Source organism: Streptomonospora alba, assembly GCF_000826685.1.
Classification (GTDB): Bacteria; Actinomycetota; Actinomycetes; order Streptosporangiales; family Streptosporangiaceae; genus Streptomonospora; species Streptomonospora alba.
The window spans coordinates 57,672-147,691 of sequence record NZ_JROO01000005.1 but is presented as its reverse complement, the minus strand read 5'-3'; the positions used below and the strand labels follow the sequence as shown (position 1 = coordinate 147,691).

78 protein-coding genes (1 of these 78 only partly in view) are annotated in these 90,020 nt (G+C 72.2%); 47 read left to right on the top strand and 31 right to left on the bottom strand.

The annotated features are described in order from the left end of the window. Positions 1-35: 35 nt before the first annotated feature. Complete coding sequence (locus LP52_RS02885) at positions 36-734, bottom strand: NPP1 family protein (protein WP_238580704.1); 699 nt, start codon at positions 732-734, stop codon at positions 36-38. A gap of 811 nt (positions 735-1,545) precedes the next feature. Between LP52_RS02885 and fdhA the strand changes: the two genes are divergently transcribed. After that, positions 1,546-2,766: a formaldehyde dehydrogenase, glutathione-independent gene (gene fdhA / locus LP52_RS02880; protein WP_040270492.1), complete on the top strand. Its 1,221-nt coding sequence runs from the start codon at positions 1,546-1,548 to the stop codon at positions 2,764-2,766. Between the two features lie 156 nt (positions 2,767-2,922). After that, complete coding sequence (locus tag LP52_RS02875; RefSeq protein WP_040270489.1) at positions 2,923-3,387, top strand: pyridoxamine 5'-phosphate oxidase family protein; 465 nt, start codon at positions 2,923-2,925, stop codon at positions 3,385-3,387. 89 nt (positions 3,388-3,476) lie between these two features. On the opposite strand, the gene LP52_RS02870 is transcribed toward LP52_RS02875, so the two are convergent. Together LP52_RS02870 and LP52_RS02865 are read right to left on the bottom strand one after the other, a co-directional pair. Beyond that, entirely contained in the window at positions 3,477-3,965 is a 489-nt protein-coding gene (locus tag LP52_RS02870; protein WP_040270487.1) for a MaoC family dehydratase, read from the bottom strand. Positions 3,966-4,088: 123 nt separating this feature from the next. Further along, positions 4,089-4,721, bottom strand: a complete 633-nt coding sequence (locus LP52_RS02865) for a GAF and ANTAR domain-containing protein (protein WP_040270486.1) — start codon at positions 4,719-4,721, stop codon at positions 4,089-4,091. 428 nt (positions 4,722-5,149) lie between these two features. Between LP52_RS02865 and LP52_RS02860 the strand changes: the two genes are divergently transcribed. Next, positions 5,150-5,872, top strand: a complete 723-nt coding sequence (locus LP52_RS02860) for a GAF domain-containing protein (RefSeq protein WP_052809355.1) — start codon at positions 5,150-5,152, stop codon at positions 5,870-5,872. 55 nt (positions 5,873-5,927) lie between these two features. Here LP52_RS02860 and LP52_RS02855 read toward each other — a convergent pair whose 3' ends face one another. Continuing rightward, entirely contained in the window at positions 5,928-6,692 is a 765-nt protein-coding gene (locus LP52_RS02855) for an SDR family NAD(P)-dependent oxidoreductase (RefSeq protein ID WP_040270485.1), read from the bottom strand. Positions 6,693-7,028: 336 nt separating this feature from the next. Here LP52_RS02855 and LP52_RS02850 point away from each other — a divergent pair, with 336 nt between their 5' ends. Further along, positions 7,029-7,706: a TetR/AcrR family transcriptional regulator gene (locus tag LP52_RS02850; protein ID WP_157036173.1), complete on the top strand. Its 678-nt coding sequence runs from the start codon at positions 7,029-7,031 to the stop codon at positions 7,704-7,706. 326 nt (positions 7,707-8,032) lie between these two features. Then, a complete protein-coding gene (locus LP52_RS02845) occupies positions 8,033-8,626 on the top strand; it encodes a DUF2752 domain-containing protein (RefSeq protein WP_052809354.1) in 594 nt (197 codons plus the stop codon). A 49-nt stretch (positions 8,627-8,675) separates the two neighbouring features. Here the strand turns inward: LP52_RS02845 and LP52_RS02840 are convergent, their stop codons facing one another. The 4 genes from LP52_RS02840 to LP52_RS02825 form a co-directional block, all read right to left on the bottom strand. After that, positions 8,676-9,131, bottom strand: a complete 456-nt coding sequence (locus LP52_RS02840; RefSeq protein ID WP_084722822.1) for a DUF4383 domain-containing protein — start codon at positions 9,129-9,131, stop codon at positions 8,676-8,678. A 290-nt stretch (positions 9,132-9,421) separates the two neighbouring features. Beyond that, entirely contained in the window at positions 9,422-10,927 is a 1,506-nt protein-coding gene (panF, locus tag LP52_RS02835) for a sodium/pantothenate symporter (protein ID WP_040270484.1), read from the bottom strand. 6 nt (positions 10,928-10,933) lie between these two features. Next, entirely contained in the window at positions 10,934-11,254 is a 321-nt protein-coding gene (locus LP52_RS02830) for a YhdT family protein (RefSeq protein ID WP_040270483.1), read from the bottom strand. Positions 11,255-11,271: 17 nt separating this feature from the next. Then, positions 11,272-12,387 (bottom strand): M20 family metallopeptidase, encoded by a 1,116-nt coding sequence (locus tag LP52_RS02825; protein ID WP_052809353.1) that lies wholly within the window; start codon positions 12,385-12,387, stop codon positions 11,272-11,274. 74 nt (positions 12,388-12,461) lie between these two features. Between LP52_RS02825 and LP52_RS02820 the strand changes: the two genes are divergently transcribed. The 5 genes from LP52_RS02820 (at position 12,462) to LP52_RS02800 (ending at position 18,176) form a co-directional block, all read left to right on the top strand. Further along, positions 12,462-14,135 carry a PucR family transcriptional regulator gene (locus LP52_RS02820; RefSeq protein ID WP_040270482.1) on the top strand — a complete coding sequence of 558 codons (1,674 nt, stop codon included), beginning with the start codon at positions 12,462-12,464 and terminating at the stop codon, positions 14,133-14,135. A gap of 101 nt (positions 14,136-14,236) precedes the next feature. Beyond that, positions 14,237-15,574: a M20/M25/M40 family metallo-hydrolase gene (locus tag LP52_RS02815; RefSeq protein ID WP_040270481.1), complete on the top strand. Its 1,338-nt coding sequence runs from the start codon at positions 14,237-14,239 to the stop codon at positions 15,572-15,574. Further along, positions 15,571-16,329: an SDR family NAD(P)-dependent oxidoreductase gene (locus LP52_RS02810; protein WP_052809352.1), complete on the top strand. Its 759-nt coding sequence runs from the start codon at positions 15,571-15,573 to the stop codon at positions 16,327-16,329. Before LP52_RS02815 ends, LP52_RS02810 begins: the two co-directional genes overlap by 4 nt. A 13-nt stretch (positions 16,330-16,342) precedes the next feature. Next, positions 16,343-17,200, top strand: a complete 858-nt coding sequence (locus tag LP52_RS02805) for a polysaccharide deacetylase family protein (protein WP_040270480.1) — start codon at positions 16,343-16,345, stop codon at positions 17,198-17,200. A 253-nt stretch (positions 17,201-17,453) separates the two neighbouring features. Further along, a complete protein-coding gene (locus LP52_RS02800; RefSeq protein ID WP_040270477.1) occupies positions 17,454-18,176 on the top strand; it encodes a spermine/spermidine synthase domain-containing protein in 723 nt (240 codons plus the stop codon). A gap of 120 nt (positions 18,177-18,296) precedes the next feature. On the opposite strand, the gene LP52_RS02795 is transcribed toward LP52_RS02800, so the two are convergent. Then, the gene (locus LP52_RS02795; RefSeq protein WP_202966038.1) at positions 18,297-20,036 is read right to left on the bottom strand and encodes a gamma-glutamyltransferase family protein; all 1,740 of its coding nucleotides are present in this window, start codon (positions 20,034-20,036) and stop codon (positions 18,297-18,299) included. Positions 20,037-20,345: 309 nt separating this feature from the next. Continuing rightward, on the bottom strand, positions 20,346-21,674 hold the full coding sequence (locus LP52_RS02790) for an alpha/beta hydrolase domain-containing protein (RefSeq protein ID WP_052809361.1): 1,329 nt from the start codon (positions 21,672-21,674) through the stop codon (positions 20,346-20,348). A gap of 648 nt (positions 21,675-22,322) precedes the next feature. Between LP52_RS02790 and LP52_RS02785 the strand changes: the two genes are divergently transcribed. The 3 genes from LP52_RS02785 to LP52_RS02775 all read left to right on the top strand — a co-directional run bounded on the left by LP52_RS02785 (position 22,323) and on the right by LP52_RS02775 (position 27,117). Then, the gene (locus LP52_RS02785; RefSeq protein WP_052809350.1) at positions 22,323-23,939 is read left to right on the top strand and encodes a glucuronyl esterase domain-containing protein; all 1,617 of its coding nucleotides are present in this window, start codon (positions 22,323-22,325) and stop codon (positions 23,937-23,939) included. Positions 23,940-24,125: 186 nt separating this feature from the next. After that, positions 24,126-24,539 carry a DoxX family protein gene (locus LP52_RS02780; protein WP_040270472.1) on the top strand — a complete coding sequence of 138 codons (414 nt, stop codon included), beginning with the start codon at positions 24,126-24,128 and terminating at the stop codon, positions 24,537-24,539. Positions 24,540-24,873: 334 nt separating this feature from the next. Then, a complete protein-coding gene (locus LP52_RS02775) occupies positions 24,874-27,117 on the top strand; it encodes an NACHT domain-containing protein (RefSeq protein ID WP_040270470.1) in 2,244 nt (747 codons plus the stop codon). A 75-nt stretch (positions 27,118-27,192) separates the two neighbouring features. On the opposite strand, the gene LP52_RS02770 is transcribed toward LP52_RS02775, so the two are convergent. Continuing rightward, positions 27,193-28,536 (bottom strand): MFS transporter, encoded by a 1,344-nt coding sequence (locus LP52_RS02770; protein ID WP_040270469.1) that lies wholly within the window; start codon positions 28,534-28,536, stop codon positions 27,193-27,195. 1,015 nt (positions 28,537-29,551) lie between these two features. Between LP52_RS02770 and LP52_RS02765 the strand changes: the two genes are divergently transcribed. Then, positions 29,552-30,865, top strand: coding sequence for a glycoside hydrolase family 30 beta sandwich domain-containing protein (locus tag LP52_RS02765; protein ID WP_040270468.1), 1,314 nt, complete (start codon positions 29,552-29,554; stop codon positions 30,863-30,865). A 123-nt stretch (positions 30,866-30,988) separates the two neighbouring features. On the opposite strand, the gene LP52_RS02760 is transcribed toward LP52_RS02765, so the two are convergent. Together LP52_RS02760 and LP52_RS02755 are read right to left on the bottom strand one after the other, a co-directional pair. Next, positions 30,989-31,726 (bottom strand): phosphotransferase family protein, encoded by a 738-nt coding sequence (locus LP52_RS02760; protein ID WP_040270467.1) that lies wholly within the window; start codon positions 31,724-31,726, stop codon positions 30,989-30,991. Positions 31,727-31,971: 245 nt separating this feature from the next. Beyond that, on the bottom strand, positions 31,972-32,760 hold the full coding sequence (locus LP52_RS02755) for a hypothetical protein (protein WP_040270464.1): 789 nt from the start codon (positions 32,758-32,760) through the stop codon (positions 31,972-31,974). Positions 32,761-33,059: 299 nt separating this feature from the next. Here LP52_RS02755 and LP52_RS02750 point away from each other — a divergent pair, with 299 nt between their 5' ends. Further along, positions 33,060-33,536 carry a nucleoside deaminase gene (locus LP52_RS02750; protein ID WP_040270462.1) on the top strand — a complete coding sequence of 159 codons (477 nt, stop codon included), beginning with the start codon at positions 33,060-33,062 and terminating at the stop codon, positions 33,534-33,536. A 201-nt stretch (positions 33,537-33,737) separates the two neighbouring features. Here LP52_RS02750 and LP52_RS02745 read toward each other — a convergent pair whose 3' ends face one another. Further along, positions 33,738-35,624 (bottom strand): sodium:solute symporter family protein, encoded by a 1,887-nt coding sequence (locus LP52_RS02745; protein WP_084722820.1) that lies wholly within the window; start codon positions 35,622-35,624, stop codon positions 33,738-33,740. Positions 35,625-35,780: 156 nt separating this feature from the next. On the opposite strand from LP52_RS02745, the gene LP52_RS02740 reads away from it, so the two are divergent. The 16 genes from LP52_RS02740 (at position 35,781) to LP52_RS02665 (ending at position 55,835) form a co-directional block, all read left to right on the top strand. Beyond that, entirely contained in the window at positions 35,781-36,434 is a 654-nt protein-coding gene (locus LP52_RS02740) for a TetR/AcrR family transcriptional regulator (RefSeq protein WP_202966035.1), read from the top strand. 391 nt (positions 36,435-36,825) lie between these two features. Then, positions 36,826-39,522, top strand: a complete 2,697-nt coding sequence (locus tag LP52_RS02735; RefSeq protein WP_040270460.1) for a lantibiotic dehydratase — start codon at positions 36,826-36,828, stop codon at positions 39,520-39,522. Further along, positions 39,522-40,706: a lantibiotic dehydratase C-terminal domain-containing protein gene (locus tag LP52_RS02730; protein WP_040270458.1), complete on the top strand. Its 1,185-nt coding sequence runs from the start codon at positions 39,522-39,524 to the stop codon at positions 40,704-40,706. The genes LP52_RS02735 and LP52_RS02730 overlap by 1 nt, the downstream gene beginning before the upstream one ends. After that, on the top strand, positions 40,703-42,508 hold the full coding sequence (locus LP52_RS02725) for a hypothetical protein (RefSeq protein ID WP_040270457.1): 1,806 nt from the start codon (positions 40,703-40,705) through the stop codon (positions 42,506-42,508). The genes LP52_RS02730 and LP52_RS02725 overlap by 4 nt, the downstream gene beginning before the upstream one ends. Continuing rightward, positions 42,505-44,460, top strand: a complete 1,956-nt coding sequence (locus tag LP52_RS02720) for a TOMM precursor leader peptide-binding protein (RefSeq protein ID WP_052809349.1) — start codon at positions 42,505-42,507, stop codon at positions 44,458-44,460. Before LP52_RS02725 ends, LP52_RS02720 begins: the two co-directional genes overlap by 4 nt. An 11-nt stretch (positions 44,461-44,471) precedes the next feature. Beyond that, positions 44,472-46,007, top strand: coding sequence for a nitroreductase family protein (locus LP52_RS02715; protein WP_040270455.1), 1,536 nt, complete (start codon positions 44,472-44,474; stop codon positions 46,005-46,007). Next, positions 46,004-47,833, top strand: coding sequence for a thiopeptide-type bacteriocin biosynthesis protein (locus LP52_RS02710; RefSeq protein ID WP_040270454.1), 1,830 nt, complete (start codon positions 46,004-46,006; stop codon positions 47,831-47,833). Before LP52_RS02715 ends, LP52_RS02710 begins: the two co-directional genes overlap by 4 nt. Continuing rightward, a complete protein-coding gene (locus LP52_RS02705) occupies positions 47,830-48,828 on the top strand; it encodes an ABC transporter ATP-binding protein (RefSeq protein ID WP_052809348.1) in 999 nt (332 codons plus the stop codon). Before LP52_RS02710 ends, LP52_RS02705 begins: the two co-directional genes overlap by 4 nt. A gap of 5 nt (positions 48,829-48,833) precedes the next feature. Next, a complete protein-coding gene (locus LP52_RS02700; RefSeq protein ID WP_040270452.1) occupies positions 48,834-49,652 on the top strand; it encodes an ABC transporter permease in 819 nt (272 codons plus the stop codon). Positions 49,653-49,752: 100 nt separating this feature from the next. Next, the gene (locus tag LP52_RS02695) at positions 49,753-50,502 is read left to right on the top strand and encodes a hypothetical protein (protein ID WP_040270450.1); all 750 of its coding nucleotides are present in this window, start codon (positions 49,753-49,755) and stop codon (positions 50,500-50,502) included. After that, positions 50,499-52,460 carry a hypothetical protein gene (locus LP52_RS25560; RefSeq protein WP_052809347.1) on the top strand — a complete coding sequence of 654 codons (1,962 nt, stop codon included), beginning with the start codon at positions 50,499-50,501 and terminating at the stop codon, positions 52,458-52,460. The genes LP52_RS02695 and LP52_RS25560 overlap by 4 nt, the downstream gene beginning before the upstream one ends. Positions 52,461-52,481: 21 nt before the next feature. Further along, positions 52,482-53,768 carry an aminotransferase family protein gene (locus LP52_RS02685; protein ID WP_052809346.1) on the top strand — a complete coding sequence of 429 codons (1,287 nt, stop codon included), beginning with the start codon at positions 52,482-52,484 and terminating at the stop codon, positions 53,766-53,768. Beyond that, positions 53,765-55,069, top strand: a complete 1,305-nt coding sequence (locus tag LP52_RS02680; RefSeq protein WP_040270448.1) for an iron-containing alcohol dehydrogenase — start codon at positions 53,765-53,767, stop codon at positions 55,067-55,069. Before LP52_RS02685 ends, LP52_RS02680 begins: the two co-directional genes overlap by 4 nt. Positions 55,070-55,075: 6 nt before the next feature. Next, on the top strand, positions 55,076-55,264 hold the full coding sequence (locus LP52_RS02675) for a thiazolylpeptide-type bacteriocin (RefSeq protein ID WP_040270446.1): 189 nt from the start codon (positions 55,076-55,078) through the stop codon (positions 55,262-55,264). A gap of 95 nt (positions 55,265-55,359) precedes the next feature. Beyond that, entirely contained in the window at positions 55,360-55,548 is a 189-nt protein-coding gene (locus LP52_RS02670) for a thiazolylpeptide-type bacteriocin (RefSeq protein WP_040270444.1), read from the top strand. 98 nt (positions 55,549-55,646) lie between these two features. Then, complete coding sequence (locus LP52_RS02665; protein ID WP_040270443.1) at positions 55,647-55,835, top strand: thiazolylpeptide-type bacteriocin; 189 nt, start codon at positions 55,647-55,649, stop codon at positions 55,833-55,835. 147 nt (positions 55,836-55,982) lie between these two features. On the opposite strand, the gene LP52_RS25555 is transcribed toward LP52_RS02665, so the two are convergent. The 6 genes from LP52_RS25555 to LP52_RS02635 all read right to left on the bottom strand — a co-directional run bounded on the left by LP52_RS25555 (position 55,983) and on the right by LP52_RS02635 (position 60,819). Beyond that, complete coding sequence (locus LP52_RS25555) at positions 55,983-56,630, bottom strand: response regulator transcription factor (protein WP_052809345.1); 648 nt, start codon at positions 56,628-56,630, stop codon at positions 55,983-55,985. A 579-nt stretch (positions 56,631-57,209) separates the two neighbouring features. After that, a complete protein-coding gene (locus tag LP52_RS02655) occupies positions 57,210-57,953 on the bottom strand; it encodes an ABC transporter permease (protein WP_040270442.1) in 744 nt (247 codons plus the stop codon). Then, positions 57,950-58,888: an ABC transporter ATP-binding protein gene (locus LP52_RS02650; RefSeq protein ID WP_238580703.1), complete on the bottom strand. Its 939-nt coding sequence runs from the start codon at positions 58,886-58,888 to the stop codon at positions 57,950-57,952. The genes LP52_RS02655 and LP52_RS02650 overlap by 4 nt, the downstream gene beginning before the upstream one ends. Next, complete coding sequence (locus tag LP52_RS02645; RefSeq protein ID WP_202966034.1) at positions 58,885-59,232, bottom strand: transcriptional regulator; 348 nt, start codon at positions 59,230-59,232, stop codon at positions 58,885-58,887. The genes LP52_RS02650 and LP52_RS02645 overlap by 4 nt, the downstream gene beginning before the upstream one ends. 24 nt (positions 59,233-59,256) lie before the next feature. Beyond that, complete coding sequence (locus LP52_RS02640) at positions 59,257-59,910, bottom strand: hypothetical protein (RefSeq protein ID WP_052809342.1); 654 nt, start codon at positions 59,908-59,910, stop codon at positions 59,257-59,259. A 234-nt stretch (positions 59,911-60,144) separates the two neighbouring features. Beyond that, positions 60,145-60,819: a TetR/AcrR family transcriptional regulator gene (locus tag LP52_RS02635; RefSeq protein WP_040270440.1), complete on the bottom strand. Its 675-nt coding sequence runs from the start codon at positions 60,817-60,819 to the stop codon at positions 60,145-60,147. Positions 60,820-60,920: 101 nt separating this feature from the next. Here LP52_RS02635 and LP52_RS02630 point away from each other — a divergent pair, with 101 nt between their 5' ends. The 4 genes from LP52_RS02630 to LP52_RS02615 all read left to right on the top strand — a co-directional run bounded on the left by LP52_RS02630 (position 60,921) and on the right by LP52_RS02615 (position 64,251). After that, on the top strand, positions 60,921-61,667 hold the full coding sequence (locus LP52_RS02630) for an NAD(P)-dependent oxidoreductase (protein ID WP_040270437.1): 747 nt from the start codon (positions 60,921-60,923) through the stop codon (positions 61,665-61,667). A 71-nt stretch (positions 61,668-61,738) separates the two neighbouring features. Further along, positions 61,739-62,488: a DUF4386 domain-containing protein gene (locus LP52_RS02625; protein ID WP_052809341.1), complete on the top strand. Its 750-nt coding sequence runs from the start codon at positions 61,739-61,741 to the stop codon at positions 62,486-62,488. A 49-nt stretch (positions 62,489-62,537) separates the two neighbouring features. Beyond that, entirely contained in the window at positions 62,538-62,990 is a 453-nt protein-coding gene (locus LP52_RS02620) for a DUF2231 domain-containing protein (RefSeq protein ID WP_040270435.1), read from the top strand. Positions 62,991-63,681: 691 nt separating this feature from the next. Next, a complete protein-coding gene (locus tag LP52_RS02615) occupies positions 63,682-64,251 on the top strand; it encodes a snapalysin family zinc-dependent metalloprotease (RefSeq protein ID WP_040270434.1) in 570 nt (189 codons plus the stop codon). A gap of 277 nt (positions 64,252-64,528) precedes the next feature. Here the strand turns inward: LP52_RS02615 and LP52_RS02610 are convergent, their stop codons facing one another. The 6 genes from LP52_RS02610 to LP52_RS02585 all read right to left on the bottom strand — a co-directional run bounded on the left by LP52_RS02610 (position 64,529) and on the right by LP52_RS02585 (position 70,578). Then, on the bottom strand, positions 64,529-64,921 hold the full coding sequence (locus tag LP52_RS02610; RefSeq protein WP_040270431.1) for a DUF1761 domain-containing protein: 393 nt from the start codon (positions 64,919-64,921) through the stop codon (positions 64,529-64,531). 55 nt (positions 64,922-64,976) lie between these two features. Continuing rightward, complete coding sequence (locus tag LP52_RS02605; RefSeq protein WP_040270430.1) at positions 64,977-65,492, bottom strand: SRPBCC domain-containing protein; 516 nt, start codon at positions 65,490-65,492, stop codon at positions 64,977-64,979. Positions 65,493-65,632: 140 nt separating this feature from the next. Continuing rightward, positions 65,633-66,778 carry a winged helix DNA-binding domain-containing protein gene (locus tag LP52_RS02600; RefSeq protein ID WP_040270428.1) on the bottom strand — a complete coding sequence of 382 codons (1,146 nt, stop codon included), beginning with the start codon at positions 66,776-66,778 and terminating at the stop codon, positions 65,633-65,635. A gap of 276 nt (positions 66,779-67,054) precedes the next feature. After that, positions 67,055-68,389, bottom strand: a complete 1,335-nt coding sequence (locus LP52_RS02595; protein WP_040270426.1) for an MFS transporter — start codon at positions 68,387-68,389, stop codon at positions 67,055-67,057. 49 nt (positions 68,390-68,438) lie between these two features. Then, positions 68,439-69,443, bottom strand: a complete 1,005-nt coding sequence (locus tag LP52_RS02590) for a PDR/VanB family oxidoreductase (protein ID WP_040270424.1) — start codon at positions 69,441-69,443, stop codon at positions 68,439-68,441. A 1-nt stretch (position 69,444) separates the two neighbouring features. Beyond that, positions 69,445-70,578 carry an aromatic ring-hydroxylating dioxygenase subunit alpha gene (locus LP52_RS02585; protein ID WP_040270423.1) on the bottom strand — a complete coding sequence of 378 codons (1,134 nt, stop codon included), beginning with the start codon at positions 70,576-70,578 and terminating at the stop codon, positions 69,445-69,447. A 108-nt stretch (positions 70,579-70,686) separates the two neighbouring features. Here LP52_RS02585 and LP52_RS02580 point away from each other — a divergent pair, with 108 nt between their 5' ends. Beyond that, positions 70,687-71,271: a PadR family transcriptional regulator gene (locus tag LP52_RS02580; protein ID WP_040270422.1), complete on the top strand. Its 585-nt coding sequence runs from the start codon at positions 70,687-70,689 to the stop codon at positions 71,269-71,271. A gap of 140 nt (positions 71,272-71,411) precedes the next feature. Here LP52_RS02580 and LP52_RS02575 read toward each other — a convergent pair whose 3' ends face one another. Continuing rightward, positions 71,412-73,241 carry an amidohydrolase gene (locus LP52_RS02575; protein ID WP_052809359.1) on the bottom strand — a complete coding sequence of 610 codons (1,830 nt, stop codon included), beginning with the start codon at positions 73,239-73,241 and terminating at the stop codon, positions 71,412-71,414. A gap of 265 nt (positions 73,242-73,506) precedes the next feature. Here LP52_RS02575 and LP52_RS02570 point away from each other — a divergent pair, with 265 nt between their 5' ends. The 5 genes from LP52_RS02570 (at position 73,507) to LP52_RS02550 (ending at position 78,834) form a co-directional block, all read left to right on the top strand. After that, positions 73,507-74,271 (top strand): MoaF C-terminal domain-containing protein, encoded by a 765-nt coding sequence (locus LP52_RS02570; protein WP_202966033.1) that lies wholly within the window; start codon positions 73,507-73,509, stop codon positions 74,269-74,271. A 34-nt stretch (positions 74,272-74,305) separates the two neighbouring features. Beyond that, positions 74,306-75,763, top strand: coding sequence for an APC family permease (locus LP52_RS02565; RefSeq protein ID WP_052809340.1), 1,458 nt, complete (start codon positions 74,306-74,308; stop codon positions 75,761-75,763). Next, the gene (locus LP52_RS02560) at positions 75,760-76,533 is read left to right on the top strand and encodes an SDR family NAD(P)-dependent oxidoreductase (protein ID WP_040270419.1); all 774 of its coding nucleotides are present in this window, start codon (positions 75,760-75,762) and stop codon (positions 76,531-76,533) included. Before LP52_RS02565 ends, LP52_RS02560 begins: the two co-directional genes overlap by 4 nt. Positions 76,534-76,552: 19 nt before the next feature. Continuing rightward, positions 76,553-77,320, top strand: coding sequence for an SDR family NAD(P)-dependent oxidoreductase (locus LP52_RS02555; protein ID WP_040270417.1), 768 nt, complete (start codon positions 76,553-76,555; stop codon positions 77,318-77,320). 107 nt (positions 77,321-77,427) lie between these two features. Then, positions 77,428-78,834, top strand: a complete 1,407-nt coding sequence (locus LP52_RS02550) for an aldehyde dehydrogenase family protein (RefSeq protein WP_040270415.1) — start codon at positions 77,428-77,430, stop codon at positions 78,832-78,834. 171 nt (positions 78,835-79,005) lie between these two features. Here the strand turns inward: LP52_RS02550 and LP52_RS02545 are convergent, their stop codons facing one another. Then, positions 79,006-80,988 carry a primary-amine oxidase gene (locus LP52_RS02545; RefSeq protein ID WP_084722816.1) on the bottom strand — a complete coding sequence of 661 codons (1,983 nt, stop codon included), beginning with the start codon at positions 80,986-80,988 and terminating at the stop codon, positions 79,006-79,008. Between the two features lie 273 nt (positions 80,989-81,261). On the opposite strand from LP52_RS02545, the gene LP52_RS02540 reads away from it, so the two are divergent. Beyond that, positions 81,262-82,305 (top strand): AraC-like ligand-binding domain-containing protein, encoded by a 1,044-nt coding sequence (locus tag LP52_RS02540; RefSeq protein ID WP_238580702.1) that lies wholly within the window; start codon positions 81,262-81,264, stop codon positions 82,303-82,305. Positions 82,306-82,626: 321 nt separating this feature from the next. After that, positions 82,627-82,935: a hypothetical protein gene (locus tag LP52_RS02535; protein WP_040270414.1), complete on the top strand. Its 309-nt coding sequence runs from the start codon at positions 82,627-82,629 to the stop codon at positions 82,933-82,935. 86 nt (positions 82,936-83,021) lie between these two features. Here the strand turns inward: LP52_RS02535 and LP52_RS02530 are convergent, their stop codons facing one another. Further along, positions 83,022-83,519, bottom strand: a complete 498-nt coding sequence (locus tag LP52_RS02530; protein ID WP_040270413.1) for a flavin reductase family protein — start codon at positions 83,517-83,519, stop codon at positions 83,022-83,024. Between the two features lie 365 nt (positions 83,520-83,884). Then, positions 83,885-84,646 carry an IclR family transcriptional regulator gene (locus tag LP52_RS02525; protein ID WP_157036172.1) on the bottom strand — a complete coding sequence of 254 codons (762 nt, stop codon included), beginning with the start codon at positions 84,644-84,646 and terminating at the stop codon, positions 83,885-83,887. 309 nt (positions 84,647-84,955) lie between these two features. Between LP52_RS02525 and LP52_RS02520 the strand changes: the two genes are divergently transcribed. The 4 genes from LP52_RS02520 (at position 84,956) to LP52_RS02505 (ending at position 89,923) form a co-directional block, all read left to right on the top strand. Continuing rightward, a complete protein-coding gene (locus LP52_RS02520; RefSeq protein ID WP_040270409.1) occupies positions 84,956-85,957 on the top strand; it encodes a 4-hydroxy-3-methylbut-2-enyl diphosphate reductase in 1,002 nt (333 codons plus the stop codon). 12 nt (positions 85,958-85,969) lie between these two features. Beyond that, positions 85,970-87,766 carry a 1-deoxy-D-xylulose-5-phosphate synthase gene (locus tag LP52_RS02515; protein ID WP_040270407.1) on the top strand — a complete coding sequence of 599 codons (1,797 nt, stop codon included), beginning with the start codon at positions 85,970-85,972 and terminating at the stop codon, positions 87,764-87,766. A 35-nt stretch (positions 87,767-87,801) separates the two neighbouring features. Then, the gene (ispG, locus tag LP52_RS02510) at positions 87,802-88,932 is read left to right on the top strand and encodes a flavodoxin-dependent (E)-4-hydroxy-3-methylbut-2-enyl-diphosphate synthase (RefSeq protein WP_040270405.1); all 1,131 of its coding nucleotides are present in this window, start codon (positions 87,802-87,804) and stop codon (positions 88,930-88,932) included. A 310-nt stretch (positions 88,933-89,242) separates the two neighbouring features. Continuing rightward, positions 89,243-89,923 carry a helix-turn-helix transcriptional regulator gene (locus tag LP52_RS02505; protein ID WP_238580701.1) on the top strand — a complete coding sequence of 227 codons (681 nt, stop codon included), beginning with the start codon at positions 89,243-89,245 and terminating at the stop codon, positions 89,921-89,923. Between the two features lie 47 nt (positions 89,924-89,970). Here LP52_RS02505 and LP52_RS02500 read toward each other — a convergent pair whose 3' ends face one another. Beyond that, positions 89,971-90,020, bottom strand: the end of a protein-coding gene (locus LP52_RS02500) for a transmembrane-type terpene cyclase (protein ID WP_193789933.1). Its footprint extends 727 nt past the window's final position; the window shows 50 of its 777 coding nt (coding positions 728-777); its start codon lies beyond the right edge, outside the window; its stop codon occupies positions 89,971-89,973.

Here is a 90,020-nt window from a genome sequence, read left to right as displayed (position 1 = left end):
GGACCGCGCGGGCACCGGCGGCGAGGACGGTCCGGTCAGGCGTAGGGGTCGAACTCGATCCCTGCGGGCTTGGCCTTCTCCAGGTCGGCCTCGAAGTTTCCGTCCTTGAGGGCGAGCCGGGCACTGCCGAAGTCGGCCGCCACGAGCGCCTCGCGGATACCCGGAGGGAACTCGTTCCAACTCACCAGGTCCGGGTACTGCCATGCTCCGCCGTGGTTCTCCGGCGGGTCGTCGTGGTCGGCGGCGAAGCGGAAGGCGTGGGTGCTCAGCCCGTCCTTGTGGTAGACGATCTTGGCGTGGGTGCCCTCCCAGCGCACCTCGGAGGCGGCGCGGGTGTCGTAGTCGCCGTGGGCCGAGGCCGAGACATAGCGCGCCTCGCCGTCCTCCACCCACACGACGACGTGCTCAAGATCGTGGCGGTGCCCGCAGCAGCCGGGGAGCGTCTGGTCCTTCTCGAAGTACAGCGCGTACATGTAGGCGCACCAGCCGCTCGGGTCGCACTTGGCGCGCGCGTAGGAGTTGGTGTTGTCCAGATCCCAGCTGTCGCGGCAACTGCCGTTGAGCGCGCCGGAGGTGTTCAGCCCGGTGGCCACGGTTCCGTCGGCGCCGACGGCGGGTGTGGGGTAGCAGCCGTCGGTGTCGTAGTCGAAGGCGGGCTGCCACCTGCCGTCGGGCGGGGCGACGCTGGAGGGGAGCGCTCCCGGCGGATCGGCGAACGCGGGGGAGGCGGGCACCAGGAGGGCCAGCGCCGCCGCGCCGGCGAGGGCGAGCGATGCGGGCCTACCGCGGAGGCGGCGCGGCGACCGCCGGCCGCGAGTCCGGCCGAAGTCGGGATATCGGGCGGTGCCGCCGGCCGGGGAGGGAATGGGACCGCGGGTTCTCCGGGAAATCGAAGAAAGGGCGGCGGACAGGCGTCCTCCGCCCCTGGTGAGAATGCTCATGCAGGGGTTTCCGATCTGCGTGGCGTGCGTCGTCGAATTCGTCGAGGGGGAGCGGGGAACCGAGGAACGAGCCGATGAGGGCAGGGCGGGCAAAGGAGGCGGGTGCGATTCGGGATTCTCGGCCGACGGCGAGCGGTTTCTCCGTGCGGGCCGGTCAGGCGCCCGTCCGCACGAGTGAGCGCCGGGGTTCCGCGCACATCGCGCGAACGGCGCGCACGACCGGAAGTCGCTCGCGCGTGGAAATCCCGCTCGCAATGGCGCGGTAAACGTAGCCGAATCCCGGTGACTACTGCAAGGGCTCGTCCGTGTGCTGAGCGTGCCATTCCTCGGCGTGTCGGCGGGACTTCACGCAGACGCCATCCGAATTCACCGCAGCGGTATGCCGGTCACCGGCTCGGGGTGCGGGGAGTCCGTTCAGCTCAGCCCCGCTGCGCCCTGCCGGAGCCGCGGCACCGGTCCAGGCGCGGGCGCGGTCCGCCCGTGTGCTTCGGCCGCCGCGTGCTCGCGGGGAGGCCGGCGCCTCCGGCGGGCATCGGCGGTGCTCCGCCGGGGTAGCACAGTCGGCGAACGCAAATGTGATCCAGATCATGACCGTGGGGGAGTTATGGCTGAGAACAGGGGCGTCGCCTACGCAGGCCCGGGCCGCGTGGAACTCGTCGACATCGACTATCCGGAGTTCGTCCTCAAGGACGGCCCCGGCGTGAACCCGGCGAACGTGGGGCGCCAGGTGAACCACGGCGTCATCCTCAAGGTCGTGGCGACCAACATCTGCGGCAGCGACCAGCACATGGTCCGCGGCCGCACCACAGCACCCGAAGGACTGGTACTCGGTCACGAGATCACCGGCGAGGTCGTGGAGAAGGGGCGCGACGTCGAGTTCCTCGATGTCGGCGACCTCGTATCGGTGCCCTTCAACATCGCCTGCGGCCGGTGTCGCAACTGCAAGGCCCGCCGCACCGGCATCTGCCTCAACGTCAACCCCGATCGGCCCGGCTCGGCCTACGGCTACGTCGACATGGGCGGCTGGGTCGGCGGCCAGGCGCGCTACGCCCTGGTGCCCTACGCCGACTTCAACGCCCTGCGCTTCCCTGACAAGCAGCAGGCCATGGACAAGATGCTGGATCTGACCATGCTCTCCGACATCTTCCCCACCGGCTTCCACGGCTGCGTCACCGCGGGCGTGGGCGTCGGTTCCACCGTCTACATCGCCGGAGCCGGGCCTGTCGGGCTCGCTGCGGCGGCCTCGGCCCGCCTGCTCGGCGCAGCCGTCGTCATCGTCGCCGACGTGCAGAAGCAGCGCCTGGAGCAGGCGCGCAGCATCGGCTGCGAGACCGTGGACGTCTCCGAGCAGGACCCGCGCGATCGGATCGAGGAACTGCTGGGCGTGCCCGCGGTGGACGCCGGCGTAGACGCGGTGGGCTTCGAGGCACGCGGCCACGGTGCCGACGCAGCCCGGGAGCAGCCGGCCACGGTGCTCAACACGCTGATGGACGTCACCGACGCCGGAGGATCGCTCGGCATTCCGGGGCTGTATGTCACCGGTGACCCGGGCGCCCCCGACGAGGCGGCGAAGGAGGGCTCGCTGTCCATCCGCTTCGGCCTGGGCTGGGCCAAGTCGCACGCGTTCTTCACCGGGCAGTGCCCGGTGATGAAGTACCACCGCCAGTTGATGATGGCGATCCTGCACGACCGGGTGGAGATCGCCAAGGCGGTCAACGCCACGCCCATCGGTCTGGAGGAGGCCCCGCGCGGATACCGGGAGTTCGACCAGGGTGCCGCCCGCAAGTACGTCCTGGACCCGCACGGCATGCTCGGCACCGGCTGAGTGCCCCGGCCGATCGGGCGAGCGGCCGAGGGGCCGCGTCTTCTCCTGGGCCTCCTGTGCTGCCCGGCAGCACAGGAGGCCTCGACCGCGGGGGCGCGCGGCGCCGTAGTATGCGTCGACTCCCGATATCCGTCCCTGGCGAGGAGCCGGTACGCCATGACGACACCCCCTGCGGTACCGCCCCGATCGCGTTCCCAGCGCAAGCTCGACACCCTCGCGCGGCTCGAATCCGACGTCGACGCCTGGGTGGCCACCGCCGGAGACGCCGGCGGCATGCCCCACCTGATCCCCCTGTCCTTCATGTGGGACGGCGCGGCGCTGCTGCTGGCCACCACCGCCGCGAGCCCCACCGGGCGCAACCTGCGCTCCTCGGCGCGGGTCCGGATCGGCATCGGCCGGACGCGCGACGTAGTGCTCGTCGAGGGCGAGGCACAGGCTCTCACGGCCGAGGATCTGACGGTCGAGACGCTGGACGCCTTCGCCGCCAAGACCGGGTTCGACCCCCGCGATTCGGGCGGCAACCTCTACTTCCGCGTCCGGCCGCAGTGCATCCGGGCTTGGCGCGAGGTCGACGAGCTGGCCGAGCGCGACCTGATGAGCGGCGGGCGCTGGCTGGTGTGATCGCGGCGCGGAAGCGGCTCCGTGCAGCGCCGGCACAGTGGCGGCCCGCAGCGCCGGCGCGCGCCCGGGCACGCCGTACCGGTCACCGGCTACCGGGGCCGGGTGCGGAGCATGTTCAGCACGACGGCGTGGAAGACCTTCCGCCCGTGCTGGTTGAACAGCTCGACGCGGGTGCGCAGCAGCCCGCGGTCGGGCTTGGAGGACGACGGGCGGCTCTCCACGACCCCGGCGCGCATACTCAGGGTGTCGCCCGGGCGCACGGGCTCGGTCCAGCGCAGCTCGTCCACGCCCGGCCCGCCCAGGCTCGCCCTGGGGGAGAGGTAGTGCTCGACATACAGCCGCATCATCAGGGCCGTGGTGTGCCACCCGCTGGCGATCAGTCCGCCGAAGGGGCCCTCCGCAGCGGCGTCCGGGTCGATGTGGAAGGGCTGCGGATCGTACCGTCCGGCGAACTCGACGATCTCGTCCTCCGATACCGCGATCTCGCCGCAGTCGACGACCTCGCCGACCGCGTAGTCCTCCAGGAACCGCTCCTGGAACGGAACGGCGGGGGCCCGCCCGCCGGCCTGCGCATCCATTGACCGACCCTTCGCCGAACACCCGCCGCATGGACGCGCCCACCCTAGCGTCCGGCCCTCCTCCGCCGAGTACCTGCTCCCGGCCTTCTGCCGCCCGGCCGCCGCCCGGGCGCTGCCGACCCGTTACGGTTCTCGGCGCCGTGAACCGTCGAGGACCCGCTCGACTGCGGCGTGGACGCTCTCGCCCCGCTCGCGGCCGGTGCGCAGCAGGGCGTCGAAGGCCTCGGCGCGGCCGAGCCCGTGCCGGGCCATCAGAACGCCGACCGCCTGCTCGGTGTCGGAGCTGCGGCGCAGGGCCGTGCGCAGCCGCTGGGCGGTGTCGGAGCCGGCGTCGACGCGCGCGGCGGCCTCGGCCGTCTTGCCCACGATCTCGGCGAACTCGGCGGCGCCGCGTCGGCCGTCCTGGCTGAAGCCGTCGGGCTTGGCCGAGTACAGGGTGAGCACGCCCATGCCGCTCCTGAGCGGCATGGCCAGCACCGAGCGCAGCCCCAGATCCACCGCGATACGCGGGTACTCGCCCCACCGGAGCTCGGCGGCCAGGTCGCGGGACTCCACCTGGACCTGCGTCTCCAGGGCCTCCAGACAGGGGCCGGCGCCGATGGCGTGCTGGGACGCGTCGTTGGCCGCGGCGGTAGCGGAGGTGCAGGAGAGGGGGACCGTGCGGTCGTCATGGACCAGGGTGAGGCCGCATCCGTCGGCCTCACCCAGTGCGCGTGCGATGACGGCAGGTATATCGGCCAATGCGTTGAAGGGCACGGCTCAAGCTCCTGCGGACTCGGTGATGCGTGCGTACGTCGCGTCACCGGTCCGGAGCGCGGACTGCGCGGTCGCCCTCACGGTCGATACACGGCACCTCCCAGCCTAACCGCCGTCCCGCTCCCTGCAGAGGACCGGAGACGCGCTTCCCGCTCCCGGTCCCGCAGCGGGCGGTTCCCGCCCCCGTGCCGGCGTGCTGCTGCACCGGCACGGCAGTCGGCTACGCATCCATGCGACACGTCGGCGATAATGGGGAAGGATCACTGGCCGCGAGCTGGAGATGGGAAACACGGCTATGCGTAGGCCGCAACGGCCGGCTCCGCGTGCGCTGCGGTCCCTGCTCGCCCCGCGCGGGGGACCGACGTGCGACCGCGCCCACAGGCCGAGGCACGGCGGCCCGGTAGAGCGGGAGGAGGCGGCGTTCGTCGGTGGATTCTGAGCCCCCCTCCCGAGTCTGGAGCCTCCTCGCCGAGGAGGCGCGCACCGTCGGCGGCGGCATCTCCATCGGCCTGGTGTGTGCCACGGCGGGTCGCGTCCTGGCGGCCGACGGCGTCGCCGTGACACTGATCGCCAGCGAGACCGCCCGGGAGATCGCGGGCTCCACCGGTGCGCTGAGCCGGCAGCTGGAGGAACTGCAGTTCATGCTCGGCGAGGGGCCGGGGCTGGAGTCGTTCGGTACCGGCGCGCCGGCTCTGGCCTGCGATCTGCGTTCGGCGACAGCGCGGTGGCCGGTGTTCACTCCCGCGGCGGCCGGCTTGGGGGTCGGCGCCGTGTTCTCCTTCCCGCTGCGGTTCGGCGCCGTCGCCATCGGCACACTGGAGGCTTACCGCCACGAGGCCCGGGAGCTCACGGAGGAGGAGGCCGGCGACGCGTTCGTGTTCGCCGACACCGCCGCCCTGCTGCTGCTGGAGCCCTACCAGCGCGGCGAATCCGGTGACCCCGTGGACGGCGCCGCCAGGCTCGCGCAGGACTACCACATCGAGGTGTACCAGGCCACGGGCATGCTCTCGGTGCAGCTGCGGACCAACCTGGACGACGCGCTGGCCCGCTTGCGGGGCTACGCGTTCGCCAACGACATGCGGATTTCGGCGGTGGCCCGCGAGATCCTCACGGGGCGCCTGGCACTGGGTGAGGGAAGCACCGGCGCGTGAGCCCCGCCGCCGGCAGGCTTCGTGCGGCACGGAACGCCGCGGCCGGGCCCGCGGGTCAGACCGCCGACCACCCGTTGTCCACGGGAAGGACGGTTCCGCTGATGGCGTCGGCGGCGTCGGAGGCGAGGAACACGATCGCGGCGGCGACCTCGTCGGCCCGGGAGATGCGGCCGATGTTGCGGCCGTAGTCGCCGAGCACCGTCGGGCCGTGCGGGGCCTGGGGGGTACCGATGTCGATGTTGGTGGCCGTGCCGCCGGGGGCCACGGCGTTGACGCGCACGCCCTGGTCGCGGTACATGAGCGCGGTCGACTTCACCAACCCCACGATGCCGTGCTTGGCGGCGGTGTAGGCGGCTCCCGCCGCGCTTCCGCGCAGGGAGGCCTCCGATGCGGTGAACACGATCGAGCCCCTGCCTCGGCCGAGCATGTGCGGCAGCACAGCACGGGTGAGCAGGAACGGAGCGGTCAGGTTGATGCGGATCAGCCGCTCCCACACGGCGTCGCCGACGTCGGCGGCGGCCGACATGTCGTCCATGATTCCGGCGTTGTTGACCAGCACGTCGACGGAGCCCAGGCGCTCGGCGGCGGTGGCGGCGACCCGGTCGACGACCTGCTGGTCGCTGAGGTCGCCGGCGACGACCTCAGCGGTGCCGCCGTAGGAGCGGATCTCCTCGGCCGCGCTCTGCGCGGTCTCCTCGTCGATGTCGGCGACCAGCACGCCGGCGCCCTCACCCGCCAGCCTCAGTGCTGTCGCGCGGCCGATGCCCGAGCCGCCTCCGGTCACGATCGCGTTCTCGCCGCTCAGGCCTGACTCGCTCACGGTGCTTCCTTCCCTGGTGGGCGCTGGGCGCCCTCGCCGCTGCGGCGCTGCGCCGCCGGTCTGCCTGTCTGCCGGTCTGCCGGTCTGCCGGTCTGCCGGTCTGCCTGTCTGCCGGTCTGCCGGTCTGCCGGTCTGCCGGTCTGCCGGTCTGCCGGTCTGCCGGTCTGCCGGTCTGCCGCCCCGATTTTATGTCATCGAGCGACATTTAGGCAGTCGACGCCACCGCCGGGTAGGATCGGTTCGGCTTCCGTCCGCCCTGCCCGAGTGCCTGAAAGGAGCGGTGAGCGAGCGATGCCCTCCGACGCCGCCGGCGCCTCCGGCCGGGGCCGCCCGCCGATGTCCGACCGCCGCAAGGCCGTCGTCCGCATGGAGATCGCCCGCGCCGCCGTAGCCCTGTTCATCGAGAAGGGCGTCGCCGGTACGACCGGGGAGGACATCGCCGGCGAGTTGGGGATCTCCACCCGCACCCTGTGGCGGTACTTTCCCAGCAAGGAGAGCTGCGTGCGGCCGCTGCTCACCGCCGGCCTGGACCTGATGGCCGAACGGCTGCGCTCCTGCCCGCGCGACACCGCGCTGCTGGACCACCTGGAACGCGAAGGCGTCTTCGCCGACGGCGACCGCCTGGCCGAGGGCCCGGTGGCCGACCTCATCTGGATGACCGCCCGCGAGCCCGGGTTGCAGGCCGTGTGGCTGGAGGTGCACCACGCCGCCGAATCCGTCTTCGCCGAGATCGTCGCCGAGCGAACCGGAGCCGACACCGGCGATCTGGCGGTGCGTGTCCAGGCGGCGAGTCTGAACGCCGCCCTGCGCCTGGCCGCCGAGGAGCAGGCCCGCCACCGCTTCACCGACGAGCCGTCCCCCGACGGCGGCATGGGCGAATTCGTGCGCGCCGCCGTCACCGCCGCCGCTCGGGGCCTGCCCGCTTTCGCGCCCGCCCATCCGCCCGGGACCGCCGGAGGCGAAGCGGCGGGCGGCACCGCGCCGGGCCCCGCGCATCGGCCGGAAGGCGTCTAGGTCCTGTTTCGAGCGGGTGAGGTCGCGCAGCCGGATCCGGATCGCGGCGAGTCGGACCGTGCCGTCATAGACCGCGGCCCGCTTGTCGTGCGATGCGCAGCCGGTCGGTGATGCGCGCCAGGTGCCGTCGTCGGACCAGCGGCGGTGGCGCCCGGCCCCGGCTCTACGCATCAGCGTCGATCTTGTACCTACGGTCATTGTGAGCGATCACATGTGACCGTAGGTACAAGATCGACGGGGGGAAGCCCGGTCGCCTAGCGCCTGGGTCCGGGGCGAGGGCGGGCGGCGGTGGCGCGTCGCCTCCGGCTTCGGGCGATAATGGAGCGATGAGCACGAGTGAACCCGAGGCGCCCGGCCGCGCGGCCGCCTGGGCGCTGCCGATCCGGCTGCGCACCGAGGACCGCGACCGCCACCGCGTGGTGACCTTCCTGGCCGTGGCCGGGCTGGCCGCGGGTGCGGCGATGGCGGTGTTCGGCCTGCCGCCCGTCGACCTGCACAGCCCGCTGCATTACATGGGCTTCATGATGCCCACCTGCGGCGCGACCCGCGCGGTGTGGGCGGCCATGGGCGGCGACCTGGCCATGTCGCTGCGCTACAACCCGCTGGGAATCGTGCTGGTGGGCGGCGCGATCGCCGTCCTGCTGCGCCTGGCCGCGGGAGTGCTGACCGGGCGCTGGGTCAACGTCCGCGTCGTGTCGTGGTGGTCCGTCGGGGTCATCGCCACGGTGCTGACGGTCGCCCTGTGGATCAATCAGCAGCTCAACGTCGATCTGCTGATGACCTCGTCCGAGGACGCCACACCGCTGGCCACCGCTGCGGTGACCGTCGTCGGCGGGACCCTGGCCACCGTGGTCGGCCTGCTGGCCGCACGCTCCCGCCGCATCGCCACGCGGCTCGCCGAGCAGGCACCGCCGCGCTGAGGCGCCGGTTGCACGGTCGCAAAGCGTCCCGCCGCACGACCGCGCCCGGCTAGGGCCGCAGCCCTCGGCCGGGCTTGACCACGAACCCGAGCCCGATCATGCCGACCCCCAGAATCAGGTGCAGCCAGTTGTCGGCCGCGTTGACCGGCACGATGTTGGCCGCGGAGTCCGGGGCGACGACCATGCCGTAGACGCACAGCACCAGGTACACGGCGCCGCCGCCGAACAGGTACCCGCGTGCCGCGGCGGGAAAGGCGGCGGCCGCCAGTCCGGCCAGGCCGAACAGCAGGTGCACGACGTTGTGCAGTACCGACACGCGGAACACGCCGAGCAGCAGCGCATGGGACTCCGGTCCCGCCCACGCCAGCGTGCCGTAGTCGGCGGTCGCGAACGGGACGAACCCCAGGACCCCCACGAGCAGAAAGACCGCTGCCGCGATCCCCGCGACGATGCGTGCGGCGCCCCGCGTGGCGTCGGGGACCGTGTCCTGCGACGGCCGACTCATGCTCACCCTCCTTCGCCTTTGCGGCGCACCCGCGCGGCGACGATTACGGTCGGCGCGCCGCTACCCGCGCGTCCGGCGGCCAACCGCCGCCCGCAGGCGCCGGTGCGACGGGCCCGCCTCAGCCAGCGGCGGCCGAGTCACGGGCATGGCATGCGGCGGCTCCCGCCCGGCAGGGCCGGGCGGGAGCCGGGATCCGGTGTTCGGGGGCGCGAGAGGGAACGCCACGCCCCCGAACACCGGCCGAGGGGGTGTCCTGAAGCACCTCGACCAGGTGCGGGATACGAGACCGCTCAGCGAACGGGGTGCACGGCGTCGCCCAGCTTGTCGATCTCTGCCTGGGTGCCCCAGAACTTCACCAGCACCTCGCGCCGCGGCGGCGGCCCCACGTAACTGCCCAGCAGGAACAGCGCCAGGGCGACGGCCGAGGACGTCGCGATCGGGAACATGCCCAGGGCCAGCTCGGGCGCCCAGTTGTTGACGACCGTGTACCAGACCATCCCGCCGGCCATCCCCAGGCCGGCGCCCAGCGCGTTGGCGCGCTTCCAGTACAGCCCCAGCACCAGGGGGAAGAAGAACGCCGTCTCCAGACCGCCGATGGCGTAGATGACCAGCAGCTCCAGGTAGTCGGGCGGGTTCAGGGCCAGCACGAGGACCAGCGCCGTCAGCCCCAGCGTGGTCGCCGAGGTGATCGCCGAGGTGCGCCCGTCGCTGATGCGCGGATTGACGTAGGCGATGTAGAGGTCGCGGATGATGGTGCCGGCGACGACCAGGATCATCGCGTCGACCGTGGACATCACCGCGGCCAGCGGAGCCGCGAAGAGCACACCGGCGACGCCCGCGGGCAGCACCTCGACGATCGTCGTCGGCAGCGCCAGGTCGCCGACCTCCATGTCGGGGCGGTAGTAGCGCGCCATCATGCCCATGGTCAGAAAGCCCAGGGTGATGACGGTCATCACCAGCGGGCCGACCTTCATCGCGGTGTGCACCGAGCGGGAGTCGCGGTAGCTCATCGCCCGCACGGCCAGATGGGGCAGGACGCCGAACATCAGGCCCAGCTGCAGCGAGTAGGAGGCGATCATCTGCGGGGTGAACCCGGCGGGCCCGGGCAGCGTGAACAACTCCGGTGCAGTACTCATGACCTGCTCGTTGACGGCGCCCATGCCGCCGGCAGCGCTGAGCAGCGCCACCCACACCACCACGGCGCCCACGAGCATGATGATGCCCTGGAGCACGTCGCTCGTCGCGTCGGCGAGGAAGCCGCCGAAGGTCGTGTAAATCGCGACGATCACCGCCAGGCAGATCAGCACCACCCTGTAATCGGCGCCGGTGGCCGCCTCCAGCAGCCGGGTGCCGCCGACGAACTGCGGCACCATGTAGGCGGTCAGGAACACCACGATGCCCAGCGAGCTGATGACGACCACGACCGGGTTCTCGTAGCGGTGGCGCAGCATGTCCACGATCGACAGCGCCCCCAGCTTGCGCCCGACGATGGCCCATTTCTTGCCGAGTACCGCCAGCGCGATGAAAGCCGTGGGCACCTGGAAGATCGAGACCAGGATCCAGCCGTAGCCCTCGCCGTAGACGAGGCCCGGACCGCCGATGAAGGTCCCCGCGCTGGCCCCGCTGGCCAGCAGCGTGAACATCAGCATCATCCAGCCCAGCGAGCGCCCGCCCATGTAGTAGTGCTCGGTCTTGTGGCCCTCGGAGACGGCCCGGCGCCGCTGGAAGCTCCACCAGGCGATCACCAGGAGCACGGCGGCATACAGCAGGATCGGGATGAGGATGCCCCAGCGCATTGGCGACTACCTTTCTTCGGGCCCGCCGGCGTCGCCGTCGGCGGAAAGGGGGACGTCGGTGAAGAAGCGGCGGACGAGCACGTAGGCGATGCCGGAGAAGACCAGGCAGGTCACCGGCACGGACCAGAAGAACCAGGCAGGGAAGCCCAGCACGAAGGTCAGCTCGTCGGCGGTCTTGCCGCCGCCCAGAAGCCAGGCCGTCGCGGTGACGGCCACGGTGAACGCGACCCAGTAGGCCAGTGCGATGGCGAGTTCCCGCTTGGCCGTGCGGTAGCGCGGGTCCTCCTCGAATCCGGCGTCGCGGACGGGGGGTCCGGTGTCGGGCATTTGGCTCTCACATCCCTTCAGGGTCCCGGAAGCGGGTGTTCGGCGAGGCCGTCCACCAGAGCCGAGACCAGCGGAATCCGGTGCAGGGTGGCGTCGAGGTCCACCCACTCGTGTTCGGCGTGCGGCCCGCCGCCCACAGCGCCCAGGCCGTCCAGGGTGGGTATCCCCAGGGCGGCGCAGAGGTTGGCGTCGGAGATGCCGCCCACGGCCGCCGACTCCAACGGCCGCTCGCCCAGCTCACGGGCGTGGCGGGCGGCCCGCTCCAGCAGCGCCGTCGCCGCGCCCTCCTCCATCGGCGGTCTGTTGCGCCCGCCCTCGACCGCCACCTCGATTTCGGAGGGAGCATCCGCCATGGCGCGGATGCGGTCGTCGACGCTCCACTGGTCGGTGGAGCAGGCGGCGCGCACATCCAGGTGGAGTTCGGCGTGGTCGGGCACCGTGTTCACGGTCTGTCCCGCCTGCGCCAGTGTCGGGGTGACGGTCAGCCCGCGGTCGGGGGCGTTGAGCCGCTGCGCCTCGGCGACGAGCTCGGCCATGCGCACCAGGGCGTTGGCGCCCTTGTGCGGCTCCAGCCCGGCGTGGGCCGAGCGGCCCCGGCAGCGCAGCGTGTAGATCGACCACCCCTTGCGGGCGCGCTTCAGTGCGCCGCCCTCGGCCGCCCCTTCGAGCACGAGTACAGCCTGGCAGCTCCGCGCCTCGGCCTCGATCAGTTCGCGGCTTGACTCCGACCCGATCTCCTCGTCGCCGGTGACCAGGAGTGTCACCGGAACGTGCGGATCCAGCCGCGCCAGGGCGTACAGCCCCACGAGCAGGCCCGCCTTCATGTCGAAGACGCCGGGTCCGCGGATCCGGCCGTCCTCAAGGGACAACGGGCGCTTCTGGGTCGTGCCCAGCGGCCACACGGTGTCCCGGTGGCCCAGCAGCAGCACCCGTCCCGGTGCGTTCGCTTCTCCCCGGCGCCACACCAGCGCCGAGGGACCGCCCGGCAGCGGGATGCGCTCCGGTGCCGCGCCGACGATCGACTCGCCGACAGCGGCCAGGCGGTCCCCGCACGTCTCGACCGCGAGCAGGTCCGATGACGGCGACTCCGCCTCGACCAGCGAACGCAGTGCTGCGGTGAACCCCTCCTCCATGGGCCTTGCCTCCTTCGCTGATATCCGGCCGCCAGTTTCGGCGAGTGATCACCGCGCTGTAATGATGCGCTGGTATGAAGAACGGGACGGGACTTGTCGTCTCCGACAAGGGGGTGGGGCGCATGCAGGGGCCGTCGCTGAGCACCGTCGTCGACGCCATCGGCGTCAGCGTGCTGTCGGTGTGGGCCGAGGCGCCTGATGCGGACGTGTGCTGCCACGACGTCGTGATCCACGACGCCGCCGACGAGTTCGCCGCCGGGCCCGGCGATCTGCTGCTCGCTGTAGGCGTCGACACCGGTGGTGCCGAGGCGGTGCTGGAGGAGGCCGCACGGCGCGGCGTCGCTGCGGTGGTCGTACGCGGAACGGCCGAGCTGCGCGAGCGCCTGAGCGCGCCGGCCCGGCGCGCCGGCGTCGCGCTGCTGGGCCTTGAGCCGGGCATCGGCTGGGCGCAGTTCTCCGGACAGCTGCGCGGCCTGCTCACCACCACCGGGGCCGACCTGGACGCCGAGTCGTCGGGCCCGCCCGCCCGCGAACTCGCGGTCTTCGCCAACGCCCTGTGCGAGTCGGTCGGCGGCTCGGTCATGATCTTCAATCCGCAGCAGGAGGTGCTGGCCTCCTCCCGGCTCGTCGAGTCCGACGACGCGATGCGCCGCCAGGCGGCCTTGGACCAGCGCGGCCCGACCTGGTTCCGGGCGCGGCTGCGCGAGCAGGGCGTCTACCGCCGGCTGTGGCGCGGCGACGACGTCGTCGACGTCCCGGCCGTTCCGGAGGAAGGCGTCAACCGCCGCATGGCGGTGGCGGTGCGCTCAGGCGACGAGATCCTCGGGTCGATCTGGGTCGCCGAGCGCGACACCCCGCTGCCCGAGGACGCGGCGCTGGTGCTGCGCCGCGCCGCGGCCTCCGCCGGTCAGTACCTGTCCCGGCTGGGCGTGCGCACCCAGACCCGCCGCCGCGCCGCCGAGTCCGTCGCCCGCCGCCTGCTGGCCGGAACCACCACCGAGAACGAGGCCCTGGAGTGGCTGGACATCGGTGTGGACGGCCCCTGCGCCGTCCTCAGCTGCGTCTTCGCCGCCGAACGGGCCCACGACGCACGCGCCTTCGCCGACCTGCTGTGCGTGCACCTGCCCGCCTTGGACTGCGAGGCGGTGCCGGTGCCCTCGCGCGGGCGTGTGGACGTGCTGCTGTGCCGAGTGGAGGGGCGCGGCTGCGCCGAACTCGCCCGAGCCGCCCGCGAGGTCCTCGACCGCGCCGCGGCCGCGGCCGGCTGCGCGGTGCTGGGCGCGCTGGGCGGCGTCGTGCCCGAAACCGGCAGGGCGCCCGACTCCCTCGCCGAAGCCGACCTGGTGCTGCGGGTGCTGCGCAACCGGGGCGCCGCGCACACCTGCGTGGCGGTGCTCGACGAGGTGCGTGCCGCCGCGGGCGCCCTGGTGCTGGCCGACGCGGCGGCCGCCGACCCGCGCTTCGCCGAGGGGCCGGTGCCCCGGCTGCTCGACTACGACAGCCGGCACCACACCTCCTACGCCGCGAGCCTCGCGGCCTACTTCGACGCGTTCGGCGACGTCATCGCCGCCTCGCGCGCGCTGCACGTGCACCCCAACACGCTGCGCTACCGGCTGCGCCGGATGCGGCCGATCTGCGGTATCGATCTGGACGATGCGGACGACCGGCTGGTGGCCGCCGTGTGCCTGCGCCGCGCCGGTTTGGACCTGCGGACAAGGAGCGCACCGGAAGTTCAGAGCCCGGCATGAGGCCCGCCGCCGCCGGTCGGCCCCATACTGGCTGCCGTGATCATCCCAGCTGAGCACGGAGCGTTCGGCGGCGCGTCCGCCCGCGGATGCGGGCAGCGCCCATGAGCGGCGCCGCCCCGCGTCTGAAGGAGGCCGTACACACCGCCGTCGAACGCCGCGCCGAGGAGATCGCCGCGCTCAGCGACGAGCTGATGCGCCGCCCCGAGCCGGGCTACGCCGAGCACGCCACCGCGGAGCGCTTCGCCGCCTGGCTGGCGGAGGCGGGGCTGCGACCGCGCACCGGGCTCGCCCGCACCGGGGTCAAGGCCCTGCTGCACGGCGGCGCGGGCCCGCGCGTGGCGCTCGTCGGCGAACTCGACGCGCTCACCCTGCCCGAGCACCCGCTGGCCGATCCCGCCACCGGCGCGGCGCACGCCTGCGGCCACCACGCCCAGATCGCAGCGATCGCCGGAGCCGCGGTCGGACTGGGCGAAGTCATGGCCGAACTCGACGGATCCGTCGCGCTGATCGCCGCCCCCGCTGAGGAACCGGGCGACGTCGACGCGATGCTCGACGCCGGCGACGCACCCGCCGAGCGCCCCGACCGCGTCGAGTTCCCCGTCGGCAAGGCCGAACTGCTGCGCCAGGGCGCCTTCGACGACGTCGACATGGCCCTGCTCGCCCACACCGGGCGCGGCGGCGGCCCGCGCTTCTCCGTGGGCGACACCCTCAACGGTTCCTGCGTCGTGCGCGCCCGCTTCACCGGACGCTCCGCCCACGCCGGGTCCAGCCCGTGGCTGGGCGTCAACGCCCTCAAGGCCGCCACCGTGGCCGCCCACGCCCTCGACGCCCGGCGCGAGACGTTCCCCGACGGCGACGACGTGCGGCTGAACTACCGGATCACCGGAGACGCGGGCGCACTGGGCTCGGTGCCCTCCGCGGCAGCGCTGCGCACCATGGTCCGCGCCCGCAGCGTCGATGGGCTGGGGCGCGCCGCCGAGGCGGTCGCCCGCGCGGCCCGCGCCGGAGCGCTCGCGCTGGGCGCCCGGGTGGAGATCGACACGCTGCTCGCCTACCTGCCGTTGGACTCGGCACCGGAGCTGGACGACGTCGTGGCACGCAACGCCCACCCCCTCATCGGCGCGGATACGATCGCGCGCGGCCGCCACCTGGGCGCCTGCACCGACATGGGCGACCTCGCCCACGTCATGCCCGTGTCCCACCCCTACAGCGGCGGCGCCGAGGGCGACCATCACAGCACCGGCTACCGGGTCGTCGACCACCGCGCCGCCGCCGTCGAGCCCGCCCTCTACCTCGCGGGCGCCGTCGTGGACCTGCTCGGCGACGGCGCCCGCGAGGCCCGCCGGGTGCTGCGCGCGTCGCCGCCGCCCTTGTCCATACCGCAGTACCTGGCACTGCGCCGGGGCATGAACCGCCGCGAGATACGGGAGGAAACGTGAGTCGCACAGTGCTGGTCACCGGGGCGTCGGGCGGTATCGGAAGGGCGGTCGCCCGCCGGTTCCTCGCCGAGGGCGCCCGGGTGGTGCTCAGCGACCGCGACGAGGCGCGATGCGCCCAGACGGCCGAGGAGCTCGCGGCTCCCGAGCGCGTCAGCACCGTCGCGGCCGACGTCGCCGACCCCGAGTCGGCCCGTTCCTGCGTGCGCACGGCATGGGAACACGCCGACGGGCTGGACGTACTGGTCAACGCGGCGGGGGTGTATCCCAGCCGGCCGCTGCTGGAGATGAGCGACGCCGAGTGGCGGGGCGTGCTCGCAACCAACCTCGACGGCCCCTTCGCCCTGTCCACCGAGTTCGCCCGCGCGCTGGTCGAGCGGGGCCGGCCGGGCGACATCGTCAACATCACCTCCGGCGCCGGAGACCGGGCGCGGCGGGGAGCGGCGCACTACTGCACCTCCAAGGCCGGGCTGACGATGCTCACCAGGGCGCTGGCGCTGGAGTTCGCCGAACACCGCATCCGCGCCAACGCCGTCTCCCCGGGCTTCGTCGAGGTCGGCAGCGACGTCAACCCGCTCAGCGCCGAGTACGTCAGGGCCGTAGAGGCCGGGCGGCCCTGGCCGCGGCCCGGCGTGCCCGACGACGTCGCCTCGGCCGTGGCCTACCTGTGCTCCGAGGGCGCCGAGTGGATCACCGGCACGACCATCGCCGTCGACGGGGGAGTGGGGGCCGGAAACGCCGCGCTCCCGCTGGCCTGAAGGGAGCCGCGCAATGCCGCACGGATACGTCTGCCTCACCTTCGACTTCGACGCGCTGTCGGTGTGGGTCGACCGCGGTCAGCTGTCGGCGACACCGCGCTCGCGCGGGGAGTTCGGCGCGGTGGCCGTGCCGCGGCTGCTGGACCTGCTGTCGCGGCGCGGCCTGCCGGCGACCTGGTTCGTGCCCGGCCACACCGCCCGCACCTACCCCGATCTGTGCCGCAGGATCCGCGACCTCGGCCACGAGATCGCCCTGCACGGCTACGCCCACGAGAACGTCGCCGCCCTGGACGAGGACGCCGAGCGGGCGGTTTTGGACCGCTCGGTCGAGGCGCTGCGGGAAGCGGCGGGCGTCGAGCCCGTGGGATTCCGCGCACCGGCCTGGGACCTGTCGGAGAACACGGTGGCGCTGCTCAACGAGCGCGGGCTGCGCTACGACAGCAGTCTGATGGGCCACGACTACGCCCCCTACCGGTGCCGCATCGGCGACCGGGTGGACGCCGAGAGCGCGAGGTGGGGAGAGGAGACCCCGCTGGTGGAGGTGCCGGTCAGCTGGACCCTCGACGACCTGCCGCACCTGGAGTTCCTCAGCTCTCCCACGCGCACGCTGCCCGGACTGGGCGACGCCGAGCGGATGTTCGGCGACTGGGAGCTGGACCTGCGCTACATGCTGCGCGAGACCGAGCAGGGCGTGCTCACGGTGACCTGCCACCCTCAGGTGATCGGCCGCGGGCACCGGTTGCTGCGCTTGGAGGAGTGGCTGGACCGCATCACGGCCTACGGGGTCGAGTTCGCCACCGTGGGCACGGTGGCCGGTCTCGCGGCCGGCGGCGCGCAGCTGGGCCGGCCCAAGGCGGCGCCGGCGGAGTGATGGCGGGGGCGGGGAGCGTCCGGCGCCGTGCCGCGCGGGCGGCACCGCACCGGCCGTGGCCGGTTCCGGTCCGCCGGTGCGGCGCCGGCGCCGTCCGAAGCCTTTTCCGCGCGGGGATAGGGTCGAAGGCTGCGGAGGCGTGCGCGTTCCCGTGGCAGGCGCGGCGCCGCGGCCCCACCCGCGACCCCGCTCGCCCGCCTGCGGGCACCCGAACGCCGCCGGTTTCTGCAGGCGGACGTGATGGGAGCAGGCCGTGGGTCTTCGATTCGAGGAACTGGACTGGCGCTCGACGCCGATGGGCGAGCTTGTGCTGCGCCGCCGGTGGGATCCGGTCTTCGGCGCCGACGTCCACGAGATCAAGCTCGGCGACGAGTTCCTGATGTCCAGCATGTTCACCGCGGCCGAGGTGGAGATGGCGCGACTGGCGCTGGCCGAGTCGGGCGACGATCCCGTCGACGTGGCGGTGGGCGGCCTGGGCCTGGGCTTCACCGCGCAGGCCGTCCTCGAGCACTCCGCCGTGTCCTCGTTGACCGTCGTGGAGGCGATGCCCGAGGTGATCGAGTGGCACAAGCGCGGACTGATCCCCGCCGGGGCCGAGCTGTCCGCCGATCCGCGCTGCCGGCTGGTGCACGGCGACTTCTTCGCGCTGACCGACTCCGCGACCGGCCTCGACCCCGATGAGTCCGGGCGCCGCTTCCACGCCGTCCTGGTGGACATCGACCACTCACCGAACCACCTGCTGAACGACAGCCACGCCGACTTCTACTCGGCCGAGGGCCTGCGTCGCCTGGTGCGCTTCATGCACCCCGGCGGGGTCTTCGCGCTGTGGTCCAACGATCCGCCCGATGCGCGTTTCTCGGCCGTTTTGGGTGAGGTGTTCCCCGAGGTGCGCGCCGAGGTCGTCGTTTTCCCCAATCCGCTGCAGGACCGCGACGCCGCCAACACCGTCTACCTGGCGACGGCGCCGCCCGCTTGAGCCGTTTCCGGGGCGTGGGCCCGCCGCCGGTCCCGAAGCGGCGGCACCGGTCGGGGCAAGGCGTCGACCGGGACCGGCGACGGGCGCGGCGTTGCGGCCGGGTGAGGCCGGCCGCCGGGCTCAGCGGCCCGCCGCGTAACCCTGCATGCCGCGCGGGTTGGCCGCTGCCGAGACCACCCCGGTCTCGGGGTCGCGGGCGACGGCGCTCAGTCGGCCCTCCGACCACGCCTCGCCCACTGTGACGTCGTGGCCGCGTCGGCGCAGCTCGGCGATCGCGGCCTCGCCCACGCGCGATTCGACGGTCAGGCTCCCCGGACGCCACGTGCGGGGGTAGAACGAACCGGGGAACGCCTCAGTGTGCCAGTTGGGCGCGTCGATGGCGCCCTGCAGGTCGAACCCGCCGCGCACCGTTCGGCGCAGCGCCGCCGCCAGGAAGAAGTGCAGGCTCCACTGGTCCTGCTGGTCGCCGCCGGGGGTACCGAAGGCCAGCACGGGCTCGCCGCCCCGCAGCGCGAGGGAGGGCGTGAGCGTGGTGCGCGGGCGGCGGCCGGGTGTGAGCGAGTTGGGCAGGCCCGGTTCCAGCCACGCCATCTGCAGGCGCGTGCCGAGCGGGAAACCCAGCGCGGGCACCACGGGGTTGGAGTGCAGCCAGCCGCCGCTGGGCGTGGCCGCGACCATGTTGCCGTGCCTGTCGACGACGTCGACGTGGCAGGTGTCGCCGCGGGTGGTGCCGTCGCGGCCCACCGTGGGCTCGCCCGCCCCCGCGGCGAGGGGCACATCGGCGGTGCGGGCGAGCGCGTGCCTGCTCAGCCGCGGTGTGCGGCCGCCGGGGCTGCCCGGCCGCACCTCATAGGAGGCCTGCTCTCCGACGAGGGCGCGGCGGGCGTCGTTGTAGTCGTCGCCGAGCAGGGCGGCGAGCGGGACCTCGGCGGCGTCGCCGTACCAGGCCTCGCGGTCGGCCATGGCCAGCTTGGTGCCCTCGGTCAGGGTGTGCACGTACTCGGGGGTGCCGTAGTCGAGCTCGTCGGGCAGCAGCGCGAGCTGCTGCAGGAAGGCAGGGCCCTGGCTCCACGGGCCCGCCTTGCACACCGTCCAGCCGTTCCAGTCGTAGGTGACCGGCTCCTCGTAGGAGGCGGTGAAGGAGGCCATGTCCTGGCCGCTGAGCACTCCGGAGTGGCGCTCGCCCGAGGAGTCCAGCACCGGGCGGGCGGCGAAGGCGGCCAGCTCCTCGGCGACGAACCCCTCGCTCCAGACGCGGCGGGCAGCGTCGATCTGGGTCTCACGGCCCGGCCCGGCGGAGCGGGCCTCGCGGACGATGCGCTGCCAGGTGGCCGCGAGTGCGGGGTTGCGCAGCAGCGCGCCCGGGCGGGGAGGGCGTCCGCCCGGCAGGTACAGCTCGGCGGAGGAGGGCCATTGGTCCTCGAACAGGTCGCGCACCGCATCGACGGTCTCGCCGACGCGCTCCACGGCGGGGTGCCCGCGCTCGGCGTAGCCGATGGCATAGGAGAGCACCTCGTCGAGGCGCTTGGTGCCGTGGTCGCGCAGCAGCAGCATCCAGGCGTCGAACGCTCCGGGCACGGCCGCGGCGAGCGGGCCGGTGCCGGGAACCAGTTCCAGCCCCAGGCCGGTGTAGTGCTCGATGCTCGCCCCGGCGGGCGCCGGACCCTGGCCGCACAGCACCAGCGGGCGGCCGTGCGCGGGGGCCAGGACGATCGGCACCTCGCCCGCGGGCCCGTTCAGGTGCGGCTCGACGACCTGCAGCACGAAACCGGCGGCCACCGCGGCGTCGAACGCGTTGCCGCCGTCCTCCAGCACGGCCATGGCCGTACCGGAGGCCAGCCAGTGCGTGGAGGCGGCCATACCGTAGGTGCCCTGCAGCGTCGGTCTGGTGGTGAACACAGGCGGAGACCTCCTCGGCACGTCGGACCGCCGGCCGGCCCCCGGGCCCAAGCGAACCGGGGCGGTCTGCAGTCCGCCCCGATACTAGAGGCGCCGCTCCCGGACGCCGGAGCCCGGGGCGGGTCGGCGAAGGGGCGGGATCCGCTGCGGGAGGCCGTCCTGGAGTCGGCGCGGCTCTCGGTCGCACCGCGCCGACGACGATCCCGAGAACGGCGCGGAGGGCCTTTCGCGCCCGCCGCACCGTTCCCCCGCCTCCGCTTGATCACCGAGCTAGCCGCCGATTCCCGACCAGACGGCGTCGTGGCGGTTGGCGGCGGCGTCGCGGCGGGTGATGTAGCCGTCGCGGACGTTGCGGTTGTCGACCTTCGTGACGGAGCGGATGTACTCGCCCCGCGTCGGGTACAGCTCGGCGAGCTTCTCCTCGCTGTAGGGGGCGTGCGTGCCGAAGAGGACGCAGAACCGGTTGGTCTCGCCGTCGGCCGCCGGCGCGTTGGCGCCGGTGTTCAGCGCCGTGGGCACCTCGACCTGGGACAGCCGGATGCCGCCCAAGGCGAAGCCGTCCTCGTCGCGGGCGAGGCGGCCCTGCTCGGTGCGTGTCATCCGCTCGGCGGTCGGCGGCGGTGTGCCCTTGCGCGTCCACGCGTCCAGGTGGTCGTAGGAGGCGTTGAGCGCGTGCTGCAGCGGGACGCGGCTGAACGGCGGCTCGGTGCAGTCGAACTCGGTCTGTCCGCCGAGGTCGCGCTTCTCGACGCCCTCGCGTGCGTGGCGGCCGGCCCAGCCGGAGTGCGCCGCACCGGCGACCTCCCAGAGGCGGAAGGCGCCGGTGTCGTCGGGCGGCGAGGGGTTCCACGCGGCGTCGGTCTCGGAGTTCACCTGGAACACCGGTTCGGGGCGGTCGCCCTGGGGAGCGGTGCCGACCATGAAGCCGTATCCGTCGAACACGGGCTCGATGGAAGGCAGCACCTCGTTGTAGTAGACGGTCATGCGCCCCGCGGACTGCGAGGCCCCGATCGCCAGCACGTTGTCGATCTCGACGCGGCCCACCACCCCGGCTTCGCCGGTGCGGACCGCCTGCGCCGCCTGGGAGAAGACGTCGTAGGAGAGTTCGTCGTTGCCGACCGTGCCGCCGTCGGTGACGTCGAGGCCGCCGTAGCGCGTCCGGCTCCATTCCGCCAACCGGGAGACGCCCACGTCCTGGGCGGACACGCCCACCCAGGTGTAGCCCGAGCGCATGATGTGCTCGGCGCTGGGGGCCCACAGCGCGTCCAGGTCATAGCCCGCCGAGACGTTCTGCCATTCCAGGAGCGCCGTGCCGTTGGAACGGACGTCCCTCTTCGGCCGGCGCACCACGATGCGGGTGGCGTAGGGGTGTTCGGAAACCGTCTCGCCGCCTTCGTAGACGCCGGCGGTCCCGGAAATGAAGAACTCCTCCTCGACGTAGCCGTATGCGGCCAGTTTCTCGGTCGAGGCGAAGAACGGATAGGTCTTTTCGATGTCGTCGGATTCCGGGTCGCCGGGTGGGGTTCCCGGGACGGGGCCCTCGACCTGCGGGACGGGGACCGGCGACGGTGCTTCCTCGGCTGCGGCGGGGGAAGCCACCGCCGAGGTGGATACGAGAACCAGGCTCAGCCCGAGAACCTTCGCGGCTCGGAGCCGTTCCGGGGGATTTTTCACAGCCACGTCGATGCCTTCCGTTCGTTCGTGCGCGGGGAGCGATCGCCCCGTCCGTGGAACGTAAGGAAAAGCCGAAAGCGGTTCAATCTCCGAATGCCCGATCGTGTATCGGTACTTTCACCGGAACCGGGTCCTCGATCCGATGACCGGGGACGGGATACCGGAGACGAATGCGCGGAACCGCGCTGCCGGGCCGAGCCGTCGCGGTACCGGTTCGGCGGCGGGTCGCCTCTTCCCGTTGCACGGTCCCGACGCCCAGTGGCGTGCGAGGGTGCGCCGCCGTCTCCCCGGCGTTATCGCAGGGCGCACATTCCAAAAGTTTCCGGAAAAATATTCGCTCTGGAGCTGGAAGGTAACGGAAAGTTTTCACTACGATGGGGACGCTTACCGCCACCGGCCCGCGTCACACGCAACCCCCACCGGGAGTCCGTATGCGTCGTCCCCGCCACCGCGCTCGCGGCGGCGTTGCCGCGCGCCCGGGTCGGCGATCCCCCGATCGGCGCGCATCGGCGGCTACGAGCCCCCGGCGTGGGAGCGCTCCCGTCGTCCGCGCGCTCTCCACTGGAGGTCTGCATGCGCCCCCATCGACACCGGCCTCGAGCATGGGCCGCCGCGACGTTCGCGGCCGCGCTGAGCCTGGCCGCCACCCTCACCCCGCAGGCCGGCGCCCTCGCCGACGAGGACGACGGCGCCGACTGCCCGGTACCGGATCCCGGCCAGTCGGTCTCCGAATCGCAACTGCCCGACCCCTTCACCAAGCTGGACGGCACGCGCATCTCGGACCGGTCCGAATGGAGGTGCCGCCGGGCCGAGATCAAGCAGCTCGCGGAGGACTCGGTCTACGGCCCGAAGCCGGCGCCGCCTGACAGCGTCACCGGTTCGGTCTCGGGCAGCCAGATCACCGTGGACGTGAGCGACCAGGGCCGGAGCGCGAGCTTCTCAGCGAGCGTGGACCTGCCCGGCAGCGGATCCGGTCCCTACCCGGCCGTCGTCGTCATGGGCGGGCTCGGCGCCGACACCCAGGCCATCAAGTCCGCCGGCGCCGCCGTCATCGAGTACGACCCCTATGCGGTGGGCCAAGAGGGCACGTCGCGAAACGACAAGCAGGGTGCGTTCTACAGCGTCTACGGCTCCTCCAGCGACACCGGGCTGCTCATGGCCTGGTCCTGGGGGGTCAGCCGCCTCATCGACGTCATCGAGCAGTCCGGCGGCAACGTCCTCAGCCCGGACACAGGCGTCACCGGGTGCTCGCGGTTCGGCAAGGGCGCCTTCGTGGCCGGTGCGTTCGACCAGCGCATCGACCTGACCATGCCGGTCGAGTCCGGCACGGGCGGCGTCCCCGCCTTCCGCTCGGTCGCCCAGCAGGACGGCGCCCAGCCGCTGAGCAGCGCCTACGACGAGGAGCCGTGGCTGGGCGACGCGTTCGGCTCCTACACCGGCGACCCGAACGCGCTGCCGGTCGACACCCACGAGATCGTCGGCATGGTCGCACCGCGCGGGTTGTTCATCATGGAGAACCCGCACGTGGACTGGCTGGGGGCCACCTCCGGCAGCATCGGGGCCCTGGGCGGCGCCGAGGTCTACACGGCGCTCGGCGCCGAGCAGAACATCTCCTACCACTCCGACGTGCAGGACGGCACGCACTGCGCCTCCCGTTCGGCCTGGAGCGGTCCGCTGCAGCGGAGCATCCAGCACTTCCTGCTGGGGTCGGGCAGTGCCCCCGGCGTGTTCGACATCTCCTCCAGCGAGTCCGGCGACCTGTCCCGGTGGAGGGACTGGCAGACTCCGATGCTCAGCGACGGCGGCGGGGGAGATCCCGGCGATCCGGGCGATCCTGGGGACCCCGGAGATCCGGGCGATCCCGGCGACCCGGGTGACGGCGACTCGGAAGGCGCATGCACCGCCGAATTCAGCACCGCCAACAGCTGGTCCGACGGATACCAGGGCGAGGTGACGGTCCGCAACAACACCTCCGCCGCGCTCGACGGCTGGACCGTCGACATGAGCCTCGCCTCCGGCCAGTCCATCAGCAACCTCTGGAACGGCGACTACACCGAGAGCGGGGGAACCGTCACGGTGACCAACACCGCCTGGAACGGCACCGTCGCCCCTGACGGCACCACCACCTTCGGCTTCGTCGCCGGCGGCTCCTCCACCGAGCCCAGCGGCCTCGCCTGCACCAGTCCCTGACCCCGCACGCGCGGGCCGAGGCCCCGCTGTCCCGCCCCGGTACGGCCGATCCGGCCGCCGGGGCGGGCCGCGAGGGAGTCCGCGCCGCGGTCGGCAGCGCAGCGGACGCGCCCGGCGCCGCCCCCTCCCGCGCCCGGCCGGATCGGCGGAGAATGGGCGTGCGAACCGAGGAGTGAGGGGACGATCGTGAACCGGAGCGACACCGACGACTCGCCGAAGCGCGGCCGCGCGCTGGAGATCATCCTGTGGGCGGCGCAGATCCTGCTCGCCGCCTTCTTCCTGTTCCAGGGCGGCACCAAGCTGGTCGGGGCCGAGGACGCCGTCCGGTTGTTCGACGACATCGGCCTCGGGCAGTGGCTGCGCTACGTCACGGGGATCTGCGAGGTCGCCGGAGCCGTCGGCCTGCTGATCCCGCGGCTGTCCGGGCTTGCCGCGCTGGGTCTGCTGGGCGTGATGGTCGGCGCCACGATCAGCAACCTGGCCACCCCCGGCTACCAGGCTTTCGCGGTACAGACGGTACTGCTCGGCATCGTCTTCGCACTGGTCGCCTGGGGACGCCGGCCGCAGACGCGCGCGCTGGCCGCTATGCTGCGGCGCTGAACGCGCGGCGTGACGCGCGAGCGGCTCTGCGGCGCCGGCGGGATCCTTCCCCTCCGCGCAGCGCTGTGCTCCCCTCCCGCGGGACCGCGCCGCCGGAACCCTGCGCGTCGAGGCAGGGTCGTCGGCTCCGACGGCCATGACGTAGTCGTAGGCACCGGCGGCACGGAGGAGAGGGACGAGCACGGCGACCGGCCGGAGACGCCACGGGGCCTGGTGGGCCGGCGGTCCGCCTGCCTCGGCCTCGCGGCCGGGGCGGTGCCGCACGCTTCCCGCGGGGTCACGGTTGCGTATCCGGGGTCGTGCCGCCATCGCCGGAAGGGCGAGGATGACGGCCATGGCGGTGGAAAAGCGCCCCTGGTGGCGCACCACGGGGTTCATCGCGGGTGTCATGGCCCTGGGGGGCTCGCTCGCGCTGCTCGGAATCTTCCTGCGAACGCACGGGCTCGGCACGACGGCCAACGTCGCTCAGTTGATGGCCGTCGCGTTGAGCGTCCCGCCCCTGGCCGCGGGACTGGTGTCGTGGTGGCGCCGCCCGGATGCCTCGGCGGCGCCTACCGCAGCCGAGATCACCGAGGCCGCACAGGCCCTGGCCGGCCTGGTGGAGCAGCAGTGGAAGGACGAGTCCCTGCTGCGCTCGCTGCACGATCCGGCTCCGATGCCGGTGCGGTGGCGGCTCACCGGAAGCGGCGGCCTGATGGACCATCCCCGCAACGCCCTTCCTGCCGGAACCTCGGGCTTCGCGGGCTCCAGCGAGGACATCGAGTCCCTGGTCGAACGCTTCCGCGCCCTGCCGAAGCGGCGGCTGGTCGTCCTCGGCGGTCCGGGCACCGGAAAGACCACACTGGCGGTGCAGCTACTGCTGGGGCTGCTGGCATCCCGCGGACCGGAGGAGCCGGTCCCGGTGCTGCTGCCGGCGGCCGGCTGGGACACGCGCGAGTACCCCGACCTGCACTCGTGGTTGGCCGCCCGATTGGAACAGGACTACCCCGCCCTGCGCGCCCTGGGCCCCAAGACGGCCCGGCAGCTCGCCGGGCGCGGCGGTGTGCTGCCCGTGCTCGACGGCCTGGACGAAGTCCACGGCCCCGACCGAACGCGTGTGATCACGGCACTCAACCGCTCCCTCGGCACGGCCCCCCTCATCCTGACGAGCCGCAAAGGCGAGTTCGCCGAGGCGGTGGCCGACGCCGACGACGTGCTCGCCGCGGCCCCGGCCATCGTGCCCGAACGGATGACCGGCGCCGACGCCGCCGATTACCTGGAGAAGTGCCTGCGGTCCGCAAACCGGCGGCAGGCCTGGCAGCCCGTCCTGGAACACCTGCGTACGCCGCCGCCGTCGTCCGCCAAGGCGCCGCTGCGCGAGATCACCGCCTCCCCTCTGGGGCTGTGGCTGCTGCGGGCCGTATACGTCGACGCGCGCGAGGACCCCGCTCCGCTGCTCGACGACGGACGCTTCCCCGCGGAAGCGGACCTGCGCGACCACCTGCTGGACGGAGTCATTCCGGCGCTGGTCGCCGCCCGCCGACCCGGCGTCGGCACCGGCGCCGGCGCCCCCGAACCGCTCTTTCTGCCGCGCCGCGAACACGACCCTTCCCGGATCGGCGCCTGGCTGAGCTACCTCGCCCGCGTCCTCGACCGCGATTCCGACGGCGCCGCTCCCCGCAGGCGCGACTTCGCCTGGTGGCACCTGGCCCGCCGCACGCTGCCGGGCAAGCCCCCGCTGCTCACGCGCTTGGCCTTCGCAGCGGTCCTGACACTGATCGTGGCGGTCGCGGGATTCGCCGTCGGCGCGACCGCGTTCGGGATCTGGGGCGCAACGGCGTTCGGTCCCGCCGGGGTGGTCGGCGGCGGAGTGGTGGGCGGACTCGTGCTCGCCGTCGCGGGCGTGGCACTGAACCTGCTGGGCTGGCACGAGATCGCGCAATGGTCGAAGGAGCCTCCCGGCTACGCCGACCTCCGGTTGTCCGGACGCCGGCGCTCCCTCGTCCGCCACGTCGGTCGCAGCGGGTTGCGAGCCGGGCTCGCGTCCTTCGGCGTCGCCGCCCTCGTCGTCGGATTCGCCGCATGGGGAGACGATGGGAGCGGGGAAGGGCTCGCGTTCGGGGTCACGGTCGCCGTCTTGGCGGCGCTCGCCGGCGCTCCAGCGGCGGGAATCGCCGACGGGTTCATCGCCTGGGCCGAAACCCCCGCGCTGACAGGGCACGTGTATACCCCGACGGCCAGCTTCCGAGCCGACCGGAGACTGAACGTCATCAGAGGGATACCGGGCGGGTGCGCCATCGGAGCCGGGCTCGGGCTGATCTCGGCGATCTCCCTCAGCCCGGTGTTGGCGGCGGCCCTCGGAGTCGCATCCGGCTACCTGTTCTGGCTGCGCTTCACGTTCGTCTACGGCCACCACCACGCATGGCTGTCCTATCTCGTGGCCACACATCACCTGGCGTGGAAAGGCCGCCTGCCGCGCCGCCTGATGTCCTTCCTCGACGACGCGCACCGCCTGGGGCTGCTGCGCGCCGTCGGCCCGACCTACCAGTTCCGCCACGCCAAGCTGCAAGATCGCCTCGCCGACAGCCCCATCCGGTGAGCTCGCCACGGGGAGCGGTGTGCGCACGCATGGCGCCGCCCATGGAGGGTGCGGCGTCGGGGCCGGGGCGGGGGCTCACTCCTGGTCGGCCGCAGCGGCCTGATGCGCGGGGGAGGGGGCGGTGACCGGGCGCACCAGGAGCAGGAGCGCCGCTGCCGCCACGAAGATCCCGCCGACGACGAAGTAGAGCACCTGCGGCGTCCAGCCGAGGTCCAGCAGCGCCCCGGCGGCGGTGGGCGAGATGATGGCGCCGATCCGGCCGATCCCGATCGCGGTGCCCACGCCGGTCGTGCGCACGCCGGGTCCGTAGACCGTCGGAGCCAGGGCGTAGAGGCCGGCGATGCAGCCGTTGGCGAACAGCCCGATGAACGCGCCCAGCAGGAACGCCACAGCCAGGACCGAGGTCGAGGCGATGAACCCCGCCAGCAGCACGGCGGTGAGCACCATGTAGCTCATCAGCACCGACCGCAGCGTGAACCGGGCCGCCAGCAGGCCCAGGGCGGCGGCGCCCAGGATGCCGCCGACGTTGAGCAGGGTGCCGCCCGTGATGCCCTGGTCGGCCGAGAGCCCGGCCTCGGTCAGCAGCGTCGGCGTCCAGCTGGTGATGAAGTAGAAGCCTGCCATCGCCAGGAAGAACAGCAGCCACAGCAGCAGTGTCGTGCGGCGGTGGTCGGCGGCCAACAGCCGCACGAACCCGGCACCCATGTGGGCGGGGGCGGCCTCGGCCGCGGGCAGCGCCTCCAGCGGTTCCCGCCGCATGCGCCGGGCCAGGGCGTTGACCCGATCCAGCGCCCGAGCCGGACGGCGGGTGGTGAGGAAGTCCAGCGACTCCGGCAGGAGCAGCAGCACCACGGGGATCAGCGCCGCCGTGCACACCCCGCCGAACAGGAACACCGAGCGCCAGCCCAACTGGTCGATGAGCACGACCGCGGCCAGTCCGCCGCCGGTGGCGCCGATGGCATAACCCGTGGAGTTCAGGCTGACCGCCAGCCCACGCCAGCGTGTGGAGGCGTACTCGCTGGCGATGACGTTGCTGCTGGCCAGGATGCCGCCGATGCCGATTCCGGTGATCACCCGCAGCATCCCCAGCTGCAGCATCGACTGGCTGATGCCGGAGAGCAGCATGCCCGCCGCGGCCAGAACCAGGCACAGCAGGATCAACGGGCGGCGGCCGATCCGGTCGGCCCACGGGGCCAGCAGCATCGAACCGGCGGCCATACCGACGAGCCCTGCGCTGAGGAGCAGGCCGAGCTGGGCGCCGGACAGGCCCCATTCGCTCTGCACCGCCTGCCCGGTGAAGGCCATGACCAAGACGTCGAAGCCGTCGAGGACGTTGAGCAGCCAGCACACGGCGATCGCGGTCCACTGAAAGCCCGACATCCGTCCGGTGTCGAGCTCGGCGCGCAGTGACCGGGCCATCAGGCGGCGTCCCGAGTGGGGAGGACGGGGGACCGCTTGCACATGGGAGTACTCCGCATATCGGTGTCGGGGGAAGCGAGGGCCGCAACGTCGCTCGGGCGCCGACCCGGGCGACCCGCGTCTCAGGGGGCGACGTCGCCTCCATGGTGAGGCCCCCGGCGGTCGAGGTAAACCGCCTTTCCGGATCGCGGAAAGCTCTTCGCGTTGCGGGGGCCGGGGACGCATCACCGAGGTCGGGGCTGCGGCGGAGCGCGCGGGGCCGCCCCGGACCATCGAAAGCGCCGGGCTGATGCGCGGCTTGCTGTGCCGGGACGAGAAAACACCGTGAACCTGTTCGACCCCGCCGGAGCCGTCGGCGTCCGCGTCGGCCGAGCGCTTCGGCGACCGGACCCGACGGCGCGGAAGCAGCGCGCCGCCCACGCGGCCGGCCCACGCCCGGGCCGACGTGCCATACGCATGCCGGAGCTCTGCGGAAACATCGGCCGCCGACGGAATGCGCCCCCGTGCCGAGTGCGATGCGCGGAACGGAGTAAATGCCGGCGGCCGAGGCATTTGTGGTCGGCCTGGGAAAACTCCGTCTCCTGGAGATCGGATGGCGTCGGCATTTCCCACTCCGCTGAGTTCGCCCCTTGACCCTTCCAAAGCGCCGTGTTCTACTCATGCAAACATTTGCGGTGAGCCTTGTTCGTCGAATGTCAGCGCCCACAGGGAGGCGTCTCTGGGCCGGTTTCGTTTCCCCGTTCTCATTGCGCTGCACGAACAGGAGGCGGGCTGCTTTCGCCGGCGCCCGTTCCCGTATTCGTGCCCACCGCCGTTTCGACGCGGCTCTGCGGGGAGCCGCGCAGGCCCGGGACCGACTCCGGTCGCCGGTGACGAACCCCGGGCCGCGCCGCACCGGCACCGCCGGCGCGGCCGATACCCGCGCACGCCGCGCCGACACCGAGCACGCCGCGCTCCCACGCGGCCGCCGACGATCGCCGCGGCGCACATCCCCCACGTCGGAAAAGAGGACAACATGACGCTACGCCGGAACGAACCCGCGGCCACCGGGTCGGAATCGCCCACTCGAAGGTCTGTCCTGACGATGATGGGCGCCCTGCCGGTCCTCGCGGCCGCGACGCCGCCCGCGGGAGCGTCCCAAGCGCCGTCCGCAGCGGCGGTCGGCCCTGTGACCGTGGATCCCGCGGCCGAGCGGCAGACGATTCGAGGCTTCGGCGGCATGAACCACACGGCCTGGATCGACGACCTGACACCGGCTCAGAGGGACACGGCGTTCGGCAACGAGGAGGGGCAGTTGGGGTTCTCCGTGCTGAGGATCCCCGTCCACGAGGACCCGGCGGACTGGAGCGGCGAGGTGGCCACGGCCAGGCGAGCGATCGAGCACGGGGCGACCGTCATCGCCTCGCCGTGGAATCCTCCTGACCACATGGTCGAGACCTTCGTGCGCGGCGATCAGACCGACGCCAGACGGCTCCGGTACGACATGTACGGCGCTTATGCACAGCACCTGAACGACTTCTACCGGTTCATGAAGGACAACGGGGTCGATCTGTATGCCCTCTCGGTGCAGAACGAGCCCGATTACGCGCACGGGTGGACGTGGTGGACGCCGGAGGAGATGATCCGGTTCCTGCGGGAGAACGCCGGCTCGATCGGCACCAAGGTCATCGCTCCGGAGTCCTTCCAATATGTGAAGAGCTTCTCGGATCCGATTCTCAACGACCCCGAAGCGCTAGCGAACCTGGACGTATTCGGGGCCCACCTCTACGGGACGCCGTACGAGGACTTCCCCTATCCTCTCTTCGAGGAAAAGGGCGAGGGCGAGGAACTCTGGATGACCGAGGTCTACCATCCCAACAGCAGCGATTCGGCGGACCTGTGGCCCCAAGCGCTGGAGGTGGGGGAACACATGCACCATGCCCTGGTGGATGCGGAGTTCCAGGCGTACGTGTGGTGGTACATCCGGCGCTACTACGGCCCCATGCGCGAGGACGGGCTGATCAGCAAGCGCGGCGCCAACATGGCGCACTTCTCCAAGTTCGTCCGTCCGGGCTACGTGCGGATCGACGTACCCTCCAACCCCCGCCCGAACGTCTACGTCTCCGCGTACAAGGGCGATGACGGCAAGGTCGCCGTTGTCGCCGTCAACACGGGGACCTCGCACGTGGCGCAGCGGTTCACCGTGGAGAACACCGCCGCCTCCCGGGTGTCGTCCTGGCTGACCGACGAGACCAGGAACCTCGAACCCCAGCGCGGATGCACGGTGGCCAACGCCTCCTTCACCGGAAGCCTTCCCGCGGAAAGTGTGACGACCTTCGTGATCGAATAAGTCGAACCGTCGCCGTCCCCCGTCCGACGGTGCTGCGCCACCGCTCACATGCCCGGCACCGTCGGACGGTATCCGCGAGGCGGCCCCAGCGGGGACATGCGTACGTCCCTAGCCGGGAGTCAGTCACAGGCGCGAGACCAACCGGTCCCGGTGCGCCTGCACCCAGTCGTAGGAGAGCCGGACCTCGCCCACGGCGCCGGAGGCGGCCAGGCGTATCAGAACGGGGTCTCCTGCGGCGGCACCGGCCTCGATGCCGCGCCGACATCGGTCCTGCCACCACAGGATCGCGTCCACCACGTCCTGCCGTGGATCGCGCATTCCATAGGCGTCGCAGATCACCCCGAGGCGGCGCGCTGCTTCTCCGACGTCGGACACGCTGGGTCCGAGCCGGAGATACTGCCAGCACACATGCGCGACGTCATGGATTCTGCGTCCGGGGCCGGCCAGGTCCCAGTCGATGAAGGCCACGGGCCGCAACCCCGCCCCCACGCCGCGGTACACGGTGTTCTTCGGCGCGAGGTCGTTGTGGCAGACGACCTCCTCGTTACCGGCCAAGTCCGAACCGGCCGTCAGGTCGTGGAATTCCCGGACCAGTCCCGCCACCCGGACCAGGCACGCATCGGACGCCACCTCGGCCGGTTGCTCAGGTTCCCAGGCGACATGCCCCTCGATATAGCTCAGGCCATCGCGTCCGTGATCGTCCGTCCCCGGAAACCGGGGAGCCCCGTCCCAACCCGCATCCTCGAACAACGCGAAAAGTGCGCGAACGAAGCCGCTACGCGCGGTCGGCGGGCGGTGGACCGAGCGGCCGATGCGGACGATCCCACTCTGCGAACCACCGGGCATCGAGGACTCCGCCATCCTGCCATCGCCTCCGATCGGTAGCGCCTACTTGCAATGACATGCCCGTTCGAGGCCGCCGGCGTCGACGCCGGCGCCGTCCGGGCCGGGGCTCTCCACGCGCACCGTCTACGACCACTCCTCGACGGCGACCGTGCGCCAGGTGATCGACCAGGGGCTCCTTCCGGGACCCGAACTGCACGAGGCCCTGAAGGCCTTCGCGCTGCGAGTGGCGACCGAGGCGTTCCCGTCGTCGGATGGCCACGTCACCTTCCGGCGGCTCGTCTGGCAGTCGGCGGGGGCTTCGGCAGGGCCTCATCCGATTCGTATGCGCGCTGGAGTTCGGTTGCCGAGGCCGCGTCGGTCAGCCGGTACTCGGCGATGATCTCGGGCGCGCCGCCGCCGGCTCGCTCCAGTTCCCGGAAGTCAGCATCGGATTCCCGGAAGTCAGCATCGGAGACCAGGAACCGAGTGGCGGAGGACAGCGACGACGCCATCTGCGAATCGCGCACGAACCCGTCGATGCGCAACTCCCGGATCCCGGTGTCCGTTTTGATCGCGAGCTCGTCACCGGCCTCGAGCTCGAACCTCTGCTGGTAAGCGACCGGGACATAGACCTCGCCTCGGGAAGGCCGCGGAATCGCCCCGGTCTCGTCGATCAGAAAATCGAACTCCTCGTTCTGCGTCACGAAGAGGTTGTCGATCAGACTGTCGGAAAGATCGCCCGACTCGCCCGTCGCCGGACGGTGCCAGGCGATCGCGGCGCCGTCGAATCCGAGCATCTCCTCGACCAGCCACGCGTCGATCTCCGGATGCTCTGAGGCGAAGCGGGTCAGCGCGCCCGGATCGTAGTCGCCCCTGTGCATCTGCAGAAAGTGCGGCGGCTTCGCCTCATCGAAGAGTTGATCGACCGATCCCACCAGGCGCTCCATCACCATGGAACCCGTGGCCATCAAGAATGCGCTGAGAACCAGAACCACCACGAGCGCCACGTTGACGCCCTTGTTCCTGGTGAGATCCCTGTACGCGGACCGGAAATGCAGGGAGTCCTGCATTGCATTGCCTCCCTGATCTCCCGGATCGCTGATCCGATTTTTCGCGTTCTTCGAATGCACTCCCCACGGTAGACAGTTCCGACGGAGCCGTCATCCTTTTCCGGAGCGATCCAGGGAGCGGCCAGGGCGATCCCTGATAACGGGATCGGGGCGACGATGCGCCGGAGCAGGCTTACCGTGGAGCGCAGCAGCCCTGGGAAGTAAGAATCGGGGGACCGTTCCGCTGGTCGGCTGCGGGCCTGATCCGCCCGCCCGCCGCCCCGCACCGCTCCGTCCGAATCCGCGTAAGAGAGGCCGCCATGATCGACGACGCCGACCTGCACCACCTCGACCGGTGCATCGAACTCGCCGCCGAGGCGCTGGAGGCCGGCGACGAGCCGTTCGGGTCCGTCCTTGTGGCGGGCGACGGCACCGTGCTCGGCGAGGACCGCAACCGCGTCGCCGGCGGCGACCGCACCCGGCACCCCGAGTTCGCGCTGGCGCGCTGGTCGGCCGAGCACCTCTCGCCCCCCGAGCGCGCGCAGGCGACCGTCTACACCTCCGGCGAACACTGCCCGATGTGCGCCGCGGCCCACGGGTGGGTCGGTCTGGGGCGCATCGTCTACGCCGCCTCGTCCGAGCAGCTGTCGGCGTGGCTGGCCGACATGGACGTGCCCCCGCCTCCGGTGCGCCCGCTGCCCGTCGGCGAGGTCGCGCCCGGCGTCGCGGTGGAGGGCCCGGTGTCGCACCTGGCCGCGCGGATCGGCGAGCTGCACCGCCGCTACCACCGAACGTGAGCCTGCTGCGCGCTCGCCTGCCCCCGTTGATCTTGTACCTACGGTCACTGTGAGCGATCACATGTGCCCGTAGGTACAAGATCAACGCTGATGCGGGCGATAGCGCGGCGGGTTCACCCCCGGGGCGTCCCGGCGCGCCCCGGGCCGGTGCGCACCGTGACCGCCCCGGGGGCCTTCGTTCCACACTTCATGGCCGGCTCACTATTCGCCGGCGCGCGTCGGCTGGGCGGATTCGCGCACCGCGCTCGTGTCCAGGTCGTGGCTGAGCCAGGTGCGATAGAGGACCGTGTAGAGGAGCGGCGCCACCACCGCGGTCACCGGCCAGATCACGTAGAGGAAGATCGCCGTAGAGGTGGGCAGCCCGCCGAGGGTGCCCCCGCCGCCCAGCGCCGCGTGGGAGACGGCGAACAGCACCACGAGCGCGGCGCCGAAGACCGCGACCTGGCCGACCATGGCCCGCGACCAGAGGTCGCGCCTGTTGAGCGAGCCCATCAGCATGAACACCGTCGTAAGGACGGGGACGGCGTAGTACACCAGGAACCACCGGTCGAGGAGCATTCCGGCGGTCGCGGCCGCGAGGGTGACGAAGGTGGCGGCGACCAGCGAATCGACGCGGCCCGCGCCCATAGTGCGGTCCCCGGCCAGCTCGGCGAATCTCTCCGAGGACTTCCGGGAGGGTGCCGCGACCGATACGGCGGCGAAGAGCAGGATGCCGAGGCAGACGACCGCTCCGCCGGACTGCAGATACGCCGGCAGGGTGATCGTGCCTTCGGCGGTCAGGACGGTCAGCGCCAGGTTCGCGACGATGCCGAAGACGATCGCTGCGGTTGTGGCCGACGCCGTGGCGCGGCGCCAGTAGAGGCCCAGGACCAGTGGTCCGAAGATGGCGGCCGCGAACGCGGCCCAGCCGATGGCGCCGAGGATGAAGACCACCTGGGAGAGGTAGAGCGCGAAGACGAGCGAACACGCGACGACGAGGGCGCTGGCTGTACGTGCCCAGAGGAGCTCCCTGCGGACCCGGATTCCCAGCGCCCCGGTGAGGTCCCGCATCAGAGCCGACGCTCCGACGGCGATGAAGGAGTTGGCGCTGGACATGATCGCGGCGAGCAGTCCGGCGAGCACGAATCCCGCGAACGTCGGAGAGACCATGTTGTCCAGGAACCAGGTGGCGGTGCTGTCGATGTTCTCCAGTTCGGGTGCTCGCCCGTCCATGGTCAGTCCGCGCGTCGCCATCCCGACGCCGAGGGCGAAGAGGGTCGTCACGGCGTAGGCCACCGCCGCGACCACGGCGCCCCACTTCAGTTCGGCGGGCGAACGCAGCATCAGGAACTTGGTGATCAGCTGCGGCTGTGCCGCGGCGCCGAGGACGGCCAGCATCACGAAGCTCCAGATCCACGTCAGCGGCTGGGTCGCGTCGATGCGCAGGAACGAGACGTCCTGGGCGGCGATGGTGTCGAGCATCGAGCCCCAGCCGCCGAGGGTGTTGGCGGCGATGAAGAAGACGCCGACCGACGTGGCCACCATGAGGAGGCCCTGGATGAAGTCGGTCCAGGCGCCGGCGAGCATCCCGCCGACGATCGTGTAGAGGGCGACCACGAGCGAGCCGATCAGGGCGCCGGTGGTCGTCGAGGTGTTGAAGATCAGGGCGACGATCACACCGATCGCGGTCACCTGAGCGGTCATGTAGGCGACGGCTCCGATGAACATGGCCACCGCCATGGCCAGGTGCGCCGAGCGGCCCGGGTAGCGGAGGCGGATCACGTCGGGGATCGAGTAGACGTCGTACTCCTGGGCCAGTCGGTACAGCCGGCTTCCGAGCAGGAACCAGGACAGCGCGAAGGCCAGGGGCACGAAGAGTGCCGCCGCGACGATCGCCTGCAGGCCCCATGCGTAGGTGTTGGCGGTGTGGCCGATCATGCCGAAACCGCTCTGGATGGAGGAGAACGTTCCGACCGCCATCACCAGGAAGCCCAGTGTCTGCCCAGCGACCAGGAAGTCCCTCGAAGACTTCACCTTCGACCTCGCCCAGTAACCGATACCGAGCATGAGCGCGAAGTAGATCAGGATGAACACGATCGCCGAGTCCATGCGCCTCAATCCTCCTTAACCCGATCTCCCCCGTGCCTGTGTCATACTACTCAGTATTATGTGTTGTGGGACACAGGAGTCAACCACTTCGCCAGTGTCGGCACTCTCGGTGGTGAGATGGTGCGGGCTCACCACCGGGCGCGAGGAGGGGGATCGTTGAGCATCAGCGCTCACGACACCGGGGCCGTCGGAAGGACGCCGGAGACCAGGCGACGAATCCTGGACGCGGCCGCAGAAGCCTTCATGCGCCGAGGCTTCGCCAGCACCACGCTCGACGACATCGCCGATCAGGTGGGAGCCACCAAAGGCCTGATCTACTACCACTTCCGGTCCAAGTTCGACGTGTTCCTGGCCGTGTACGAGGAGGGGATGCGCCGAGCCCGGGAGCGCGTCGAGCCTCAGGCGGCGAGCGGCGGGAGCGGGCGCGAGCGACTCACGGCGATGTCCCGCGCCCATCTCCTCAACCTCATGACCGACCTCGCATACCACCACGCGGTCCACCAAGGCGTACGCGCCCAAGACTCCGCGGAGCTGAAGATCCGCCAGCGTGACGCGCTGAGCGCACTCAACGAGCTCAGGCGCGACTACGAGCGCATGTTCCACCGGGTCATGGCCGAGGGAATGGCGGACGGCTCGCTGCGCGAGGTCGAGGGATCGCTGGCCGCCCGGACCCTGCTGAGCAATCTGAACGCCGTCGACGTGTGGTATCGCAAGATCGAAGGCCAGCCTCTCGAAGAGGTCGAGGAACTGGCCGACCGAGTCGTCGACCTGCTCATCGGAGGCTTGGCCGCCTCACCCGGCGACCGGTGAACGGAGCGGACCGCATGCGAGGCCGGAGGCCGGCAGAGGTGAAAGCCCCCACCGCTGCCCGGTAGCCGACGGCTCGGCCGGTCTCGGCCGTGCCGTGCTCGCGGCGGCCGTGAGCGTAATCGGGGTTCCGGTACGGGAATTCCGGCGCCGCCAAGCGAAGAGGCGATCGTACGCCTTTGACGCAATCCTCATACACAACGTGACAACGCGAACACAATCGTTTCACTCAGAAACCGTATACGCACAATGAGTAGCGGAAATGCGGGAAACCCGCAACGGTGTTGCGGGGCTCTCCGATGACGTGCAACGCCGCCTCGAACAAGGATTGAGAACGGCTGATCGCTTGTCGACGAGAGGGCATCACCGTTGAGTTGGAATGAGCGTTAGACGCGTGGCAGACGATTTCTCGGAGCTCCCGGAATTCCACGTCGGCCCGCATCCGCTGCTGCGGGTGAACCTGACCGAGGCGGCGGACCTGTGGTCGCGGCGGGGCCGCGGCGACAGCGGACCGCTGGCCGAGCTGAGCCGGCTGCACCGGCAGCAGGCGGCCGCGGCGCCGCAGCTGTCCGACCTGCTGTACGAGATCGGCGGCGGTGTCGGGCGAGCCGAGCGCCAAGCGGTCGTGCTGCCGCTGCGACGGGCCATCCACAACGGGCGGACGCCCAAGGACCCCGTCGACACCTCCGTCTTCAGCGGCGTTCAGGGAGCCGACGGCATCCGCGACTGGCTGGACCGCCAGACGCGCATCGAGAAGCTGCGCGGCGAACTGCTCTCCGGCTACGAAGAGACGCTGAACGAGGAACGCAGGCAACTCGCCGCCATGCTCGGCGACGCGTACCTGGACCGCTCGCTCGCCGTCTCCAGCGAGTTCCTGCCCGAGGTCGCCCACCGCTACCGCACCGGCGGGTGGGCCCGACCCGGCAAGAAGACGCGCAAAGCCGAAGCCAGCCTGCTGCGCTACGCCATGCGCGCGGCCGCCAAAACCAGCCCTTACAGCCAGTACACCGCCGTGGACTTCCTCACCGAGGACGCCGAGCCGGCCGACGGCCTGCGGATCGACTCCACCGTGCAGATCAACCAGGCCTTCCTGCGGCGGTTGGAGGCGGGGATCGCCCGCCTGCCGGCCGCTCGCGGGGGACTGGTGCTGCACCCCTCCGCCGGCTTGCGGCAGGTGGACGGGCAGCTCATCGCTGTGGGCGACCGCGACCAGCTCGGAGCCGAGGCCGCCGCCATCGCCCAACGCTACGGCGAGGCCCAGATCACCACCCCCGCCAACCCCGCCGTGACGGCGCTGCTGGGCTGGCTGCGGCAATGCCCCGACGAGAGCGCCACATTCGGCGAACTGGCCGCGGTCATCGAGCAGGCGGTGCCGGGTGCCGACGCCGACGCAGCCGCGGCCTTCGTGGAACGCCTGCGCGGCAGCGGCGTCCTCGCGGCCGCGCCGCTGGTCGACGAGCACGTCAGCGACCCGCTGGAGCGGATGTGCGAGCGGCTGGCCGAATGCGATCCCGCGGCACCGGGCGGCGAGGCCGCCGCCGGAGTGCGCGAACACCTCAGCGCGATCGTCGCGGCCCAGCGCGACTTCGCCTCCGCGGAGTCCGAGCGCCGCGTCGCGCTGATCCGCTCCTCCCACCACGACCGCGACCAGGCACTGGCCCTGCTCGGCGACGACGTGGCCGAGCGCCCCGCCCCCCAGCCCCTCTGGTTCGAGGACTGCCGGCTGGCCGCCCCTGTCACGGAGGGGACCGCGGACTTCGCCGCGGTACTGGAGTCCTGCCGCGACCTCATGGGGATTCTGGAGATCTTCGACGAGCAGCACGTGTTCAGCCGGGTCCTCGCCAAGCGCTTCACCGCCCAGTACGGAGTCGGCGGCGAGTGCCCCGACCTGGACGCCCTGGGCGGGCTGTACCTGCCCGCCTACGGTGACGCGCTGCAGATCACCGAGGGGTTCGAGCACGAGCTGATCGAGACCGACCCGGTGATCGGGGAGCTGGTGGCGCTGCGCCGATCGGTGCTTTCCCCACTGGTCGACGGGCTGCGCGAAGCCTCGGCCGCCGGCAGCGCCGCCCCGGTGGAGATCGGCCCCGACGTGCTCGATCGGGTGCGCCGCGAGGCCCCCGAGTGGGTGCGCTCCTACTCGTCCTCCTACAGCGTGTTCCTGCAGCCCCTGGGCGGGCGCCCGGCCGGCGGCGCGGTGCTGAACAAGATCTACAACGGCTGGGGCAACTACCTCTCCCGCTTCCTCACCCACGCTCCCGCCGAGATCGCCGACGCGGTGCGCGAGACGATCCGGGCGCACTTCCCCGGGGGCGACACTGTCGCCGAACTGCGTCCCGTTCAGGGATTCAACGCCAACGTGCACCCGCTGCTGGCCGAAACCGAACTCGACTTCGACCGCCGCGGCGGCTCCGACCGCATCCCCCTGGAGCGGCTCGCCATCCGCCACGACCCCCGAAGCGACCGCGTCCAGCTCACGGACACCGCGACCGGCCGCCGCGTGCACCCGCTCTACCTGGGGTTCCTCATCCCCTACTACCTGCCGTCGCGGCTGGTCCCGCTCACCGCGATCGCCGGAAGCGGATCGGTGATGTTCGAGCCGCAGGTCAGCGCCGACCGCGACCCGGCGATCGCTCGTGACACGGTCCGGCACTATCCGCGGGTGACGTTCGGCGGACTGACGTTGGCCCGCGCCCGCTGGAACGTACCGGCCGACCAGATCCCGCGCGCCCGGCCCGACGAGGGAGCCGCCGACTACTTCGTGCGCCTGAACGAGTGGCGCGCCGCCGTCGGCCTGCCCGACGAGGTCTTTCTGCACCCTCCTGCACCCGAGCTGGACCCCGGCAAGGTCAACGACTACTTCAACTCGTATCTGGGCAACCGCAAGCCCCAATATCTGGCCTTGCTCAGCCGCTTGCACGTGCGCCACCTGGACCGCCTGCTCGTCGAGCAGCCCGGCGCCGAGATCGTCTTCGAGGAGGCGCTTCCCGCCCCCTCCCAGGCGCTGCCGGTGGCCGGCGGCGGCCACACGGCCGAACTCGTCGCCGAGTTCTACCGCCCCGCCCATCCCCCTCGGAAGGACGCCCACTGATGCCGCTGTCACGCGCCAGCCTGGCGGTCGCCTACCACGCACCCGTGAAGCGCGGGTTCGTGCACGCGGTGCTGATCCCGGCCGCGCGCCGCGTGCGCGCCGCGGAGGGGGTCAGCCACGTCCACCTCGCCCGGCACTGGCGGTTCGGACCGCACGTCCAGCTCGTGGCGACCGGCCCCGACCACGGCCGCCTCACCGAGGGACTGCGTGCCGAACAGCCGGTGCTGGAGGCCGACGTCGCCGCCCACCCCTCCACCTACCGGCTGGACCACGAGCACTACCTGGCGCTGTCGGAGCACCTGGGCACGACCGAGCTCGTCCCCCCGCCCTACGAACCGATCTGGCCCGACAACAGCGTCCAACTGTTCGAGGAGCCGCTTTCGCCCGGCCTGATCGAGGACCCCGACGCCCTCGACCTGCGCGACGCATTCTGCGACGCGCTGCTGGAGCCGCTGGCGAGCGTGTTGGAGCGCGAGGCGGGTGATCCGGCACAGCGGCTGGCGGGCGCCAGCGAGTTGATGGTGCTGCTGGCCGCCACCTACCCCGACGCCGGGCTCTCGCACGGCTACCTGTCCTACAAATCCCATCTCGACGACTACATGCAGGACTACGACCGCGACGGTGCCACCCGCGCCGACTTCAGCCGGCGCTACGAGCGGGTCGCCCCGGCGTTCACGAACCTGATCGCCGACCTGGTCGCCACCCCGCAGCGGCCCTGCGGCTACAGCGGCGCGGACCCGGCGCTGGCCCGCTGGTCGGCCCGGTTGTCCCAGCTGTGGGAAAGGGCGGTGGAGCTTGCCGCAACCAAGGCCATCGACCCGCTGCTGCACGAGGGCTACACCCGGCGCGCCGGCGAGATGAACGACCACCTGCGCCGCAAGTGGGAAGTGGGCGACGACCGAGAGTACAGCGAGTTCCACGCGGCACTGCGCCAGTACACCTACGACGACCCGGCGGCCGGACGCGACTTCGCCGCCTACCGGTTCATGGTCAACCTGCTCTACACCCAGCTGCTGGTGGCCGACGTCTCACCGGCGGAGCGGCTGTTCCTGTGCCACGCGGTGAGCGAGGCGGTCCAGGCGACCACCGGCGTCTCCTGGCGCGACGTGCTCAACCCGCGGGACGCCCGGGAAACCGGGGAGACCGCGGCCGGCTCCGCGGCGCGGGAGGTGGCGGCCGAATGAGCGACCCCGGTACCCGCACCCGGCTGCGCCCGTCGGTGCACGTCGCCCCGGTCAGCGACGGTCTGCTGTTCGTCGGCTGGCAGAAGAGCCTGGTCGTCCAGGGCTCGGAGTCGCTGGGCACACTGTGGAAGGCCCTGTTCCCGCACCTGCACCGCGGCGTGGAGGTCGACACCCTGGTCGATGCGCTGCCGCAGAACGCCCGGCCCGCAGCGCGCAAGCTCCTCGACGAGCTGGAGGGCAACGGCTTCCTGCTGGGCGAGGGCGACGGTGCGCCGCACGACGACCGGGAGATGCCCGCGCACCCCCACCACCGCCGCACCCTGGAGTTCCTCGGATCGGCCGCCGCGGACCCCGTCGCGGCGCTGGCCCGGCTGCAGAGCGCGGCCGTGTGCGTGTCGGGCCGGGGCTCCGTGGCCCTGGCCGCCGCCCGCGAACTGCTGCGGCTGGGAGCGCGCCGGGTCGCGCTCGCCGACGAACCGGTCGGCGTCGAACTCGCAGCCATGGCCGAGGAGTACGGGACCGCGGTCACCGCCGGCGCCGGCGAGGACCCCGCGGTGCGGATCGTCGTCGGAAGCCCCGAACCCGGAGCCGGGGACCCCTGGTCGGGTGTCCCCGAGGTCGGCGTGGCCGAACTGGCGGCCGGCGCCGCCGTCAGCCCGCTGCGCACCAGCGCCGACGCCCCGGGCCTGGCCGTGCTGGTGAACCGCCTGGCGGGGCGCGGCGCACCGACCGGTCCCGCGCCGCTGCCCGAAACCGCCGCGCGGCTGGCGGGCGGGCTCGCCGCCCTGCAGGCCTTCTACCACCTCACCGGCGTCTCCACCGAGTACGACGGCATGGCGTATTCGGTCGGCACCGAGCGCCTGCAGGTCACCACCCATCCGCTGTGGCGCCCGGGTGACAGCGTCGCCGAGCCGCCGGCCGACACGCCGCACGTCCCCACCGGGACCGATCGGCTCAACGAGCTGTGCGACGAACGCACGGGGATCTGCGCCCCGGCCCTGCCCGGCGAACTGCCGCAGACCCCCTTCGCGATGGCCGTCTCCGCAGACGCCGGCTCCGCGGCCACCGCGTTCGGCTGGGCGCACACCGGTTCCCTCGCCCGCTACCGCGCCGTGCTGGAAGCCGCGCGCCACCTCGCGGGCGCCGCCCCCGCCCGCTTGTGGCCCCTCCCCGACACGGACGCCGCATCGTCCGCCGCGCGGCCGGCGGACGCGGCGCACGCGGTCAGCGCAGCCGGCACCGACACCGCCGGCATGCTCGCCCACGGAACGCAGCGCCTACTCGCCCGATTCGCCGCCGACCCCGACCAGTGCGCAGCCCGCCTGGTCGAGGAGCAGCCGGCCCAGCGCCCCGCCCGCGCCGCCGCACCGGAGGTCGACGCGGCCTTGGACCGGGCGGTCGTCCTCGGCGGCACCGACCTCACCGCGCGCGTCCTGCGGCCCGCCGCGGCACCCGGCCTGCTCGCCCTCGCCGAGGTCGCCGACGCGAAGAGCGGCCGCGTCCTCGCCTACGCAGCAAGGCCCGAACGCGCGCCGGCCGTCGCCGCGGCTCTGGACCACGCCGTGGCCGTGCTGCAAGCCGGTGAAGAGCACGACGCCGTGGCCCAGGACGCCGAGACGCCCGATCCCGACGGCGCCCCGCCCGCCCCGGCGTTCGCAGCAGCCGAGGCGCTCGCGGCCCTGTGCCGGCCCGGCGAGACCGCGGCCTCCGGTCGCTGGCGCGGGGAACCCGCCCTGGACGCCCTGGGCGTCATCGGCTGGGTGGGCATCGTTCCCGCCGCGGACGAGGGGAGTGCCCGATGACCGCCGAAAACACCGCCGCGCCACCGGTCTCCCGCCTGCTGGGCGAGGGCCTGCTCTACGACGTGCTCCGCGATCGGCTGCCCGGCTTCGGCGGCGAGGACGGCCGCGGCCCGCTGGACGCCGCCGTCGAACCCGGCGAACGCGTGGTCCTGGCCCGGGAAGGCTGGGAGCCCGAGCGCGACCTGGCAGAGCAGACCGCGATCCGCGCACGCGGCGCCCTGCTGCTGCCCGTCCGCGTGATCGGCGACCTCGGCGTCGTCGGCCCCTGGGTGCGCCCCGACCGGCCCGGGTGCCAGGTCTGCGCCGAGCGCCGCCGCCGGCTGTGGCGCAAGCAGGATTTCACCCGTGAGCCGCTGGAAGGCGCACTCCCGGCGCTGCCGCTGCCTACGCCCCACCTGGACCACCTCGCGTCACTGGCCGCCCAGGCGCTGGGCACCGGACTGCTGGGCGAGTACGAACTCTACGTCGCCCGCGGCGACCTGGCGGGCCAGGTGCACCGCGCCAACCCGCTGCCGGGCTGCCCGGGCTGCTGCGACCTGCCCGACGACTCCGCCGAGGCCGCGCGGCTCCACCTGCGCAGCCGTCCCCAGCCCGACCCCGACGCCTTCCGCGCCCGCCCCGAAGGGCTGCCCGGCCCGGCGCTGCGCGAACGCCTGCACGACTGGCGCTACGGCCCGGTCGGTCACATCTTCCGCGCCGACAACTCCGCCGGCGCCCTGGTCAGCGCCGAGCTCGCACTCACAGGCGGCGAATCCGGCGAAGGCGGCTACGGCCGCGCCGCCGCCTACCCCGCGGCCGAGTCCGTCGCCCTGTACGAGGCGGCCGAGCGACTGGCCTCGGCCACCCCGCACGGCAAGCGCACCGTCGTCCACGCCGCGCAGAACGACCTGCCCGAGGCCGTGGACCTGCGTGAACTGGGGCTGCACGACCCCGCCTACTACGACCACCCGCTGTTCGCCTTCCAGCCCTACGACCCCGACCGCGCCACCGAATGGGTGTGGGGCTGGCGGACCGGCGCCCAGCGCCCCGTCCTGGTGCCCGAGCACGTCGCCTACTGGCACGTGGACCGCTGGCGACGCACCACCCGCGGCGCCCGGTTCCTGTTCGAGAGCTCCAACGGCGCCGCGATCGGCTCCAACATCGAGGAAGCGGTCCTGTACGGGCTGCTGGAGGTCATCGAGCGCGACTCCTTCCTGCTGTGCTGGTACACCCGCCGCCCGGCCCGCCGGCTGGACGCCGACGACGAGGTGCCGCAGCTGCGCGGTATGCGCGCCACCCTGCGCAGCCTGGGCTACCGGCTGCACCTGTTCGACATCGCCAGCGAGATCGGAGTCCCCGCGGTGCTGAGCGTGGTCGTGCGCGACGACGACGCCGGCCCGGTGGCCTTCTTCGCCGCCGGCGCCCACTGCGACCCCCGCCGCGCCGCCGCCTCGGCCGCCAGCGAGGCGGTCACCAACGCGGTGGTGCGGGCGCGCACCCCCGACGCCGAGCGCGCGGAGTTCGAGGCCGACGCCCGCGCGCTGCTGGAGGATCCGACCCGCATCCGGACGCTGCGCCAGCACACCGTGCTCTACAACCTTCCCGAGACCCGCTCGTGGTGGTCGTTCCTGGACACCGAGGCGAAGGGCGTCTCGTTGGCCGAGGCCTACGGCGACTGGCGCGCCCGTTGGCGGCGCGAGGACCTCACCGACTCCCTGCGAGAGGTGCTGGGAGCCTGCGGCGCCGCGGGGCTCGACCCGATCGTGGTCGACCAGACCGACCGGTGCACCCCCGACGCCCCCTCCACGGTGAAGGTGATCGTCCCCCAGGCCCTGCCGATGACCTTCGGACACGTGCACCGCCGGACCGAGGGCCTGCGGCGGCTGAGCGAGGTTCCCCAGGCGCTCGGCTACCGCTCGCCCGCGGATCCCGTCCCCGATCTCGCGGCGCTGCCGCCCCACCCGTTCCCGTGAGGAGGCCGGCCATGACCGCACCGACCGGCCGTCCCACCGCGGCCCCCGCACCCGCCTCCGACTGGAGCGACGAGCAACTGCTCGCCTTCGCCGATCTCCAGGCCCGGCCGATGCGCCTGGGCATCTCCACCGAGGGCGACGACCGCGCCCCCGTGCCGGTGCGCCCGCTGCCCGGCCCCGGCGTCCCGCTGCCCGGCGGGCTGCACCGCGACCTGGACGCGGCCGCCGACGACGACGCGGCACGAGCCGCGGCCGCAGTCACGGACACCGGCACCGTCGCCTACCCCCACGGCCGCGCCGCGCCCGACCTGCCGCTGCACCGCCGGGTGCTGGGGGTGCTGGCGGCCAGCGGGATACAGCGCTTCGAAGCGCGCAGCGCCGTGAACCCGCACCGCGGATATCCGGCGGCGCACTGCTTCTACACCGCCCACACCTTCCTGCTGGCCGACCGGGCGGGCTGGCACTTCGACACCGCCGGGCACCGGCTGCGCCCGGTCGCGGCCGCCCCGGAGGGCACGCCCGGCCCGGCCGACGCGGTGACCGCCGCCGGCGGCGCCGTGCTGGCGATCATGTGCCACCCGCGCAGCATCCCCTCCCGCTACCGGGAGCTGCGCTGGGCGCTGGCGCTGTGCGAAGCCGGCCACCTGGCCGAACTGCTGGTCCAATCGGCCCGCGCCTACGGCCTGCCGGTGCGGCTGTGCCGGGACTTCCCCGACCGCGCCGTGGCGGCGGCCGCCGGTGTCGACGCCGGCGAATGGATGCCCGCGTGCCTGGTCGAACTCGGCGCCGCGCGCGCCGAGGACGCGCTGCCGTCCGCCGATCCCGATCCCGATCCCGGCGCGGCGCCGCAGGACCCCGTTCTCGCGGCGGACCGCCGCGCCTGGGGCGCCGCACCTCCGGCCTCCCTCGACCGCACCGCCTGCGATCCCCGTCCCCGTCCAGGTGCCGGTACCGGCAGGAGCTGGGCCCGAGTGGTCTTCGAGCGCTCCTCCGGCCACGGCAACAAGGGCTTCACCGCCAGTCCCGCACCACTTGCCGGCGCCGCCCTCGACGACGCCGCGGCGGCGCTGGCCGACGCCCTGGGCGCCCAGTCCGCGCTCGGCGACGGCGGGATCCGCACCCTGCTGCTGGCCGACCGCATCGCCGAACGCGCACCCGGCCTGTACGAGATCGACCGCGCCGGCCGCGCCCGCCTCCTGGGCGCCGGACCCGGTCTCGCGGCCGTGCAGCGGGCGTTCAGCTACCCGCTGTCGCAGATGTCGGTCACCAGCTGCGCGGCGGCCCTCGTCTTCACCATGGACCAGCATGCCCAGCTCATCCGCCGGGGGCCGCGGCGGCTGCGCACCGCCCAGCTCGACCTGGGCGCGGCGGCGCAGGCGGCCGGGCTCGCGCTGAGCGCGCACGGCGCCTTCCTGCGCCCCGCCCGCAGCTTCGACCCCGATCTGCTCGCCGCCGAGCTGGAGCTGCCCGACGACCAGCTGCCCGGCTACATCGCCCTGCTGGGTACCAGCCGGTTCACCGACCTGTTCTTGGATGTGCGCCCATGACCACAGACCAGCATGCCCGGACCGACGGGGCGGCCGACACGGCGACCGGGGAGGCCGGGGACGCGCGCTCCTCGGCGCCCGGCCGCCGATGGCGCGCCGTGCACGCCTACTGCCACCGCGGCAAGTCGGCCACCGACGAACTGCTGGTACAGGCGGTCGGACCCGCCGTGCGCGATCTGCGCCGGCGCGGCCTCGCGCGCAACTGGTTCTTCATCCGCTACTGGCACGGCGGGCCGCACGTGCGGGTGCGCCTGGGCGGTCCCGACGCGGCTTCACTCGACCAGGCGGCCGCCGAACTGCGCCAACGCCTGTCGGATCACCTCGCGGGCGGCGAGGCCGGCGAGGAGCTGGACCCGGAGACCTTCTACGCCGCGTTCGCGCTGAGCCCCGACGAGATCGGCGAGATGGGCTGGCACGCCGACGGCACCGTCGTCGAAGCGGTCTACGAGCCCGAGACCGAGCGCTACGGCGGCGACGAGGCGATCGGACTGGCCGAGGACCTCTTCGAGGTCTCCAGCTCCCTGGCGCTGGCGGTCATCGCCAACGCGCCGGGCGAGCAGGCCCGCATCGGCACCGCCCTGGACCTGCTGCTGGCCTTCTGCCGCGGACTGTTCGAGCGCACCGCCGACACCGTGCGCTGGCTGCGCGAGTACGCGGTGATGTGGCGCTACCTGGACTCCGTTGTGGCCGAGCGCTCCGCGGCGATGCGCGCCGCCGCCGAGGCGACCTTCACGGCCGACTCCGAGCGGCTGCTCGCCCGGCGCGACCGGGACGCCGCCGGCGAGGGCGGCGCCGCGACCGCGCAGTGGTCCACCGCCGTCGCCCGCACCACCGCCTGGCTGCGCGAACGAGAGGAGCAGCTGACCGGATCGGCCGACGCGGTGATGGTCTCCCAGCTGCACATGCTCGCCAACCGGCTCGGCCTGAGCGCATCCGACGAGGTCTACCTCGCCTGGTTGGCCTCGCTGACGATCGCAGCGCCGGGGGAGCGGTCGGACTATTTCGCCGACGGCGCCGAGGCCCCCGACCGCGCTTACCACGAGCAGTCCAAGTTCCGCCCCACCGTCTTCGCCGAGCAGCGTCCCGCGCCCGGCGCCCCGCTCAAGCGGGGGCTGGAGTTCGCCAGCGGTGACCCGGTCCAGCTCCCCGTACCCGAGGAGCCGGAGCTGGCCCGCCCCCTGCACGAGGTGATCAGCGCCCGCCGCAGCGCCCGCACCGGCATGTCGGGGCGGCTGAGCCAGGCCGACCTCGGTGCGCTGCTGGGCTACGGAGCCGGCTATGTCGGGGGCGAACCCGCCGAGGTGGACGGGCGGCACGTCCTCAGAGGCGTGCGGGCCCATCCCAGCGCCGGCATGTCCTACCCGGCGGTCGTACGCGTCGCCGTCTACGACGTAGCCGGGCTGCGCCCGGCCGTCTACGAGTACCTGCCGGAGAACCACCGGCTGCAGCAGGTCGGCCAGCTCTCCCCGCCGGAGGCGCTGGTGGAAAGCTCGCCGTTCTTCCTCGGCGAGAACCCGCGCATCGACGTGACCGAGGTGCCGGCCGTGCTGTTCCTGGGCGCCGACATCACCGCGATGCGCCGCGGATACGGGCTGCGCGCCCACCGCTTCGCGATGCTCGAAATCGGCCACGTCGCACAGAACACCGTGCTCGTGGCGACCGCCCTGGGGCTGGCGACCGCCCCGGTCGGGGGGTTCTTCGACGACGCGGCCTGCGAGCTGGTGCAGTTCGACGGCTACGACGAGGTCCTGGGCTACATGCTCCCGGTCGGCGGTCGCCCCGCCGGTGCAACGCAGCACAACCACACGGAAGGTGCCAGTCAATGATCCCGCAGACAGAGCAGGAACCGCGGGCGGCCGCGGATCCGGACGGCGGCGACGCGATCACCGTCTCCGGGGTGTCCAAGTCGTTCGGGCCGGTACGCGCGCTGCGCGAGGTGGGCTTCGCGGTGCGCCGCGGTGAGATCTTCGGCCTGCTGGGCCCCAACGGAGCCGGCAAGACCACCCTGCTGGAGATCCTGGAAGGCCACGGCGTGCCCGACCAGGGCTCGGTGCGAGTGCTGGGCATGGACCCGCGCAAGGCCGGGGCCCGGTTGCGCGACCGGCTGGGCATCGTGCCCCAGCAGGCCAGCTTCGAGCTGTACCTGACCGTTCGGGAGCACATCCTGGCCTTCGGCGGCTACTACCGCTCCAGCCTGCCGGTGGACGAGCTGATCGACCTGGTGGGGCTGGGCGAGAAGCGGCGCTCGCTGGTGGGACGGCTCTCCGGCGGCCAGCAGCGCCGGCTCGACCTGGCGCTGGCGCTGGTGGGCGACCCCGACATCATCTTCCTGGACGAGCCCACCACCGGTTTCGACGTCCAAGCCCGCGACCGCGCCTGGAGCGTAGTGGAGGCGCTGCGGGACGCAGGCAAGACGATCGTGCTGACGACGCACAACATGGACGAGGCCCAGCAGCTCGTCGACCGGGTCGCGGTGCTCTACGACGGCTCCCTCGCCGCCATCGGCACTCCCGCCGAACTGCTCGCCGACCAGGCCAGCCGGATCGGTTTCCGCGCGGACGACACCGCCCCCGGCGACCTGCCCGCCCCGCTGGCCGACGCGGCGCGACTGGAGGACGGACGGATCGCGCTGGTGGTCGAGGACGCCGCCGAAGCGCTGCACGAGCTGACCGGCTGGGCGCGCGCGAACGGCCGGGCGCTGCCCGACCTGCAGGTCAGCCGGCCCGACGTCGAAGACCTCTACCTCTCGATCGTCGGCGCGCAGCAGCCCCGGCGCGAGACCGCCCTGACCACACCGTCCGGCGCACAGACAACGGAGTAGGACCAATGACCGCTGCCTCCATCCGAACGCGGCCCGCGGTGCCCGAAGGGGTGCCCAACCCGAGCCGCAACTGGCTCACGCTGCTCCTGCACGACATGCGCTACGGGCTCATCAGCGGGGCCCGCACGCCCTTCCCGCTGGTGACGGCGCTGTTCCTGCCGCTGTTCTTCAACGTGATGTTCAACCTGCTGCAAAGCGGCGAGACCGTCGGCGGGATCCCCAACGTCAGCGCGACCACGGCCACCATCGTCGTGTTCGTGGTGACCACGTCCGGCTACTTCAACATGGCCATCGGCATCACCGTGGCGCGCGAAAAGGGCGTGCTCAAGCGTGTGCGCCAGACACCCATGCCCAAGACGCTGCACCTGATGAGCCGTATCGGGGTCACCACGACGATGGCCGCCGCGTCGGTGCTGCTGATGATCGCGATCTCGATGGCGGCATTCGGCCTGGAGATCCGTCCGCTCGCGGTGCCCGGCCTGCTCCTGTCCTTCTTCGTCTGCTGCTTCACGTCGGCGGCACTGGGCATGGGGCTGAGCCGGTTCATCCCCACGCTCGAGGGCGGCGTGGTGATCGGCACCGCGACCCTGTTCCCGCTGCTGTTCCTCTCCGGCGTGTTCTTCCCGGTCGACCTGCCCGGGCCGCTGCAAACCGTCGTCGACCTGCTGCCGTTCGCGCCGATGGCCGACCTGGTGCGCACCGCCTTCGACCCCGGCGCCACCGGGCTCGCGGTGGACCTGCAGGCTCTGGCGGTCGTGACGGCCTGGGGCGCGGCCGGCCTGCTGTTCACGCTGAAGCTGCTGCGCTGGGAACCCCGCCGCTGACGCGTCCCGCACCGATAGCCGCAGCGGGTCCCGGCCCGCCGCAGCCCCCGACCCGCCGATCCACTGCGATCGGCGGGGCCGCAGAGAGAGGAGGAGCCCCATGGAGATGATCGCGGCGTTGCCGACAGCGGCGGGCGCGGCCACGCAGTGGGTGCTCGCGCCCTTCGCGCGGCTGGGCGAGCCGTGGCTCGGCGGCGCCTCGTGGGGGCTCGCCGTGCTGCTGGTGGGCACGGCCTGGCGGCTGCCGCTATGGCCGCTGCTGGTGCGCTCGGCCGCTGCGGGGATCGTCCGCACCCGGCTGCTCGCGGCGAACGCCGCCGAGCACGAGCCGCTCGGACGCAAGGACGCGGCGGCCCGCGCCGAGTGGGAGTTGCGCGAGCGCGGCCTTCGTCGGCCCGCCGAGGCCGCCGTCGGCCGCGCCGCCGCGCTGCTGCAGGTCGCCGCCGTGCTGGTCATCGTCGTGTGGAGCCGCACCGGTGAAGCCGCCGGCGCGGCCGCGTTCGCCGGGCTGGACAGCCTGGCGGCGCCGCCGGTCGCCTCGGGCCCGGGCGGCGTGGCCTGGGCACTGCTGCTGTGCGCGGCGGCCACGGCCACCGGGATCGCCGCCGAACGCGCCTCGGGCGTGCGAGACGAGCGGCGGCGCTTCTTCACCACCCGGATCGCACCGCTGATCTTCCTCGGATTGGGCCTGTTCCTGCCGGCGGCCACCGTGGTGGCCTTCGCCGCCGCGATGGTGCTCTCCCTGGCCGCCACACTCGCCGCGACGCGGACTCCGGCGGTGCGCGGCGACGCGGCGGCCGAGGAGCAGGGCCCTCAGCAGGAGCCCGCGGCCGAAGGGGGGATCGCGTGACCCCGAAGACGCGGCCCAGTGTGCGCGCGCTCCGCCTGCGCACCGACACCGACGGACGGATCGGCGCCGCCGCGGACCTCGCGGCCGCCGAGTGCCTGGCCGGCCAGGCCGCCGCCGGCGCGCGGGCGCACCTGCACACCGCGGCCTTCACCGGCCCGCTGGGGGAGTGGGCGCGCGCTTTGCAGCGCGGCGCACCCGACTCGGTCGTACTGGCGGCCGACCGCACCGACGAACGGCTCGCCGCGCTGCTCGCCGAGCGGCTGCACGGTTGCGAGGTCCGCGTGTGCGCTCCGGACGAACTGGCCGGTGCGCTCGCTCGCGCCACCGGCCTGGAGCCCGCCCCCGGCGCCTCCCCCTACGCGACCCGCGTACTCGCCCCCGCCCAGGCCGCCGTCGCCGGTGTGCGGGTACAGCACCCCGCCGACACCCTGGCCGACCTGGAACTGCTTGCCCGCCGCTCGACACGCCCGGCCGAGATCGAACTGCACCCCGGCCCCGCACAGGAGCAGACCGCGGTCGCCGACGAGCGTCTGGCCGCCGGGATCGGTTCCCTCGGCGAGCGGCTGGTACGGGCGGGACTGCGGCTGCGGCCCCGGCTGCGCACCGGTGCGCTGTCCTCCTCAGCTGCCGAGCACCTGGCCGCGGCCGGTATCACGCGAATCCTGCTGACCGCCGAAGCCGGCCCGGGCGAGGAGCGAATCCTGCGGGCGGCGCTGAGCGCGGCGACCGCCGCCGGCCTGCACTGCTCCGTGGAGATCTCCGTCCCCGACACCCCCGACAGCGCCGCCGCGGTGGGCCGGCTGCTGCGGGCCTGCCCCGACGCCCGGGCCGCCCTGCCCGGAGGCGGCCTGGCGGGACTCGCCGCCCGCGGCGCCTTCGGCGGCGTGCCGCCGCACGCCGTTCCGGCCGCCGAACTGCGCCGCCACCGCCGGACCCAGCGCGCGCAGGCCCGCCGGGCCCTCGCCGGCGGGTACCGCGACTCGGCCATCGGCGCCGGGGCGCACGACCTGTGGTGGGAGCACAGCGACCCGGTCGCGGCACACACCGGATGGGTCGCCGACGTGGTCGCCGCGGGCGGTACCGTCCTGGTGCCCCCCGAAGGCGCGCAGACGCCCGTGCACCCCCGGCCGGTGCCCGCCGACGCCGCGGGCCCGGTGCGCGACTACGCCGCCGACGACGGCCGGGGCAGCGGAGTGCTGCTGGTCCGCACGGAGGACGATCGCGACGCCCTGCTCGCCGACGCCGACGCGGCGTGGCACGAGGGCGTGCTCGCCCAGCGGCTGTCCAACCCCGGATCGACGCTCGCCGGACTGTGCCGCCTCGGTCTGGGCGAGTGCCCCGCGGCGCGCGGGCGGCGGCTCTACGTCGACCCCGGCGGCCGGGTGCGCGGCGGCCCGCACGGCCCGGTGCTGGGCAAGGTCGGCGATCCGCTGGAAGCGCTCAGGGCGGCGCTGCGCGAGCACACCGGTCCGGGATGCGCCTGCCTGCCGAGCACGTGGGCGGCACCCCGTCCCCGCCCCTGGCTGGGCCGGGTCGTGGACGCAGCGCGCTCGGCGGCTGCACTGCGCACGGCCGCGGCACGTGGCGAGCACCCGGCGCCCGAGTCCGCGAACCGGGACCTTCCCCAAGCCCCGCCGGCCGTCAGCGGCCTCGGCGGCCCACTCGGCCACACCGCCGCCCCCGCGCCCCGCTGGCCCGACGGCCTGGTGATGCTGCGCGACGGCGGCGCCCACCTGCTGCACCACCGGAGCTCGGGTACCTGGGCCACGCTGCCGACGCCGCTGGCCGCGCTCATCGAGCTGCGCCTGGACCTGGGCGTCGGCGCCGCCGACCACCTGGTCCGCCACCACTCCATGCCGGCGTCCCAGGCGTCGGCGGCCCTGGAGCACGCCGCCGCCGCGCTGGCGCGCGTGACCCGCGGCCCCGATCCCGCCCGCGACGCAGCCCACCACCCGTAGTACGGACGGAGACCATCGAACATGATCCCCCACCACGGCGCAGGCGCCGAGTATCCGCTGTGGCACCCGATGACCCCCATGGCGAGCTACCTGAAGGCGCCGGTGACCATCACCGGCGGTTCCGGCGCCCGCCTGTTCGACGAGGAGGGCACCGAGTACCTCAGCGCGAACGCCGCGCTGTGGAACGTCCACTGCGGGTTCGACGAACCCCGCATCGGGGACGCGATCCGCGAGCAGCTCGACTCGCTGCCCTACGGCACCCTCTTCCGCTTCGCCCACGAGCCGGCGCTGCAGCTGGCGCGCCGGCTCGTCGAACTGGCGCCCGCCTCCGGGCTGACCCGCGTCTTCTACGGGACCTCCGGCGCCAGCGGGGTGGACGCCGCCCTGAAACTCGCGCGCCGCTACCAGCGCCTGGTCGGACGGCCCGGCCGAGCGAGCGTGGGTGCGCTGGCCGACTCCTACCACGGCACGCTCTACGGAGCGCTCTCGGTGACCGGGGAGGACCTGGGCCAGGACGAGTACGCGGTGGACCGCAGCACGGTCGTACACGTCCCCACCCCCCTGGACGCCGAGACCGCCGCGGCGGCGCTGGAGCGCCTGCGTGAACGGGCCGACGGCCTCGCCGCCGTGATCGTGGAACCGATCCTGGGCTCGGCCGGCGTGCTCGTGCCCCACCAGGACTTCTTCACCGGCCTGGGCGAGCTGTGCCGCTCCCGCGACATCCTGCTCATCGCCGACGAGGTGGCGACCGGGTTCGGCCGCACCGGCACCATGTTCTGCTCGGAGCAGTTCGGCCTGGAACCCGATCTGGTGGTGCTGTCCAAAGGCATCAACAGCGGCTACCTGCCGCTGTCGGCGGTACTGGTGCACGAACGCGTCTGGTCGGCGTTCCAGGAGCGAGAGGCGTCCCTGCTCACCGGCGAGACCCAGGCGGGCAACCCGCTGGCCTGCGCCGCCGCGCTCGCCACTCTGGAGGTCATCGAGGACGACAAGCTCGTCGCCCGCGCCGCCCGGCTGGGAGCCGAGCTGTCCGCCGCGATCACCGACGCGCTGCCGCGCGCCCGCGGCCAGGCGCGCGAGCCGGTGGGGCGCGGTCTCATGCTCGGCGTGCACCTGCAGGGCAGCGGCGGTCTGCCCGGCATGGACGAGGTGAACGCGGTCGTCGAGCGCTTCCGATCCCTGGGAGTGATCGTGCACCCCTCCGAGCGGGGGTTCGGCCTGCTGCCGCCGCTGGTGGTCACCGAGGACGACATCGGCACCATCGCCGAGGCCGCCGCCCGCGTCTTCGACGAACTGGACCTGCGATGAACGCGCCCGAGCGGGGTTTCGTCTGGCAGGTGCCCACGCGCACGGTGTGCGGGTCGGGCGCCCTGGACGGCGTCGGCCCCGAGGCGGCGGCGCTGGGAAGCGCCGTCACGGCCGTCGTGGACGCGCACGTGGCGCAACTTCCGGCGGCGGCGGACGCGCTGGCGGGGATGGCCGCCCACGGCGTGGCGCCGGTCGCCGTCCACGAGTTCGCGGGGCCGCCCACGATGGAGTCGGTACGTGAACTCGCCGCGGCCGTGGGCCGCAGCGGATCCGACGCCGTGCTGGCGGTGGGCGGCGGCAGCGCCATGGACGCGGCCAAGATCGCGGCCCTCGCCGCCACTAACCCGGGCCTTCTCGACGACCCGCGGTGGGACCGGCAGGGCGTGGTCGAGCTGGACGGGCCGGAGGAGGATCGCCTCCGTCCGGGACTGCCGACGCTGCTGGCACCCAGCACCGCCGCCACCGGGTCGGAGCTGAACGGCGTCGCCGCGCTGCGCCACGCGGGCCGGAAGCGGCTGCTGGCCTCGGGGCTGCTCGCACCCTCCACCGCGCTCATCGACCCGGCGCTGACGGCGACTCTGCCCACCGCGCGGCTGGCCGAGGGCGGTGTGGAGACCCTGTGCCGCATCATCTGCCCCTATCTGGCCTCCGACGACGCGCTTCCCGTCACCGACGCGCTGGCCGAGGCGCTGGCCGCGCACTGCCTGCGCGCGGTATCGGCCGCGTGCCGCTTCCCGGAATCCGAGCGCGCTCGCACGGACCTCGCGTGGCTGGTGTCGGTCTCGGCCACCCGTCTGGAGGGTCTGGGCCGCTCGCCGTGGGGACACGTGCTCTGGTACCTGCAGGACGCCGTCGCCGACCTGGCGGGCACCGCCAAGGGGCCGGCGATGGCCGCGCTGCTTCCGGCCTACCTCGCCGAGGCCGCCGAGGCCGTCGCGGGCGGAGTCGGCGCCCGGTGGGGCGGGTCCGAACGGCTCGCCAGGTTGGCTGATGCCCTCGCCGCCGAACTCGGCCCCGACGCCCACGCCGACCTGCCGGGCGCGCTGGCCCTTCGGCTGGGCGAGTGGGGGCTGCCCACCGATCTGGGGCGACTGGGTCTGGACCGCACCGCGGTGGAAGAGGCCGCCGACCGTACACACCTGGTGTGGGGAAGCACCGGCCTGCTCGACGGCGTCGGCCGCGGTGAGCTCGCCGGTTTCCTCCACCGCGCCCGGCAGCCGCCGGGCGCCTCCATGACCCCGGGAGAGGGCCGCGACCCGCTCCCGGCTGCCCAGCACACCGCTATCCCGGAAAGGAGGTGAATTTCCATGGACAAGACTCAGACGGTCGACTTCGGTGACCTGGACCTGGGCGACCTGTCGTTCGACTCGGTCGAGGTCGCCACGGTCCGCGACGCGGTCGCTCTGCCCGAGACCGGAGCTTCGTCGGCGTCCAGCTCGTGCGACTCGTGCTCGTGCTGCGTCGGGTGCTCCTGCTGCTCGGTCTGCTCCACCTGAGTGGGGTGAGCCGTGGTCCCCGGAGTGTGTCCCCCTTCCGGGGACCACGGCCGATCGTGTCTCGATCCGGTTGGTGAGAAGAAGGAGAAACAATCATGAACAAGGCTCCCACGGTCGACTTCGGTGACCTGGACCTGGGCGACCTGTCGTTCGACTCGGTCGAGGTGGCCACCGTGCGCGACGCGGTCGCTCTGCCCGAGACCGGAGCTTCGTCGGGCTCCAGCTCGTGCGACTCGTGCTCGTGCTGCGTCGGGTGCTCCTGCTGCTCGGTCTGCTCCACCTAAGCCGACGCCACGCACGCCGTGGCCCTTGAGCGCCTGCGGGCTCCTCGAGGGCCGCGGCCCCGAAACTTCACCGTCCCCCCGGGAGGAGGTGAACAAGAATGGACAAGGCTCCCGCGGTCGACTTCGGTGACCTGGACCTGGGTGACCTGTCGTTCGACTCGGTCGAGGTGGCCACCGTGCGCGACGCGGTCGCTCTGCCCGAGACCGGAGCTTCGTCGGGCTCCAGCTCGTGCGAGTCGTGCTCGTGCTGCGCGGTGTGTTCGTGCTGCTCGGTCTGCTCCACCTAGCACCTCCCGCGAGTACCTGAAGCGGGCCTTCCGGATCCCCGTCGGCCCCGGGAGGCCCGCGATCCCCGCGCCCCCGCCACCGTTGATCTTGTACCTACCGTGAGTGAAAACGTCTTGGTGTGACGGTAGCTACAAGATCGACGAGTGTCAGGGGCCGGGGGTCCGCTCGCCGGGGCAGCCCAGCAGGTAGCCGTGGTCGCGGGCGTAGTAGAACAGCTCGGCCCGTGTCTGCAGCCCCAGCTTCTCGCGGAGCGCGGCCCGGTCTCCTTCGATCGTGCGCGTGCTGACGTGCAGTATCGAACCGGCCTCCTCGGTGGTGTGCCCGCTGGCGAGAAGCCGGATCACCGCGCGTTCCCGCTCGGTGGTGGGGTCGCAACTGCCGCCGGCGAGCTTGCCGCCGATACTGTGGTGCATGTACGGGACGCCGTCCGCCACCGCCCGCAGCGCGGCGAGCAGTTCGTCGAGGCTGGAGGTCTGCGGCAGGTAGGCGTGCGCTCCGGAGCGCACCGCCTCGCGGACCAGATCGGTCTCCTCATGACGACTGATCACCACGACCCGGGTGTGTGCACTCGCACGGGAGATCTCCTCGAACGGATGCACGCCCTGGAAGCAGAGGTCGGTTAATAGGATGTCCTGGTTCGCGCCGCGCGCGGTCCGGTTGATGTTTACCGGGCAGCTCACCTCGGCGACGACCTCGAACCCGGCCTGGGCTGCGAGCATCCCGTGCCAAGCGGCGCGGCTCAGGGAATAATGGTTGGCGATGGTCAGGGTGATGGGGGATTCGGAATCGCGCATGCGGCGTGTCAATTCGCCTGTGCGGGCGGGCCGTCTCCGCCTTCGGAGAGTAAACGGCTGATTCGTTGCCACGGGCAGCCGGGACCGGATGTCGGAGCGGTGGTTTCTGCATTCACCCGCGTTGCGCCCACGTAGGACCCTTTCGCTCGATCGATATCCGCCCGGGGCCATGTAGGGGGCACGCGGGCTTCGGTGTTGCGCTCTCCACACGCGACAGTAGGTGCGGTGGACAGGAGGAGACCGCCAGGGTGTCGCGGTCCTCCCGCGTGGGAATGGTAGGGGTCACCACTCACGCCGGTCGATTCAGCGCGCCTGGTCCGCCCGATTCTGAATTCAATTGTTACTCGAGCCCGTTGGGGGCGGGCGGTTCATTGTCGGGAGACCCGGTATTCGCTCAACGTTCAAGCACTGGATTCGATTGCCCTTGGCGAGTGGTGGAGTGATCATCCAGGTGGCCTACGATAGGCCCACGCGTGGGTGTATGCAATCATGGTGGAGAAAGTGGTCCGAGGGGTGTAGGGAACCGTTATCCGCCGTGCGGGTGAATGCGCTCGGCCCCGGGCGGCGGACCCCCGCCGATCAGCGGAAACGCCGGCCCTCGTCGCGTCGGTAGGCCCACACCGCCAGCACCGCGGTGGCGAGGGTCCAGCCGCCCAGCACGGGCAGCGCCGCCGGCGAGACGGACGCGTCGCTGACCGCCCACACCGACAGTTCCCGGGCGGCCCGCGTGGGCAGCGCATGCGAAGCGGTGTCCAACCAGGCGGGGAAGGTATCGGGGGGTAGGAACAGCCCGCCCGCGAAGGCCATCGGGAACATGATCGCCTGGGCCGCGGGCAGCGCGCCCTTGATCGACATGCTGAAGCCGATCGCGAACCCGCCGAAGAGGAACGGTAGCGAGGCGAGCATGATCACCGGCAGAGCCAGGGCCGCCGCGGAGGGCGGGAGCTGTGCCTCGGTCAGCAGCGGAGCCAGCACCGCGACGGGGATGACGGCCAGCAGGATGTAGGCGAATCCGTTGAGCAGCCGCCCTGCCATGCGCGGCGCCGGACCGGCCGGCAGCGTGCGCAGGTAGGGGTCCCAGGCGCGGGCGCGCTCCTCGGCCACGCCGACACCGAAGTTCAGCAGGCAGGCGTTCATCACGGCGAAGACGGTGATCTGCGCCGTCGCCAGGGTGGCCGCCCGCGGGTCGTCGGCGATCGCCCCGTTGGGAACGACGAAGAACAGCATCAGCACGGTCGGGAAGGCGACGTTGAAGCCCAGGGCGATGGGGACGCGGGCGGTCTCCAGGAAGAGCAGGCGGGCGTGCTGCACGGCGAGTGTCATCGGGAAGCCTCCGCGGGGTCGGCGGCGGACTCGGCCGGGGCGCCGGGCGCCTCGTCGGCCGGGGTGGATTCGGCCTCGATCTCCAGGAACGCCTCTTCCAGGCTGGGGCGGTGGATGTCCAGTCCGCTGAACGCGGCCCCGCTGCGCACGAGGTCGCGTACGAGCGCGTCGGTGTCGTCGGTGTAGAGGATTCGGCGGTCGCCCCGGTACTCACGGGCCACGACGCCCTCCAGCTCGGGCACCTCCTCGGCGCGGAAGCTGACGGACTGGCGGGAGGCGGCCTCGGTGACCTCCTGCGGGGTGCCGTCGGCGACCACCCGCCCGCGCTTGAGCACCACGATGCGCTCGGAGAGCGCCTCCATCTCCTCCATGTAGTGGCTGGTCAGCAGGATCGTGCCGCCGCTGCCGATGTAGGAGCGGACGCCCTCCCACACGGCGCGGCGGGCCGAGACGTCCAGTCCGGTGGTGGGCTCGTCGAGCACCACGAGTTCGGGTTGTCCCAGAAAGGCCAGACCCACGGCGAGGCGGCGCTGCTGCCCGCCGGAAAGGCTGCCGGTCTGGCGCTTCTCCAGGCCGATGAGGCCGAATCGCTCCAGCAGGTCGGCGGCCGGAAGCGGGTCGGGGTAGTGGCGTGAGACGAAGTCGATCACCTCCCGGACCCGCAGGGTCTCGGGCAGGCCGGTCTGCTGCGGGGTCATCCCCAGGCCCCGGCGGCGCCGGGGATCCTGCGGGGAGCCGCCGAGCAGTTCGACATGCCCTTCGCTGGGGCGGCGCAGTCCGCACACCAGGTTGATCAGGGTGGACTTGCCGGCGCCGTTGGGGCCGAGCAGCCCGAGAACGGCTCCGGGTTCGATGTCGAGGCTGACGCGGTCCAGCGCCAGCGCGGTCCCGTAACGGCGGGACACGTTCATCAGCCGGGCAAGGGGAGGGGTCACCGGGCGCCTCCGGGAGGGGTGTCGGCGGTGTCTGTATCGGGATCGTTGGCGCCCAGGAGAGCCTGTAGCGCTTGGACGTACTCCTCCAGGGCGTGGCGGCCCTGGGGGGTCAGTGAGAAGTAGGTGATGGGGCTGCGGCGTTCGTAGGTCTTGACGCTGTGCACGTACTCGGCCTCTTCGAGTTTGCGGATGTGCACCGAGAGGTTTCCGGAGGTCATGCCGAGGATCTCGCGCAGCCGGGAGAAGGAGAGCTGGTCACCGGGCGGCAGCGCCTGCAGGGTGACCATCACTCGCAGACGCCCTTGTGCGTGGATGACGGGATTGAGATCCGGTAGAGGATTCACTGCTTTTCACCCGACCGTCTCGACTTAGGCCCGCCGCGAGCGGGAGGGACGGCGGAGGCTCAGCGCGGCCGCGGCGGCGAGGAACCCGCCGCCTCCTCCGAGGGCGAGCACGAGGTAGGCGTGCGGCATGCCGACCAGGAGCGCCAGTGCGTCGGCGGCCAGGATCCATGCGCCCAGTCCGAAGCGCAGTCGATCGTGGTCCCAGGCCGCCGAGACCATGTGGACCAGTCCGATGACCAGCAGCGAAAGCCCGGCGAAGGCGAGCCAGACGAGCGGGGCGGAGGCACCGCCCCGGTACAGGCTCCACGCGAGCACACCGACGAGGGCGAAGCCGGCCACGTAAGCCCACCCGATTCGCGCGCCGGCCAGCGCGGAGGGACCGCGCAGGCCGCGGTTGAGGCGGATGTCGTGGCGGGTGGTGACGGTGAGCGCCGCCAGCAGCGCCAGGAACATCACGACTCCCGCGACCGCGGGCGGCACTCCCGAGAGCACGGTGCGCTGCAGGTAGAGACCGCCGTATCCGACGAGTAGGGCCAGGCCCCACACGGCGAAGAGCAGCCGCCAGTCGGGCGCCAGCTCATTCGCGGCCGCGTCGCGCTGCCGCTCGATGAGCTCGCGCGTCTCGGCCGGATCGAACGGCGCGTCCTCGGTGGGGCGCCCGTTGTCCTCCGCTGTCATCACGCCGTCTCCCAAAGTCGTTCTGAAGTGCCAAGCAATTTGTATCACAAAGTACTTTGCAGAGACAGACACGGCCCGAGGGGCGAGCGTCGGCTCCAGTTGGCGGGTTTCCTCGGCGCCCACTACGTCGATTCGCTGGGCGGGGCGGCCCGGGGGGCGGCTGAGGCGGCTGCCGGGTGGCCCGGCAGCCGACCGGCCGACCGGCTGTCCCCGCCGTTCTCGGCGTTCGCCGGGTCACGTCCAGCGGTCGCGCTCGCGCTCCAGTCCGTCGAGGACCAGGTCGAGTCCGACGTCGAACTCTTCGGTGTAGGCGTAACCGGGCTGTAGAGCCAGGTCGGCGATCATCTCCGCGAGGTGCGGGAACTCGTCGCGAGGCAGATTCTCCAGGATGGCGCCCCCCACGCCTTCGAGGTCGGCGGGCGGCTCGAAGGGCAGGCTGAGCTGCTGGAGCGTGAAGCCGTAGATGTAGCCGTCCAGTACCGAGAGCGCGTGTGCGGTGCCGGCGACCGAGAAGCCGCCCGAGCGCAGGCAGCCGATCACCGCGTTGTGGTGGCGCAGAGTCGCACGGCCCGGGCTGGTCCGCGAGTCCATCAGGGTGATCGCCCACGGGTGGCGGGTCAGCGCGTCGCGCATCGAGGCCGACCGGCGGCGCATCGCGGTCTGCCAGTCGGCGTCGTTCGACGGGAGTTCGACCTCGGCGAAGACGCTGTCGACCATGCCGTCCAGGAGCGCGCTCTTGTTGCGGAAGTGGTGGTACAGCGACATGGCCTCGACGCCGAGCCGCTTGGCCAGCGTGCGCATGCTCGGCACACCCGTGCCTGACTCGTCCGCCAGCGCGACGGCCGCCTGAAGCACCTTCTCCCTGCTGAGCGGATTGCGGCGCGTCGTTTCGGTCGGCTCCGTGGTCACCAGGCTTCTTCTCCTATCCGGATCGACGACGCTGCTTGACAACCTTACACCGCAAGGCTGTACCTTACGGCGTAAGAGAGGCGCGATCCGAGGAGAGAGTGATGGAACCGACCGGTGCGGACGGGGCCGAGAGGCCGGGAGCAGGCAAGCGGATGTGCATCGTCGGCGCGTCCGGCAAGCTCGGGCGCTACATGGTGCAGCACGCGTTGGACCGCGGGTACGAGGTCGTGGGGGTGTGCCGCGAGCAGAGCGTGCACAAGCTCGCCGCGTTCGAAGGGCGGATCACGGTCGTCCCAGGGGCGACCGATTCCGACGCCGTCGTCGCGCGGGCGGTGCACGGATGCGACGCCGTGCTCACGGTGCTGGTGCCGTGGGGGGTGCACCATTACGCCTCCGGCACCGCCCAGGCCGTGCTCGACCACGCGCGTCCGGGTGCCCGGTTGGTGTTCTCCTGCGGCTGGCACATCACCCGCGACGGCGAGGACGTCTACAGCCGCAGGTTCACGGCCTACGCGGCCGTGCTCGGGCGGTTGGCGAAGCTCGCCCGGGTCGTGGACGTCGACGACCAGGTGGAGGCGTGCCGGCGGGTCTTCGCCAGCGCCACCAGGTGGACGGTCGTGCGCGGCAGCGACCTGGAGGAGGGGGACGGCCAGGGCCTTCCGGTGTGGAGCAGGCACGTGGGGGACCCCGTGCTGGAGAGCAGCCTGACCCGCCGCGTGGACTACGCCCGGTTCATGGTCGAGGCGGTGGAGGACGACGCACTCGTCCGCGAGGCCCCGGCCATCGTCGGACGGCTGACCCCGTCCGCCCTCGCCTATGCCCGCACCGACGCCGACGGCCCGGCGTGAGCGCCCGGTCCGGAACCGAGCGGTCGGCTCGGCATCCCGTCGGGCCCTCAGCAGACCGGGGAGGTTCCGCCATGACCGCACCGAAGACGCTCGCGAGGCTCGCGGGCTCGCTGTACCTGCTCGTCGCCGTGTTCACCGTGTTCGCCGGAGTGGTGAACACCCGCATCGTCGAGCCGGGGGACGCGGAGACCACGGCCGCCAACATCCGGGCCTCGGCCGCCCTGTTCCGCATCGGCTTCGTCAGCGAGTTGGTGGGCGCCGTGTGCTTCCTGCTGACGGCCATGGTCCTGTACCGGCTGCTCAAGCACGTCAGCAGGGCGGCGGCCCTCGCGATGCTCACCTTCGTCGCGGTCAGCGTCGCGATCCAGAGCCTGAACCTGCTCAACCAGAGCGCCGGCCTGATAGCCGCCACAGGCCGGGGCCCCGCCGGCGCACTCGGGCCGGCCGGTTCCGACGGACTGGCCATGCTGTTCGCCGACATGTACCACGACGGGTACCTCATCGCCCAGACGTACTTCGGCCTGTGGCTGCTGCCGCTGGGCTACCTGGTCGTCAAGTCGGGCCACTTCCCCAAGGTGCTGGGAGTCCTGCTGGTCATCGGATGCCTCGGCCACCTCACGGACGTGTTCGCGCGCCTCCTCGCCCCCGGCTTCGGCGCGGCGGTCTCACCGTTCGCCATGACCCCCGCGGCGGTCGCGGAACTCGCGTTCATCGCGTGGTTGCTCGTCAAGGCCGTGCGGGTGCCCGACCCCGAAGCGCGGACCCCGGGCGCCGCGCCCGCCGCTCGACGGCCGCGCCGCAGTCGCTCCGTGTCCGGTTAGCGCTTTCGGCTTCGCGGGTAGGGGCGCTTCTGCACGGGAGGAGGGATCAATGAGTCACGAGCCGACGCCCAGCCGTGCGGCGATCAAGGGGCACCCCATTCATCCGATGCTGATCGCGCTGCCGATCGGCCTGGTCATCGCCGCGTTGGCCGCGGACATCGGGTATTTGGCCGAAGGGTCCCGGGCCTGGGCCCTGGCCGGACTGTGGCTGGTCGGCGGCGGCCTCTTCAGCGGCCTGGCGGCAGCCGTGCCCGGTTTCGTGGACTTCATCGGAATCCAGAAGATCCGCAAGAGCGCTGCGGCGTTGCGGCACGGAGCCGCCAACGGTGTCGTGCTGGTTCTGCTCCTGGTCTCGTTTCTGCTGAGGGTTCCCGATCCGGAAGGCGCGGTGCTGCCGACGGGGCTGATACTTTCGGCGCTCAGCACAGCGATCCTCGGTTATTCGGGGTGGCTCGGCGGTGAGCTCTCCTACAGGCGCATGTTCGGCGTCAATCCGTCGTAGCAGGAGGCGCGGCGCCGAACCGGGCCCCGATCCGTCGCGGGCCGTGCGGACACGAGCCGCCCGAACCGCCGCCCGGGCGAGACATCACCTCCCTGACCGCCCGATAGGCGATGGACCGGTGGGCGCCGTCGGGTCGCCCGAGCCGGCCAGGGTGGGCGCCCCACCGGCGACCGCCCCCAGGGCACAGGTTCCCGGCCGCCATCCCTCAGCTTTTTCACGGTGAGAGCGCGTAGCCGAGCCCGCCCCCTGCGATCGCCCGGTCGGCGCATGCACGTCCTCGCGACCGCCCGCGGGACGGGGCTGCCGCGGGCTCGCCCGCGGCAGGGGGAGGAGGCAAGCGGTGGGGCGGATCGGATGACGCTCCGACGCCCCGGTGCGGCAGGGTCCGGGGGCGGGACACGGCGGGAGTCCAGCACGGCCGCGGCGGCCCGCCGGCACCCGGGTCGGCGGTGCCAGGCGCGCCATCCCGGTCGGGCCTGACCCGGTAGAGCCGGCCGTCGGGCGAGGGGGAGACGCCCTGGGGGCGGGTCCCCGACAGCTTTCCCGCCCCGAATCTCCAGGTCGGTGCACAGCGCCGAATTCGGGCGCTCTGCACGCATTGTGGCGATACGTGGCTACAAGTAGCATCAGGGCGACCCCACAGGGTCACCGACGACCGGTATCAGCACCCTCACCCCCAGGGAGCCCCCGCATGCTGAGACGTGTCCTCACACCCCTTCTGATCGCCCTGAGCGCGCTGGCGCTGGTGGGCGCCGCACCGGCCGCCGCGGCACCCGCGGAGCAGTCCCAGCCGCTGCGCCAGACCGTCCTGTACTACGACGCCGGCCAGGCCGCGGAGTACACCTCCGCCGTCTCCGAGGCCGTGGACGTGTGGAACTCCAGCGTCAGCAACGTCCGCCTGGAACCGGCCTCCGCCGGCCGGCGCGCCGAGATCCGCATCATCGCCGACGACGGCTGGCCCCGCGCCCACCTGGGGCCGGTGCGCCCGGGCGGGCAGGTCACCGTCTGGATGGGCCGTGAAGGGACCGCCGAGGGCTACGACGCGGTGCGCATCGCCGCGCACGAGCTCGGCCACAGCCTGGGCCTGCCCGATGCCAAGCCCGGGCCGTGCTCGTCGCTGATGTCCGGCTCCACCGGCGGTGTGAACTGCACCGACCCCTATCCCGACGCCTCCGAGCGCTCGCGGGTCGAGGCCAACTACGGCAGCGGCCTGACCGGCGGGCGGCCCACCGACGGGCAGCTTCTGGTCGATCGCGCCTGATCAGGCGCCCGCACGCCCGCACGCCCGGAGGTGCCGAGAACGCCCGCGCCGGCCTCGACGCCTCCGGGCGGATGCGGAGCGGCTGCACGCGGTGGCAACGCCGGTTCGCCGGTTCCGGTGTTGCCACCGACGAGGACGCCGAGTCGTGTGCCCACCCAGGCGACGGACCTCTCGCTCGTCGGCACCGAGGGTGGCCCGGCCGAGCGGCAGACGCTGCCGGAGGAGGGTGCTCGCGGCGGGCGGGTGTGAACGGTCGACCGGCGGGCCGAGTCTGCGATCAGCGCCAGACGCCGACGATCACCGCAATGACGACCAACTTCACGAGCCAGTCACCCAGGTGAATCGCAGCGAGCCTCCACGGCACCTTCTCGTGTACGACGGAGCCCGACAGGATCGTGACCGGGAATCCGACCCACACCACCAGGCCGAGCAGGAGGGCCTGCATCCACCCCTCGGTTCCGGTCCACGCCGCCAGGACGGCGAGCACCGCGGCGACCACGAGGCTGCGCGCCACTTCCACGAGCATCGTCCACGCCGGCGGCCGCCCCGAATCGGCGTACGCCTCACTCAGTCGCGCGAGCCGCCCAGCGAACACGGCGTACCAGATACCGCTCAGGACGAAGGCGACCGCGGTCGCCACGAGGATGGCCAGATAGTCGAGGTCCGTCATCGCTGCTCCTCGGGCTGGGAATGATCGGGTGCACCGCCGACGGCGGCGGTACGGCTCAGTTCTCGAGTACGGCCTTGAGCACCGCCAGGCGTTCGCGCCAGTACGCCTTGGCGTCCTTCGCCGATTCGGCGTCGGGCAACCGCTCGTGCTCCACGTGCACCGTGGTCTTGCCTCCGCCCTTGTCCGAGAAGCCGACGCTCAGCCGGGTCGGCCCGCCCTCCCAGGTGAAGCGGGCCGAGCGTCCGGGATCGGCGGTGCGTGGGGCCACGACGGCGCCGGGTAGCCAGCGCTCGCGCACGGCCGTGTCGACGAAGGATGCGAAGAGGCGGTCGGTCGGGGCCGCGATCGTCTTGCCGGCGGTGACCGCATACGTGCCGTCACGGCGTGCACCCGGAGCGCGCAGACCGCGGTCCTGTTCGAATTCGACGATGAGCTTCTGGGCCCACCATCGGCTGACGTGCCGCTCGCCGGTGAGCCATGCGGCGATCTCCCGGTACGGACGGCCGGCGGCACCCCATTCGTCGAGCAGGGTGAACCACTCCTCGCGATCGCAGCCGGTCGCGCCCCTCACACCACCGCCGGAGCGTGGTGCGAGGGCGGGCCGCCCGCCTCGCGAGGATGCTTTTGCGGGTGCACTGGAGTCCCGTGGGTTCAAGGTGCTCTCCTTCGCTCGGTACCACTGACAGGTCAGACCGGCCCCGGCGCGGGAACTCATCGGACATGAGCCGATCCGGTGGGCGGGCCGATCTCGACCGTGCGCTCGACCGCCGCGGGCGCGAAGAACGCCAGCAGCGCCTCGGCTTCGGTCCGCAGGCCGGCCTCCTCGCCGCCGCGCAGCCGCCTGAACGGCCACAGGCGCAGCACGGCGCTGCGGCGCTGCGTGCTGATGCGCCAGCCGCCGGCCGCGAACCCGTCCAGCAGCACGAGGCCGGGATCCACGCCGTTCTTACCGCCGAACCCGTGTTCGCGCAGGTCCGCGGTCACGATCCGGTCGAGCGAGGCGTAGGACCACCGCAGGTTGTCGAATTCGTAGAGCAGGCGCGGCGGCGCCGGGGTCTCGGGGGCGGGGCGCGGAGCGTCGGGCAGGTCGAACAGCTCCCTTCCGTCCTCGCCGCGGAAGGCCCTCAACCGCGGCCGCAGCCCCTCGAAGACCTCGCCCAATCGGGTCAGCCCGCACCACCTCTGCGCGTCGAGGACGGACGCCGGGCCGAACGCGGCAAGGTAGCGCAGCACCAACTGCTCCAGGGTGAAGGGCTCCGGGAGCGGCCGGTCCAGCCAGACCTCCACCGGCGAGTGCTTCGCCTGCGCGCTGCGCCCCCACTGCCCGCGCGGGGGCAGCTGAGCCAGCGGCAGGAGCGTGCGGACCCACTGTGCGAGTGCCTGCGGATCGCGGTCGCCCCACCCGGCCGAGCGCCCGTGCTCGGCCAGCCGGCGGCCGAGTTCGCTGAAGGTCAGCGGTTCCTCGGCCAGCGCCGCGCGGCCCGCCTTCGCCACCTCCCCCGGGGCGAGGCCCTGCACCTGCCGACCGAAGGCCGACCGGTACATCCGGTCCTGGACCCCCTGCACCAGCGGGCGTATCCGTGCCGCGTCGTCCGCGGTCATCAGGTGGATCGTGGAGCGCATCACCGCCATTCGCACGATGGCGCCGGAACCCAGCAGCTCGGAGGTGGGCTCGGGGCGGTAGTCGGCCAACCGCGCCCACAGGCCGAGATACCACGTGTGCGTGGTCTGCGCCTGGAGCCCCACCAGGTGCTCAAGGGCCCGCTCGGGCGGCAGGGCCGCGCGGCGCAGCAGGAGCTGGCGCTCCAGCGTCGCCCGGTTGAGGCTGCGGCGGTCGAGTATCGCTGCGTCGCTCATCGCGTCAGACTACGGAGCCCGGGCGGGGAGCGGGAGTCCACCGCCGCGCCGTCGCGCGCCCGCCGTCCGCCGCCCCGGCCGGCCTGCACCGCTTCGCGCTGTCGTGTCGCGCGCCGAGTTCGGTGCGGCGGCGGTGGACGTCCGGCATGAACCGCGCCTCCGGCGGCATCGCGATACGCGGCCGAACTGCTCGGCGTATCGCTCCTCGACGGGACGGACGAGCGCGGGCCGGCCGGAGAACCGGCTGGCCCGCGTCGCGGAGGGGCCGAGCAGAGGTCAGGCGGCCAGTGCCTCCTTGGCAGCGTGGCTGGACTCGGGGTCGTACGGGCGCAGGCCGACCAGGACGAGGGCGCAGACGGCGACCACCACGGCGGCACCTGTGTAGAGCTGGGTCGCAGAGGCACCTGCGTCGTTGAGCATGCCCGCGATGGTCGGGGACAGGATGGCGCCGATGCGCCCCATCCCGAGTGCCCAGCCCATGCCGACGCTGCGGACGTGGGCCGGATAGAGCGGCGGGCCGACGGTGTACGCACCGGCGATGCAGCCGTTGATCAGGGCGCCGACGACGACGCCGATGCCGAACCCGAGCCACAGGGTCGAGGTGCTCACGATGAAGACGATCATCATCGCGGCCGAGAGCAGGGAGAATCCGATCAGCACCACCCGCGGCGTCCGTATCCGGGCGACGACGCCGTAGAGGACCGAGCCGACGGTGCCGCCGATCGAGATCGCCATCCCGGCGGTCACGGCGGCGCTCTCGGAGAGGCCTTCCTCGACCAGCAGTGTCGGGGTCCAGCTGTTCACGAAGTAGAAGCCGAACATGATCGTGATGAAGACGAGCCAGAGCAGGACGGTCGGGGGCAGCCGCTGCTTGAGCCATCCCGAGCCGGCCCGCTGGGTCTCCATCCGGGAGGCGGCCGCATGGTCGAGGTCGGTGTCGGTGACGGCCTCCAACCGCATCCGGGCCAGTGTCCGGTTGATCCGTGCCAGCGCGCCGCTCGGACGCTTCCGCTCAAGGAAGGCGACCGACTCGGGAAGGATGAGGGCGATCACGACCAGGGCGAGCAGCGTGCCGAAACCACCGGCGTAGAAGACGATCCGCCAGTCGCCGCCGACTGCTGCCTTGGCGACCAGGCTCGCCACGGTGGCACCGATGCCGTACCCGGCGGTGAAAACGCCGATGGCCAGGCCGCGGTTCTTGGCGTTGGAGAACTCGCTGGCGATCACGTTGGTGCTGGCCAGGATGCCGCCGACCCCGATGCCGGTGACGAGGCGGAAGGCGCCCATCACCGTCGCCGTCGGCGCCATCGCTGCGCCGAACATGCCGATCGTGCCGAGGGTGAGACTGATCAGGATCAGCGGGCGCCGACCGATCAGATCGGCGAACGGGGCGAGGAGCATCGAGCCGATCGCCATGCCGATCAGGCCGACCGAGACCAGCAGTCCGAACTGCGAGCCGCTCAGTCCGAACGCCTCGGTGACCGAGGGCCCGGTGAAGGCGACCGCCATCACGTCGAAGCCGTCGAGGCAGTTCATGAAGGTGCAGAGGGCGACGATCAGCCATTGGTAGCCGCTCATCGGTGCCTGCGAGATACGTGCGGTGATGTTCATGGGTGTCCAGATGGTGAGGACCCGTGTGCACTCGGGGCGGTGGGACGGGTCAGGTGAGGTGGAGGGAGAGGACAGCGGGCCGGGCGGGTCCGCCGTCGACTGCCACTGCTCGGGAGACGCAGAGGCACAGACTGCTCGAGCGTTCCTTCTGGGGCTCGCTCAAGAAGACGTCGCGGTGGTCGATGGTGCCGGTCGCGCCGACCACCTTGGCCAGACACAGCCCGCACTCGCCCTTGCGGCAGTCCGAGAGCGTGTCCACCCCGGCCGCCTCCAGGGCGTCGAGGATCGAGGTGTCGGGTGCGACGGCGATCTCCCGGTCGAGCTGGGGGAGGTGTACCAGGAACTCCTCGGCCGGGTGCCGACCGCTGGATCCGAACGTCTCGAAGCGCAGGTTGGTCGCCGGCAGGTCGTACTCGGCCCAGCTCCGCGCGATGGCGTCCATGAGCCCGATCGGGCCGCACATGTACAGCTCGGTGCTCGCGGCGGCGGGCGTCCGGGCGATCCCGGCGACGAGGTCGTCGACCGCCAGTGAGGTGCCCTCCTCGTCGACGTGCACACGCACCCGACCGCCGTGCTCGGCGACCAGATCGTCGAGGTAGGCCATCACGGCGCGGCTGCGGCCGGCGAGCACCACCTCGTAGTCGGCGCCGCGGCGGCGCAGCGCGGTGGCCATCGCCACCAGTGCGGTGACGCCGATACCGCCGGCGACGAGTACGTAGCGGGTGGCGCCGACCGCGAGCGGGAAGTTCTGGAGAGGTCCGGTGACGGTCAGTTCGTCCCCGACCTGCAGCCGGTGCATCGCGGCGGAGCCACCCCGCGAGTCCGGGGAGAGCTGCACGCTGAGCGTCAGCCTGCGGCCGCTGTCCTCGGAGCGCACCACGGAGTAGGAACGCACTCGGCGGGCGCCGCTCCCGGTCTCGACGTCGATGTGTGTGCCGGGCGCGGCGTGTTCGGGATGCTCGGGTTCGAGGACGATGCGGCGTACGCCGTCGGCGGCGTCGGCGACCTCGACCACCCGGGCCTGCTGCCAGCGGGTCTGGGCCTGAACCGCCACCTCAGGCCCCCTTGCCGGAAGCCGGTGCGGACGACGGACGGCCTTCGGCCGCGAGCATGCGCTCCAGGATCTGGCGTACCCACATGCCGCCGGCGTCGATGTTGAGGCTGTAGAACTCGTGCTCGGGGTTGGCGTCGATGGCGCGCTGCTGGGCGCGCAGCATGTCCTCGTCCTCGGCGAAGACCCCGTGCACCCCCTGGCGCAGCTGCGTGGTGATGGTCTGGCTGTCCAGGCGGTAGTTGCGCATGAACGCCCAGAAGTAGTGGCAGGTGCGGTCGGTCTCGGGGGTGATCGTGTTCATCACGTACCCGTTGACGCCCTGGCTGCGGTCGCCCTCAGGCGCACCCGTACCGGCCTTCGCCACACCGACGTCGATGCAGATCGTGCCCGGGGCCTCGAACGTGATGATCTGCCACCGGTCGACCCTGCCCTCGAAACCGGGGAACTTGTCCCGTATGTTCTTCAGCCAGAACGGCGGCGGCGCGATGTCGCGGATCCACCGGGTGACCGTGACAGTGTCGCCCTCGTGCGTCACGTCGAACTCGGCCTCGGACAGCTCCTCCTGCCCGATGGTCGAGGAGTGCACGAACTCCTCGTGGGTGAGGTCCATCAGGTTGTCGAGGACGAGTTGGTAGTTGCAGTCGGCGTGGATGGTCTCGCCGTCGCCGGCCCAGGCCGGGTCGTCCATTCGGTGCATGTCGGGAACGGTGGTCGGATCGGCGAGGTCCGGATCTCCGACCCACACCCAGACGTACCGGTAGCGCTCGACGACGGGGTAGGACGGGACGACCGCGCTGGGGTTGATCGTCTCCTGCGCGGGCATCCCGGTGCAGCGGCCGGCCGCGTTGTAGCGCAGGCCGTGGTACGGGCACTGCAGCTCGTCACCCAGGATCCTCCCCTTCGACAGCGGCGCGAGCCGGTGCCAGCAGGCGTCGGCGAGGGCGACGGCGCGGCCCTCACCGTTGCGCCACAACGCCAGCGGTACGCCGGCGACGGTGCGCGCCAGCGGCTGCTTACCGGTGACCTCGTGGTCCCAGGCCGCGACATACCAGGCGTTGCGGGGGTGGTTGAAGATCTTCGCCGCCGCGGTAGTCGGAGGCGCGGTGTCCACCAGGGGAGATGTGGTGACGGTCATGGGCACTCCCTATGGAGATAGGTATGTGTTGCACGGCTCACAAACTAACTATGGATATAGTTAGTTGGCAAGGACGGATAGCGTGACCAGTCGGGAGAGGGAGGGCTGTTGTCCCTGCGTTACGCGCTGATCGCGCTGCTCACCGGTCGGCCGATGACCGGATACGACGTCTCGAAGAGCTTCAGCCACTCGGTGTCGCACGTCTGGCACGCGCCCGACTCGCAGATCTATCCCGAGCTCAACCGGATGGAGCGCGACGGGCTGCTCACCTCGGTCGAGATGCCCTGGGGCAAGAGGGGGACGAAGAAGGAGTACCACGTCACCGATGCCGGGCTGGCGGACTTCCGGGCCTGGATGGAGTCACCGCTGGCGCCGCAGCGGCAGCGCGATCCGGCGTACCTGAAGGCGGCCTACTTCGACTTCGCGGATCCCGAGGCTGTGCGTGAGCAGCTGCGGCAGCAGCAGGCGTACTGGGAGGAGCAGCTACGCATGCTCGAAGCCACCCGGGCGACCCTGGTCGACCGCACCCACCCCACCTTGGCGGCTCGCCTCTCCAAGCTGGACGAGCGCGAGGCCGAGCTCGCGGTGCGCTACAAGGTGTACGCCTACGACGGCCTCATCGCCCGTGCCCGCACCGAGCTGGCCTGGATCGCGGACGGATTCGCGCTCGTCGAGGAATTGTCCGACTCCTGAGTCCCGAAACGGCAGGGGAAGGCTCCGCGGCGGCGACAACGAACGCCGCAGCGTCCGCGCCTGCGCCCGGGCCGGACGCTTGCGCGTCGGCGTCAGGCGCAGGCGCCCCTCGCAGGGGCGGAGACCGCCCCAGGAGGCCGTCAGGCGTCGCAGCAGCCGCTGCTCATGTACTTCGCCAGCCCGCTCGCCGCTGACGCGGGGGAGGCGGTCGACGGTGTGTCGTCGGAGGAGTCGTAGACCACCTCGCCGCCGACGACCGTCATCGAGATCGGAAGATCCACGATCTCCTCGGATGGCGTGGCCTGCAGATCACCGTCGAGAACCGCGAGGTCGGCCGCCATGCCCTCGGCGAGCGTGCCCTTCCAGTCCTCGGCGCGGTCCTGCCACGCGCCGGCGGTCGTGTAGGTCGCCAGGGCCTCTTCGAGGCCGATGATCTGATCGGCGCCGAACACCTCGCCCGTCGCCAGGCTCGTGCGCGTCAGCATCGCGGCCAGTCCTGCGCGGAAGTCCGGGACCCCGACGACGGGGGCGTCGGAAGCGCTGCCCACGGAGATGCCCAGGTCGAGCGCGTTGCGGTACGGCCACTGGTAGTCCGTGCGCTCCCGCCCGATCACGTCGACCAGTTGGTGGGACAGGGAGCGCTTGATCTGGGGGTTGAAGCTCACCGGGAATCCGGACTCGGCCATGCGCTCCAGGTCTTCGGGGGTCGTCAGGTCGCCGTGGATGATGTAGTGGCGCAGGTTCGTGCCGCCGAATTCGGCGACGGCGGTCTGATAGGCGTCGAGCGCCGCCGCGATCGCCCTGTCGCCGGTGGCGTGCGAGCCCACTTGGAAGCCCAGTTCGTGCGAGGTCATGACCTGGTCGTGCAGGGTGGCGAGCTGCTCCTCCAGGGAGTCGCCGGGCAGAACCGGGGCTCCGGTTCCGCCGTCCACATACGGCTCGAACAGCCAGGCGGTCCGCGCCTGTGTGGGCACCCCGTCGACACGGACCTTGACCTGGCCGGCGTTCAACCAGGCCGGGTCCGTCTCGATCTCTCGCACACCGAGCAGCGCCTCGCGGAGGCCGGGGGTGGCCGCCGAGATCATGACCGTCACCCGCTGCCGGATGTCGCCCGAGCCCTGCAGGTCGCGGTAGAGGTCGACCGTCTCCGGGGCGACGCCTGCATCGGTGATCGAGGTGATGCCGTACCGGTGCATGATGTCGACGGCCATGCGCATGCCCCGGCGCTGCTCCTCTTCGGTGAACGGGGGGACGCTGACGAGGCCGGCGGCTCCCTCCAGCAGCAGGCCGGTCGGTTCGCCGTCGCCGTCCTTGACGATCTCTCCTCCGGGCGGCGCCTCGGTGTCGCGGGTGATACCGGCGAGTTCGAGCGCTTCGGTGTTCACCCACAAGGCGTGCCCGGACCACTCACGCAGGGCGGCGGGATGGTTCGGGGAGACCTCGTCGATGTCGTGCCGGGTGGGGTAGCGGCCTTCGGCGAGGTAGCCCTGATCCCAGCCGAAGCCGCGGATCCATTCCCCCGGCTCCTTGCTCTGGGCGGCCTCGGCGACGAGGTCACGGATCTCGGCGATGGAGCTGACCGCCTCCCGGCTGAGGTCCAGGGTGAGCGGCGGCTGGTTCGTGCCCAGGCCCATGGGGTGGAAGTGCGCGTCGTTGACGCCGGGGATGACCGTCCGGCCGCGCAGGTTCACGACCTCGGTCCGCGCGTCGGTGAAGCGCCGCAGTTCGGAGTCGCGCCCGACCGCCTGCACCACGCCGTCCTTGACGGCTATGGCTTCGGCGGCCTCGAATCCGCCTGCCATGGTCACGACTCTGCCGTTGTGCAGCAGCAGGTCCGCCTTGCCGCGCCCGGCGGCGTTGCCGGGGTGTGCCGCCGCCGCGGTCGCACCTCCGAGCGCCCCGAGCGCGAACCCGGCTCCGGCGCCTTGCAGGAACATGCGGCGCCGGATGTTCTTCGGTCGTCCGGTCATGGTGGCCTCCCATGCCACGGGGCCTCATGGCGCCGTGCGGGCCATGAGCGATCGGCACGCATCCTCTGCTCGGGCCGCCCGCAGCGTCTTGCACCCGGCTGCGGCGTGCTTGTCCCTGAGCGCGGACCGCGGGTCACCGTGCCGCTGCCGGGTGTGAAGCGCGTTGGTAGACAAGGCTCCTGCGCGCTCGTCCTAGACCCCGTGGCCAGGGCTCCCGCATCGTGAGCGGAATCCGGCTCCAAGCACTCGACGACACGGAATGCCCATGGACGGCTCATTCATCCCGGTCGGGGCTCTCGGCGAGGAGTTCTCTCCCGAGGGCGACGTCCTCGAAGCGACCACCGACCTCGACGGCCAGACGTTCCCCCTGCACCTGGACGCGCCGACCACGTTGCGGATCGCCGACGGCCGCGCCTCGTGGGGCGCACACACCGATGTCGGAGTCCGTGCGACCTCCCTCCGCTCCGGCGTCTACCTTGTCGACGGCGCCGCGGGCGGGGCGTCCACGTCGTTCGTCCTCGACCTCGACACGGGAGCCGCCACCTGCGTCGAGGGCCGGCTGCCGGACGACGAAGCGAGGCAGGAGTCCGCCTACACCCGGATCCGGCGGGGCGCGGACCCGACCGGCGTGACCGCGCGCATCGTCCACGGCGGCATCGGCGGCCCGGCCGCCACGCCCCACGCACCGACGACGGCGCTCGTGGGGCTGCGCAACAAGTACACCTACTCCCCGAGTGAGGTCTACGAGCACATCTACCTCACCCCGGACCTGTACACGTGGCATTGCCTGAGCGGGGCCGAAGCGGGCCTCGCCGACACCGACCGGTGCCACCACGTCGCCCTCCGGGACCGACTGTCCCTCTTCGTGTGGCGAGAGAAGCTCGTGCCGACCCTCGGCCTGGTCCTCATCGACCTCGACGGCATGCGCACCGACGGAAAGATCTTCGGCAACGAGGGCTTCGACGCCGACTCGGTCGTGAACTTCCCCGTCGGAGCGCGCGCCGAGATCCTCAACGCCACCGCACACTGACGCCGCGGCGTCCCGACCGGCAAGGGATCAGACTTTGTCCCCCACCCCAGAAACGAGACTGCAGGGGCACCTCGGCGTCCCGGGGATCGTGTTCCTCGTCCTGGCCGCCGTCGCACCGCTGACCGGCATCATCGTCATCGGCGGGATCAACCTCGCCGTGGGCGCCGGCGGCGGGACGCCCGTGATGTTCCTCCTCGCCACAGCCGTGTTCCTGCTCTTCGCCGTCGGATACGCGCAGATGGCCAAACGCCTGGTGAACGCCGGCGGGTTCTACGCCTACATCGTGCGCGGCACCGGGCGCATACCGGGGCTGGTCGGCGCCTTCATGGCGCTGGTCGGCTACAACTGCTTCGTCGCGGGGGCGGTCGGCGCCAGCGGATTCTTCACCTCGTTCGTCTTCGCCAACGTCTTCGGCCTGGATCTGCCGTGGTGGATCTGGAGTCTGGCTTCGGTGGCGGCCGTGTGGCTGCTGACGCGCAGCGGCATCGACCTCTCGGCGAAGGTGCTCGCCGTCGCCCTGATCCTCGAGGTGGCGATCCTGATCGTCCTCGACGGCGCCATCCTCTTCACCACCGGCTACTCCTTCGAGCCGTTCCTGCCCGAGGTGTTCCTGGCGGGCTCGCTGGGGCTCGGGCTGCTCTTCGCCGCCAACGCGTTCGTCGGCTTCGAGGCGACCGGGCTGTTCGGAGAGGAGGCGCGCGACCCGAAGCGCACCATCCCGCGCGCCACCTACATCGCGATCACCTTCATCGGCGTGTTCGCCGCCATCACCACCTGGGCGATCGTCTCCGCCCTCGGCGCGCGGGACACCCAGGAGACCGCTCTGCGCCACCTCGACGCCGGCGACCTGGTCTTCGTCGTCTCCACGGAGTACCTCGGCGAGGGCCTGACCAATGTGATGCTGCTGCTGCTCGTGGTGAGCCTCTTCGCGGCGCTGCTCGCGCTGCACAACGCCGCCACCCGCTATCTGTACGCGCTGGGCCGGGTCGGTGTTCTGCCGCGGCCGCTGTCGCACACCCGCCCCAAGACCGGGGCACCGGTCACCGCATCGACGGTGCAGCTCCTCTTCGCCACGATCGTCGCCATGGTCCACGCGGTCGCCGGCCTCGACCCGGTCGGCAACCTCGTCGCGGCCTTCACCGGCATCGGCACCCTGGGGATCATCGTGCTCCAGGCGATCGCCGCGACCGCCATCGTGGTGCACTTCCGTCGGGTCAAGGACCCGCGCCGGCTCACCACCTTCGCCCTCCCGCTCGTCGGCGGGGCGGGACTGTGGGCCGTCACCGTCCTGGCCTTCGCCAACTTCCCCGACCTCGCGGGCAGCGAGAGCCCGGTCATCGCCCTGCTTCCCTGGCTGCTGCCGATCGCCGCCGTCCTCGCCGTCCTCCTCGGGTACCGGCTGCGCTCGGCCAGGCCGCAGGTGTGGGACTCCCTCGACCAGGACCTCGATCGCGTCGCCCTCGGCAAGACGACCACGGAGGCGGCCGAATGAGCACCTACCTGGTCACCGGCGGCGGCACCGGGATCGGAGCCGCGATCGCCGCCCGCCTGGCCGCAGACGGCGGCGACGTCCTCATCGTCGGCCGGCGGCGCGAACCGCTGGAGGAGGTCGCCGCGACCCACCCGCGCATCGTCGCGATGGCCGCCGACGCCGCGGACGGCGCCGCCATGCGCCACGTCGTCGAGGGTATCGGCGAACGCTACGGGAGCCTCGACGGCGTCGTCGCGAACGCGGGAGGGCACGGCTACGACACCATCGGGGGTACCGATGACGAGGCGTGGCGCGCGAGCCTGGAGGGGAACCTGACGACGGCGTTCGTCACCGCCCGCGAGGCGCTGGGCCCTCTGCAGGAGTCGCGGGGGAGCATCGTGGTCGTCTCCTCGCTGTCAGGGCTGCGGGCGGCACCGCAGACGGCCGGATACACGGTCGGCAAACACGCGCTGCTGGGGCTCGTGCGGTCGCTGGCGCGCGACTACGGGCCCCGGGTGCGGGCCAATGCAGTGTGTCCGGGCTGGGTCCGCACGCCGATGGCCGACGAGGAGATGGGGGTTCTCGTCGACGGCGGGGACGCGGCCGACATCGACGCCGCCTACGCCGCCGTGACGCGCGACGTGCCGCTCGCCCGGCCCGCCGCCCCAGAGGAGATCGCGGGTGCGGTGGCGTTCCTGCTCGGTGCCGACGCCGGCTACGTCAACGGAGCGACCCTCGTGGTCGACGGCGGTGCGCACATCGTCGACGTCCCCACGCTGGCGTTCGGCTGAGCGGGCCGGGGAGACGACTGTGACCACCACACCCCCGGACCTCGACGGCACCGTCGTCCTCGTCACGGGAGCGGCGAGCGGTATCGGGGCCGCCGTCGCCCGCCGGGCGGCGGCCCGGGGGGCGACCCCGGTGCTGCTGGACCGCGACGGCGCGGCTGCGCACCAGCAGGCGGATGCGCTGCGTACAGGGAGCGGACTCCCGGCACTGGCGATCACCGCGGACGTCGCGGACGAGACCTCGATGCGTTCGGCCGTCGCGTCGGCGCTCCAGCGCCTCGGACGCATCGACGCCGTCGCCACCTGCGCCGGTGTCTCCGGGCCGGTGGGCAGCCGGCTGGAGCAGGTCTCCCTCGCGGACTGGCAGCGGGTCTTCGCCGTGAACGCCACCGGCGCCTACCTGACCCTGAAACACACCCTCGCCGCGCTGCGCCGCTCGCCCCACGGTGCCGCGGTGCTGGTAGCGAGCGATTCCGCGCTCGTCGCCGCCCCGGGGATGGTGCCCTACTGCGCGTCGAAGGCCGCCGTGGTCCAGCTCGCGCGGGCCCTGTCGGTGGAGACGGCCGGCGACGTGCGGGTCAACGCCGTCTGCCCCTCCGTCGTCGACACGCCGATGAGCCGCGGCGACCTCGGACGCAGCGACTTCACCGGCGCGGACCACCCCGTCCATCGGCCCGAGGACATCGCCGAGCACGTGTTGTTCCTCGCGTCTCCCGCCGCCGTCGGCGTTCACGGCACGGCGCTGGCCGTGGACTTCGGCTACTCCGCACGATCGGCCTTTCCCGCATGAGGCGTGCGCGGCCACGCGGGCCTCCCGCCTGCTCCGGCGCGCCCCCGCTCCGCTCGGGCTCGCCCCCGGCACGGACCTTCGAGACGACACAGAGGTGAGACAGGACCATGGAGACCTACGAAAGCCTGCTGGCCGCCGTGACGGCGGCGGAGGGCGGCCGACCGGTGGTGGACCCCGCCACGGACGAGGTGCTCGGCCATGCACCGGAGCGCGGCACCGCGGATCTCGAGCGGGCCGTCGCGGCCGCTCGTGCAGCGCAGCCCGACTGGGAGTCCCTCGGCCACCGGGAGCGGTCCCGACTGCTGAACGCCGCGGCCGACGCCGTCGACCGGTCGGCGGAGGCGCTGGCGCACCTCGTCTCCCGCGAGCAGGGCAAACCGCTCAACGGCCCGGGCAGCCGGTTCGAAGCGGGAGGGGTGTCGGCCTGGCTGCGCGCCGCCGCCGCGACCCCGCTCGATCCCGTGCAGGTACTCGACGACGAGTCCGGACAGGCGACCCTCGGCTACCGGGCCGTCGGCCTGGTGGGCGCCATCGGACCGTGGAACTGGCCGGCGCTCGTCGCCACCTGGCAGCTCGCGCCCGCCCTGCGTATGGGCAACGCCGTCGTGATGAAGCCCTCCGAGCACACGCCGCTGTCGGTGCTCGCGCTCGCAGCGATCGTCGACCAGGTGCTTCCCGAGGGCGTCCTGACGGTACTGCCCGGTGGCGGAGACCTCGGCGCCGCGATGACGGCCCATCCGGCGTTCGACAAGCTGATGTTCACCGGTTCGACCCGCACAGGCAAGGCCATCGCCGCGTCGAGCGCCGGCCACCTGCCGCGGCTCACGCTCGAACTCGGCGGAAACGACCCGGGAATCGTGCTTCCCGACGCGGACCCGGCCGCAATCGCCGCGGACCTCTTCTGGGGCGCATTCATCAACACGGGTCAGACGTGCGCCGCGCTCAAGCGCCTGTACGTGCACGAATCCCTCCACGACGACGTCGCCGACGCACTCGCCGACGTGGCGGCCCAGACGCCCATGGGGCCGGGAACCGACGAGAAGAGCATGCTCGGGCCCCTGACCACCGGCGGACAGTTCCGCATCGTCGACGGCCTCGTGGAGCAGGCCAAGGCCGCGGGCGGGCGCCTGGTCACCGGCGGCGGCCCCGACCGGGACGGTGCCGGCAACTTCTACCCGACCACCCTCGTCACCGGACTGGACGCCGGCGCGCCGCTCGTCGTGGAGGAGCAGTTCGGGCCGGCGCTGCCGATCGTCGCCTATTCCGACCTCGACGAGGCGGTCGCCCACGCGAACGCCCTCGACGTGGGGCTGGGCGCGTCGGTCTGGTCGAGCGACGTGGAACGGGCCAAGCAGGTCGCGTCGCGCATCGAGGCGGGCACCGTCTGGGTCAACAAACACGGGACGCTGCACCCGATGGTGCCGTTCGGGGGTGTGAAGGGCTCCGGCTACGGGCTGGAGTTCGGCGCGGAAGGGCTCAAGTCCGTCGCGGTGCCGCAGGTGATCGTGACCTGATCCCGGCCGACACGGGACGCCCGCCCGGTCGTCGCACCCGCCCGCGTGCGGGCGACGGTGCCGTACGGCCGGGCGGGCGCCTCGCTGCGGTTCCTGCGCACGCATGCCGGCGCGCGAACCGGCGGCGACGGAGCCCACCGGCTCCTTCGCCCCTCCGCCTACCGCAGCGGGTCACCCGCAGCACTCGCCGCCGTGCGCGCCGCCTCCTCCGCGGCTGCGGGCGGACCCGTCCGGCAGGTCGAGCGCCGGGTTGGCGTCGAGGAAGCCGTGCGGTTTGAGCCAGAACCCCGCGTAGTCGACGGGCATGACCGGCCAGTCCTCGGGCCGCGGGACGTGGGTCAGGCCGAAGGTGTGCCACAGCACGACGTCGGCGTCGCTGAGGGGGCGATCGGCCTGCGTCCACCGTCCGAGGCCGTCGCCCGCGTGCTGGTTCGGATAGTCGCCGGCCGGGAAGCGCTCGGCCGGGTCGTAGGCGGTCGCCCACAGGTGGTGGCGGGCGAACTCGGCGCGCTCGGCGGCCGAGGAGCCCGGCTGGGCCATGAGCCGCGGACCCGGCATCGGCGTGAGCTGGTAGGCCGTGGGGCCGCCGACGGCGTTGCGCCGGTGCGCGCTGGTGACGTACCACCGGCGCCCGGTCTCGCTGTCGGCGTCGCGCGCGGCCTGCGACTCGCGTGCCAGCCGGCTGCGCTCGTAGGTGAAGGCGTTGCCGTGCGGGTTCTGCGGGCCGGTCGGGACGGCGACGAGGTTCTCCTCCTCGACCGAGTTCGCCTGCCCGTCGACGGACATGTCCAGTCGCGCGCAGAAGAGGTGCTGGTGGACCGGGCCGATGATGCCCGGGGCGATCTCGGGCGCGTGGGGGTTCTCCGTGCCGGGCTCCGCGGCGCCGACGAACACGATGCCGGTCGCCTTGGTCTCCAGCTGGATCGAACCGTCGAGGTAGAAGTACCAGAAGAACCCGTAGTCGTAGTTGCCGACGGTGGCGAAGTAGGAGATCACCAGGCGGCGCGAGCGGCGGACCTGCGGGGGTTCCCCCGGTTCGGTGTGCTTCCAGAGGACCCCGTAGTCCTCCTCGTGCATGCACACGGCGTGCGGGATCGTCATGGGGCCGCCGCGGTCGTCGGCGACCACGGCGTCGAAGTAGGTGATCTCGCCGAGGCAGTCGCAGCCCAGCTCGAGCGAGTTGGCGTTCTTGCCGAGGGAGTACTCGCCGGCATCGAAGTAGCTGATCCAATAGCGCGACGGAGCCGGGTCGCCGTACGGCACCACCATCTCGGGCACCGAGGCCCGGTACACGACGGGGCGGTCCTCCCCGCCGTCGCGGAAGGCGATCCGGTTCAAGACCAGGCCCTCTTGGGCGTTGAAGCCGATCCGCAGGGTCCAGTTCTCCCACCGGACGCGGGTCCCATCCACGGAGAAGGAGGGGCCCTCGGGCTGGGTGATCTCCAGCGGTTTGAGGGAGGTGCGGGCGGGACCGGTGTGTTCCGGCGTGTAGTCCCAGCCGTCCCAGGGCACGGGAGCGTCGCCCTCGTCGTCGAGGCGGACCACCGTGCCCGCGGTGAGATCGACATGCGCGACGAGGCCCTCGACGGGGTGCGCCCACGCGTTGTCGCCCGCATGGCGGCGGTGGAAGGTCAGCGACCGCATCATGCGCCGGCCCGCCCCGCCCTCCTCGGGGAAGAAGCCGGGAGCGAGCGGGGTGACGAAGGTGTGGGTCGTGTCGGTGATGCCGCGGCGCGCCATCGCGGCCTGCCAGCGGGGGTCGGCCTTCACGATCTCGGCGGCCCGGTCGTACTCCTCGAACAGGTACGAGGGCTGCCCATAGGGAGGTTCCGCCGTCGGCAGGTCCCGCCACGAGGTGACAGTGCCGGCGGTGACCGACACGACGGCTTCGCGGACCCGCCCGGTCGGGGTGTCGAGCAGGGTCGCGAGCACGCTGCGGTCGAAGTCGTCGGAGCCGGGACTGTGACCGAGGACCGTCTGCTTGTCCGGCTCGATCGGCAGCAGCCGCGGGAATCGGGTGGTCTGGTCCACCAGTCCCGCGCCGACGAGGATCTCCCGAGCCGTCCTGATCTCTTCGGCCGTGAGCATGTCGAGGGGGTGCGTCACCCCGAAGGACGACGGTGCAGCGCCGGTCGGGGTGGTGTCCGTCGTCAAGGATTCCTCCTTTGCGAACCCGGGGCTGCGGGCCGGGAAGCGTGGTCGGCTGTGCGCGCCGGACGTGTTCGGGCGCGACCCTGGGCGAGTCCGACCGGACGCCGGCGCGGACCCGTGTAGCGGGAACATACCCGGCTCGCGGAGCGCGGCCCCAGCACCCGATCCGGATCGGGCACCCAGAATCAAGTGCGCTGCGCCCTGCGACAAGGACGCCGCAGAACGGTCTTCACCCGGGCCCGCAGGGGGTGGACCTGGTGGGTGATTCTGATCATCATGGGTGTCTCAGCCCACGCGACGGGAGCAGCGATGCGCTATTCCGGTAGCACCAGCCGTGTCGCGGACGTGCCCGGCCTGCCGTTCGATCTGGAGGTGTGGAGATCCACGGTCGCACGCACCGTCGTGCCGTTGGAGATCGAGGAACTCGGCGACGTCACCTTCCAGGGCCACCTCTCCCGAACCGTGGTCGAGGACGTCTCCCTGTTCGAAATGGTGGCGACGCCGCATAGGGTGCGGCGCACCCAGGACCTCATCGCCGAGGACGAGCCCCGGTTCTACAAGCTGAGCCTCCAGCTGGCCGGTTCGATGGTCCTGGAGCAGGACGGTCGCACCGCCGAGCTGAGGCCGGGCGACCTGGCCATCTACGACACCCACCGGCCGTACACGCTGGCGTTCCCCGAGACCAACCAGGCCATGGTCATCATGTTCCCGCACGAGCTCGTGGATCTGCCGCGCGACGAGGTGGCGCGGGTCACCGCGACGTGCTTTCCGAGCGACGCCGGTCTGGGGCGGGTGATCAACCCCTTCTTCGTCGAGCTGGGGCGGAACATGGACCAGCTGGGCGGGCCGCACGCTACACGGTTGGTCCACTCGGGCCTGGATCTGCTCGTCACCATGCTCTCGCAGGAGCTGCACCGCCGCTTGGGCCCCGTGGCCCATCCGGCCCGGAGCCTGGCGCACGAAGTGCGCGAGTACATCCTCGAGCACCTCGGCGACCTCGATCTGACGCCTGCGAGCCTCGCCCGCGCCCATTTCATATCGACCCGGCACCTCTACACCATCTTCTCGAACGAGGGGCAGACGGTCTCGGCGTGGATCCGCACCCGGCGCTTGGAGCGGATCCGTCGCGACCTGGGGGATCCGCTGTTCGCCGACCGCCCCGTCTCGTGGGTCGCGGGCCGCTGGGGCCTGTGCGACGCCGCGCACTTCAGCCGGTTGTTCAAGGCCGAGTTCGGCGAGTCGCCCACGAGCTACCGGGAGCGGATCCTCGGTGGACGCCGCCGGACGGCCGGGATACCCGAGCAGTCTCCGCCGAGCTGAGGTACCGGAGCCGTGTGGAGCACGGATTCCGGCGCCGGTTTCCAAGAACCGACAGCACTTTCGGGACGGCAAGCAGTTCGAGCATCTGCGCGCACCGAACGCGGAGCCGTTGCCGGAGGCTCCCCAGCCTGTCATCGGGGTCTGCGGTTCGTCGTGATCGGTCACGTCGTCGACCCGCACGGTGCCGCAACGGAGGAGATCGGCGAGTGCGCGCGTTCGACGCGGGCGAGCACTCCGCCGGATACGGCCGCCCGATGATCATCTCGATCTCCTCGAACCCACGGGCCTCCGGCGTTCGACGGTTCATTCGAAGGAGGGCACATGGCCACCCCCTCCGGGGGAAAGGCGGCGCTCATCGCCGCGCCGATAGCCGCGGCCGTCGCGACCGCCATCCTTACGGCGACCGCCGGACCGGTCCCTCAGGTCCTGGCCTGGGGCGGATCGACCACCCTGATCAGCCTGGCGCCGCTGATCGTTCCAGCACCGTACAGGCGCACCGCGATCTGGATCTGCGCCGCCGCCGTCCTCGCCGCGGTCGGACTCGCCATCCTGACCATAGGTGCGTACTTCGTGCCCGCGCTCATCGCACTCGTGGTCGCGGGCGCCACCTGCCGCCCCCGCAGCGTCTGAGCACACCCGCCGGCAACCGGCCCGCGCCCGACGGACGAGCCGCGCCTTATCCATCGGCAAGCCGCTCCGGCGGTGTGACGACTCCGTCAGGGATCCGCCAGACGGTCGCCGTCGAAGAATGATCCGCCGAGATAGACCAGAGGCGCGACACCGCTCGTTTCGACGCCGGTGACCTCGCCGAAGAAGACCGAGTGGGTTCCCACCTCGACACGCGAGACGACCTGCACCTCGAACGTGGCGGCGGCGCCGTCGATCAGCGGAGTTTCTGCGCGCCCCTGGTGCCAGGCGACGTCGCGGAACTTGTCGCCGCCTGAGCGAGCGAAGGCTGCCAGGACCCCGCTCTGCGTGCGGCTGAGGACGCTGATGCCAAGGTGCCCGGCATCGCACATGTCCGCATGAGACTTCGACGACGAGTTCACACACGCGAGCACCGTCGGCGGCTCCATGGAGACCGAGCTGAAGGCGCTGACGGCCAGACCGATGGGCCGGCCCGCGACGAGGGCCGTCACGATCGTGACGCCGGACGGAAAGGCGCGATGAGCCTGCTTGACCCGGTCGATCAGTGCGGCGTCGACCGGCGCCACAGACGTGGGAGTTGCCACGAGGTCACGCTCCTTGTTCGGTGGTGTGGAGGCGGCCGGAGCGGTCGCCATCCGGAGTGTCGTGCGACGGCGCTGACGGCATCGACGAGCCGATCCCTGAGGCCGGTCGTCACGAAGACGCCCATCGGCGTCGCCGGCGCGCCGAGATCGGCGGAAGAGAGGACGAGTCCGCACTCGTACGCAGCCCGCCGCAGTCGGTGCTGCGTGGCCTCGGGGACCTTTCGAGCACCGGTGGTGCAAGGTCGGAACAGTGAGCCCTCTGCCGGAGGCGCGCCGGTGCAGGGCCGGCCTGCGGCCACGCGGCCGCCCTGGGCCGCCGCGCCCGAATGCGCTCCCGTGCGCCGCGGTCAGTATGCGCCGACCAGTTCGTGTTCGATGGCGTTGGCGGTGCTGCGCAGGACGCGGGCGACTCTGCGCAGGTCCTTGCTGTTCACCGTGTCGCCCACGACGACCGCGGCCACCGGGCCCGATTTGCCGAGGCGGACCGGGGCGGCCAGTTCGACCAGGTCGGGGACGCACTCGCTTCTGGCGTAGGAGAGTCCGCTGCGCCGGATGCGCTCGAACTCGTGCCGCATGGCGCCGGTTCCGGCGAGGTCCGAGTCCGCGTCGCCCGGCGCCGCGTCGATGCGGTCGGCCGGGTTCCGCTCGGCCACCGCGAGCAGGAGTCTGCCCGCCGCCGAGCGGTGGGCGGGGAGCGGTTGCCGCAGCGCCATCGCCAGTTCGACGTACTCCTGCCGGTAGAGGGCTCCGACGTGCTTGACCTTCGTCCCCGACAGCGTCCCGAGGCTGACGATCCTGCCGGTTAGCTGGAACAGCTCGATCAGGAAAGGGGTGACCAGGCAGCTGAGCTGCTGCACGCCGGCGGAGCCGCCGGTGGCCTCCAGCCGGGAAAGGTAGGTCCCGAGCTCGTAGGACTTCGACTCCCTCTGGACCGCGAGGCCGATGTCGGTGAGCGCCCGCAGCAGGCGGTGGAGGGTCGACTTGGGCAGGTTCGCCAGGCGTGACAGCTCCGACAGCGTGAGGGGGCGCTGCGCCTCGGCGAGCACCTCGACCACGGTGAACGCCTTGCGGAGCGGGCCCCCTATGGGCGCGGTCGAGGCAGTCCCCACCGCCTCGCCGGCGGTCGTCTCCGGCCGCCGCGCCCGAGAATGTCCGTCAGCGTCCACCGCTCCGCTCCCGTCACTGAAGCACACAATCGATCCATCCCTACGCCTACCTGCGCTTCGGCGGTGGACTCAAGATCGGCGGAAGCGGCTGTCCCGATCGGGCTCGGGCTCGACCCTTTCGGCTGGCGCGGTCCGGCCGGGCCCTACCGGAGGAGGCGCGGACCGGGGCGCCGGGGCGCCGGGGCAGTGACCGTTCCGGAAAGTGGAAACACCCGTTGAGTGGGTCGACGGGCCCTTCCTACGCTCCCGATCATGGCTGATGCGAACTCGGGCGGGCATGCGGGAGACGGCGACGAGCGCCGTGTCCTGCTGGCCGGTCCCCGGTCCTTTTGTGCGGGCGTCGAACGGGCGATCGATATCGTCGAACAAGCCCTGGAGCAACGCGGCGCCCCGGTCTATGTCCGCAAACAGATCGTGCACAACGTCACCGTCGTCGACGAGCTCGCGGAACGGGGGGCGGTCTTCGTCGAGGAACTGGACGAGGTGCCCGACCACGCGACGGTGGTGTTCTCCGCGCACGGCGTCTCTCCGGCGGTGCGCCGGGAGGCGGACCGGCGCGGACTCGACGTCATCGACGGAACCTGTCCTCTCGTCGCCAAGGTCCACGCCGAGGCGCGCCGCTTCGCGGCCCGCGGAGACACGGTCGTCCTCGTCGGCCACGCCGGCCACGAGGAGGTCGAGGGCACCCTCGGCGAGGCGCCCGAGTCGATGGCGCTGGTCTCCACGGCCGACGATGTCCGCGAGCTGGAGTTCGCCGACGGGCGGCCGGTCTCCTACCTCACCCAGACCACCCTCGCGGTCGATGAGACCGCGGAGGTCGTCGACGTGCTGAGGGAGAAGTTCCCTCAGCTGAAGGAGCCGCCCTCGGATGACATCTGCTACGCCACCACCAACCGCCAGGCCGCGCTCGAGGCGGTCATCGACGAGTCCGAGCTGGTCCTGGTGGTCGGGTCGGAGAACTCCTCCAACTCCGTGCGCCTGGTGGAGCTCTCGCGCCGCGCGGGCGTCCCCGCCGAGCTGATCGACCGTGCCGACGACATCCGGCCCGAGTGGCTGGAGGGGGTGCGCACCATCGGGCTCACGGCGGGCGCCTCAGCGCCGCCCGCCCTGGTCACCGAGGTCGTGACCCGGTTGGGTGAATTCGGCCCGGTCCACGTGGACGAGCGCGAGATCGCCCGCGAGACCGTGTTCTTCGAACTTCCCTCCGTCCTCCGCGGGGATGCGCGGCGGGCGACGGACGGCAGTTCCAGCTGAGCGAGGAGAGACGTGCCACCTACCGTCCTCGGCCGTATCACCGGCCCCCAAGAGCTCGACAACCTGAGTCCCGAAGAGCTGCCCGCGCTGGCGGGTGAGATCAGGCGATTCCTGATCGACAGGGTCTGCGCCACCGGCGGGCACCTCGGACCGAACCTCGGCGTGGTCGAACTGACCATCGCGCTGCACCGGGTGTTCGATTCGCCGACGGATCGGATCGTGTTCGACACCGGGCACCAGGCCTACGTCCACAAGATCCTCACCGGTCGGCAGGCGGACTTCGGCACGCTCCGCAAGGCGGGGGGACTGTCCGGATACCCGCTGCGCGAAGAGTCCGTGCACGACCTGGTGGAGAACTCGCACGCCTCCACGGCGCTGTCCTACGCGAGCGGCCTGGCGCGGGCGCGGGGGCTGCTCGGCGAGGAGCACCGCCGCGTGGTCGCGGTCATCGGAGACGGCGCGCTGACCGGCGGCATGGCCTGGGAGGCCATGAACAACCTCGGGCGCGCCGAGCATCCGGTGGTGGTGGTCGTCAACGACAACGGCCGCTCCTACGAGCCCACGGTCGGCGGGGTCGCCGAGCATCTGGCCGCGCTGCGAGGCGGGGACCACCAGGGCCCGAACATGTTCGAGGCCCTCGGCTTCGGCTATCTCGGGCCGGTGGACGGACACGACACCGCCGCAGTCGAGGACGCCTGCCGCCACGCGACGCGGCTGGACCGGCCGGTCGTCCTGCACTGCGTCACCGAGAAGGGCCGCGGCTACGCCCCGGCCGAGAACGACGAGGTCGACCGCATGCACGCCGTCGGCGTCATCGACCCCGAAACGGGCCGGTCGCGCGGCGGGCCCTCGCTCAGCTGGACCGGCGTGTTCGGGGCGGAACTGGAGCGGGTCGCCGAGGCGCGGCCCGACATCGTCGCGCTGACCGCCGCGATGCGGCAGCCGGTCGGTCTGCGCCGGTTCGCCGAGCGCTACCCGGACCGCGTCGTCGACGTGGGCATGGCCGAGCAGCACGCGGTCACCAGCGCCGCGGGGCTGGCCATGGGCGGCATGCACCCGGTGGTCTGCCTCTACGCCACGTTCCTCAACCGCGCCATCGACCAGGTCATGATGGACGTGGCCCTGCACCGCCTGCCGGTGACCTTCGTCCTGGACCGCGCCGGGGTCACCGGTCCCGACGGGCCCAGCCACCACGGTGTGTGGGATCTTTCCCTGCTGGGCGCGGTACCGGGGATGCGCGTGGCGGCGCCGCGCGACTCCGTCCGGCTCGCCGAGCTGCTGGGCGAGGCGCTGTCCATCTCGGACGGCCCCACCGCGCTGCGGTTCCCCAAGGGCGGCGCCGATCCGGAGACCCCGGCCCTGACACGTATGGGGAGCCTGGACATCCTCCACCGCACCTGGTCCCGGCCGCTCGACGTCCTGCTGGTGTCCGCCGGGGTTCTCGCGGCCCCCGCCGTGCGCGCGGCGGAGCTGCTGGCCGAGGAGGGCGTCGGGGCGACCGTGGTCGACCCGCGCTGGGTGCTGCCGGTCGATTCCGAACTGGTCCACATGGCCTCCCGCCACCGGTTGGTGCTCTCCGTCGAGGACGGGGTGGCCGCCGGGGGCGTGGGCACGGCGCTGGCACAGGCCTGCTCCGCTGCCGGGGTCGGCACCCCCGTCCACCCCCTGGGACTGCCGCGGGAGTTCCTCGACCACGGTGACCGATCGGCCATCCTCGCCGAGTGCGGTCTCAGTGCCCAGTCCATCGCCGAGACCGCGCTCGCGCTGCGCGGCGCCGCGGCAACCGTACCGACCCCCGTATCCAGCTGAGAAAGGACACCACGGTGACTCAGGTCGAGCTTGGTATGCCCGCTCCGCCGCCGGAAACGCTCGCCGAACGCCGCAGAACCCGCCAGTTGCGGGTGGGGCCGGTCGGGGTGGGCAGTGACCACCCGGTCTCGGTGCAGTCGATGACCACGACGGTCACGGCCGACGTCAACGCCACCCTCCAGCAGATCGCCGAGCTTACCGCGGCCGGCTGCGACATCGTCCGCGTCGCCTGCCCCAGCGCCGATGACGCCGCGGCGCTGCCGGCGATCGCCGGGAAATCCAAGATCCCGGTCGTCGCCGACATCCACTTCCAGCCCAAGTACGTGTTCGCGGCCATCGAGGCCGGCTGCGCCGCGGTGCGGGTCAACCCGGGCAACATCAAGAGGTTCGACGACAGGGTGGCCGAGATCGCCCGTGAGGCCGCGGACCACGGCACACCGATCCGGATCGGGGTGAACGCGGGCTCGCTGGACGAGCGCCTGATGCGCAAGTACGGCAGGGCCACGCCGGAGGCGCTGGCCGAGTCGGCGCTGTGGGAGGCCTCGCTCTTCTCCGAGCACGGCTTCGACGACCTGAAGATCTCGGTCAAACACAACGATCCCGTGGTCATGGTCCGCGCCTACGAGATCCTCGCCGAGCGCTGCGACTACCCGTTGCACCTGGGCGTGACCGAGGCGGGTCCGGCGTTCCAGGGCACCGTCAAGTCCGCCGTCGCGTTCGGGACCCTGCTGCGCCAGGGGATCGGGGACACCATCCGGGTGTCCCTGTCGGCCCCGCCGGTGGAGGAGGTCAAGGTCGGTGCGCAGATCCTGCAGTCGATGAACCTGCGCCCCCGCAAGCTGGAGATCGTCTCGTGCCCCTCCTGCGGCCGGGCCCAGGTGGACGTGTACAAACTCGCCGAGGAGGTCACCGCGGGTCTGGAGGGTATGGAGGCGCCGCTGCGCGTCGCGGTGATGGGGTGCGTGGTCAACGGCCCGGGCGAGGCGCGTGAGGCCGATCTGGGTGTGGCGTCCGGCAACGGCAAAGGCCAGATCTTCGTCAAGGGGGAGGTCATCAAGACCGTCCCCGAGCAACAGATCGTGGAGACCCTCATCGAGGAGGCCTTGAAACTCGCCGAGACGACGGAGCCGGCCGACGGGGGCGGTGTCACGGTCGTCGCCGGCTGAGTGGGGAATTCCCCTCGGGATAACCGGAGCGGCCCCCGTTCCGCGTATGTCCGGAGTCGGCCACAGTACGGTTCTTTTGTTGTCTTTCCGGGCTTCAATGACCGTATAGGCCACTCTCGGGGAGTTTGACGTGCGGAATCGTACTGCTTCGCATCGGAGATGCCCAAGCCCGATCCCGGGGCGGATGCGGGCGATCCGGTGGTGCGGCCAACGCCCATCGGCCAAGCCGGTGCGGCGCGATCTCCGCCCCGGCTTTTCGGGGGGTCGTCACAATAAGGGTCGTGCGGTCGACGCTCGGCATGCCAACGGAATGCCCGACGAACACCCGCAGTTCCTGAAAGGACTCTCCATGGTCGTCGATACGACCGTACGTTCGATACGTGTGCTGGTCCGGGCTCCGGATCCGCTGACCCACGTGGCGGTCAGCGACCAGCTCGCCGCCGAGCCCCGAATCGAGGCCGTGTCCGAAGTACGCCCGGAACCGGCCGACGTCGCCGTGGTCGTCGCGGACCGGATGACGGTGGAGGTGACATCGCTACTGCGCACGATCAAGAACTCCCTGCGCGTGCCCGTGGTACTGATCCCCTCCGAGGTCAACCGGGCCGACCTGATCATCGCGGTGGAGTGCAACGTGGTCGCGGTGCTGCCGCGGGTCACCGCCACGAGCACCAGGATCAAGGAGGCGGTGCTGACCGCCGCGGCCGGCGGCGGGGTGTTCCCGCCCCGGCTGCTCGGCGAGCTGTTCCGGCAGGTCGAGCAGATGCAGAGCGAGGTGCTCTCGCCGCACGGCCTCCACACCTCCGGCCTGACCCCCCGTGAGATCGACGTCCTGCGGATGATGGCGGAGGGCCTGGACACCGCGGAGATCGCCGAAAAGGTGTGCCTGTCGGAACGGGCGGTCAAGCGCGTCATCTCCGGGGTGACCCGGCGTCTGAACCTGCGCAACCGGCCCCACGCGGTGGCGTACGCGCTGCGGAGCGGCGCCATATAGACGGGGAGTCGCCGGCGCCTCTCCCCGCCCGGGGCGTCGACGCCCGGTCAGTGCTCCGGCCGGTTGCCGTCGCCCGCGTGCGGCGCTGACCCGGCCC

Coding starts and splice junctions, on each gene's coding strand:
- fdhA (WP_040270492.1), top strand. CDS start 1,546: ATGGCTGAGAACAGGGGCGTCGCCTACGCAGGCCCGGGCCGCGTGGAA.
- LP52_RS02875 (WP_040270489.1), top strand. CDS start 2,923: ATGACGACACCCCCTGCGGTACCGCCCCGATCGCGTTCCCAGCGCAAG.
- LP52_RS02870 (WP_040270487.1), bottom strand. CDS start 3,965: ATGGATGCGCAGGCCGGCGGGCGGGCCCCCGCCGTTCCGTTCCAGGAG.
- LP52_RS02850 (WP_157036173.1), top strand. CDS start 7,029: ATGTCCGACCGCCGCAAGGCCGTCGTCCGCATGGAGATCGCCCGCGCC.
- LP52_RS02845 (WP_052809354.1), top strand. CDS start 8,033: ATGAGCACGAGTGAACCCGAGGCGCCCGGCCGCGCGGCCGCCTGGGCG.
- LP52_RS02840 (WP_084722822.1), bottom strand. CDS start 9,131: ATGAGTCGGCCGTCGCAGGACACGGTCCCCGACGCCACGCGGGGCGCC.
- panF (WP_040270484.1), bottom strand. CDS start 10,927: ATGCGCTGGGGCATCCTCATCCCGATCCTGCTGTATGCCGCCGTGCTC.
- LP52_RS02830 (WP_040270483.1), bottom strand. CDS start 11,254: ATGCCCGACACCGGACCCCCCGTCCGCGACGCCGGATTCGAGGAGGAC.
- LP52_RS02825 (WP_052809353.1), bottom strand. CDS start 12,387: ATGGAGGAGGGGTTCACCGCAGCACTGCGTTCGCTGGTCGAGGCGGAG.
- LP52_RS02820 (WP_040270482.1), top strand. CDS start 12,462: ATGAAGAACGGGACGGGACTTGTCGTCTCCGACAAGGGGGTGGGGCGC.
- LP52_RS02815 (WP_040270481.1), top strand. CDS start 14,237: ATGAGCGGCGCCGCCCCGCGTCTGAAGGAGGCCGTACACACCGCCGTC.
- LP52_RS02805 (WP_040270480.1), top strand. CDS start 16,343: ATGCCGCACGGATACGTCTGCCTCACCTTCGACTTCGACGCGCTGTCG.
- LP52_RS02795 (WP_202966038.1), bottom strand. CDS start 20,036: ATGGCCGCCTCCACGCACTGGCTGGCCTCCGGTACGGCCATGGCCGTG.
- LP52_RS02785 (WP_052809350.1), top strand. CDS start 22,323: ATGCGCCCCCATCGACACCGGCCTCGAGCATGGGCCGCCGCGACGTTC.
- LP52_RS02775 (WP_040270470.1), top strand. CDS start 24,874: ATGGCGGTGGAAAAGCGCCCCTGGTGGCGCACCACGGGGTTCATCGCG.
- LP52_RS02770 (WP_040270469.1), bottom strand. CDS start 28,536: ATGGCCCGGTCACTGCGCGCCGAGCTCGACACCGGACGGATGTCGGGC.
- LP52_RS02765 (WP_040270468.1), top strand. CDS start 29,552: ATGACGCTACGCCGGAACGAACCCGCGGCCACCGGGTCGGAATCGCCC.
- LP52_RS02760 (WP_040270467.1), bottom strand. CDS start 31,726: ATGGCGGAGTCCTCGATGCCCGGTGGTTCGCAGAGTGGGATCGTCCGC.
- LP52_RS02755 (WP_040270464.1), bottom strand. CDS start 32,760: ATGCAGGACTCCCTGCATTTCCGGTCCGCGTACAGGGATCTCACCAGG.
- LP52_RS02750 (WP_040270462.1), top strand. CDS start 33,060: ATGATCGACGACGCCGACCTGCACCACCTCGACCGGTGCATCGAACTC.
- LP52_RS02745 (WP_084722820.1), bottom strand. CDS start 35,624: ATGGACTCGGCGATCGTGTTCATCCTGATCTACTTCGCGCTCATGCTC.
- LP52_RS02730 (WP_040270458.1), top strand. CDS start 39,522: ATGCCGCTGTCACGCGCCAGCCTGGCGGTCGCCTACCACGCACCCGTG.
- LP52_RS02725 (WP_040270457.1), top strand. CDS start 40,703: ATGAGCGACCCCGGTACCCGCACCCGGCTGCGCCCGTCGGTGCACGTC.
- LP52_RS02720 (WP_052809349.1), top strand. CDS start 42,505: ATGACCGCCGAAAACACCGCCGCGCCACCGGTCTCCCGCCTGCTGGGC.
- LP52_RS02715 (WP_040270455.1), top strand. CDS start 44,472: ATGACCGCACCGACCGGCCGTCCCACCGCGGCCCCCGCACCCGCCTCC.
- LP52_RS02710 (WP_040270454.1), top strand. CDS start 46,004: ATGACCACAGACCAGCATGCCCGGACCGACGGGGCGGCCGACACGGCG.
- LP52_RS02705 (WP_052809348.1), top strand. CDS start 47,830: ATGATCCCGCAGACAGAGCAGGAACCGCGGGCGGCCGCGGATCCGGAC.
- LP52_RS02700 (WP_040270452.1), top strand. CDS start 48,834: ATGACCGCTGCCTCCATCCGAACGCGGCCCGCGGTGCCCGAAGGGGTG.
- LP52_RS02695 (WP_040270450.1), top strand. CDS start 49,753: ATGGAGATGATCGCGGCGTTGCCGACAGCGGCGGGCGCGGCCACGCAG.
- LP52_RS02685 (WP_052809346.1), top strand. CDS start 52,482: ATGATCCCCCACCACGGCGCAGGCGCCGAGTATCCGCTGTGGCACCCG.
- LP52_RS02680 (WP_040270448.1), top strand. CDS start 53,765: ATGAACGCGCCCGAGCGGGGTTTCGTCTGGCAGGTGCCCACGCGCACG.
- LP52_RS02675 (WP_040270446.1), top strand. CDS start 55,076: ATGGACAAGACTCAGACGGTCGACTTCGGTGACCTGGACCTGGGCGAC.
- LP52_RS02670 (WP_040270444.1), top strand. CDS start 55,360: ATGAACAAGGCTCCCACGGTCGACTTCGGTGACCTGGACCTGGGCGAC.
- LP52_RS02665 (WP_040270443.1), top strand. CDS start 55,647: ATGGACAAGGCTCCCGCGGTCGACTTCGGTGACCTGGACCTGGGTGAC.
- LP52_RS25555 (WP_052809345.1), bottom strand. CDS start 56,630: ATGCGCGATTCCGAATCCCCCATCACCCTGACCATCGCCAACCATTAT.
- LP52_RS02655 (WP_040270442.1), bottom strand. CDS start 57,953: ATGACACTCGCCGTGCAGCACGCCCGCCTGCTCTTCCTGGAGACCGCC.
- LP52_RS02640 (WP_052809342.1), bottom strand. CDS start 59,910: ATGACAGCGGAGGACAACGGGCGCCCCACCGAGGACGCGCCGTTCGAT.
- LP52_RS02630 (WP_040270437.1), top strand. CDS start 60,921: ATGGAACCGACCGGTGCGGACGGGGCCGAGAGGCCGGGAGCAGGCAAG.
- LP52_RS02625 (WP_052809341.1), top strand. CDS start 61,739: ATGACCGCACCGAAGACGCTCGCGAGGCTCGCGGGCTCGCTGTACCTG.
- LP52_RS02620 (WP_040270435.1), top strand. CDS start 62,538: ATGAGTCACGAGCCGACGCCCAGCCGTGCGGCGATCAAGGGGCACCCC.
- LP52_RS02615 (WP_040270434.1), top strand. CDS start 63,682: ATGCTGAGACGTGTCCTCACACCCCTTCTGATCGCCCTGAGCGCGCTG.
- LP52_RS02610 (WP_040270431.1), bottom strand. CDS start 64,921: ATGACGGACCTCGACTATCTGGCCATCCTCGTGGCGACCGCGGTCGCC.
- LP52_RS02600 (WP_040270428.1), bottom strand. CDS start 66,778: ATGAGCGACGCAGCGATACTCGACCGCCGCAGCCTCAACCGGGCGACG.
- LP52_RS02595 (WP_040270426.1), bottom strand. CDS start 68,389: ATGAACATCACCGCACGTATCTCGCAGGCACCGATGAGCGGCTACCAA.
- LP52_RS02585 (WP_040270423.1), bottom strand. CDS start 70,578: ATGACCGTCACCACATCTCCCCTGGTGGACACCGCGCCTCCGACTACC.
- LP52_RS02575 (WP_052809359.1), bottom strand. CDS start 73,241: ATGACCGGACGACCGAAGAACATCCGGCGCCGCATGTTCCTGCAAGGC.
- LP52_RS02570 (WP_202966033.1), top strand. CDS start 73,507: ATGGACGGCTCATTCATCCCGGTCGGGGCTCTCGGCGAGGAGTTCTCT.
- LP52_RS02560 (WP_040270419.1), top strand. CDS start 75,760: ATGAGCACCTACCTGGTCACCGGCGGCGGCACCGGGATCGGAGCCGCG.
- LP52_RS02550 (WP_040270415.1), top strand. CDS start 77,428: ATGGAGACCTACGAAAGCCTGCTGGCCGCCGTGACGGCGGCGGAGGGC.
- LP52_RS02540 (WP_238580702.1), top strand. CDS start 81,262: ATGGGTGTCTCAGCCCACGCGACGGGAGCAGCGATGCGCTATTCCGGT.
- LP52_RS02535 (WP_040270414.1), top strand. CDS start 82,627: ATGGCCACCCCCTCCGGGGGAAAGGCGGCGCTCATCGCCGCGCCGATA.
- LP52_RS02520 (WP_040270409.1), top strand. CDS start 84,956: ATGGCTGATGCGAACTCGGGCGGGCATGCGGGAGACGGCGACGAGCGC.
- ispG (WP_040270405.1), top strand. CDS start 87,802: ATGCCCGCTCCGCCGCCGGAAACGCTCGCCGAACGCCGCAGAACCCGC.
- LP52_RS02505 (WP_238580701.1), top strand. CDS start 89,243: ATGCCCGACGAACACCCGCAGTTCCTGAAAGGACTCTCCATGGTCGTC.